The sequence below is a fragment of the Sphingomonas sp. FARSPH genome (genome assembly GCF_003355005.1).
In the GTDB taxonomy this organism is placed as follows: domain Bacteria; phylum Pseudomonadota; class Alphaproteobacteria; order Sphingomonadales; family Sphingomonadaceae; genus Sphingomonas.
Window position 1 is genome coordinate 3,074,764 of sequence record NZ_CP029985.1, and the last position, 112,977, is coordinate 3,187,740.

Sequence of the window (112,977 nt, forward strand, 5' to 3'; positions counted from 1 at the left end):
AGGCGGCCTTCCCCAGAAGCGGTCACTTTCCCCCTCTGCCCACGGTCAACGATGGGCTGCATGAACCCTCAGCGGCGCTTCGGGAGAAGCTGGTCGAGGAGGCTTGGATCGCGCCAGAGATACTCCTTGAGCGGGTGCATACGTGGCCTTCGCGCTCCCTTCCCCCTCAAGGCAGGCGTACCTCATCGGAGCGCCCGGTGCATGAGCCGGAGCGTAACCGCTAGCGTCACCGGAGCCGCGCCACCCAGTCGCTGACAGTTGGCAAGTCTGGCTGGAACGTCCGTATCGCCGCCCGTCCGAAGCGTCCTGACGGAACGCGCGGTCGGATCAGCTTCAGTCTCAAGCAACGGATCTGAAGTCGGAGGTGACTCGGAAGTACTGCAAGTGTTTGCAGGTCTAGACAGCGGTACATCTCATCAAAACGACGTCCGATCGGATAACAGGAAAAGGCGTCGAAGCTAGAAATGAGCTGCAAAGCTAATCCGTAAAATCCTGACACGCTCAGATTGGGTTAGGTTCGAGTCATAAACTACATCTCGCCTTCCAATGTCGGCTTCTATTCTGTGCGGAGAGCTTGACTAGCAAGGCTGGTAGCCTCTAGCAGTCACCTGACCGATGCAATCACTTGTAACGAGTGGCTCTCGGCGCGGACGAAGGGAGCAGGACCGGGCGTGGCTGGAGTCTCAAAATCTGGTGATCAACGATCGGCAGCATGCCCGCATCAAGAGCGCGTTGGCGCTGCGCGGCACGACACTGTCCAGCATTGCGCGTGATCTGGGCGTGGCGCCCGGAACGGTTTCGATCGTCAGTCGCGGATTTCGGCGCAGCAGGAGGATCGAACGCGCGATCGCCGACGCTCTGACGACCACTCCTGCTGCGCTCTGGCCTGATCGCTATCCGGATCAAATCGAGATGGGAGGCGCCATGCGGTGATGTGACCGGTCAGCCTCGCCTGGCGCTTAGGTAAAAGAAAAGGCCACACCCTGGCAGGTGCGGCCCTTTCGAAGCCTGGTGTAGTCCACGCACGCTTCTGCCTGATTCCGGGAAGTACGTCAAGCGACGAGCTTCGTCGCTCGCTTCCCCGCGCCTCCATTGCAGCCACTCTGGCAAGGAGCTGAGAAGTGGAAAGCGAAACGCATGCTCGTCATCGAAAGAGCGTGAGGAATGAAGATGTCGCCGTTCTTCGGCAGAACCCTATTCGCCAACTCATCAACGAAGGAAATGTAATACAAGGTCGGGTGCTGAGCGCTTCCATGCTGCGTCGGGTCGAAGCCTTCACGCTCGTAAACGCAGGCGTGTACTCGATCGAAGAGGCCATGGCCCTGCTGAGCCTGGCCCGGAGCACTGTTTACAGACTTCTCGACGAGTTCAGGCGCGGCGGTGCTGAAGCCGTGTCCACGGCTGCGATCAGAAACAGCAACGCTAGGGCCTATCCAGCGGACTTCCGAGCCGATGTCCTGAATATCATCCGAGAGGAATACGCCGACTACGGCCCACAGCTGATTAAGGAGAACCTTGAAGAGAATCATGACATCCGCCTTGCGCGCGAGACGATCCGCCGGTGGATGCTAGAAGCTGGCTTATGGGTAGCAGATCATGCGGCCAGACGTCTCCTGCACAAGCCAAGGAAGCGGATGCAGCGTCCTGGAGAGCTCGTTCAGATCGATGGGTCCAACCACGACTGGTTCGAAGGGATAGGCGAGAGGTGCACCGCCATGGTGTTCGTCGACGATGCGACCGGTCGTACTCAAGTGATGATGTTTCCGTCGGAGAGCGGCCATGCCTACTTCGCGTCGACCTACCAGTACATCGAGGCGAATGGTCGTCCGTTGCGCTTCTACACCGACAAGTACACCGCGGTGTACGTCAGGGATGGTAAGACGAGTTGGGGCAAGTCGATGAACCGGCTGAACATCCTCCACTCCGCCGCGAACTATGCGGAGGGCAAGGGTCGAGTCGAGAACAGGCATCGCACGCTTCAGGACCGGCTGGTGAAGGCGTTCCGAAAGGAGGGGATCTGCTCGATCGATCAGGCGAACGCCTTCCTGCCTTCATTCTTGGCGCGCTTCAACGAAAGGTTCTCGAAGGTGCCGGCGCTGTCCGAGGATGCGCACCGCCCGATCATTCCACCGATGGATCTCGATCGAGCCATGTCGATCGTCGAGGAACGGCGAGTGACGAGGCAGCTGGTGTTCACCTATGAGGGTGCTCGGTATGTGATCCAAGCGACTGCTCGTGAGGCACCATCGATCGGACCGCGCGTAACGGTTGAACGTCGCGTCAACGGCGAGCTCGCGGTCTACGGCACGGCCGGTTTACTCAACATTCGGCGGGTATAGGCAAAAGCCGTAAAAGGGGTGACCGGGCCCGCTGCTTGCGCAGCGGGTCCTCCGACACACAGAACGAAAGATGTGAGGAGAGGTCCCCTTCTCACCTCTGTCTCGCGAAGCAAAAAGGCTCCATGCCACCGCCGCCGCCAGCGCTTTGATCCGCGCGACGGCGGTGGCATGAAGCCTTCCTGCAACGCAAGGCGCGCACTCTCACGGCCCAAGGAGTCTCATTTCGAAATGGCGGAGAATGTCTCTTTTCGTATGGGTTTTAACATTGAATGCCGGCGGGGGACGTGATGCAGGATGTGAAGATCGACCGTCTCGTTGCAATTATGGCCCGCCTGCGCGATCCTTCGCACGGATGCGAATGGGACGTCGCGCAGACTTGGGCGACGATCGCGCCGTACACGATCGAGGAAGCCTATGAGGTTGCCGACGCTATCGCGCGCGACGACGTCGGCGATCTGAAGGACGAACTGGGTGATCTGCTGCTGCAGGTCGTCTTCCACAGCCGCATCGCCGAGGAACGCGGCGCGTTCGACCTTAATGATGTCATCGACGCGATCAGCGACAAGATGGAGCGCCGGCATCCACATATCTTCGGGGATGAGCCGACAGGCGGCCATCACCGCTGGGAAGAGGTCAAAGCGGCCGAGCGCGCGGCCAAGGGGGCGTCGAGCGCGTTGGACGGCGTCGCGACCGGCCTGCCCGCGCTGCTCCGCGCCGAGAAGCTGCAGAAGCGTGCCGCCCGCATCGGTTTCGATTGGCCGGATGCCGACGGACCGCGCGCCAAGGTGGTCGAGGAGATCGCAGAGGTTGCCAATGCAGCCGACGCCGACCATCGCGAGGAAGAGATCGGCGACCTGTTGTTCGCCGTCGTCAACTGGTCGCGGCACCTCGGCATCGACCCAGAAGCCGCGTTGCGCCGTGGCAACGCCAAGTTCGAACGGCGCTTCCGCGCGATTGAGCAGGCAGGCGGAGAGGGCTTCGCCTCGCTTAGCCTCGAGGAGAAAGAGGCGCTGTGGCAGCGCGTCAAGGGCGCGGGATCAGTGTCGCTGTAGGAAGCGTTCGTAATCCCGCTCGGCCAGGCGGACCTCATATTGCGTCTGCAGCCCCTCGCTGCTCTGCCCGAGCACCTCGCCATTCGCGTGGAGCCAGGCAGCACCGGCGCCGTCGGCCGCATCGAGCGTAATCCAGTACCGGCGATGCCCCGTGGTGAGCTTGGCGGCGACCTGCGTGGTCAGGGTATCGACGCCCTCCCCCGTCAGCGCCGACAGCGCGACGACATCGTCGCGACGCGCGATCTCGCCGAGCAGGTCGGCGCGCGCATCATTGTCGAGCAGGTCGAGCTTGTTCCACGCCTCGAATCGCGGCGTCGCCTCAGTCACGCCGATGTCGGACAGCACCGCCTCGACGTCGGCGCGCTGCGCCTCGGTATCGGGATGCGCGATGTCGCGGACGTGGATCAGCAGATCGGCCGATACCACCTCCTCCAGCGTCGCCTTGAAGGCCGCGACGAGCTGCGTCGGCAGATCGGAGACGAAACCGACCGTGTCCGACAAAATCGCCTTGTCGATTCCGGGCAGCGAAATCTGACGCAGCGTCGGGTCGAGCGTCGCGAACAGCAGGTTTTCGGCCATGACGTGCGCGCCTGTCAGCCGGTTGAACAACGTCGACTTGCCGGCATTGGTATAGCCGACGAGCGCGATCACGGGCCAGGGCGCGCGCTGGCGCCGCTCGCGATGCAGGCCGCGCGTGCGGCTGACCTGTTCGAGTTCACGGCGCAGGCGTGCCATGCGGTCGCGGATCATGCGCCGATCCGCCTCGATCTGCGTTTCGCCGGGACCGCCGAGGAAGCCGAAGCCGCCCCGCTGCCGCTCGAGGTGGGTCCAGCTGCGCACCAGCCGACCCGCCTGATAGTCGAGGTGCGCAAGTTCGACCTGCAGGCGTCCTTCCGCCGTCGCAGCGCGTTCGCCGAAGATTTCGAGGATCAGGCCGGTCCGGTCGATCACCTTCGCGCCGAGCCCGGTTTCCAGATTACGCTGCTGCACCGGCGTCAGGCTGGCATCGAACACGACGAGGTCGGCCTCGTCCTGCCGGACCTGGACCGCCAGCTGTTCGACCTGGCCGCTGCCGATCAGCGTGGCCGGCTTGGGCTGGCGGACGCGCACCGCGACGCGATCGGTGACGACGAGACCGATCGCCGCGGCGAGCCCCGCCGTCTCCTCAAGCCGCGCCTCGGCGTCGCGATGCGCATCGCCCTGATCCGGCAGAACGATGAGCGCGCGACCGCCACGGCTGAAGTCGTCACGGTCGCGATTAAAGCCCGTGCTCACTCGCCGTCTTCGTCCTCGTCGGCCAGGTTGAGCGGCCGCGACGGCTGGATCGTCGAGACGGCATGCTTGTAGACGAGCTGCGCCATGCCCTCGCGCTGAAGCAGCATGCAGAACAGGTCGAAGCCCGCGATCTGCCCCTGCAGCATCACGCCGTTGATCAGGAACATGGTGACGGGATCTTCCGCCTTGCGCACGGCGTTCAGGAAAATCTCCTGCAACAACGGTTGCTTACGCTGCGCTTCGCCCACCGATTCGACGATCGCGGCGATGTCCATCGTGCCCGACGGCATGATCGTCGAGATCGCATGCTTGTAGATCAGCTGCGACTGGCCGTCGCGGCGCAGCAGCACGGAGAAATTGTCGAACCAGGTAACGATACCCTGCAACTTGACGCCCTTGACCAGGAACATGGTCACCGGGGTCTTCGACCGGCGCAGCGCATTGAGGAACAGGTCCTGGAGAGACCCTTGCTTTTCGGCCATGGATCAGCCCTTCATCTTATTGGCGGGCCGTTCGCCCGCTGTCGCGCCGTTTCCCGGCGTCGGATGCCGCCCTTCGCGGGTGGCCCGTCCTATCTATGAACGCCGACGCCCCGCGTCCACCCGCGATCACTCCTCGCGCAGGTCGGTGATGCCGAGCAGCTTGAGCTTGCGGTGCAAGGCCGATCGTTCCATGCCGATGAAGCTTGCCGTCCGGCTGATGTTGCCCGAGAAGCGGCGGATCTGCACGCGCAGATATTCGCGTTCGAACGTCTCGCGCGCCTCGCGCAGGGGCGCTCCCATGATCGCGCCGCCTCCTCCCAGATCGCCCTGCTCGCCGAGCACTTCGGCGGGGAGCAGGTCGAGGTCGATCCGGCCGATCCGGTCGCCGGGGGCGAGGATGATCGTCCGCTCGACGACGTTGCGCAGCTGGCGGACGTTGCCCGGCCAGTCGTAGGACTGCAGCGCGACCATCGCGTCGGCGGCGATTTCGGGCGTCGGTACGCGGCGTTCGGCGGCATAATGCGCGATGAAGTGCTGGACGAGCGCTGGAATATCCTCACGCCGTTCCGACAAGGCGGGGATCGCGACGGGGACGACGTTGAGGCGGTAATAGAGGTCTTCACGGAACCGGCCCTCGGCAATTTCCAGCGTCAGGTCGCGCGAGGTCGCGGAGACGACGCGGACGTCGACCTTGACAATGCGCGTCCCGCCGATCCGGCTGAAGCTCTGGTCGGTCAGCACGCGCAGGATACGCGCCTGCGTCGCGACCGGCATGTCGGCGATCTCGTCAAGGAACAACGTTCCGCCATGCGCCTGTTCGAGCAGGCCGGGGCGGACGAGGTCGCCCCCCTCCTCCACGCCGAACAGCTCCTCCTCGACGCGCTCCGGCGTCATCCGCGCCGCGCTCACGATCGTGAAAGGCGCGTTGGCGCGATTGCTCCAGCCATGCAGCAGGCGCGCTGCGACCTCCTTGCCGACGCCCGCCGGTCCCATGATGAGCACGCGGCTGCCGGTGGCCGCGACACGCTTCAGCGTCGCGCGCACGGCGTTGATCGCGCCCGAACTGCCGGTCAGGTCGTTCTCGCGCCCCGCCACCGCACGCAGCGATGCGACCTCGCGGCGCAGACGCTCGGTTTCGGTCGCACGCGCAACGAGCAGCAGGAGACGTTCCGCTTCGAACGGCTTTTCGATGAAGTCGGAAGCGCCGCGGCGGATCGCGGCGACCGCGGTATCCAGATTGCCGTGGCCCGAGATGACCAGCACCGGGATCGATGGGTCGCGCCGCTTGATCTCGTCGAGCAGGTCGAGCCCGTCGAGCCGCGAGCCCTGCAGCCAGACGTCGAGCAGCACCAGAGACGGGCGCCGCGTCGCGATCGCCTCCAGCGCGGCGTCGCTGTTCGCCGCGACACGCGTCTCATAGCCTTCGTCCTCGAGGACGCCGGCGACCAGTTCGCGGATGTCGTGTTCGTCGTCGACGACGAGGATGTCGAGCGCCATGGGGTCAGGTCCGATCGGATGGGGTGAAAACGGGAAGCCGGCCCTCCCCCGCCGGCGCGGGCGCATCGGCGCCCTGGTCGAGGCGGCGCAGCGCCGCGGCGTCGAACGCCATGCGCACGACGGTGCCGCCACCGTCGCGGTCGGCGAAGGTCATCGTGCCGTGATGTTCCTCGACGATCTTCTTGACGATGGCGAGGCCGAGGCCGGTGCCGCGGGCGCGCGTCGTCACATACGGTTCGACGATCCGGTCGCGCTCGGGGGGCAGGCCGATGCCGGTATCCTCGACCTCGATCGACAGCAGATCGCCCTCCTCGCGCATCCGCATCGTCACGGCGCCGCCGCCATCGCCCTTGCTTTCGATTGCTTCGACCGCGTTCTTGACGATATTGAGCAGCGCCTGGCTCAACTGGCGCCGGTCACAAACGAGCGTCGGCATGCTCGCCGGATGATCGAAGGAAAAGCGGATTCCGGGATGCGCCACCTCGTGCAGGAACAAGGCCTGGCGACCGATGTCGACCGCGGATTCCTCGCGGAACACGGGTTTCGGCATGCGGGCGAAGGAGGAGAATTCGTCGACCATCCGCCGAAGGTCGCCGACCTGCCGGACGATCGTGTCGGTCAGCCGGGCGAAGGTCGTATCCTCCGCGTCGATCTTGCTGCCGTAACGGCGCTGCAAACGCTCGGCCGCAAGCTGGATCGGGGTGAGCGGGTTCTTGATCTCGTGCGCGATGCGACGCGCGACGTCGGACCAGGCGGCGCGGCGTTGGTCGAGCAATTGCTGCGTAATGTCGTCGAAGGTCAGGATCGGCCCCGCCCCCGTACGTGCGATACGCACGGCGAGTGTCAGCGGTTCGCCCGGCCGCGCGATCTGCACGATCGCCTCGCGATCCCCCGAAGCGACGAAGTCCGCCAGTTCCGGCGCGGCGTCGGCGAGCTTGCGACCGACCAGGCCATGCCCCTGCTCTTCGCCAAGCAATTCGGTGGCGGAGTGGTTGACGATGCGGATGACGCCATCCGGCGCGGTCGCGACGACGCCCGCCGACACCCCGGCCATCACCGCCTCGATCAGCGCGCGCCGCGTTTCCGCCGCGGCATTGGCCTCGACCAGCGCATTGGTCTGCTCGCCGAGCCTTTCCGTCATGCGGTTGAAGGCATTGGCGAGCACGCCGATCTCATCGGCGGTGCGTGGCTCGGCGACGCGCGAGGTCAGGTCGCCGCTCGCGACGCGGTCCGCCGCAGTGACGAGCTCGCCGACCGGTTTGGCCAGCCAGTCCGCGACACGCAGCGCGATCCACGTCGCCAGCCCGACGATCAGCAGCGCGACGCCGAACAACGCGAGGTTGAAGCGCAGCTGCAACGTACGCGCGCGTGCCTGGAGACTGTCGTACGCCGCCAGCTGCTGCGTCGCGGCCTGCGTCTGGTTGTTCAGGAATTCGACGTTGTTCGGCGTTGCGACGTACAGGAACGTGTTCTGCGCGCGATCGATCGGCGTCACCACCCACAGCATCTGGCTGTCGTAGTTGGTGAAGCTCTGCTGGCCGGTGAGCTGATTGAGGTCGCGGCCCGTGACGCGCTGGCCGAAGACGCGCGCAGACGGCACCGCATACCCATAAAGCGGCTCGACCGTGCTGCCGTTGACAACCTTGAAGATCAGCGCCTGGTACAGGTTGCGGTTGTAAGTCTGCTGAAGCAGCATCGCCTGTAGCGCGGCATTGTCCTTCGGCACGGTCGGAAAGTCCGTGTGCAGGTCCTGCGCCATCTTGCGCGCCTCGCCGGTCCAGCGTTGGATGACGAGATCCTGCCCCTGTTTCGCCAGCGCGATCGTCGCGTTGAAGGCGCCGCGCGCTCGCTCCGAGCCCCAGAACTGGATGCCCGACTGGAACATCACCGATGCGGCGACGACGGCGAGGATGATCGGCACGCTCGCCATCAGCGAGAAGATCGCGACCAGGCGGACATGGAGCCGTCCCCCGCCCGCAAATCCCGTCGCCGCGGTGCGCCGCAGCGCGATCCGCCGCCCGACCAGTGCGATGAGCAACACCGCCCACAGCAGGTTCGCCATGAGCAGCGTCGCGGCTACCGGTGGGCTGAGCAGCGTATCGGCCGATTTGGTGCCCGCGATCAACCGCCAGGTGACCAGGACGATGAGGAGTGCCGCGCCGCCAGCCGCCGCCTCGACCGCGGGCGTGATCCGAAGCCAACGATGCTCCGGCGGAGGAGCGTGGGAGGGCGTCGTGGACGCGGTCATTGCAACCTGTGTACAACACACATTGTTGCACGGAAACCACAATCTTCACTGACCCAAATCGGCAAACTGCGCCGGCCAGGTCAGGAAAATGCGAAAAAGCCAGTCATTCCTCCGCCTTGACCGGGATTTTCAACGTATCGAGACGCTTGCGTAATGTGTTGCGGTTGAGCCCCAGCGCCTTGGCAGCGCGCAACTGGTTGCCGCCGTGGCGGGCGAGCATCCCCTCGATCAGGGGACGTTCCACCTCGCCGATGACGCGGTCGTAGAGCGTGCCGTCGTCGAGCGCGCCGGGACGTTCACGCGCGATCCGTTCGATCAGATGCTGCACCGCCGCCGAGATCTCGGGCACGGCGCCATCGGCCGCCCCCGTCGGCGTGCCGAGCATCGTGCGGATCGCCTCGACGTGGATCAGCTCGTCGCGCGCCAGGGCCGCGAGGCGCCGCATCAGATTTTCGAGCTCGCGTACGTTGCCGGGCCAGTCGTGCGCGGCGAGCGCAGCCTGCGCCGCGTCGGTCAGGCGGCGGCGCGGCAGTCCCTGCGCCGCCGCAATCTCAAGGAAATGGCGCGCGAGCAGCGGCACGTCCTGGCGCCGTTCACGCAACGCGGGCAAGGCGATCGGCACCACGTTGAGCCGGTAGAACAGGTCTTCGCGGAACTGACCAGAGGCGACCTGCGCCGCCAGGTCGCGGTTGGTGGCGGCGACGACACGGACGTCGGCGCGCTGCGCCCGCGCACCGCCGACGGTGGTGAACTCCCCCGACTGGAGCACGCGCAGCAGCCGCGTTTGCGCCTCCATCGGCATGTCGCCGATCTCGTCGAGGAAAAGCGTGCCGCCCGCCGCCTGTTCGAAGCGGCCGGCGTTGCGTTGCCCGGCGCCGGTGAACGCTCCGCGTTCATGGCCGAACAGCTCCGCCTCGATCAGGTCGCGTGGGATCGCCGCCATGTTGATCGCGACGAACGGCGCGGCGCGCCGATGGCCCAGATCGTGGATCGCGCGCGCGACGAGTTCCTTGCCCGTTCCCGATTCGCCCGACACCAGCACGGTCAGGTCGTTCGACACGACGCGCGCGATGATGCGATAGACGTCCTGCATCGCCGGCGATCGCCCGATCAGCGGCAGCGCGGGGTCTTCCGCCTCGTCCGTCTGCGGCACGGCGGTGCTGCGCGCGAGTGCGCCGGCGACCGCGCCGGTCAGCGCGTCGAGGTCGAACGGCTTGGGCAGATATTCGTACGCGCCGACCTCGTTCGCACGTACCGCGGTGGTCAGCGTGTTTTGCGCCGAAAGGATGATGATCGGCAGCTGCGGCAGCCGCGCGCTGATTTCCCGCACCCGCTCGATCCCGTCGCCATCGGGCAGGACGACGTCGGTGACGAGCACGTCGGGCACGCGCGTCGCGAGGATGCGATCCAGCTGCGCCAGCGTCTCTGCGGTCTGCACGTCGTGGCCCGCGCGGCGCAGCGCCTGGCTGACGACGGTGCGGATCGCGGCGTCGTCGTCGACGACGAGGATGCGGTTGACCGCGCGGGTCACGAGGCCGCCCGCGGCAGCAGGAGGCGCAGGATCGTCATCTCGGGGGTTCCTTCGCGGGCATATTGGACGATGCCGCCCATGTCGCGCATCAGCTTGTCGACCAGCGCGAGGCCGAGCCCCTGCCCCTCCGGCCGGCCGGAGACGAACGGGTCGAACAGATGGTCGGCGATGTCCGCCGGCGCGCCGGGGCCGTTGTCGATCACGCAGATCTCGATCGGCAGCGGCACGCGCGGACGCCCGGCCGCGGCGCTGACCGACATGCCATGGCGATAGGCGGTGGTGAGGATCAGGCGCGGCTGGCGGACGATACGCGTCGCCTCCTGCGCGTTCTTGAGCAGGTTGATGAGAATCTGCAGCAGCGCGTCGCGATTGACGAGCGCGGGCGGCAGCGACGGGTCGAAGCGTTCCTCGATCGTCAGCCCACGCGCGAAACCGGCCAACGCGAGCGTGCGCGCGTGGCCGATCAGCGGATAAATGTTCTCCGCGGCGACCGGGCGGGGGCGCGTGTCACTGAAATCCTGCATCCGGTCGATCAGCGCGGCGATCCGGTCGACCTCCGTCACGATCAGCGTGGTCAGTTCGCCCGCGCCGATCAGCTGCGCCGCACCGCGGATACCCGACAGCGGGTTCTTGATCTCATGCGCCAGCATCGCCGCCGCGCCGCTCGCCGCGCGGGCACCCGCAACGCGATCGGCCGAATGGCCGAGGCCCCGCGTGCTCGCCGCGGCATGGAGCGAGATGACGCGCCAGCCAGGATAATCGCCCAGCGTCACGGCGGCATAATCGACGCGGATGCGCCCGCGCGGCGTCGCGATCTCCACGTCATAGACCGCCAGGCCATGCCCGTCGCGACTGCTCTTCTCCGGCGGCGGCAGGATCGCGGCGAGCGGCTGGCCGCGCATCACGCGTTCGGAGAGGTTGAGCAGTCCCTCCGCCAGCGCATTGGCATGGACGATGCGATCCTCCGGGTCGACGACCAGCGTCGCCACCGGCAGCGCGGCGAACAGTTCGGCGAAACCCGGACGCTCCGCCAACGGTTTTCAGGCCGCTTCGGGGAGTGCCGCGGGGCGCAGCGAGGGCTGGCCGCGAAACGGCGCATAGAAGTCGGCGAGCATGCGCTGCACGACCTTCGCATCGGGTTCCTGGTTCACCGTGTTGCGGAACTCGGCCGACCCCGTCAGCCCCTTGGTGTACCAGCCGATATGCTTGCGCGCCATGTTGACGCCGGTGTGCGTGCCGTAGTGGTCCAGCATTGCCTCGTAATGTTCGGCGATGGTGCGATATTGTTCGTCCATGTCCGGGTCGGCACGGCGCTCGCCGGTGGCGAACCAATGCATCACCTGCCCCAGCAGCCACGGCCTGCCATAGGCGCCGCGGCCGATCATGATGCCGTCTGCGCCCGATTGTTCGAGGGCAATTTCGGCATCCTCGATCGAGCAGATGTCGCCATTGGCGATGACGGGCAGGTCGACCGCCTCCTTCACCCGGCGGATGAAGCCCCAGTCGGCTTGTCCCTTGTACATCTGGTTGCGCGTGCGGCCATGGACGGTGATGAGCTTGACGCCCAGGTCCTGCGCGATGCGCGACAGCTCGGGGGCGTTGAGGCTGTCGTGGCACCAGCCTATGCGCATCTTGAGCGTCACCGGCGCCGACACCGCCTTGACGATCGCGTCGATCAGGCTGGCGGCGAGCTTCAGATCGCGCATCAGCGCGGAGCCCGCATCGCCGTTCGTCACCTTGCGCACCGGGCAGCCCATGTTGATGTCGATGATCGCCGCGCCGCGATCCTCCGCCAGCTTCGCCGCCTCACCCATCTCATAGGGCGTACAGCCGACCAGCTGCATCGACACCGGCTCTTCGGAGAGATGCCATGCCGCCTTTTGGATCGACTGGCGCGTCTCGCGGATCGCCGCCTGGCTGGCGATCATTTCGGTGACGTTGAGGCCGGAGCCGTAGCGGCGCACGAGCGTGCGGAACGGCATGTCGGTGACGCCGGTCATCGGGGCCAGCACGACGGGCTGCTCGATCCGTACCGGACCGATCTGAATGGGGGCGAGGGTTCGCATCGATCTGCCTGAAAATCGGGCACGCCTTACCCTCCCCGGCCGATGCTGGCAAGGCGCAGCGACGGGCGCTACGGCGAGCGGCATGAGCGAAGGACTTCGAACGGCGGCGGTTATCGTGGCGGCGGGCACGGGCACGCGCGCGGGCAGCGCACTGCCCAAGCAATATGTGCGTGTCGGCGGCAAGGCGTTGCTGGCGCATGCGTATGACGCCTTTTCGGGTCATCCGGCGATCGATGCCGTCGTGGTCGTCGTCGCGCCCGAGATGGCGGACACGGCGCGTGCGCTGCTCGGCGATGTCGCGCTGGTGGCGGGCGGCGCGAGTCGGCGCGAGTCGGTGGCGAACGGACTCGCCGCGATCGATGCCGAGCGTGTTCTCGTCCACGATGCCGCGCGCCCGTTCACACCCGCGGGCGTGATCGACCGCGTCGTCGCGGCGCTGGACGCGGCGGAGGGCGCCTATCCCGTACTCGCCGTCGCGGACACGCTGGTGCGCGACGGGGCGGTGGTGCCGCGCGATGGCCTGTCGCGCGTGCAGACGCCGCAGGGCTTTCGCACCGACGCGCTGCGCGCCGCCCACGCCGCCTGGCCTGCCGGTGAAGAGGCGACCGACGATGCGCAGATGGTCCGCCGACTTGGCGGACGCGTCGTTCTGGTGCAGGGCGATCCCATGCTCGACAAGGTCACGCACCCCGAAGATTTCGCCGCGGCGGAAAAGCGCCTGGCATGGGAGACGCGCAGCGCGTCCGGCTTCGACGTCCACCGGTTGGAAACGAGCGAGGAATTGTGGCTGGGAGGCGTACTGATCCCGCACGACAAGGGCCTGTCGGGGCATAGCGATGCGGATGTCGCGCTCCATGCGATCACCGACGCCCTGCTCGGCACGATCGCGGCAGGCGATATCGGCACGCATTTCCCACCGAGCGATCCGCAATGGAAGGGCGCCGAGTCGGGCCAGTTCCTGCAGCATGCAGCGAAGCTGGTCGGCGAGGCTGGCGGCCGCATCGACTTCATCGATCTTACCCTGATTTGCGAAGCGCCGAAGATCGGCCCGCACCGTGCCGCGATGCGTACGCGGATCGCAAGCCTGCTGGCGCTGCCCGAAGCGCGCATCAGCGTGAAGGCGACGACGACGGAAAAGCTGGGCTTCACCGGCCGCGGCGAAGGCATCGCCGCGCAGGCGATGGCGACGATCAGCCTGCCGGAGCAGCCGCGATGAAGCCCCCCCTTGCCCTTGCCGCATCGATGCTGCTGTTCGTGCAGCCGGTCGCCGCGCAGACCCGTTGCCTGACCGCGCTCGAGGCGGAGGCGGTGACCATGGTCGCGCTGCCCACGATCCTGGAGCAGACGGGCGTCGTCTGTGCCGCGCGCCTGCCCGCCGCCAGCCTTCTACGCCAGAGCGACGGACCGCTGTTGTCGCGTTACAAGGATGCCGCCGAGCGCGCTTGGCCCGCCGCGCGCGCCGCGATCGTCAAGCTCAGCGATCCGCTGATCGATGGCCTCCTGCAATCCGATTATGCGCGCCCGCTGTTGACGGCGGCGATCGCGCCGTTGCTGGTCGGGCGGATCAATCCGGCGGATTGCGGCACGATCGATCGGCTGGTGACACAGCTCGCACCGCTGCCGCCGCAGAATGCCGCGGGCGTCATCGTCACCACCCTGGGCTATCTCAAAGCGGAAAAGGCGAAGGGGAAGGACAGCGCCGTGCCCGACCTGCCGCTATGTGCAGGAAGCGCGCGATGATCGACAGCATCCTGCCCGCCGAACTGATCGCCGCCGCGACCCGGGTGATCGAGGCGAACCGCGCCGCCGGGCGCACGATCAGCATCGCCGAAAGCTGCACCGGCGGGCTCGTCGCCGCGGCGCTGACCGAAATTCCCGGATCGTCCGACGTTTTGGGCGCCGGCTTCGTCACCTATTCGAACGAGGCGAAGCGCGCGCTGCTGAAGGTCAACGCCGACGTGCTCGACACGTTCGGCGCGGTATCGATCGCCACCGCCTGGGCGATGGCGCAGGGCGCGCTGAACGCGAGCGGCGCGGATGTCGCCGTCGCGATCACCGGCGTCGCCGGGCCGGGCGGCGGATCGGCGAAGAAGCCGGTCGGCACGGTGATCTTCGCCCGGGCGGAAAAAGGCGCAGACCCCGCCGACGTCCATGCCGACATGAAGGCGTTCGGTGACCTTGGCCGCGGCGGCGTGCGGCTTCAGGCGGCGCTGGTCGCGCTGGAGCTGCTGCTGCCGTAGAGCGCGGCGGCGCGATCTTCGAACGCACCGATCATCTTGCGCAGCGCCATGCCGAATACCTGGCCGGCGAGCATCTCGAACACGCGGTTCTTGAACGCGAAGTCGACGGTGAAGTCGACTGCGCACCCCGCCCCGTCGGGACGGAAGCGCCAGTCGTTGTGGAGATACTTCAGCGGGCCGTCGATATATTCGACATGGATGTGATCGGGGCGCGTCTTTTCGACCTTCGACGTGAACGTCTCGCGCAGGCCCTTGAAGCCGACGATCATGTCGGCCAGCGTCGCGGTGTCGCTGTCCTGGCGGACGCGCATCGCGCTGACCCAGGGGAGGAACTCGGGGTAGCGCTTCACGTCGGCGACGAGGTCGAACATCTGTTCCGGCGTGTAAGGCAGCCGACGCGTCTCGCTATGCTTGGGCATGGGCCTTGCCCGTCAGCTTCGCCTCGCGCGCGGCCTTCATCTTCGCGAAATCGTCGCCCGCGTGGTAGCTCGATCGCGTCAGCGGCGAGGACGCGACGAGCAGGAAGCCCTTCGCGCGCGCGATCGAGGCATAAGCGGCAAACGCCTTCGGGTTGACGAATTCGGCGACCTTCGCGTGGCGCGGTGTCGGCTGCAGATACTGGCCCATCGTCAGGAAATCGATGTCGGCGGAACGCATGTCATCCATCACCTGATGGACCTCCAGCCGTTCCTCGCCGAGCCCGAGCATGATGCCCGACTTGGTGAAGATCGACGGGTCGAGCTTCTTGACGCTCTCCAGCAAACGCAGCGACGCGTAATAGCGCGCGCCGGGCCGGATCGTCGGATAGAGCCTGGGCACGGTTTCGAGATTGTGGTTGTAGACGTCCGGCCGCGCCGCGACGATCGCCTCAACCGCCGCTTCGTGCTTGTTGCGGAAATCAGGGGTGAGGATCTCGATCGTCGTCGTCGGGTTCGAGCGGCGGATCGCCTCGATCACCTTGACGAACTGCTTCGCGCCGCCATCGGGCAGGTCGTCGCGGTCGACCGAGGTGACGACGATATGTTCGAGGCCCATCTGCGCCGCGGCATCCGCGACGTTCTGTGGCTCCATCGGATCGACCGCGCGTGGCATGCCGGTCTTGACGTTGCAGAAAGCGCAGGCGCGCGTGCACGTGTCGCCAAGGATCATCACGGTCGCATGCTTCTTCGACCAGCATTCGCCGATGTTCGGGCACGCCGCCTCTTCGCACACCGTCGTCAGGCTCTTTGCGCGCATCAATTCGCGCGTCGCCGCGAAGCCGGCGCTGGTCGGTGCCTTGACGCGGATCCAGTCGGGCTTGCGCTGCCGCTCCGGGCGCGCCACCGGGGTCATCTCGTTCATGGGCGCGAGATAGCGCCTGTGCGCCCACGAAACAACGCGTGTGACACGAAGTGTTGCTATGGGACCGGAAAGGCCCTGACGTGCGTTAGCGCGCCGAACCACAAATGGAGGATTTCGTGACCGACTTCGCCGACATGATCGACGGGTACCGCCGCTTTCGCGCCACCGGATGGGCGCAGCAACGCGAGCGGTGGGACGAGCTGAAGGACGGGCAGAGCCCGAAGGTGATGGTCATCGCCTGCTCTGACAGCCGCGTCGACCCGTCGCAGATTTTCGATGTGTCGCCGGGCGAGATCTTTGTGGTGCGCAACGTCGCCAACCTGGTCCCGCCATATGAGACGGGCGGCGGCCGCCATGGCGTCAGCGCGGCGCTGGAGTTCGCGGTGACGCAGCTGCAGGTGCCCGAGGTGGTCGTGATGGGCCACGCCTCGTGCGGCGGCTGCGCGGCGGCGTTGTCGGGCGCGTTCGAGGGGCACCAGCCCGGCGAGGGCGGCTTCATCGCGCATTGGGTCGACCTGCTCGACGAGGCGCGCGACAAGGTTCGTGCCGAGCATGGCGATGGCCCCGAAGCCAAGCGTGAGCTGGAGCATGAGGCGGTGCGCGTCAGCCTCGCCAATCTGCGCACCTTCCCCTTCGTTACCGAGCGTGAGGCGGCGGGCACGCTCCGGCTGCGCGGCGCCTATTTCGCGATCGCGGACGGCGTGCTGCACGTGATGGACGACGACGGCGCCTTCGCCCCGGCGTGATCCCGGTCCGCCGGCCGCTTAGGTCGCGGCCGGCGGATACCGCTCAATCCAGGCGCAGCGCCGTTCGGGCGACACGTTCGAGTTCGGGATCGAGCGACGGCGGCGTCATGTCGACATGTGCCTCAAGCTGGTCGGCGATGGCGGTGAGCGCGGCGATGCGGCCGGACTTCTTGTCGTCGCCCGCGATAACCGTCCACGGCGCGCCGCCGGTATCGGTGCGGGCGAACATGTCGTGCATCGCCGCGAGATATTCGGTCCGGCGCGCGCGATTGCGATAATCGTCCGGCCCGGTCTTCCACCGTTTCCACGGATCGTCGAGCCGCGCCTTCAGCCTTTTGTCCTGCTGCTTCTGGCTGACGTGGACAAAAAGCTTGACCAATGTCGTGCCACCCTCGACCAGCGTCGCCTCGAAGGCGTTGATTTCGTCATAGGCGCGTCGCCATTCCACCTCGGTCGCATAGCCCTCGACCCGCTCGACGAGGACGCGGCCGTACCAGCTGCGATCGAACACGGCGATATTGCCCGGCTGGGGCAGGCGTGTGCGGAAGCGCCAGAGGAAATCGTGGCGCTTTTCCTCGTCATTCGGCGCCGCGATCGGGAATACCTCGTACCGGCGTTGGTCCCAGCGCTGGGTCAGCCGTTCGATGATCCCGCCCTTGCCCGCTGCGTCCCATCCTTCCAGCATGACGACGGCGGGACGATCGTGGACGATATGCGCGACGAGGATGTGCTCGAGGCGCTTCTGCAACGCCTTCAGATCGGCGGCATAGTCACCCTTGTAATGGTGCGCGTTCTCGTAATCGTTCAGGTCGATCATCCGTCACCTCCGGCACGTGAACGCGCCACGCGCCGCGACGACGCAGGACGAACCAGTAATAAGCCGCCGATCCGGCAATCTGCAGCCCGGTGACGATCAGCCCCGGCCGCCCCTCCTCAAGGTCGAGCCAGTTGGTCCAGGCGACATAGCCCAGCGCCAGCAGCGTCGCGACCGGTGCGAGCGGATAGAGCGGCATGCGATAGGCGGCGTGCGCGGTGGTGCCGCGCTGCCGCCCCGCGATCGCGGCGACCGCGATGCCGGCATAGATGGCGACCAGCCCAGTCCCGCTCAGCACCATCAGAAAGGTCAGCGGCAGGAAACAGCACGCCACCCCCACCCCGCCGACGATCAGCGTGCCGACCCAGGGCGACCCGAAGCGCGGATGGATCATCGCCATCCAGGTATCGAGCGGGCGCCCCCAGCTGCCGTCGCGCGCGGTACCGTAAAAGAAGCGGGCGCAGGCGAGGATGCAGGCTATGATCGCGTTGACGATCGCGATGACGACGCTGACCGCGATCGCATCCGCCATCCAGCCGCCGGCGCGCATCCGCGCCAGCAGGCCAAACGGATCGCCGGCGGTCAGCGTGGCGTGCAGGTCGGGTGTCCCCATCAGGAGGGCGATCGTCGGCGCGATCTCGAACACCAGGGTCAGCACCAGGCTGGCGAGGATCGCCTTGGCGATGAGGCGCGAGGGTTCGCGCATCTCCTCGCCGAAATAGACCGCGGCGCCGTAGCCGTTGAGCGCGAAGATCGCGATCGAGGTGGCGAGGCCGACCGACGCCGCGCCGGCGGGGACGAGCGCACCGGCCGACGGCATGACGGGATGGAGCAGCATCGCGCCGAGGGGATGCGTGACGTCCGCCAGCCCGAGCGCGGTGACCGCGATCAGCGCCAGCACCTCGCCGAGCAGGAAAAGCCCCGTCAGCCAGGCGTTGACCCGGATTTCCAGCAATGCGATCAGCGTCGATGCGGCGACCACCGCCACCGCAATCGGCACCGTCGGCAGGCCGGGATAGATCGTCGACAGCACCGCACTGATCCCCAGCGCCGCGACGGGCGGGAAGAACAGATTGTTGAAGACGTTGACGCCGAGCATGACGAACCCGGCAAGCGGCCCCAGGGTCTGCGCGACCGCGACATATTCGCCGCCGGCGACCGGCCAGGCGCTCGACAGTTCGGCATAGACGAAGGCGGTGGCGACGCAGACGATCCCCGCCAGCACCATCGCCCAAACCGCGCCGGTGCCCGCGACCTGCAGCATGCCGGGCACGATGACGAAGACGGACGAGGCAGGGGTGGCGACGGACAGCGTCAGGAACAGGACGCCCATCATGCCGAGGCTGCGGACGAGCGGCCGCTGCGCCCGGGGAAGCAATTGATCGTCCAGCATCGTCCCCCGCATCTACCCCGACAGGCGTAGTGGCATGGTTAACGCGTTGGGAAAAGCCCGCGCCGGCGCCCGGGGAGCATTACGCAGACTCGCGGCATCCCCCGTTTCCGTACCGTCCGCAGTGTGGCATAGGCGTAGGACACGTTCGGGAGACGACGATGGCCTACGAAAGCCCTTGGCAATCCACGCGCCGATCCGGCGGCGCGGACGACATCGACTTCGAGATCAAGGGTGAGGAACTGCAATTCCTCGAAATCGAGCTGGACCCAGGCGAGAGCGCGGTGGCGGAAGCGGGCGCGATGGTGTGGAAGGATGCCGACATCGCGATGGCGACGGTGTTCGGCGACGGCAGCGACGCGCAGGGCGGCGGGTTCATGGGCAAGCTGCTCGGCGCGGGCAAGCGACTGGTGACGGGCGAGAGCCTGTTCACCACGGTCTTCACGCATCAGGGCCATGGCAAGGCCCGCGTCGCCTTCGGCGCGCCGACGCCGGGATCGATCCTGCCGATCCGCCTGTCCGATGTCGGCGGGCAGCTCATTTGCCAGAAGGACGCGTTTCTCGCCGCGGCGAAGGGCGTGCAGCTGGGCATATACTTCCAGCGGCGCATACTGACCGGGCTGTTCGGCGGCGAGGGCTTCATCATGCAATCGCTGACCGGCGACGGATGGGTGTTCGTCCACATGGGCGGCACCGTCGTCGAGCGGACGCTGGCGCCGGGCGAGGAACTGCATGTCGATACCGGCTGCCTTGCCGCGATGACGGCGGATGTCGATTTCGACCTCGTTCCCGTGGGCGGGGTGCGCAGCGCGCTGTTCGGTGGCGAGGGGCTGTTCTTCGCGCGGCTGCGCGGGCCGGGGCGGGTATGGATCCAGTCGCTGCCCTTCGCGCGGCTCGCGGGACGGATGCTGGCGGCGGCGAATGGCCGGGGCGGCAATCGCGGCGAGGGGTCGGTGCTCGGCGGGCTGGGCGACTGGGTCGGCGGGAACGACTAGGCGTACGGTCGGGCGAGGACGCACGTCTCCCGGCCCGGTGAAAGGTCGCAAAAGTCGCGGTCTTTAACCCTCGGCGGTGGCCGTCCTCCGGGGCCGGCCGATCTGCGTACCATGCGAAAGAGCCGCGACGTGACGCTGTACCAGATGGGTTCATAGCATGGTTGCGACGTGTAGGAAAGGGCATGGCGTGCCTAAGATGCGGTGCACTTTTACCTTTTTTTACAAAGCTTTATGAACCAAATCTCGCAGTCACCGTCCAGTCGCCTGAAATTCCGTCATTGCGGGCGCAGCGAAGCAATCCAGGGCGTCCTGGTCCGGCTCTGGATTGCTTCGCTGCGCCCGCAATGACGAGAGTGTGATCGTTAGCCCGCGCTCGCAGCGACCGTTGCGGTGACGCCCGCGGTCGGCTCGACGGGCACGACGGGACGGATCGCGAGTTCACGCAGCTGCTTGGGTTCTGCCGGGCTCGGCGCGCCCATCAGCAGGTCCTCGGCGCGCTGGTTCATCGGGAAGAGCGTGATCTCGCGCAGGTTCTGCGCGCCGCAGATCAGCATGACGATGCGATCGACGCCCGCCGCCATGCCGCCGTGCGGCGGCGCGCCGTACTGGAAGGCGCGGTAGAGGCCGCCGAACCGCGCCTCGACATCCGCCTTCGACAGGCCGACGAGTTCGAACGCCTTGACCATCAGCTCGGGGCTCTGGTTGCGGATCGATCCCGAGGCGATCTCATAGCCGTTGCAGACGAGATCGTACTGGAACGCCTTGATGGTCAGCGGGTCCTGGTTCTCCAGCGCGTCCATACCGCCCTGCGGCATCGAGAAGGGGTTGTGCGCGAATTCGACCGTCTTCGAATCCTCGTCCCACTCGTAGAACGGGAAATCGACGATCCAGCACAGGCGAAACGCGCCCTGCTCGATCAGGCCGAGCTGGTCGGCGACGCGGGTGCGCGCCGCGCCGGCGAGCTTCGCTGCCGCCTCCGCCTTGCCGGCGGCGAAGAACAGGCCGTCGTCGGGCCCGAGGCCGAGGGCGGCGTAGAGCGCCTCCATCTTTTCCGGCCCGTGGTTCTTGGCGATCGGTCCGCCGAACTCGCCGCCCTTGCGCGTGACATAGCCGAGGCCGGCATGCCCCTCGCCGCGCGCCCATTCGTTCATGTCGTCGAAGAACTTGCGGCTCTTGTCCGCGGTACCCGGCGCCGGGATCGCGCGGACGACGCCGCCCGAACCGACGATCTTCTCGAACAGGCCGAACCCGCTTTGCGTGAAATGCGTCGACACGTCGGTGATGATGAGCGGGTTGCGCAGATCGGGCTTGTCGCTGCCGTATTTCAGCATCGCCTCGTCATAGGGGATGCGCGGGAACTGGCCCGATGGCGTGACCGTGCGGCCATCGGCGAATGTTTCGAATATTCCGCCGATCACCGGCTCCATCGTCTCCCACACCTCTTCCTGGGTGACGAAGCTCATTTCGAGGTCGAGCTGATAGAATTCGCCGGGCAGACGATCGGCGCGCGGGTCCTCGTCGCGGAAGCAGGGCGCGATCTGGAAATAGCGGTCGAAACCCGCGACCATCAGCAGCTGCTTATACTGCTGCGGCGCCTGCGGCAGCGCGTAGAACTTGCCGGGGTGGATGCGGCTGGGCACCAGGAAGTCGCGCGCGCCCTCCGGCGACGAGGCGGTCAGGATCGGCGTCGAATATTCGGTAAAGCCCGCATCCTCCATGCGGCGGCGCATGTCCGAAATCACCTTCGTCCGGCGGACGATATTGGCGTGCAGCGTCTCGCGGCGCAGGTCGAGGAAGCGATAGCGCAGGCGGATGTCCTCGGGATATTCCTGTTCGCCCGCGACCGGCATCGGCAGCTCGTCGGCGGCGGAGAGCACGGTCGCGGCGCGCGCGAACACCTCGATCGCGCCGGTCGGCAGATTGGGGTTCACCGTACCCGCAGAGCGCGCCTTGACGCTGCCATCGATCGTGACGACCGATTCGACGCGCACCTGCTCCAGCACCGCGAGCGCCGGCGAATCGCTGTCGGCGACGATCTGGGTGATGCCGTAATGGTCGCGCAGGTCGACGAACAACACGCCGCCATGGTCGCGCTTGCGATGAACCCAGCCCGACAGGCGAACGGTTTCGCTGACGGCAGAAGCGCCGAGCGCGGCGCAGGTGTGGGTACGATAGGCGTGCATGACGGCGATCTCTGAACGGTTATGTGTCGGAGCGCGGGCCCTCCCCCTTCCATCCCCTCTTTGTCAACCCGCACGCTCGGTCTATGGACGGTCGGATGCATATCCACCCGTTGATTACCGACAGCGCGACCCTCGCCAATCTCTGCACCCGCCTCGCCGATGCCGACTTCGTCACCGTCGACACCGAGTTCATGCGCGAGAGCACCTATTACCCCGAATTATGCCTGATCCAGATCGCCGACGTGAACGAGGCGGCGGCGATCGATCCGATGGCGCCGGGGCTGGATCTGACGCCGCTGCTCACCCTGCTCACCGACAATGACGACGTGCTCAAGGTCGTCCACGCGGGCGGGCAGGATATCGAGATCATCTACAACCTGACCGGCAAGACGCCGCACCCGCTGTTCGACACGCAGGTCGCGGCGATGGCGCTGGGGCAAGGCGAACAGATCGGCTATTCGAACCTCGTCGACAGCTGGCTGGGCATCAGCATCGACAAGGGCGCGCGCTTCACCGACTGGGCGCGCCGGCCGCTGGATGCGCGGCAGATCGAATATGCGATCGGCGACGTCACGCATCTGGCGAAGATATTCCCCAAGATGCTGGAGCGGCTGCGCAAGACGGGGCGCGGCGCGTGGCTGGACCAGGAGATGGAGCGGCTGGCCGATCCGGCGAATTACGCCAACGATCCCGACAGCGCGTGGAAGCGCGTGCGGATTTCGGGGCGCAAGCCCGACGTGCTCGGCCGACTGAAGGCGCTGGCGCGCTGGCGCGAGCTGGAGGCGCAGGCGAAGGACCTGCCCCGCGGCCGGATCGTCAAGGACGAGACCTTGGGCGATATCGCGGGCCATCCGCCCCGGCGGCAGGCGGACCTGGCCAAGGTGCGCGGTCTGTCGGCGACCTGGGCGTCGAACGATATCGGCGGGCGGCTGATGGCGGCGCTGGAGGCGGCGACGCCGCTGTCGGCGGACGAGCTGCCGCCGCGCGACGATCGCAAGCCGGGCCTGGGCAAGGACGGCGCGCTGGTCGCGGATCTGCTCAAGCTGTTGCTCAAGATACGCGCGCGCGACATCGACGTCGCCTCGCGCCTGCTCGCGCGGTCGGACGAGCTGGAGATGCTGGCGGCGGGGGTGCGCACCGGCCTGCCGATGCTGCAGGGCTGGCGTTACGACCAGTTCGGCCGCGATGCGCTCGACCTGGTCGAGGGGCGGATGGCGTTTGCGGTCAAGAACGGCAAGCTGACGATGACACGCGCGGATGAGGTGGCGGCATGACGCGGACCGGACTCTGCGCGGGGCTTGCGGTATCGTTGGTGCTCGGCGGCTGCGCGACGACGCGCGAGGCGCCGCTTACCGGCCCGTGCCGCGTCACCCAAGACATGCACGCGCGCTACGCGGGCATGAAGTTCCGCGCGCGGATGCGCGACCGCATCCAGCGCGACGCCAACGCGCCGGTCGCGCGCATCCTGCGCGATCGCGTGCCGGCGACGATGGACTTCCGCGTCGAACGGCTGAACATCCATCTGGACGATACCGGCCGGATCGAAGGTCTGCGCTGCGGCTGAGCGATCAGTCGGCGATCCGGCAGGTCGCCTTGCGCCGAAGCGCGGCGGCGAGCGCGCCGTGCCGCCGCTCGACCATTTCCGCATAGAGCGGCGCATCGGTGGCCTGTAGGGTCAGCGCGACGTCCTTGGCCGAAAGCGTCAGCGACGCGCGCTGCAGCGGGCCCGCCAGCCCCGCGCTGAACCGCTGGCCGAAGCGGATCGCGAGGCCCCAGCCGATCGCGGCGTCGAGCTGGGCGGGGCTTGCCAGCCCGGCGAGCATCGGGTGCGGCGTCGTGACGCCGCCCAGGCTGGAATGCAGCGCCTGCGCGAGCATCGCGCGCTCCGCCGCGTCGACGCCCACCCAATTGCCGTGCAGCGCGATCTCGAACCCGCGCTCGTCGCGGAATTCGGGATTGGCGTGCCAGCCCACATCGGCGAGCAGGCAGGCGGCATGGCGGATGCGGGCGTATGCGGCGGGTTCGTCGGCGAACAGCGGCGCGATCCACGCGTTGAGCAGGTCGCCGTGTTCCGGGAAGCGGCCGAGCAGCCGGCCTTCTTCGCGCGCGCCGACGATCAGCGGGTCGAGCGCGCGCGTCTTCGCATCGAGCGCCGCATAGAGCAGGCCTTCGCGCAACCCGAAGGTAGAGGCGATGCCGGCGGCGCTGCCGAGTTCGCGCATCACCACCGCCAGCAACGCGGTCGCATCGCCGAGCGCGGCGGCGCGGGCGGAAGACATGCCGGGCACCGCGCGCAGCCGCTGTTTCGACAGATGCGCGATGCTGCGGCCGAGCCGCCCGACCGTTTCGGGCGCGAGCGCATAGCCGTGGATGATCGGCAGCGGATAGTGCGTCAGGCTCATGTCAAGCCGCGCCAGCGCACGCCACGATCCGCCGACCATGTAGAGCGGCAGGCCCCTGCTCCGCCCCGTCCACCCCGCCGCCCGGATCATCTGTGTGACATGGCGGTCAAAGGCGTTGCCGCGATTGGCGCGCAACGCCGCGATGCGCAGCACACCGAGCGGGAAGGAGACGCGGTCGGTCACAGTCCCTGCGACGACGCGGACGAGTTCGAGGCTGCCGCCGCCGAGGTCGCCGACGATGCCGTCCGCCTCCGGAATGGCGGAAAGGACGCCCATGCCGGCCGCGGTCGCTTCCTGCTCGCCCGACAGCAGTTCGATCGTCAGGCCGAGCCGCGCCGCGGCGGCGATGAAGGCGGGCCCGTTCGACGCGTCGCGGACCGCGGCGGTGGCGACGGTGCGTACCTCCGCCTCCATCTCGCGCGCCACCGCGGCGAAGCGTGCGAGCGCGCCCATCGCGCTCGCCATCGCGTCTGCATCGATCGCGCCCGTCGCCGACAGGCTGCGGCCGAGGCCCGCCATCACCTTTTCGTTGAACAGCGCGGCGGGCACGCGCGGATGCCCCTGATAGACGACGAGCCGGACCGAGTTCGATCCGATGTCGATGATCGCGGTGCGGGGATAGGCGCGCGCCATCAGCGGGGATACGCCGTCCGGGTAAGAGAAAAGCGGGCGCGCGTCAGGACGGCAGCCTCCGCCGCAGCGACAGTGTCGGCACCGCATCGCTTTCCGCCAGCGCCTGGCCACGGCCGGACAGCGACGGATTGGTCATGAAATAACGGTGCAGGTTGAACGGCTTGTCCCCCGGCTCGTCACGGACGTAGCGGCCGTCGGGCATCAATTCCCAGCTTTGTTCGGTGTCGAGCAGGTTGGCGACCATCACCTGGTCGAGCACCTGGTCGTGCACCGTCGGATTCTCGATCGGCAGCATATATTCGACGCGGCGATCGAGGTTGCGCGGCATCCAGTCCGCCGACGAGATGAACACCCGCGCGTTGTCGTTGGGCAGCGCCGCACCGTTGCCGAAGCAGAAGATGCGGCTGTGTTCGAGGAAGCGCCCGATCACCGACTTGACGCGGATATTCTCCGACATGCCGGCAACGCCGGGGCGCAGGCAGCAGATGCCGCGGATGATCAGCTCGACCTCGACGCCGGCGTTGCTCGCTTCGTAGAGCTTGTCGATGATCGCAGGGTCGACGAGGCTGTTCATCTTTGCCCAGATCATGCCGCATCCGCCCGCGCGCGCGGTCGCGATCTCGGCATCGATCAGCTCGAGCAGCTTCACGCGCAGGTCGCGCGGGCTGAGGCTGAGCTTGGCGATGTCGGTCGGCTCGACGTAACCGGTGACGTAGTTGAACATCTGCGCCGCATCGCGGCCCAGCCGCGGATCGGCGGTGAAGAACGACAGATCGGTATAGATGCGCGCCGTGACGGGGTGATAATTGCCCGTGCCGAAATGGCAGTAAGTGCGGAACTGCCCGTTCTCGCGCCGGACGATCATCGACACCTTGGCGTGCGTCTTCCATTCGAGGAAGCCGTAGACGACCTGCACGCCGGCGCGTTCCAGCGCGCTCGCCCACAGGATGTTCTGTTCCTCGTCGAAGCGCGCGCGCAGTTCGACCACCGCCGTCACCGACTTGCCCGCTTCGGCGGCGGCGATCAGCGCGTTGATCACCGCGGACTGCTTGCCGGCGCGATACAGGGTCTGCTTGATCGCGATGACATCCGGGTCCTGCGCGGCCTGTTTGAGGAAGGCGAGCACGACGTCGAACGTCTCGTAGGGGTGGTGGACGACGATGTCCTTCGACCGGATCGCCGCGAAGCAATCGCCGCCGAATTCGCGGATCCGTTCCGGAAAGCGCGGCGCGAAGGGCAGGAATTTGAGGTCGGGGCGATCCTCGTCGATCACCGCGTCGAGATCGCCGATGCCGAGCAAATTGCCGCTTTCGGTGACGATCGCATCGCCGCCCAGTTCGGCGCGCAGCACCGAGGCAAGCGCGTCGGGCATGCCCGTTTCCAGCTCCAGCCGGATCACGCGCCCGCGCCGGCGGCGCTTCACCGCATTGGCGAAATAGCGGACGAGATCCTCCGCCTCTTCATCGATCTCGATGTCGCTGTCGCGCAGCACGCGAAAGGCCGCGGCGCCGTGGACGTCGTAGCCGGGGAAGAGCAACCCTGCGAACCGTTTCAGGATCGCCTCGATCGAGACATAGCGCGCCGGATCGCCGGGCAGCCGCACGAAGCGGCGCGCGCTAGCAGGGATCATCACCAGTTCGCGCACCGGCTCGCGATCCGAACGGCGGACGAGATCGAACATCACCGTCAGCCCCTTGTTGGGTATGAACGGGAACGGATGCGCAGGATCGAGCGCCTGCGGCGTCAGGATCGGGAAAATCTGTTCGCGGAAATGCTGTTCCAGCCATCGCGCCGCCTCCGCGTCCACTTCGTCGCGGCGCAGGACGTGGAGGTTCGCTTCGTCCAGCAGGGTGCGCAATTCGCCCCACACCGTCTGCTGGTCCGCCATTAGCGCGTCGGCCTCGGCATTGATTGCCGACAGTTGCTGTCCGGGCGTCAGGCCGTCCGACGAGCGCCGGTCGACGTCCTTCATCTGCTGCCCCTTCAGCCCCGCGACGCGGACCATGAAAAATTCGTCGAGGTTGGAGCCCGAGATCGACAGGAAACGCAGCCGTTCGAGCAAGGGATGCGCAGGGTTGCACGCTTCGTCCAGCACGCGGCGGTTGAACGCCAGCCACGACAGTTCGCGGTTGAAATAGCGGTCGTTCACCTCCGGCACGAAGGGATCGTCGTCGGCGTCCGACAGGTGGGAAAGATGCGCTGGCTTGCTCATTGGATGTCGATAGGAAGCAACGATTGCGGTTGCGTGACGATCCCCGCCTCGCCCAAAACCGCACGCGCGAGCGGGATCGACAGGCGGCGGCCCTTCGCCAGCGCGGCCTGGTCGAGCGCGTCGACGGTACGTTCGATCGCGACATGGCTGCGTTCGATCCGCGTCGCCAGCCAGTCGATCAGGTCGGGCCGCGCGTCGAGACCGCGGCGATGGAACAGGTGCGCGAGCAACGCGCGGACAAGCGCGTCGTCCGGCGCATCGATCGCGGCATGCGGGCTGGCGGCGAGGCGCGAGCGCAGGTCCGGAAGCCGCACCGCCCAGGCGGGCGGCAGCGCGTCGGCGACGATGACGAGCGGCCGGCGATCCTGCTGCGCGCGGTTCCAGGCGTGGAAGACCGCGGGTTCCGCGACGCTTTCGGCATCGTCGATGATCGTGCCGCCGCTCTTCGCCGCGAAGATGCGTGCGAGCAGGCTGCGCCCCGACTTGCGCGGGCCGGTCAGCACCGCGGCCATCACCGGCCAGGTCCCCCAATGTTCGAGCGTGTGCGCCGCGCGCGCATTGGACGGCGTGATGAGGAAGGCGTCGTCGCGGGGATCGGCCGGCCAGCCGAGCGGCAGCGCGAGTTGGCTCATCCGGCGGGCTGCGTGTCGGGGGGAAGATTGGGCAATTGCAGCTGCGGCGCGCGCCGGATGCGCAACGTCTGCCCGGTGCCGCTGACCTGATAGCCGCGCACCTCCAGTGCCGCGCGCAGCGTGGCGGGATCGCCATCGTAGGTGACGCGCAACAGAGAGACGCCGCCGAGCGCGAGGCTGGTCGTCGTCGCGGCGCGCACACCCGGGATGCCGCGCAGCAACCCTTCGATATTGGCGACCGAGCTGGCGCCCGGCGTATCCGCCTGGACGACGATCGGGATGCCGGCGGAGGCGGGTGCGGTGTCGCCGACGATCTCCGCCAGCGTCTCGCCGCTCGCCGAATCGTCCCCCGGCGCGACGACGGGTTCGGGCGCGGGCGGTGGCGACAGGCTGGAGTCGGGATGCAGCGCGCCGCTGCGCAGCGCCTGCTGGTACACACCGTCCATCCGGGCGACGCCGGTATCGAGCAGTTGCGGCAGGCCAGCCGCGCTGCCGACGCGCAAGGTAAAGCTGCCAATCAGGTCGTTGTCGGGGCCGTGACGTGCCTGAAAGACGCCGATGATCGGACCGCCGGGATAGGAGCGATACAGGCGCACGACGGGGATCAGCACATCCGACGCGCCATATTGGTCGAGGATGGTCCGCCACCAGCCGCGCCCCGGACGAGAAATCTGGCCTGCGTTGAGCAGCAGCGAATCGGCGCCGCTGCCCGATGGCCGCACGTAGTCGATCGCGCTGTTGCCGGTGCGGAAGCGCGCCCAGGCTGCCTGCCACGCGCTCGGCTGTTCGAACACCGTCTCGACACCGCCCGACACCATCAGCGGCACCACGAGCATCGGACGCGAGCGATCGGCATAGGCACTGACGCCGAGTAGCGAGGCCGCGCGCGCGCGATTGAACAGCACGCCGAGCTTCGCGATGTAGCGCGTCGGCCCGATCTGTTCGTTCTCGATGACGATCCCCGACACCAATTGATCGAGCGTACCGTCGGAGACGAGGCCGCCGCCCGCGCCCAGACGCTGCGACAATTGCACCCACGCCTTGCGCTGGGCGAGACGCCAGCCGCCCAGCCGCGCGGCGTCCGCGGTCTTGGCGGCGACGTCGACGCTGACGCCGGACACCTCGTAATTGCCGGCGCTGTCGATCGGCGCGACGCCGCGCCCGCCCTCGATCTGGGCGAACGCGCCGGCGCCGGCGAGCAGCGCGGCGGCAGCGAGGAGGGTGAACGGGGACTTCGGACGCATCGTGCCGAGCCTTTTGGCGAAGCAGACGTGGAAATCCAAGCGCGATATGGCTAGGTGCGCCGCCATGAGCCACGAACCCGAAACGAACGCGCCCGATACGCCGGAAGCGAACGCGCCCTATACCTATGCCGATGCCGGGGTCTCGATCGCCGCGGGCAACGCTTTGGTCCGCGCGATCGGCCCCCTCGCCCGCGCGACGCGGCGGCCCGGCGCGGATGCCGACCTGGGCGGGTTCGGCGGGTTCTTCGACCTCAAGGCGGCGGGGTTCACCGATCCCCTGCTCGTCGCGGCGAACGACGGCGTCGGCACCAAGCTGAAGCTCGCGATCGAATGGGATCGTCATGAGGGCGTCGGCATCGACCTGGTCGCGATGTGCGCCAACGACCTGATCGTGCAGGGTGCCGAGCCTTTGTTCTTCCTCGATTATTACGCGACCGGGAAGCTCGACAACGCCATCGCCGAACGCGTCGTCGCCTCGATCGCGGAAGGATGCCGCCAGGCGGGATGCGCGCTGATCGGTGGCGAGACCGCGGAAATGCCGGGCATGTATGCGGATGGCGATTACGACCTCGCCGGCTTCTGCGTCGGGGCGGTCGAGCGCGACCGGGTGCTGACCGGGCGCGACATCGCAGCGGGCGACGTCATCCTCGGCCTTGCCTCTACCGGCGTCCATTCCAACGGCTATTCGCTCGTCCGCCGCCTTGGCACGGACAAGGGCTGGCGGCTCGACCGGCCGGCGCTGTTCGATTCGGACCGGCTGCTTATTGACGCGCTGATGGCGCCGACGCGCATCTATGTCGCCAGTCTGTTGCCGCTGGTCAAGGCGGGGCGGATCAGGGGTCTGGCGCATATCACCGGCGGCGGCCTGCTGGAGAATATTCCGCGCGTCCTGCCCGACGGCGCGCATGCGGTCGTCGATGCCGATGCGTGGGAGCAGCCGCGGCTGATGGCGTTTCTGCAGGCGCAGGGCGGGATCGAGCCCGAGGAGATGGCGCGCACGTTCAACTGCGGGATCGGCATGGCGGTGATCGTCGCGGCCGATGCGGCGGACGCGGTCGCCGAGACGCTGTCGCAGGCGGGCGAGACGGTGCACCGGATCGGCCGGGTCGAGGCGGGCCCGCGCGGCTGTACCGTACGCGGATCGACGGAAACCTGGTCGGCGCGCGCGGACTGGACCGCGACGCATCACCACGGCTGAGCCGATGAAGCGCGTCGGCATCCTGATCTCCGGCCGGGGATCGAACATGATGGCGCTGGTCGAAGCGGGGATCGACGTCGCGCTCGTCGCGTCGGACAAGCCAGATGCCGCCGGCCTCGGCTGGGCGCGCGCGCGCGGCCTGGCGACCTTCGCGTTGTCGCCGAAGGGGATCGGCAAGCCCGCCTATGAAGCCGCGATAGACGCCGCGCTACGCGAGGCGGGGGTCGAGGTGATCGCGCTGGCGGGATACATGCGGCTGCTGTCCGACGATTTCGTCGCGCGCTGGCGCGGGCGGATCGTCAACATCCACCCGTCTTTATTGCCTAAATACAAGGGGTTGGACACGCATGCCCGCGCGATCGCCGCGGGCGATACGGTCGCGGGCTGTTCGGTCCACATCGTGACCGAGGAACTGGACGGCGGCGCATTGCTTGGACAGGCGGAGGTGCCGGTGCTGCCCGGCGACACGCCCGATGCGCTCGCCGCGCGGGTGCTGCTCGCCGAGCATCGCCTGTACCCGGACGTGCTGAAGGAGTTCGCCAGCCGATGACCGACCCGATCGACCGTATCCGCGCCATCGCCCTCGTCCTGCCCGAGAGCGAGGAGCGCGAAAGCCACGGCCAGCCGACGTTCTTCGTCGCGGGCAAGCAATTCGCGCAATTCCGCGACGACCATCACGGCGATGGCCGCACCGTGGTCTGCGTGCGGACGAGCGGCGCCGACGAGCAAGCGATGCTGATCGAGGCGGCGCCGGCGACCTATTCCAGCCCCGCCTATCTGGGCACGAAGGGGTGGGTCGCGATCGATCTGTCGGGCGAGGCGGACTGGACCCTGGTCGAAGACCGTATCGCGCGCAGCTGGGAATTGACCGCGCCTGCCGCGCTGCTCGAGGCGGGCGGCCGGTGAGCGAAACCGCGGATCAGGCGCGCACGCGGCGGCGCTGGATCACGCTCGCCGAAGTCGTGGCGGTGGCGGGCGTGCTGATCGCCGCGCTGACGCTGTACCTCAACTTTGCGGATCGCCGCGCGGACCAGGCGGACAAGGCCGCTGCCGCGGCGAAGGATGCGGTGGCGCAGGCGCGTGTCGAACTGGCCGGCACCGTCGACGGCGGCACGATCGCCCTGAAGGACCCGCGCCACGACATCACCGATACGACGATCCTGTTTCCCAAGGCGCTCGGCGTCGGCAAGCAGAGCCCGGTCGAGCCGCGGATCGACGACGCGGTATTCCGCCGGCCGCTGCTGAAACTGACCGACGGCGGGCCGGATGCGCAAACCGGCCGCCTGCCCGTGCTGATCACCACGCGGTTCTGGGATGGCGACAGGACGCGCAGCGCGCGGGGCATCTACGACATCGTCTGGCGGACGCACGGCCGCCGCTTCTTCGGCCGCGCGCTGACGCTGGAGGGGTTCCGCCTGCGTCAGACCGGCGGCGACGCCGCGGCGCTGGAGCGCGCCTGGGCCGCGGTGAAACCCGCGGCGCGCCAGTCCTGACCTTTACGGCGTCCTGATCGCTCAGGCCGGGCGACGCCGCAGCAGGGCGGTGCGCAGGCACTGACAGACCAGTTCGTCGCGCTGGTTGCGCATATCGTGGCGAAAGGTGACCAGCCCGGCGTCGGGCCGCGACTTGCTGTCGCGCAGTTCCATGACCTCCGTCTCGGCGCGCAGCGTGTCGCCGAGGAACACGGGCTTGGGCATCACCAGTTTGTCGTAGCCGAGATTGGCGACGAGCGTGCCGAGCGTCGTGTCGCCCACCGACAGGCCGACCATCAGCGCGAAGGTGAAGGTGCCGTTGACGAGGATCTGCCCGAACTCGCTGGCGCGCGCGGCCTCGGCATCGAGGTGCAGCGGCTGCGGATTGTGCGTCATCGTCGAGAAGAGCAGATTGTCCGTCTCCGTCACGGTGCGGCGGATGTCGTGCGCGATCCGGTCGCCGACCCGCCATTCGTCGTAGAAGCGCCCCGCCATCAGTCGTCCTTCTCGATCCGCACCAGCATCACGCCCTCCGTCACCTGGCCGCCGACCGCGGCGTCGAGCGCGGCGACCGTGCCCGCGAAGGGGGCGGTCAGGCTGTGCTCCATCTTCATCGCCTCGAGCGTGACGAGCTTCTGCCCCGCCACGACCGTGTCCCCCGCCGCGACGTCGACCGCGATGACGCGGCCCGGCATGGGGGCGAGGATGACGCCGTCGGCGCTGCCGCCCGCGCCCTTGGCCGCGGCGCGCCATGGCGTCACCTGCCACGTCTGGCCGCCTTCGGAGACAAGCAGGCGGGGGATCGCCGGCCCCGTAGCGGCGGGCGCGTCGGTGAAGTCGACCTCGACCCGCTCGCCGCCGACGTCGAGCCGCGCGATCCGGCGCGCGGGCGCGTTCAAGCGGAAGCCGCCGAGCGCGCCGGCGCCGGCGATCGCGGCGGCGGCATCGACCAACGCCTCCTCGCTCGGCAGCGCGGGCGGCATCAGCGCTTCGCCCTCGCGCGCGATCAGGCCGGTATCGACGGTCCCTGCGACGAAATCCGGGTGGTCGAGCGCCTCGACAAGGAAGCCGGCATTGGTGCGCAGCGGCCAGACGATCGCCTCGTCCAGCGTGTCGGCGAGCATTTCGCGCGCCTCCTCGCGGGTCTCGCCATGCGCGATCAGCTTGGCGATCATCGGGTCGTAGAAGGGCGTGATGCTCGCCCCCTGCTCCACCCCGGTATCGATCCGCACCCCGGTTTCGGCCGGATCGCCGAGGTCAAAGGCGTCGAGCCGGCCGATCGAGGGCAGGAAGCCCTTCGCCGGGTCCTCCGCATAGAGGCGCGCCTCGATCGCGTGGCCGTGGATCGCAAGCTCGCTCTGCGTGCAGGGCAAGGGTTCGCCGCTCGCGACGCGCAACTGCCATTCGACGAGGTCCTGCCCGGTGATCGCCTCGGTCACGGGATGCTCGACCTGCAACCGCGTGTTCATCTCCATGAACCAGATGCGGTCGGCGCGCAGCCCCTCGCTCGCGTCGGCGATGAATTCGATGGTGCCCGCGCCGACATAATCAACCGCCTGCGCGGCGCGCACCGCGGCGTCGCAGACCGAGGCGCGCGTCGCGGCATCCATGCCGGGCGCAGGCGCTTCCTCGATCACCTTCTGGTGACGGCGCTGCAGCGAGCAGTCGCGCTCGAACAGATGGACGACATGGCCGTGCGTATCGCCGAACACCTGCACCTCGATATGGCGGGGCGAGAGGATGTATTTCTCGATCAGGACACGGTCGTCGCCGAAGGAGGCGGCGGCCTCGCGGCGGCAGCTCGCCAGCGCGTCCGCGAAGTCGGCGGGATCGTCGACGCGGCGCATGCCCTTGCCGCCGCCGCCCGCGACCGCCTTGATGAGCACGGGATAGCCGATCGTATCGGCTTCGCGGGCAAGCCTTGCCGCATCCTGGTCCTCGCCGAGGTAGCCCGGCGTGACCGGCACGCCGGCGGCGATCATCCGCGCCTTGGCGGCGTCCTTCAGCCCCATCGCGCGGATGCTCGCGGGCGGCGCGCCGACCCAGACGAGGCCGGCGGCGATCACCGCTTCAGCGAAGTCGGCGTTCTCGCTGAGGAAGCCATAGCCGGGATGGATGGCCTGCGCGCCGCTGTCCTTCGCCGCCGCGACGATCCGGTCGCCGACGAGATAGCTTTCGCGCGCTGCGGCGGGGCCGATGTGAACCGCCTCGTCCGCCTCGCGCACGTGCAGCGCGCTCGCATCGGCGTCGGAATAGACCGCGACGGTGCGGATGCCGAGCCGGCGCGCGGTGCGGATGATGCGGCAGGCGATCTCGCCGCGATTGGCGATGAGGAGGGACTGGATCATGGACTATCTTTCACTCCTCCCTGAGCTATGCTCGGGGAGGGGGACCGCGACGCGAAGCGTCGTGGTGGAGGGGCTGAAGCGATGCTGGACAAGCCGGGCAAGACGGTTCAGGCGGCACGGGCGCTCCGACGCATGCTGACGCCGCCGGAAGCAGCTTTGTGGGCCATCCTGCGGACGCGGCCCGCAGGCCTCAAGTTTCGGCGGCAGCATCCGGCGGGACCCTATGTGCTGGATTTTTACTGCGCCGCGGCGCGACTCGCGGTCGAGGTCGATGGAAGCGCACATGATTTCGCAGATCGACCCGAGCGGGACGAGCGGCGCGATAGCGTGCTCGCGGCGCATGGCGTCGAGACGTTGCGGGTTCCGGCCGTGGAAGTCATGCGCGACCCGGATGCCGTGTTGCGACACATTCTGGCGGCTGCGGCGCGGCACATGCCCCTCCACCACCGGCCTTCGGCCGGCGGTCCCCCTCCCCAAGCGGAGCTTGGGGAGGATCGCGCGGAGTAAGCCGCAGCCCCGCATCACATCCGGAACACGCCGAAGCGCGGGGCTTCGGGGATGGGGGCGTTGAGGCAGGCGTCGAGTGCCAGGGCGAGGACGTCGCGGGTCTGCGCGGGGTCGATGATGCCGTCGTCCCACAGCCGTGCGGTGGCGTGCCAGGGATTGCCCTCGTCCTCGTATTTCGCGCGGATCGGGGCCTTGAACGCCTCCGCCTCGTCGGGCGACCAGCTCTCGGCGTCGCGGTGGACCGTTGCCAGCACGCTCGCCGCCTGTTCGCCGCCCATCACGCTGATCCGGCTGTTGGGCCAGGTGAACAGGAAGCGCGGCGAATAGGCGCGGCCGCACATGCCGTAACTGCCCGCGCCGAAGCTGCCGCCGATCAGGACCGTGATCTTCGGCACGCTGGCGGTCGCGACGGCGGTGACGAGCTTTGCGCCATGTTTCGCAATGCCTTCCGCCTCATACTTGCCACCGACCATGAAGCCGGAGATGTTCTGGAGGAACAGCAAAGGCACGCGGCGCTGGCAGGCGAGTTCGATGAAATGCGCGCCCTTTTGCGCGCTTTCGCTGAACAGCACGCCGTTGTTGGCGAGGATCGCGACCGGCAGTCCGTGGATATGCGCGAAGCCGCAGACCAGCGAGGCGCCGTACAGCGCCTTGAATTCGTGGAACTTCGACCCGTCGACCAGCCGCGCGATCACCTCGTGCACGTCGTATGGCGCGCGGACGTCCTGCGGGATCAGGCCGTAGAGCTCCTCGATCGGATAGAGCGGGTCGCGCGGATCGACACGGTTGACCGTCGCGGGCATCTGCGGCGGCAGCGTCGCGACGATATCGCGCACGATCGTCAGCGCATGGTCGTCATCCTCCGCGACATGGTCGACGACGCCCGAGCGGCGCCCGTGCGTGTCCGCGCCGCCGAGATCCTCGGCGCTGATCACCTCCCCCGTCGCCGCCTTCACCAGCGGAGGGCCGGCGAGGAAGATCGTCCCCTGCCCCGCCACGATCACCGTCTCGTCGGACATCGCCGGGACATAGGCCCCGCCCGCGGTGCAGCTGCCCATGACGCAGGCGATCTGCGGGATGCCCAGCGACGACATGGTCGCCTGGTTGAAGAAGATGCGGCCGAAGTGGTCGCGGTCCGGAAACACCTCCGCCTGGTGCGGCAGGTTGGCGCCACCCGAATCGACAAGGTAGATGCACGGCAGGCGGTTTTCCTGCGCGATCTCCTGCGCGCGCAGATGCTTCTTGACGGTCAGCGGGTAATAGGTGCCGCCCTTCACCGTCGCATCGTTGCAGACGATCATCACCTGCCGGCTCGACACGCGGCCGATGCCGACGATCAGCCCGGCGCCGGGCACTTCGCCGTCGTAGAGGTCGTTGGCGGCAAGCTGGCCGATCTCGAGGAACGCGCTGCCGGGATCGAGCAGGCGCTCAACGCGGTCGCGGGGCAGCAGTTTGCCGCGGCTGGTGTGGCGCTCGCGCGCCTTGTCGCTGCCGCCCAGCGCGGCACGCGCGACGTCAGCGCGCAGGCGGTCGGCGAGCGCGCGGTTGTGCGCGGCGAGCGCGGGGTCGACTGGGGCGGTGGTGGTGATGACGGGGGCGCTCAACGTCCCTCTCCCATCGGGAGAGGGAGGGAGGCGCGCAGCGCCGGAAGGGTGAGGGCGGGGCGCTGGCTGCCCTCACCCTTCCCACGCGCTGACGCGCGCGGGCCCCTTCCCTCTCCCGTTGGGAGAGGGACAGTCACTGCGCCACCTTCGGCGCGGCGCCGATCAGTTCGCGGCCGATCAGCATGCGGCGGATTTCGTTCGTACCCGCGCCGATGTCGAGCAATTTGGCGTCGCGCATGAAGCGTTCGACGGGCCAGTCCTTGGTATAGCCCGCGCCGCCGAGCGCCTGGATAGCTTCCAACGACACCTTCACCGCATTCTCGCTTGCGTAGAGGATCGCGCCCGCCGCGTCGAAGCGCGTCGTCTTGCCCGCGTCGCAGCTCTTCGCCACCGCATAGACATAGGCGCGCGCCGAATTGAGCGCGACGTACATGTCGGCGACTTTGGCCTGCATCAGCTGGAACTGGCCAATCGGCTGACCGAACTGCTTGCGCTCGCGGACATAGGGAATGACGACGTCGAGGCACGCCTGCATGATGCCGAGCTGGATCGCGGCGAGCACCGCGCGCTCGTAATCGAGCCCGCTCATCAGCACGCCGACGCCGCCATTGAGCGGCCCCATGACGTTCTCATGCGGCACTTCGCAGCCGTCGAAGACCAGCTCCGCGGTCGGCGAGCCGCGCATGCCCATCTTGTCGATCTTCTGCCCGATCGAGAAACCGGGCATGTCCTTTTCGATCAGGAAGGCGGTGATGCCGCGGCTCCCCTCGCCCGTCTTGGCGTAGACGATGAGCGTGTCGGCATAGGCCGCGTTGGTGATCCAGAATTTCGTGCCGTCGAGCACCCAGCCGCGATCGGTTTCGCGCGCGCGCAGCTTCATCGAGACGACGTCGGACCCGGCATTTGCTTCCGACATCGCGAGGCTGCCGACATGCTCGCCGGAGATCAGCTTGGGCAGATATTTCGCCTTCTGCTCCGGGTTCGCCCAGCGGCGGATCTGGTTGACGCACAGGTTCGAATGCGCGCCGTAACTGAGGCCGATCGAGCCGGACGCGCGCGACACCTCCTCGACTGCGATGACATGTTCGAGATAGCCGAGGCCGAGGCCGCCGTCCGCCTCCTCGACGGTGATGCCGTGCAGGCCGAGCTCGCCCATCGCGGGCCACAGCTCATCGCGGGGGAACCAGTCGTCGGCGTCGATCTTCGCCGCGAGCGGCGCGATCCGGTCGGTCGCGAAACGCCGCGTGCTTTCGCGGATCATGTCCGCGGCTTCGCCCAGCGCGAAATCGAAATCGGGTGTCAAAACGCCACCTCTCCAAAAATATCGTTTCAAATGCGACTAGCAGCGTCCGCGCCGCGATCAACCCTTTGCCGCGCAAGCGGCGGGTTGCGAGCGCGGCGGACGCGGCCTAACCGGGCGGCACAGTTCATGGACCGGAGCCCCAGGATGAAGACCCGTGCCGCCGTCGCGTTCGAGGCGAAACAGCCGCTGGAGATCGTCGAACTCGACCTCGAAGGCCCGAAGGCAGGCGAGGTGCTGGTCGAGATCAAGGCGACGGGCATCTGCCACACCGACGCCTACACGCTCGATGGCCTCGACAGCGAGGGGCTGTTCCCGAGCGTGCTCGGCCACGAGGGATGCGGCATCGTGCGCGAGGTCGGCGCGGGCGTGACCAGCGTCGCGATCGGCGACCACGTCATCCCGCTGTACACGCCCGAATGCCGCCAGTGTAAGTCGTGCCTCAGCCAGAAGACCAACCTGTGCACCGCGATCCGCGCGACGCAGGGCAAGGGGCTGATGCCCGACGGCACGACGCGCTTCAGCTACAAGGGGCAGCCGATCTTCCATTACATGGGCTGTTCGACCTTCTCGAACTTCACCGTGCTGCCCGAGATCGCGGTCGCGAAGATCCGCGAGGACGCGCCGTTCGACACCACCTGCTACGTCGGGTGCGGCGTCACCACCGGCGTCGGCGCGGTGGTCAACACCGCCAAGGTCCAGCCGGGAGAGAATATCGTCGTCTTCGGCCTCGGCGGCATCGGGCTCAACGTTATCCAGGGTGCCAAGCTCGCGGGCGCATCGCGGATCATCGGCGTCGACATCAATCCCGACCGTGAGGAATGGGGCCGCCGTTTCGGCATGACGCACTTCCTGAATTCCAGTGGCTTGTCGCGCGAGGAGACGATCGCGGCGCTGCTCGCGCTGACCGACGGCGGCGCGGACTATACCTTCGACGCGACCGGCAACACGGAGGTGATGCGCACCGCGCTCGAGGCGTGCCACCGCGGCTGGGGTACGTCGATCATCATCGGCGTCGCCGAAGCGGGCAAGGAGATCGCGACGCGCCCCTTCCAGCTGGTCACCGGGCGCAACTGGCGCGGCACCGCGTTTGGCGGGGCGCGCGGGCGGACCGATACGCCCAAGATCGTCGACTGGTATATGAACGGTCTGATCGAGATCGATCCGATGATCACGCATCGCCTGTCGCTCGATGAAATCAACACGGGCTTCGACCTGATGCATGCGGGCGAATCGATCCGCAGCGTCGTAATCTACTAAACGGGGAGGACATAGATGTTCAGTCATGTGATGCTTGGCGCGAACGATCTGGATGCGTCGAAGGCGTTCTACGATGCCGCGCTCGGCGCGCTTGGAACGGCGCCCGGCCGCGGCGACGACAAGGGGCGCGTGCTGTACGCCAGTGGCGGTGCGCTGTTCATGCTGACGCGGCCGATCGACGGCAATCCCGCGTGCCATGCCAACGGCGGCACGATCGGCTTCCGCGCGAAGGACACCGCCGCGATCGACGCGTGGCATGCCGCGGGGCTCGCCCATGGGGGCACCGCCTGCGAGGACCCGCCCGGCTGGCGCGAGACGCCCTTCGGCGGCCTGTATCTCGCCTATCTGCGCGATCCCGCAGGCAACAAGGTGTGCGCGGCATTCCGCGAACCGCGCTGATGGACACGGTTTCGACCGCCCGCTCGCATGGCGGGACGCAGGGCGTCTATCGCCACGCGAGTGCGGCGACGGGCACGGACATGACGTTTTCGGTGTTCGTGCCCGACCATGCGCCGGGCGCGACGATGCCCGTCGTCTGGTATCTGTCGGGCCTGACCTGCACGCACGCCAACGTCACCGACAAGGGCGAGTATCGGCGCGCCTGCGCCGAGCACGGCCTGATCTTCGTCGCGCCGGATACCAGCCCGCGCGGGGACGGCGTCGCCGACGATCCCGCCGGCGCTTATGACTTCGGGCTGGGCGCCGGCTTCTACGTCGATGCGACCGAGGCGCCCTATGCGGCGCATTATCGCATGTGGTCGTATGTCACCGGGGAACTGCCCGCGCTGATCGGCGGTGCCTTTCCGGCGGATATGGCGCGCCAGTCGATCATGGGCCATTCGATGGGCGGCCACGGCGCGCTGACGATCGGGCTGACCCATCCCGACCGGTACAAGGCGGTGTCCGCCTTCGCGCCGATCGTCGCGCCCGGACAGGTGCCGTGGGGGGAAAAGGCGCTGGGCGGTTATCTGGGGCCGGACCGTGCGGCGTGGCGGCGGCACGATGCGGTCGCGCTGATCGAGGATGGCGCGCGTGTGCCGGCGCTGCTGGTCGATCAGGGCGATGCGGACCAGTTTCTCACCGAGCAGTTGAAACCGCATCTGCTCGCGGCGGCGTGCGAACAGGCGGGGATCGACCTGACGCTGCGGATGCAGCCGAGGTATGACCACAGCTATCTGTTCGTCTCGACCTTCATGGCGGACCAGCTAGCCTGGCACGCAGCGCGGCTTGATTGACGAGCGGCCGAGCTGAGTATCAGAGGTCGCGTGCGTAGACGCGGTCGCCGCACCAGGTATCGCCGACCTTGAAGCGGCGTTCCGCGACGACTGCGAACCCCTGCCGTTCGTAGAAGGCGCGCGCCCGCGCGTTGCCCGCGAAGACGCCGAGCAGCATGCGCGTCGCGCCCAGCGCCCGCGCATCGTCGATCGCGCGCGCCATCAGCGCGTTGCCGAGGCCGGTGCCGCGGGTGGTCGACAAGGTGTAGATGCGGCGCAGCTCGATGTCCCCGGGGCGCGTTTCGCCTACCTCTTCGGGCGGGGTCAGCAAGCTATAGCCGACCGGCGCGTGGCCGATGGCGTGTTCCGCGATCGTCAGGACGCTTGCCGGATCCGCGCTCCACGCGGCGAAGCGCGCGATACTGCTCTTGGCGGAGAGATGCGCAAGGATGTCCGGTCCGGCCAGCACGCCCGCGAAAGTTTCGAGGAAGCTGGCCTGCGCGACGAGCGCGACCGCGGGCGCATCCTCCGGGGACGCACGCCGCAGCCGCCATTCGGCCATCAGCCCCGGATCAGCCAACGATCTCTTCAGGCTTGAAGAAATAGGCGATCTCGATCTCGGCATTCTCGTCCGAATCCGAACCGTGGACGGTGTTCGCCTCGATCGATTCGGCCAGTTCCTTACGGATCGTGCCCGGCTCGGCGTTGGCGGGGTTGGTCGCGCCCATGATGTCGCGGTTGCGTTGCATCGCGTTTTCGCCCTCGAGCACCTGCACGACGACGGGGCCGGAGATCATGAATTCGACGAGGTCGTTGAAGAACGGACGCTCCTTGTGCACCGCGTAGAAGCCCTCGGCCTGCTCGCGGGTCATGTGGATGCGCTTCGACGCGACGACGCGCAGGCCGGCATCCTCCAGCATCTTGGTGACCGCGCCGGTCAGGTTGCGGCGGGTGGCGTCGGGCTTGATGATCGAGAAGGTACGGTTCGCGGCCATGATGGTCACGGAGCTCCTGTGGTTGGGCGGTCGTTGGGAAGTGGCGCCGCCCTAGTGGCCGTCGCGGGACTTGGCAACAATCGCGATCAGGCGGCGCGTTCCCAGCGCCCCGCGTCGCTCTGCTTCCAGTAGCGGCGCTCGACCCCGTCCGTCTCGGCAAGGCCGCGCCAGGCGCCGCGCGCGGCCTCGATATGGTCATCCGCGAAGAAATGGAACGCGCGCTCGAACCCCAGCGCCTCCATGCGCCAGCGGCCGTCGACCAGTGCGATGTGGCGGGCGCCGTTCGCGGCATCGGGCGTCGCCGCGATCAGAACCGGCTGGCGGGCATCGTCGCCGGTGCCCGCCAGCGCGTGCGGCAGGAAGCTGTCCAGCGTGTAGCTCCACAGCAATCGGTCGAGGTGCGCGCGCTGCTCCGCATCGTCGGCGACGATGAGCAACCGCGCGCCGCTCGCGACCACCTTTTCGGCGATCTGCGGCAGCGCGCGGTCGAGCGGCGTCGTGGTCAAATGGTAGAAATCGACCTGCATCAACGCTCGAAGTTCGCCGCGACGAACCGGTCGAGCAGCCGCACGCCGTACCCGGTCGCGCCCTTGTCGTGGTGGCTGCCCGGCTTGTCCGCCCAGACGGTGCCGGCGATGTCGAGGTGCGCCCACTTCACGCCGTCGTCGATGAAGCGCTTGATGAACTGCGCCGCGGTGATCGATCCCGCGCCGCGCGGCCCCACGTTCTTCATGTCCGCGATCGGGCTGTCGATCAGCTTGTCATAGGCGTCCGACATCGGCAGGCGCCACAGTTTGTCGCCGCTGTCGCGACCCGCCGCCAGCAACTGCTCGCCCAGCGTATCGTCGTTGGTGAACAGGCCGGCATGTTCGTGACCCAGGCTGATGATCATCGCGCCCGTCAGCGTGGCGAGATCGATCAGCGTCGTCGGCTTGAACGTCGCCTGCGTCCAGGTGATCGCGTCCGCAAGCACCAGCCGCCCTTCCGCGTCGGTGTTGATGACCTCGATCGTCTGGCCGGACATCGACGTCACGACGTCGCCGGGCCGCTGCGCATTGCCGTCGGGCATGTTCTCGACGAGGCCGCAGACGCCGACGACATTGACCTTCGCCTTGCGCAGCGCCAGCGCCTTCATGACGCCGGCGACCGCGCCCGCGCCGCCCATGTCCCACTTCATGTCTTCCATACCGGCGGCGGGCTTGATCGAGATGCCGCCGGTGTCGAAGGTGACGCCCTTGCCGACGAAGGCGATCGTCGGCGCGCCCTCGCCGCCGCCGTTCCACTTCATCGCGAGGATGCGGCCGTCGCGCACCGAACCCTGGCTGACGCCGAGCAGCGAGCCCATGCCGAGTTCGCGCATCGCCGCCTCGTCCAGCACGGTGATGTCGAGACCGAGGCCGTCGGTTTCCTTGCGGACGTGGTCGACGAAGCTTTCCGGGTAGAGGATGTTGGGCGGCAGCGTGACGAGCGTGCGGGTCAGCGCCATGCCCGCGGTCACCGCTGCGGCATCCCCCCAGGCGGCATCGACGCCCTGCAGTGCGCCGGCGATGGTGACGACGGCCAGCGTCGGCTTCTGCTTTTCGGGCAGTTTGGTGCGATAAATGTCGTATCGCCACGCACGCTGCGCCGCGGTCGCGGCCAGCGCGGAGACCGCCGCCGCCGACGCGCCGGTGCCGGTCACGTCGATCGTCAGGTCGGTGACGCCGGAGGTCAGCAGCTTCGCGACGAGCGCGCCGCCCGCCTTTTGCCAGTCCGCCTCGCCGCCTTCCCCGGTGCCGACGAGCAGCAGGCGGCGCGCGCCGCCGGCCGACGGCACGAACAGGTCGACCAATGCGCCCGATTCGCCTTCGAACCGCGCCGCCTTCGCGGCGGCGGCGATCAGCGCGCCGGCGCCGTCACGGTCGGGCAGTCCGCCACCCTTGGCAACGGGGACCGCGACGACGGCGGCGTCGGGCGCGACGGCGGGGGCAAAACGAACGTCCATGCGAACCAATCCTGTCTCTTATCGTTGAGCGCGTGATCTAGGACCGGCTGGCCGCGAGCACAACGATTGCAGGGTCGCGCGGGTGATGCGATAGGCGGGCGTTGCGACACCGATCAGGGCGGTGCGCATCCGCGCTGGTAAAAGGGTGAGTTCACATCGTCGTGTCGCGTCTGCACCTTCTCGCCGGCTGTGCGCTGCCGCTCGTCCTCGTTGCCGCGCCCGCCGCCGCGCAGTCGCTGGGCGACCGGCCCGTCGCCCCCGCACCGCTGTCGGACCCGGCGCTGGCCCAGCCCGTGCCGCCGCCGGCGGAGGGCGAGGACCAGATCCGCTTCAGCGCCGACGCGCTGGAATATGACACCAACACCGACATCGTCACCGCGACGGGTGCGGTGCGCATGTACCGCGAGACGGAGCGGCTGCGCGCCGATCGCGTCGTCTGGAACCGCAAGACAGGCCGCGTCACCGCGACCGGCAACATCGCGGTCACCAACCCGCAGGGAGACACTGCGTACGGCGATTCGATCGAACTGACCGATTCGCTGAAGGACGGCGTCGTCGACAACATGCTGATCGTGCTCAACCGTGGCGGCCGGCTCGCCGCGCAAAAGGGCACGCGCGACGCGAACGGCGTCGTCGAACTGCAGACCGCAGCCTATACGCCGTGCGCCGTCGAAACCGCGGCGGGATGCCCGAAAGAGCCGTCGTGGAAGATCACGGCGGTGCGCATCACCTATCGCCCCGATCGCCAGCGGCTGTATTACGGCGGCGGTTCGTTCCACCTGTTCGGCCTGCCCGCGCTGCCGCTGCCCGCCTTTTCGACGCCCGTCGGCGGCGGGTCGGAAAGCGGGCTGCTGATGCCCGATTTCCAGGTCAGCCAGTCGAACGGACTGGAACTGATCGCGCCCTATTACGTCAAGCTCGCCCCCAACAAGGGGCTGACGCTGACGCCGCACATCTTCTCCAGCGAAGTGCCGATGATGCAGGCACAATATGAGGCGCTGGGTCAGACGGGCGCGTTCCGCATCACCGGCTATGCCACCGAGAGCCGGCGCAGCGACGATCTCATCACCAATAACCCGACCCAGACCGAGCGCGCGTTCCGCGGCTATCTGGACGGTGTTGCCCGGTATCAGCTGTCGCCCGACTGGACGGCGAGCGGCTCGCTGCGGCTGACGACCGACCCGACGTTCCTGCGTCGCTACGACATCTCGCGCGACGACCGGCTGCGCACGACAGCGTCGCTCGAGCATATCGACGCGAACAGCTATTTCGCGATCACCGGCTGGTACGTGCAGACGCTGCGCGTCGGCGACATCCAGGGGCGCCAGGCGATCGCGTTGCCCGCGATCGATTACCGTCAGCGGCTCGACGTGCTGGGCGGCAAGCTGCAGCTGCAGGGCAACACGCTCGCGATCTCGCGGCCGGAGGGCCAGGATACGCAGCGCGCGTTCGTGTCGGGTCAATGGGACCTGCGGCGCCTGACCAACTGGGGTCAGGAAGTGACGCTGACCGGCTATGCCCGCGCCGACGTGTACAACACCAGCAACATCGATAGCACGACGGTCGCCAGCTATCGCGGGCTCGACGGATTTCACGGTCGCGCGATCGCGGCGGTCGCCGCCGACGTCAAATGGCCGTTCGTCGGCAGTTTTCTGGGCGGGACGCAGGTGCTGACGCCGCGGGTGCAGATCGTCGCTTCGCCCAAGGTCGCGAACCTGGAGGTTCCCAACGAGGACGCGCGCGCGATCGACCTGGAGGATTCGAACCTGTTCGCGCTCAATCGCTTCGCGGGCTACGACCGGTTCGAGGATACCAGCCGCGTGACCTATGGCGCGCAGTGGATGGTCAACGTGCCGGGCGTGTCGTTCGACGCGGTGATCGGCCAGAGCTATCGCCTGTCGGAACGGCCGACCATCCTGCCGCAGGGCACCGGCCTGTCCGATCGCTTTTCGGACATCGTCGGACGGACCGTGCTGCGTATCCACGATTTCGTGTCGATCACCCATCGCTACCGCCTCGACAAGGACAGTTTCGCGGTGCGCCGCAACGAGCTGGACGCGACGGTCGGCTCGCGCAGCACGTACGTGCTCGTCGGCTATCTCCGGCTCAATCGCAATATCACCCCCAGCATCGAGGATCTGCAGGATCGCGAGGAACTTCGCCTGGGCGGGCGGGTGCAGTTCACGCGCTTCTGGTCCGCGTTCGGGTCGACCGTCATCGACCTGACCGATAAAGCGGAAGACCCGCTGTCGCTGGCGGACGGATTCTCGCCCGTGCGGCACCGGCTGGGCGTGCAATATGAGGACGAATGCCTTCGCCTCGGCCTGACGTGGCGGCGGACGTACCAGGACACCGGCGATGCGCGCGGCGGCAACGCCTTCCTGTTGACGCTGGCGTTGAAGAACATCGGCCGCTAAGCCCGCATTCAGCCGGCCATGGGCATGGGGCGGATCACGGCGCGCGAACGGGCGCGCCCAGCTGTAGGATAACGGGAACACGTGACGCATCGAATTCGACCGGCGGCCCGGCTGGGCCGGATCATGGGCTGGGTGGCGCTGACGGCGATGACCGGCAGTGCGGTGGCGCAGACCGTGCAGGACCAGAGAACGCCCGACACCGCGCTCGACATCCCGGCCAACCTGCAGATTTTCGGCAAGCTCGACCCCAACGTCCGTAAGCCGACCGCGATCGTCAACGATTACGTCATCACGGGGACGGACGTCGACCAGCGTCTGGCACTGACGCTGCTGACCAACGGCGCGGCCAAGCCGCCGCCCGAACAGCTCGACCAGATCAAATTGCAGATCCTGCGCCAGCTGATCGACGAGACGCTGGAAATCCAGGAAGCCAAGTCCGCCGACATCACTGTGACGGCGGCAGAGATCGATCAGAGCATCGCCGGCGTCGCCAAGCGCGCGGGCAAGACGCCGGAGCAGTTCCGCGTCGAACTGCGCAAGGCGGGATCGTCCGAACGCTCGCTGCGCCGCGCGATCGAGGGCGAGCTGGCCTGGAGCCGCTACCTGCGCCGCAAGGTCGAACCGTTCGTCAACGTCGGTGACGAAGAGGTGAAGGCGATCATCGACCGGCTTCAAGCCGCCAAGGGCGCGGAGGAATATCACCTCCAGGAAATCTATCTGAGCGCCAACGACGCCAATCGCGAACAGATTGCGGCGAACGCGCGCCAGATCATCGGCGAATTGCAGAAGGGGCAGCAGCCCTTCGAATTCTACGCGAAAAGCTATTCCGAAGCCTCGACCAAGGCGGTCGGCGGCGATCTCGGCTGGCTGCGTCTCGCGACGCTGCCGCAGCCGCTGGCCGAGGCCGCGCAACAGATGCAGGTCGGGCAGGTCGCGGGCCCGATCGCGACGCCCGGCGGCTTCTCGATCCTCTACCTGATCGACAAGCGCACCGTCGGCGCGGCCGACCCGCGCGATGCGCGGCTCAGCCTGAAGCAGCTGACGATCCACTTCCCCGCCAACACGACGATGGCGCAGGCGCAGGCGCGCGCCGGTACATTCGCAGAGGCGCTGAAGAAAATCCAGGGCTGCGGCAGCGTCGAGAAGATCGCCGCGAGCGTCGGCGCCGAAGTCGTCGACAATGATTCGGTGCCGGTGCGCAGCGTCCCCGATCCGCGGCTCCAGCAGATCCTGCTCGGGCTTCAGGTCGGCCAGGCGACACCGCCGTTCGGATCGCCGCAGGACGGCGTGCGCTCGCTGGTGCTGTGCGGCCGCGACGATCCGCAGCAGAACAACCTGCCGAGCGCGAACCAGATCCAGGGCCAGTTGGAGCAGCAACGCGTCAACCTGCGCGCGCAGAGCAAGTTGCGCGACCTGCGCCGCGACGCGGTCATCGAGTATCGCTGACATGGACGCCCGGTCGACGACGGGAGGGGGCACCGGAGTGGACAGAGCGCAGGCCCCGCTCGCGGTGTCGCTGGGCGATCCCGCCGGTGTCGGGCCGGAGATCATCGGCAAGAGCTGGGCGGTGCGCGGCGTGCGTCGCCTGCCCTCGTTCATGGCGGTGGGCGATCGTCGCGCGATCGCGCAGGTGTGGGACGGGCCGATCGCGACCGTCGCCGACGCCGACGAGGCGATGGCGGTGTTCGACCGCGCGCTGCCGGTCCTCCCCGCGCGGGACGCCGGCGACATCGTACCCGGCGCGCCCGACATCGATGGCGCGCACGCGGCGTTCGATGCGCTGGAGCTGGCGACGCGGTTGGTGCGCGAGGGCGCGGCGCGTGCGCTCGTCACGGGTCCGGTGTCCAAGGCGCAATTGTACGGCATCGGCTTCAACCATCCCGGCCAGACCGAATTCGTCGCCGATCGCTGCGGCGTGGCGGAGGAGGATGCGGTGATGATGCTGGCTGGGCCGTCGCTGCGCGTCGTTCCGGTCACCACGCACGTGCCGATCGCCGAGGTCGCGCGGCTGCTCACGATCGACCTGATCGTGTCGCGCGCACGTGTCACCGCACACGACCTGCGCGACGGTTTCGGGGTGAAGGGGCCCCGCCTCGCCTTTGCGGGGCTCAACCCGCACGCCGGCGAAAGCGGCGCGATCGGCCGCGAGGAGATCGAGGTGATCGCCCCCGCCATCGCGCAATTACGCAGCGAGGGCATCGACGCGACCGGGCCGTTCGCGGCTGACACCCTGTTTCACGCCCGCGCGCGCGCTGCCTATGACGTGGTGATCTGCGCCTATCACGACCAGGCTTTGGTGCCGATCAAGACGCTGCATTTCGACGAGGGCGTCAACGTCACGCTCGGCCTGCCGATCGTGCGGACATCGCCCGACCACGGCACGGCGTTCGGTCTTGCGGGGCGCGACACCGCACATCCCGGCGCGATGATCGCGGCCATCGCGATGGCCGGGCAGATCGCCGAGCGCCGCTTCCCGGCAGTCGCGTGAGCCTCGACCCCGTCGGAGGTCCCCTCCCCCCCTTGCGCGAGGTCATCGCCAGATACGGATTGTCGGCGAGCAAGGCGCTGGGCCAGAATTTCCTGTTCGACGGCCAGCTGCTCGCGCGCATCGCGGCGGTGCCCGGCAATCTCGACGGCGCGGAGGTGCTGGAGGTCGGGCCGGGTCCGGGCGGCCTGACGCGTGCGCTGCTGCTCTCGGGCGCGCACGTCACCGCGATCGAGCGCGACCGGCGCTGCATTCCGGCGCTGGAGGAACTCGGCGCGGCATTTCCGGGGCGGTTGCGCCTGATCGAGGGCGATGCACTGGCGATCGATGCGCCCGCACTGTTCACCGGTCGGCCGCATATCGTGTCGAACCTGCCCTATAATGTCGGGACCGCGCTGCTCGTCGGCTGGCTGACCGGCGCATGGCAGCCGTGGTGGCAGTCGCTGACGCTGATGTTCCAGAAGGAAGTGGCGGAGCGGATCGTCGCGGCGCCGGGCAGCGACGCCTACGGCCGGCTCGCCGTGCTCGCGCAATGGCGCAGCGCCGCGCGGATCGCGATGCCGGTCCACCGGTCCGCCTTCACGCCGCCGCCCAAGGTGATGTCGGCGGTCGTCCACATCACCCCTGCGGAGCCGCCGGTGGGCGTCGATGTCGCGGTGCTGGAAAAGGTGACGGGCGCGGCGTTCGGCCAGCGTCGCAAGATGCTGCGGCAGAGCCTGAAGGGCGTACCGGGCGCGCTGGCGGCGGCAGAGGCGGTCGACATCGACGTGTCGCGCCGTGCCGAGACGCTGACCGTGGCCGAATTCGTCGCCATCGGGCGCGCGATCGACGCGCGGGGCGCAGCGTAACCGCGGCTTCCGCCCGGCGCGGTCAGTCCTTCGCGGCGACCGGCTTCGCGTCGGTCTGCGCGGTGGTGACCGGCGGACCCTTGGCGATCGCGGAAGCAAGCTGTGTCGCCTCCGGGCAGGCGCCCTTGCACAGCGTGCGGATCTTGGCGAGATTCGCTTTCGCGAGCGACACCGCGCCCTTTGCCACCAGCGCCTGCCCCTCGCCCTGCAGGGCGGCGACATCGTTGGGTTCGAGCGACAGCGCCTCGCGGTACAGGCGGATCGCCTTGCCGGGCAGCCCGCGCGCATCGGACGTCTCCGCGAGCACGACATAGGCCTGCCGGTTCCGCGGATCGACCGCGAGCGCGGTTTCGAGCAGGTCGGTGGCGGCGTCGAGGTTGCCCGCGGCCTTTGCCGCCTTGCCCTCGCTGAGCAATTGCAGCGAGCGGGCGTCGATCTGGTCGTCGGGGCGCTGGCCGTGCAGCGAGGTCGACACGCACACCAGGGTCAGCGTGGCGGCGATGGCGACGGAGGTCACGCGCATGAAGGTCTCCACAGGGGGCACGCCCCCGAAGCTAGCAAAGCCGGATCAGCCGCGCGACAAAAAAGCCGTCGGTGCCGTCGTGCGCGGGATCGAGCCGCAGCCCCTGCCCCCGCGGTTGCCCAGCGGGCAGCGAAAGCGGCTCGGCGCGCCAATCGGGGAAATGCTGAAGGAACGCCTCGACCTGCGCCGCGCCCTCCGCGTCGAGCAGTGAGCAGACGATATAGACGAGCGCGCCGCCGGGCCTGACCAGCGGCGCGGCAAGGCCCATGACGTGGCGCTGCTGCTGCACGAAGCGGTCGAGCCGCTGCGGTGTCAGCCGCCAGCGCGCCTCCGGGTTGCGCCGCCACGTGCCCGTGCCGGAACAGGGCGCATCGACCAGCACCGTGTCCGCGCTGCCTTCCCACGCCGACAGCACCGCCGCCTCGCGGCCGGCATCGAGCAGGACGGGCTGTGCGATCGTCACGCCGGCCTTTTCCGCGCGCGGCGCGAGCCGCGACAGGCGCGCGCGGTCGACGTCGGTCGCGATCAGTTCGCCGCGATTGTCCATCGCCGCCGCGAGCGCCAGCGTCTTGCCGCCGCCGCCTGCGCACAGGTCGACGATCCGCTGGCCAGGCATCGCCCGTGCGGCGAGGCTGACTATCTGGCTGCCCGCATCCTGCACCTCGACGGCGCCGGCGAGCGGTTCGACGTTGGTCCCCGCGGACAGGCGCAAGGCGTCGGGAAGGCCCGGAATCGCCTCGCCCCCCGTCTGCGCGGCAATCTCCGCGACATCCGCCTTCAGACGATTGACGCGCACGTCGAGCGGCGCGCGCCCGACCAGCGCCGCCTGATCGGACGCTGTCACGCCGGACACCGCCAGCGCCGCGCCTAGCCACGCGGGCATCGCACCCGCCGCCGCGACGGGCTCGCCCGGATCGATCACCGCGGGCCCACGATCGGAGCCGTCGAAGGTCGCGGCGATCGCATCGTCGTCCGCGGCAAGCCCGATCAGCGCGGCGCGGCCGCTGGCGGGAATTTCGCCCGCGCGGCGGATCGCGGCATAGACGAGCTCGCGCACCGCACGCCGATCCTTCGATCCGGCATAGCGCCGCGTCGCGAAATAGCGCGCGACGATCGTATCGGCCGCCGCGCCGCCACCCCGCGCGGCATCGATCACGGCATCGAGGATGTCGATCGCCGCCTGGCTGCGGGCCGCCGGTGTCATCGTGAGCCCGTCATCGCGTCGGGTAGTTCGGCGCCTCGCGCGTGATCGTCACATCGTGGACATGGCTTTCCTTCAGCCCCGCGCCGGTGATCTGCACGAATTGCGCGCGATCCTTGAGATCGGCGATCGTCGCGGAGCCGGTATAGCCCATCGCCGCCTTGATGCCGCCGACCAGCTGGTGGATGACGTCGCGCGCCGGGCCCTTGTAGGCGACCTGGCCCTCGATGCCTTCGGGCACCAGCTTCATCTGATCCTTGATGTCGCCCTGGAAATACCGATCCGCCGACCCGCGGCCCATCGCCCCGACCGATCCCATGCCGCGATAGGATTTGTACGCGCGGCCCTGGTACAGGAACGTCTCGCCCGGCGCTTCCTCGGTGCCGGCGAGCAGTGAGCCGACCATGCAGGTCGATGCGCCTGCCGCCAGCGCCTTGGCGAGGTCGCCCGACGTGCGCAGGCCGCCGTCCGCGATCACCGGGACGCCCGACTTCGCCGCCTCTTCCGCGCAATCCATCACCGCGGTCAGCTGCGGCACGCCGACGCCCGCGACGACGCGCGTCGTACAGATAGAGCCCGGACCGATGCCGACCTTGATTCCGTCCGCGCCCGCATCGACCAGCGCACGCGTCGCGGCGGCGGTGGCGACGTTGCCGGCGACGACCTGCACCGAATTGCTCAGCTTCTTCACGCGCTCCACCGCGCGCGCGACGTCGCGATTGTGACCATGCGCGGTGTCGATGACGATCAGGTCGCATTCGGCGTCGACCAAAGCCTCGGTCCGCTCGAACCCCTTGTCGCCGACCGTCGTCGCCGCGGCGACGCGCAGGCGACCGGCGGCATCTTTGGTCGCGTCGGGATAGGTGACCGCCTTCTCGATGTCCTTGACGGTGATGAGGCCGACGCAACGATACGCCGCATCGACGACCAGCAGCTTCTCGATGCGCCGCTGGTGCAGCAGGCGGCGCGCCTCTTCCTGCCCGACGTCGGTCGATACGGTGGCAAGATTGTCGTGGGTCATCAGTTCGGCGACGGGCTGCTTCGGGTTGCCGGCGAAGCGGACGTCGCGATTGGTGAGGATGCCGACGAGCTTGCCGTCCGCCTCGACCACGGGAATGCCGCTGATCCGGTGGTTGGCCATCAGCGCCTGCGCCTCGGCGAGCGTCGCGGTCGGCGCGATCGTGATCGGGTTGACGACCATGCCCGATTCGAAGCGCTTGACCTGGCGTACGGCGGCGACCTGTTCCTCGATCGTCAGATTGCGGTGGAGCACGCCGATCCCGCCGAGCTGCGCCATGACGATCGCCATGTCGGCCTCCGTCACGGTATCCATCGCAGACGAGATGACGGGAATGTTGAGCGCGATGCCGCGCGTCACCTGGGTCCGCGTGTCCGCGCTGCTCGGCAGGATGTCGGACTCCTGCGGCACGAGCAGGACGTCGTCGAAGGTGAGGCCGAGCCGGATATCCAAGGTGCCGTTCCTCGCAGGGCAATGGGGAAGTGGCGGGCCATGTAACCGCGGATCGCGCGTTTAGCTAGTGGGGGACGCTGCGCTGCGACATGGCGCGTCGGACGCGGATGCGACGGGCCCTTACGGGGCGCGGCCAAGCGATGCTATAGCGGGATCGGGCAACGACACGGGATCGTCGGCGTGCCCGGGAGGGCCGACATGGGGATTACCATCGCAGCATTCGCTCTGGTGTTGGTGCTGTTCTACCTGATGACCAGCGTCAAGATCGTGCGGCAGGGGTATCAATATACGATCGAGCATTTCGGGCGTTACACGACGACCGCGGCGCCGGGCTTCAATTTCTACCCCGCCTTCTTCTATCGCGTCGGCCGCAAGGTGAACATGATGGAACAGGTGATCGACATTCCGGGGCAGGAGATCATCACCAAGGACAATGCGATCATATCGACCGACGGCGTCGTCTTCTTTCAGGTGCTCGACGCGGCGAAGGCGGCGTACGAAGTGTCGGACCTCTACGTCGCGCTGCTCCAGCTGACGACGACCAACCTGCGCACCGTCATGGGATCGATGGACCTCGACGAGACGCTGTCGAAGCGCGACGAGATCAACGCGCGACTGTTGTCGGTGGTCGATCATGCGACGGTGCCGTGGGGCGTCAAGATCACGCGCGTCGAGATCAAGGACATCCGTCCGCCCGCCGACATCGTGTCCGCGATGGGCCGCCAGATGAAGGCGGAACGCGAGAAGCGCGCCAACATCCTGGAGGCGGAGGGTACGCGCGCCAGCGAGATCCTGCGCGCCGAGGGGCAGAAGCAGGCGCGCATCCTGGAAGCCGAAGGCCGCCGCGAATCGGCCTATCGCGATGCGGAGGCGCGCGAGCGGGCGGCGGAAGCCGAAGCCAAGGCGACACAGGTCGTCTCCGACGCGATCGCGACCGGCGGCACGCAGGCGATCAACTATTTCGTCGCGCAGAAATACGTCGAGGCGGTGGGCAAGTTCGCGACCAGCCCCAATGCCAAGACGATCCTGTTCCCGGTCGAGGCGACCAACCTGATCGGCACGCTGGGCGGCATCGGCGAGCTCGCCAAGGAGGCGCTTGGCAAGAGCGCGCCCTCGCCCGCCGAACCGAAGCGCGGGCCGTTCGAGCTGCCCAAGCCGTGAGTCTCGACGAGGTCGGCGGCGCGGCGGGCGCGTGGCTGATCGCGGCGCTGGCGCTGGGGATCGCCGAACTGATGATCCCCGGCATCTTCGCGGTCTTTCTCGCGGTGGCGGCGGGCATCGTCGGATTGACGCTGCTGGCGCTGCCCGGCCTGCCGGTCGAGGCGCAGGTCGGCGCATTCGCGGCGTGGAGCATCGTGTCGGTGCTGATCGGCCGGCGCTGGTATCGCGATTATCCAGTCGAGACGAGTGACCCGCAGCTCAATGACCGCAGCGCGCGGATGATCGGGCAGGTGGTCGTCGTGGAAACGGCGATCCGCGCGGATGGCGGCCGGATCAAGGTCGGCGATGGCAGCTGGCCCGCGCGGGGCACCCCTGCCGAGCCGGGTGCACGCGTGCGTATCGCGGCGATCCGCGACGGCATCGCGATCGTCGAGCCAGCGGACGACTGACGCGCGCCTCGGTCCGGCGCATTCCGTCGGATTGTCGCTGTAATGCCATCGTTGCGATGCTATATTCACGGCGTGAGCGACAGCATCCCCTTCGACGTGCCGATCGGCGTAGACCCCGCGGACATCGACTTCATGGGTCACGTCAACAACGCCAGCTACCTGAAATGGGTGCAAGAGGCGGTGGTCAGCCACTGGCAGAAGCTTGCGCCCGCGGATGCGGTGGCGTCACACCTGTGGGTCGCGCTGAAGCACGAGATCACCTATCGCAAGCCGACCTTCCTCGGCGACGACGTCATCGCGACGGTGCTGCTGGAAAAGGTGCAGGGCGCGCGCGCCTTCTACGACACGGTGATCCGCCGCGGCGAGGAGGTGCTGGCGGAAGTCAAGTCGAGCTGGTGCTGCCTCGACGCGGAAACGCTGCGCCCCGCGCGGCTGGCGCGCGAGGTGATCGACCAGTTCTTCCAGCGGCCCGACGCGGCGAAGGCCTGATCGCTTGGGGAGCAAAATCAGCTGGGACTGTCGCTAGCTGCGAGCCGGATGGGTCGCCGTCATTGCGAGCGTAGCGAAGCAATGACGGGCTGGTATTTCGCGAGGCGTCACCCTGACCTCATGGCCCGGGTGACGCCCCGCGCGATTCACGCAGCCTCCGTGCTCCGCGGTGCGGCCTGGCGGACGCCGTCGTCGACGTGGTCGGCGAATTGCGCGAAATTCTCCACGAACAGGTCGACCAGCTTCGCCGCTGCGGCGTCATAGGCTGCCTTGTCCGCCCAGGTCGCGCGCGGATCGAGGATCGCAGGATCGACGCCCGGCACCGCCACCGGCACCTTGAAGCCGAAATTGGGATCGGTGCGGAATTCGGCATCTTTCAGCGATCCGTCGAGCGCCGCATTGAGCAGCGCGCGCGTCGCCTTGATCGGCATGCGATGGCCGACGCCGTACTTGCCGCCGGTCCAGCCGGTGTTGACCAGCCAGCAGTCTACGCCGCCCTTGGCGATCCGCTCCTTGAGGAGGTTGCCGTAGACCGACGGGTGCCGCGGCATGAACGGCGCGCCGAAGCAGGTGGAGAAGGTTGCATCCGGTTCGGTCACGCCGATCTCGGTGCCCGCGACGCGCGCGGTATATCCCGACAGGAAATGGTACATCGCCTGGTCGGGGGTCAGCTTCGCGATCGGGGGCAGGATGCCATAGGCGTCCGCGGTCAGCATCACGATATTGCGCGGCACGCCGCCCATATTCTCATCCGACGCATTCGGGATGAAATCGATCGGATAGGCGCCGCGGCTGTTCTCCGCGAGGCTGTTGTCGTCGAGGTCGAGCTGGCGCGTGACGGGGTCCATCACGACGTTCTCAAGCACGGTGCCGAACCGCTTCGTCGTCGCGAAAATCTCCGGCTCCGCTTCCGGCGACAGGCGGATCATCTTGGCGTAGCAGCCGCCCTCGAAATTGAAGACCGCGGTGTCGGACCAGCCGTGTTCGTCGTCGCCGATCAGCGTGCGCTGCGGGTCCGCCGACAGCGTCGTCTTGCCGGTTCCCGACAGGCCGAAGAACACCGCGGTCGACCCGTCCGCGCCCATGTTCGCGGAGCAATGCATCGGCATCACCCCCGTCGTCGGCAGCAGATAGTTGAGGATGCCGAACACCGACTTCTTCATCTCGCCGGCATAACGCGTGCCGCCGATCAGGATCAGCTTCTCGGTGAAATTGACGGCGATCACCGTCTCGCTGCGGCAGCCGTGACGCGCAGGATCGGCGCGGAAGCTGGGCAGGTCGATGATCGTATATTCGGGGTCGAAACCCTTGAGCTCATGCTCCTCCGGCCGGACGAGCATCGTGCGGATGAACAGATTGTGCCAGGCTAGCTCGTTGATGACGCGCACGCGGACGCGATGCTCGGGCTGCGATCCGCCGTACAGGTCCTGCACGAACAGGTCTTCCTTGTCGCGCAGCGCGGCCAGGAAATCGGCCTTGAGCGTAGCGAACGATTCGGGCGTCATCGCGCGGTTGGTCTTGCCCCACCATACGGTCGCGTCGGTCTCGGCGTCGCGGACGATGAACTTGTCCTGCGCGCTGCGACCGGTGTGTGCGCCGGTCTCGACCACCAGCGGGCCGTCGGCGCTGAGCTTGCCTTCATTGCGGGCGACGGCGGCTTCGACCAGTCGCGCGGTCACCATGTTCCAATGGAGATCGGCGCGCGTCTCGATATCCTGACGGTCGAGACCCGCGTGCGGAATACGCTCGTTCACGGACACAATCCTCCCACTTCGAAATCGCCTGCGCGCGCGTCCTGGGGAGGGAAAGTACGCGTGCCGGCCTGTGCATCCCGCTTAAGCGGCAAAAGCGACAGCGTCAAACCCACGCATTCCGTAACGTCGCGTGCGAACCGGTTGAGCCGGTCCCCGCTTTGCCCTACCGCCAGCGGATGCTCAGGAGGCCCCTTCCCGCATGACCGCGACGATCGCGCTGGTCGACGACGACCGCAACATCCTGACCTCCGTCTCGATCGCGCTGCAGGCCGAGGGGTTCCTGACGCGCGTCTACAGCGACGGCGAGACCGCGCTGAAGGCGCTGAGCGACAATCCGCCCGACCTTGCGATCTTCGACATCAAGATGCCGCGGATGGACGGGCTGGAGCTGCTGCGCCGGCTCCGCGAGAAGAGCCGCATTCCCGTCATCTTCCTGACCAGCAAGGACGACGAGCTGGACGAGGCGCTGGGCCTGGCGATGGGGGCGGACGATTATATCGCCAAGCCGTTCAGCCAGCGCCTGCTGATCGCGCGCATCCGCGCAATCCTGCGCCGGACCGATGCCACCGTGCCGCAGGGCCATGCGGAGGACGCCGGCGAGCCCGTCGTGCCGATCGAGCGCGGCCGGCTGAGCATGGACCCGGCGCGCCACCGCACGACCTGGGCCGGCGAGGTGGTGACACTGACCGTCACCGAATTCCTGATCCTGGAGACGCTGGCGCAGCGACCCGGCATCGTGAAGACGCGCAACCAGTTGATGGACGCCGCCTATCACGACGACATCTACGTCGACGATCGCACGATCGACAGCCACATCAAGCGCCTGCGCCGCAAGTTCCGCCAGGTCGACCCCGACTTCGACGCGATCGAGACGCTCTATGGCGCCGGATACCGATTCTCCGAGGAGTGACGGCAGCGAGGGGCGCGACCTCGCGCTCCGCTGGTCCGGCCACATCTCGCTCACGCGGCGTATCCTCGCCGTCAACATCCTTGCGCTGCTGCTACTCGCCGGCGGCTTCTTCTATCTCGATTCCTATCGCAGCCGGATCGTCGATGGCCGCATCGCGCAGGCGAGCCGCGAATCGGAGCTGATCGCCGAATCGCTGGCGATGGTCGAACCCGCGCAGCGCGACGCGCTGATCGAACGGCTCGCCCGCGACACCGGCGCGCGCGTGCGCGTGTTCGACCCGGACGGGGCGACGATCGCGGACAGCCGCGACCTCGGCGTCCGCAACTTCCAGCTGCGCGATCCCGACAAACAGGCATGGAACCAGACGGTGGCGCGCTTCCTCGACGCCGTCATTGACACGGTCGTCGGCGCCGCGCGCGCGCCGCTGTACCGGGAACGGACCGACGGGCGGCAATGGCCCGACGTCGCGGCGACCGCACGCAACGTCGTGTCGACCAGCGTCTGGCGCGCCCCCGATCGCACGCCCGTCATCACATCCGCCGCGCCGTTGCCGAAGGGCCGCGCGGTGATGACCACGGTCAACGCCCGCGACATCACGCAGACGGTGCGGATCGAGCGGTTTCGCCTGAGCCTGGTGCTCGCCGGGGTGACGCTGATCTCGATCCTCTTGTCGCTGTTCCTCGCCCGCACGATCGTACGCCCGCTGCGCCGGCTGGCGCGCGCGGCGGTGCGCGTCCGGCTGGGCCGCGCGCGCGAGGTCGTGGTGCCCCGCCTGCCCTCGCGCCGCGACGAGATCGGCAGCCTGGCGCGCGCGCTGTCGGATATGAGCCTGGCGCTGCGCGATCGGATCGATGCGACCGAGGCGTTCGCCGCCGACGTGACGCACGAACTCAAGAATCCGCTCGCCTCGCTCCGCTCCGCGGTCGAGGGGCTGGGGCATGTCAAGGACCCCGCCCTGCAGGAGCGGCTGCTCGATATCGTGCGGGACGACGTCCATCGCCTCGACCGCCTGATCACCGATATCTCGGAAGCCTCGCGCCTCGACGCGCAGCTCAGCCGCGCGAAGTTCGAGCCGGTCGATATCGCAGCGATGATCGCCGGCCTCGTCGGACAGCGCCAGACGCGCGGCGTCGAGCGCGGCATCCGCCTGGTCTTCGATCGCGGCGACGGACCGCTGGTCGCGATCGGCGAAGGCGCGCGGCTGGAGCGCGTGTTCGACAACCTCATCGAAAACGCCTTGTCCTTTTCCCCCGACGGCGGCCTCGTCGCGATCTGGGCGGGGCGGCAGGAGGATATGCTGGTCGTGCGGGTCGAGGACGAAGGCCCGGGCGTGCCCGAGGAGGCGCGTGAGGCGATCTTCCGCCGGTTCCAGTCGATCCGCCCGTCGAGCGAGGCGTTCGGCCAGCATTCGGGGCTGGGCCTTGCCATTGCGCGCACCATCGTCGAGGCGCATCAGGGTGCGATCACCGTCGAATCGCGCGAGGATCGGCTAACGGGCGCGCGCTTCGTCGTTCGCTTGCCCGGCGGCGACGGTCAGGGAAGAGCGGACATATCGTGAGCCCGAGCGAAAGACCATGACCATCCTGTCGTCGGAAACCCTGCACGCGACCGCGATCGCCATCGACGGGCAGGCCGTGCTGCTGGAAGGCGCGTCGGGCGTCGGCAAGTCCGACCTCGCGCTGCGCCTGATCGACCGGGGGGCGACGCTGATCAGCGACGATTATACGTTGCTGGTCCGCAGCGCGGGCAGCCTCGTCGCACGCGCGCCCGACACGATCCGCGGGCGGATCGAGGTACGCGGGCTGGGTATCCTCACCCTGCCGGTCGTGCAGGATGTACCCGTGCACCTGATCGTGCGGCTGGGCGAGGCGCCCGTGCGCCTGCCCGACCGGCGGATCCGGCGCATCTGCGGCATCGCGGTGCGGGAGGTGGTGTTGGATGCGATGCACATATCCGCGCCGCTCAAGGTCGAATGGGCCCTCCGCCAGCCGGAGGCGACGCCCGCATGAGCCGGCGCAAGGACATATTGCTCGTCACCGGCATGTCGGGCGCGGGCAAGTCGACCGTGCTCAAGACGCTCGAGGACATCGGCTGGGAAGTCGTCGACAATCTGCCGCTCGTGCTGCTCGACCGGCTGCTCGATGCGCCGCTGACCGAGGGGATCGGCGATGCGCACGGGCCGCTGGCGATCGGCATCGGTACGCGGACGCGCGATTTCGATCCGGCGCGGATCGTCGAGCGTATCCGGCGGCTGCGCGACGAACACGGTCTCGACATCGGCATGCTGTTCCTCGACTGCGCCGGCGCGGAGCTGGAGCGACGCTATTCCGAGACGCGGCGGCGCCATCCGCTCGCGCCGGACCGCCCGGCGAGCGACGGCATCGGGCGCGAGCGCGAATTGCTCGCCCCCTTGCGCGACTGGGCGAACCGACTGATCGACACGACCCGCCTGTCCGCGCATGCGCTCGCGCAGCAGATCCGCGAAACCTTCTCGCGCGCCGGTGCGGACGAGCCGGTGCTGTCGATCGTCTCGTTCGGGTTCGCGCGCGGCCTGCCGCGCAATGCGGACCTGGTGTTCGACATGCGCTTCCTGCGCAATCCGCACTGGGTGCCCGCGCTGCGGCCCGGAACTGGGCTCGATGCGGATGTCGCCGCTTATGTCGCGGACGATCCCGCCTATCCGGAGGCGATCGACCGGATCGAGGGGCTGCTCGCGCTGCTGCTGCCGCGATACCGCGCCGAGGGCAAAGCCTATGTCACGGTCGCGATCGGGTGCACCGGCGGGCGCCACCGATCCGTCCATGTCGCCGAGACGCTCGGCAGCCGGTTGCGCGCGGATGGTTTTTCGCCCACCATCACGCATCGCGACCTGCAGGCCGCGCCGCAGGACTCGCTCGAAGGGCCACCGGCCAAAGCATGAGTAACACGTCTGAGATGATTGGCCTTGTACTGGTGACGCACGGGCGGCTCGCCGAGGAGTTTGTCGTCGCGATGGTCCATGTCGTCGGCCCGCAGGAGCGGATCGCGACGATCTCCATCGGTCCCGACGACGATATGGAAACGCGCCGCGCCGACATCGCCGCCGCGATCGCCCAGGTGGATGCGGGCCGCGGCGTCATCGTGCTGACCGATCTGTTCGGCGGGACGCCGTCCAACCTCGCCATCTCGCTGATGGAGCGCGGGCGGGTTGAGGTGATTGCGGGCATGAACCTGCCGATGCTCATCCGGCTGGGGTCGGCGCGCAAGGCGATGAAGGTCGTCGATGCGGTCGCCGCCGCGCGCGAGGCCGGCCGCAAGTATATCTCGGTCGCCTCCGAGGTGCTGGGCGAGGCCGCGGCATGAGCGGGATCGAGCGCACCGTCCTCATCACCAACAAGCGCGGGTTGCACGCGCGTGCCAGCGCCAAGTTCGTGACGCTTGCCTCGTCCCAGCCGTGCGAGGTGCAGGTGCGCAAGGACGAGGGCGCGGTGACGGGCACGTCGATCATGGGCCTGATGATGCTCGGCGCGGCCAAGGGCGATTCGATCACGATCAGCGCGTCGGGCGACGGCGCCGACGCGGCGGTCGCGGCGCTGTGCGACCTCGTCGAGGCGAAGTTCGGCGAAGATTGAGCTTGCGGACCTGCCCGCCGATGCGGGAGGGACGTCGTCATGCCGCGAGAGATCACCGCCTTTTCCAATCCGCTCGTCAAGCGTGTCCGCGACCTGCGCGACAAACGTCATCGCCGTGCGGCACGCCAGTTCCTCGCCGAGGGCCTGCGCATCCTGACCGAGGCGCGCGAGGCGGGGCGCCTACCGCGGCTGCTGTTCTACGCGGGGCAGAGCGCAGGGCATCCGCTCGTCCACGACCTGTCGATCGAGGTCGAGGCCGCGGGCGGCGAATCGATCCAGACGACGCCCGACATCCTGTCGAAACTGTCGGGCAAGGATAACCCGCAGGCCGTCGTCGGGGTGTTCGACGAATTCGACGTCGGCCTCGCCGACCTGGACCGTACCGCCTCGGGAATCTGGCTGGTCGCCGAGCGGCTGCGCGATCCGGGCAATCTGGGCACGATCCTGCGCACCGGCGACGCCGTCGGTGCGGGCGGGCTGATCCTGATCGGCGAGTGCGTCGATCCCTTCTCGGTCGAGGCCGTCCGCGCCAGCATGGGCGCACTGTTCACCATGCCCGTGGTGCGCAGCGACTGGGCGCCGTTCCTCGCCTGGCTGCGAGAGGGGCCGGGCCAGCTCGTCGGGCTCAGCCTGGATACGGAGCACGACTATCGCGCCGCGCGCTACGACGCGCCGACGTTCCTGCTGACCGGCAACGAGGCGCAGGGTATGCCCGCCGATTATGCCGCGGCGTGCGACCTGCTCGTCAAGATACCGATGCTGGGCAAAGCAGACAGTCTGAATGCCGCGGTGGCGACCGCGGTGATGGCCTATGAGGTGCTGGCGCAGCAGCGGGGCTGATCGCGGATCAGGCGGGTCCCGCTACCAATACGCGCCCGCCATCCTGCCATATGCGCCCGGCGATCAGGCCCGACACCTCCGCCTCCGCGCCCTGTTCGACGCGCAGGTCGCCGGCGACCATGGCCGAAATCCTGACGCGACAGCCGCGGCGGACGACGACATCGCCCATCACGCGACCCCCCAGTTCGCCATCGTGGTCCATGACCAGCGTCGCTCGATACTGCTCGCTCACGCCCATCTCCCAACCCGTCAGCATGACTGACAGGTTTCTCGAAACGCGGTGCCGGCCGCCGATATCCCACCGTGTTGGAGTCTTTCGCGCTGAGCGAAATCAGGGCGCGCTAGGCGGCCTCCTCCGGTGCGGTGGTGAGCTTGGTCAACGGTCGTGCGGTCTGTTCGCCGACGGGCAATGCGTCGATCGCCTTGCCGCCGGTATCGATATTGAGCGATTCGAACCGCTTCGCACTGGTCAAAACCTGGCTTTCGAGGCTGCCGACGAAGGCGTTGTAGGCGCCCATCGCCGTATCGAGATTCTTGCCGAGCCGCGCGACATGGCCGCCCATGACCGCGAGCCGCTGATAGAGTTCCTTGCCCAGCGTGCCGATCTCGCGTGCCTCGCGCGCCAGCTTCTCCTGCCGCCAGACCGCGGAAACCGTGCGCGCGATGGCGACGAGGTTGGTCGGCGTCGCGAGCAGCACGCGCTTGTCGAAGGCGAACTGCCACAGATCATGATCGTGTTCGAGCGCCGCGGACAGGAAGTGTTCGCCGGGGATGAACATGATGACGTAATCGGGCGTATCGTCGAACTGCGCCCAATAGGCCTTGCCCGCCAACCCGACGATATGCGCGCGGATCGACGCGGCGTGCGCGGTGAGGGCCGTGAGCCGCTCCGTATCGTCCACCGCCCCGAACGCATCCTGATAGGCATTGAGCGAGACCTTGGCGTCGATGATCAACGACTTGCCGCCGGGAATGTGCACGATCGCATCCGGCCGTAGACGTCCACCCTCGCCATCCGCGACGCTGACCTCCATGCGAAAGTCGGTGTGTTCGGAAAGGCCGCAGCTTTCCAGAACGTTGCGCAATTGCTGCTCGCCCCACCGCCCCCGCGCCTTGGGCGCATTGCGCAGCGCATTGACCAGTTTCGCGGCTTCGCCGGACACACGCTCCTGCCCCAAGCGCATCTGCTCGATCTGCCCCTTGAGATCGCCGAACGCGTCGCGCCGCTCCGCCTCGACCTTGGCGACGCCTTCCTCATAGCGTTGCAGGCGCTCGTTGACCGGTTGCAGTAGCGCCTTGAGATTCTGCCCAGCGGATTCCTCCGACTGGCGGAACCGCGCCTCGGCGCGTTCGAGGAAGGCCTTCTGCGCATCAGACAGCAGGCGGTTGGCGACCTCGCCGAACTGAGCGGAGAGGACGTCCTTCGCCTCGCGCAGTTCGACCAGCCGCGCCTCGAACGCCTCGCCCTGCGCGCGCAGCGTCGCAATCTCGGCGCGCGCGGCATCGCGATCGGCGCGCACGGTCGAAAGCTCGCCATGCAATCGTTCCGCGAGCCCCGCCCGCTCCTCGTTCTGCGCACGCAGCGACGCCGCCTCGCGCATCGCCTCGTTCCGCTCCCGCTCGACCGCGTCGCGCGCCTGGCGGACGAGATCGGCATCCGCGGCGCGCGCCTGCGCCACCGCCAGATCGGCCGCCAGCCCGCCCGCGCGCCGGCTGGCCAGCAGCCAGCCGATCAACACGCCCGCAGCCAGCGCAAGCACCGCAACGATCATTATTTGCTCCACGCACCGCTCCCGAAGTTCGCAAAAGTCGCACAGATCGCATGCCTCGCCCCCATCGAAGCGGGCTGCGGCGGATCAGCAATATCGGAACATAGAACGAACATTAGGCGCAGGCCAACCAAATTCGGTCGGTCAGCCCGCCTTGCGCGTCTTGTTGAGCTTCTTGATCAGCATGTCGCGCTTCAGGCGGCTGATGTGGTCGATGAACAGCACGCCGTTCAGATGGTCGATCTCATGCTGCATGCACGTCGCGAGCAGGCCGTCGAGTTCCTCGTCGTGCGCAGCGCCGGTTTCGTCCTGCCACGTCACGCGGCAGCGCGCGGGGCGCTTCACCTCGGCATATTGCTCCGGGATCGACAGGCAGCCCTCGTTGTAGGACGACAGTTCGTCCGAGACGGAGACGATCTCGGGGTTGATATAGGCGTGGGGCTTGCGGATCGGCTTGCCCTCCTCGTCCTCTTCGTCCTGAAGATCGATGACGAGGATGCGGCTGTCGACACCGACCTGGATCGCGGCGAGCCCGATGCCGTGCGCATCGTACATCGTGTCGAGCATGTCCGCGACGAGCGCGCGCGTTTCGTCTGTGATCGCCGCAACGGGCTTGGAGACAAGGCGAAGACGCGGGTCGGGGATTTCGACGATGGGAAGTACGGCCATGCCTGGTCAGCTATGGCGCGGGTGGCGGGGCGTCAAGCCGCCGCCCTCCTCGGGCGGCCATCAGGCGACGGGACGACGCGCGCGAAGCGCCTGCGCCAGCGTGCCTTCGTCGAGATAATCGAGCTCGCCGCCGACGGGCAGGCCATGGGCGAGCTGCGTCACGCGGACCGGGAAGCGCTCGATCCGGTCGGCGAGGTAATGCGCGGTCGTCTGCCCCTCCAGCGTCGCGTTCATCGCCAGCACGACCTCGTCGATCCCGCCCGCCTCGATCCGGCGGACGAGCGCGTCGATCGCCAGATCCTCGGGCCGCACCCCCTCCAGCGCCGACAGGCGGCCGCCGAGCACGTGGAAGCGACCGGGGAAGAGACGCGAGCGTTCCAGCGCCCACAGGTCCGCCACCTCTTCTACCACGCACAGCGCCCGCGCGTCGCGGCGCGGGTCGGTGCAGATCGCGCAAGGGTTGGCGGTGTCGACATTGCCGCACACGCCGCACGTCTCCAGCCGTTCGTCGACCGCCTCCAGCGCGGCACGCAGCGGCCCGAGCGCGGCCTCGCGCTTCTTCAGCAGGTGCAGGACGGCGCGCCGGGCCGACCGGGGGCCAAGGCCGGGCAGACGCGCCAGCGCCTGGGTGAGCGCTTCGATTTCGGGGGACGCCATAGCATCCGACAGATAGGGGGTTGCGCCGCCCGCCGCCAGCGCGTTGAAGGCCGGGCATGCGGATCATCTTCATGGGAACCCCGGACTTCGCGGTGCCGACGCTGGACGCGTTGGTGGCGGCGGGGCATGACGTCGTCGCGGCGTACAGCCAGCCGCCGCGGCCGGGCGGGCGGCGCGGGCGCGAGCTGGTGCCCTCCCCCGTGCAGCGGCGCGCGGAGGCGCTGGGCATCCCCGTGCGCACGCCCGTATCGCTCAAAGGCGCCGACGAACACGCCGCCTTTGCCGCGCTGTCGCCCGACGTCGCGGTCGTCGCCGCCTACGGTTTGATCCTGCCGAAGCCGGTGCTGGCCGCGCCGCTTCACGGCTGCCTCAACGTCCACGGATCGCTGTTGCCGCGCTGGCGCGGCGCGGCGCCGGTGCAGCGCGCGATCCTGGCGGGGGATGCGGAGACGGGGGTCGGCATCATGCAGATGGAGGCCGGGCTCGATACCGGGCCGGTGCGGCTGGAAGGGCGTGTGCCGATCGCCCGCAAGACGACGGGCGAATTGACCGCGGAACTCGCCGCGCTCGGCGCGCGCCTGATGATCGATGTGCTCGCCGATCTCGAGGGTCATCCGCCCGTGCCGCAGCCGGAGGACGGCATCACCTACGCCGCCAAGATCGACAAGGCCGAGGCGCGGATCGATTTCACGCAGAGCGCGATCGCGGTCGAGCGGCTGGTCCGCGCGATGAACCCGGCGCCGGGCGCGTGGTTCGACCTGAAGGGCGAGCGCGTCAAGCTGCTCGCCTGCGACGCGCTGCCCTTCACCTTTCCCGGCGGGGCGGGCGAAACGGTGGACGACCGGCTGACGATCGCGTGCGGCGACGGCGCGATCCGCCCGACGTTGGTGCAGCGCGCCGGGCGCAGCGTGACGAGCGCGGTAGAGCTTCTGCGGGGCTTTCCCGTCCCCTCGGGCACCGCGCTTTGACGCGGTTCGCGCTGAGCGTGGAGTTCGACGGCCGCCCCTTCATGGGGTGGCAGCGCCAGCCGCACGGACCGAGCGTGCAGGGCGCGATCGAGGCGGCAGTGCTGGCGGTGACGGGCGAGGCGGCGACGCTGCACTGCGCGGGGCGCACCGATGCCGGAGTCCACGGCCTCGCGATGCGCGCGCACCTGGACATCCGCAAGGCGATGACGCCGTTCCGCCTGATAGAGGCGCTCAACGCGCGGCTGCGGCCCGCGCCCGTCGCGATCCTGGGCTGTGAGATAGTGCCGGACGACTGGCATGCGCGCTTTTCCTGTATCGGGCGCGCGTATGAATATCGCATCCACAACCGCCGCGCGCCGCTGACGTTCGAAAAAGGGCTGGCGTGGCAGGTGCCGCAACCGCTCGACGCGGCGGCGATGCACGACGGGGCGCAGCGCCTGGTCGGGCGGCATGACTTCACGACATTCCGCTCTGCGCAGTGCCAGGCGGACAATCCGGTTCGGACGCTCGACCGGCTGGACGTTGTGCGCAACGGCGAGCGGATCACGGTGTTCGCCGAGGCGCGCGCGTTTCTCCATCATCAGGTCCGCTCGATGGTCGGCTGCCTGGCGATGGTGGGGATGGGACGATGGAGCGCGGACGATCTCGCCGACGCGCTGGCGGCACGGGACCGGGCGCGGCTCGGCCTCAACGCACCGCCCGACGGGCTGTTCTTCGTGCGCGCCGTCTATCCCTGAGGTACGAAGCGGGCGGCAAGCTCGACATGGGTCGACCAGCGGAACTGGCCGACGGGTTGCACCCAATCCAGCCGCCAGCCGGCTTCGCACAAGATCTTCGCATCACGCGCGAAGCTGCTGGGATTGCAAGAAACGTAGCCGATAACCTTGGTCTGGCATGCGGCGAGCGCGTCAACCTGTTCGCGCGCGCCGCTGCGGGGCGGATCGAGGATGACGGCATCGAACCGGTCGAGCTCGGCGACGGTCAGCGGGCGCCGGTACAGATCGCGATGTTCGGCGAATACGGGTTTCTGCGCCAGCGCCGCACCCGCCTTCAACGCCATGATCGCGTCGCGCGCGCCCTCGGCGGCATAGACCCGGCCCGGCATCGCCAGCGCGAAGGTGCCAAGGCCGCTGAACAGGTCGGCGATCGTGCCCGCGCCCGCCACCGCCTCGCGCATCGCCGCGACCAACGCCGCCTCGCCCTCCCGCGTCGCCTGCAGAAAGGAAGCGGGCGGCAACGGCACGGGGACGCCGCCCAGCGTGATCGTAACGCCCTGCGGCTCCCAGCGCGTTTCCGGACCAAGGCCATCGTTCAGCGCGAAGCGGGCGACGCCATGCCCCTCGCAGAATTGCGTGATCGCCTCCGCCGCCGCCAGCCCTTCGGCCTTGATGCCGGAGACGAGGATGTCGGGACCCTGATCGGCGAGCGTCAGATGAATATCCGCGCGCCGGCGCAGCCCGAGCCGCTGGAGCAGGCGACGCAGCGGCGCGACCAGCGCGAACAGCTCCGGCACCAGCACGTGGCATTCGGCAAGATCGACGATCGCATGGCTCTTTTCGCCGGTGAAGCCGATCGTCACGCGTCCGCCCTTGCCCTCCGCGTGAAGGTTCGCGCGACGCCGGGTCCGTGGTGGCGATACGAGTGGCGGCCGCAGCGGCGCGGACAGCCCCTGGGCATCGAGCGCCGACGCGACGCGATCGGTGCAGAAGGCGGCGTAGCTGTCGTCGTCGAGATGCTGCAGCTGGCACCCGCCGCACGCCGGGAAATGGCGGCATGGCGGGGCCTGATGGTGCGGGCCGGGGATGACCCGCCCATCGTCGGCCAGCAGGTCGCCCGGCGCGGCGAAGGCGGCGTGGCGTCCGTCGGCGGTCATGCCGTCGCCGCGCGCCGCGACGCGCAGGATGGTGGAGGGGTCGTTGGTCTGGTCGGTCACGCACCCGCTCTGGCGCGCGTGAGCGCTCTTGCCAAGTCGTCCGCGATGAAGCTTCGGCCCGCGATGCGCGCCGCACGGCCATGCAGCCAAACGCCGGCGGTCGCCGCGGCGAACGCGTCGGCATCGGGATGGGCGAGTTGCGCGGCGATGGCACCCGCCAGCAAGTCACCGGTCCCCGCCGTCGACAACCACGGATTGCCCGGCGGCGTAACGACCGCTCCTGCCGCATCGGCGACGACGGTCGTCGGGCCCTTGAGCACGACGATGCAGCCCGATCGGACGGCGGCCGCGCGTGCTCGCGCGATCGTGGTCCCCGCGTCTTCGCCGAACAGCGCGCGGAACTCGCCGGCATGCGGGGTCAGGATCGTCGGCGCCGCACGCGCGCGCAACGCGTCGACGGTGACGAGGTGGAGCGCATCGCCATCGACGAGCAGCGGCCTGGGCTTCTCCAGCACAGCCGCAACCTTCGCTCGCGCACGGTCGTCGCGGCCGAGGCCGGGGCCGACGACGATCGCGCCGATCCGAGGATCGTCGAGCCGCGCGGGGTCATAGTCCCGGTGGACGATTGCGGCGGGGCCCCCCTGCCCCGTATCGCCATAATGGGCGACATAGCCCGCCCCGCTCCGCAGCGCCGCTTCGCCGGCGAGACGTGCCGCGCCGGCCATGCCGCCGGTGACGATCGCGACCATCCCGCGCGAATATTTGTGCGATTGCGGCCCCGGTTCGGGAAGCGTCGGTCGGCCGGCGACCCGGACGTCGACGCTCTGGGGTACCAGGCCAAGGTCGACCAGCCGCACAACACCGCAGCGTGCCGCCGAGGGTTGCAGCAGATGCGCGGGCTTGACCGCCCCCAGCGCCAGCGTCAGGTCGACCGATGCGTTGCACAGCCATGGCGGCACGGTGCCGACGTCGCTGTCGACCCCGGTCGGCACATCGACCGCGATCATGAAACGCGCGGCGTTGCGCATCCGCGCGAGGGCGTCGTTCCATGTCGCGGCGAGCGGACGCTCCATGCCGATCCCCAGGATCGCATCGATCACCACCCCAGCCGGCGCCGCATCCTCGATCCCCTCGACGGGGCCGCCCCAGCCGGCGCGCGCGCGCATGGCAACCTCCGTTCTCGGCTCGCCGATGGCGGCCACGCGGACGGGATGCCCCATGCGCCCAAGGATGCCGGCGGCGACATAGCCGTCGCCGCCGTTGTTGCCCGGTCCGCACAGCACCAGGATCGGGTCGCTGCCGGCAAAGCGCCGCGCCGCGATCGCCACGGCCTCGCCCGCCTGCGCCATCAGCGCATCGGCGCCGCGACCGGCGGCGAACGCGCGTGCCTCTGCCTCGCGCATCTGTGTTGCCGTGCGGACGGGTTGCCCGGCGATATCGATCATCGCGCGGCGCGGATCGTCGCGGGCAGGCGGTAACGATCGCCGCCGATCGCCACTTCGATGCCCCCGTCGACGATGCGAACCGTGGCGGGTTCGGCGCCATCCGCCGCGACGACGCCGCGACCGTCGCGCGTCACGAGCAGGCGGTGGAAACCGCCGTCGTCGTCGTGGCGAACCGTCAGCGTCAATCCGCCCCGCGTTTGGGTCCGTTCGATCGTGCAGCCGCGCGCCATGGGCGCATCGCGCCGGGCGCACAGGATACGTCCCTCATCGTCAGCCGCCTTGCGCTGCTCCGTCTCGACCTTGCCGAGCGCCTGCGCATTCGCGGTTCGGTCCGACGGGCCGGAACAGGCGGCGACCAGCAGCAGGGCGCCGCCTGCGATCGCGTCAGATATCCGCGTAGACATGCGTTTCGGCGCGCGCTCCCGGGTGGGTAACGGCGCCCTGGTAGGCAGGGCCGACGTTCTGGGCATAGCGCCACAATGCGCCCGCGCCGTAATCGTTCACCCACGCCGTCCACGCCGCACGCCGCGCATCGAGCACGGCGGCGTCGACGAGCAGGTCGATCGTTCCTGTCTCCGCATCGATGCGGATCGTATCGCCGTTCTCGACCAGCGCGATCGGGCCGCCCTCCGCGGCTTCCGGCCCGACATGGCCGATGCAGAAGCCGCGCGTGCCGCCCGAAAAGCGCCCGTCGGTGATCAGCGCCACCTTCTCGCCCATGCCAAGGCCATAAAGCGCAGCGGTGGTCGACAGCATCTCGCGCATACCGGGACCACCCTTTGGCCCTTCGTAGCGGATAACGATGACTTCGCCCTCCCGGATCGCACGCGCTTCGACGGCGGCGAACGCATCCTCCTCGCGGTCGAAGCACCGCGCGGGCCCTTCGAACTGAAGGCGATGCATACCCGCGACCTTCACGATCGCGCCGTTGGGCGCCAGACTGCCGCGCAAGCCCACGACGCCTCCCGTTGGCGTGATCGGCGTCTTGACGTCGTAAATCACCTTCTGGTCGGGATTCCACGTCACCTGGTCGATGTTCTCGCCCAACGTCCGGCCCGTCACGGTCATGCAATTGCCGTCGAGCAAGCCGCCGGCCAGCATCGTCTTCATCAACATGTAGACGCCGCCCGCCTCGTACATATCCTTTGCGACGTACCTGCCACCGGGTTTGAGATCGGCGATATACGGCGTTGATTTGAAAGCGTCCGCGACGTCGAACAGGTCGAAGTCGATGCCCGCCTCGTTCGCCATGGCGGGCAGGTGCAGCGCCGCGTTGGTCGACCCGCCCGTCGCCGCAACGACGCGCGCCGCGTTGACGAACGCCGCGCGCGTGCAGATGTCGCGCGGGCGCAACTGGCGCTCGACGAGTTCCATCACCTGTGCGCCTGCCGCGATCGCGATCTGCTCCCGGCTGGTGTAGGGCGCGGGCACCATGTTGCTGTTGGGGAGGCTGAGGCCGATCGCCTCGCCGACGCAGGCCATCGTATTGGCGGTGAACTGACCGCCGCACGCGCCGTGGCCAGGGCATGCGACCTTCTCCAGCTCGTGCACCTCAGACAGCGGGCACGCGCCGGCGGCATGTTTGCCGACCACCTCGAACACGTCGACGACGGTGACGTCGCGGTCGTGGAAACGGCCGGGCAGGATCGATCCGCCATAGACGAAGATCGACGGGATATTGAGCCGCAGCATCGCCATCATCATGCCGGGCAGCGACTTGTCGCATCCCGCAAAGCCGACGAGCGCGTCGTAGCAATGGCCGCGCACCGACAATTCCACCGAATCGGCGATCACCTCGCGGCTGACCAGTGAGGCCTTCATGCCCTGATGCCCCATCGCGATCCCGTCGGTGACGGTGATCGTGTTGAAGCGGCGCGGCATGCCGCCGCCCTGCACCACGCCCTGCTGCGCGGCATCCGCCTGCGCGTCGAGCGTGGTGTTGCAGGGCGCCGAATTGTTGCCGGCGCTCGCCAGCGCGACGAAGGGCTTGGCGATGTCCTCTTCGGCGATGCCCATGGCGTAATAGTAGGAGCGGTGCGGCGCGCGTTCCGGACCGACGGAGACATGGCGGCTGGGCAGGCGGGATTTGTCGAACGTGGTCATGGCGCAGCCCTATGTCGCGGAAGACACCCTGAACGCAAGCTTGTTACGCGTAGTAGCGAAGTCGCGCGCGCCGCAGCGTCCGATCTTCCAGCGAATAATAGAGCGAGATCATCCCGTTCTCGACGACGGTCGATGCCGCGAAGGCGATATCGGTCTTGCTCCGCTCGACGGGTGGGGGCGGCAGGATGACGGGTTCGAGCCCGCGTCCGGTGACCGCCGAGAAATCGGGCGAGAAGCTGATCCAGCCGATCCGCCAGCGCGCATCCAGCGTCGCACCATTGTAGAACATCACGGAGTCGGCGCCCGGCAGCTGACAGATCGGCCCCGTCGACAGGTGCCAATTATCCCATGAGTCGGCGCGGATCGGAAAGGGATCGGCCTGCGCCTCCCACCGGTCGTGAAGCTTCGAGGCGGCAGCGACGCCGACGCGCGAGGCGCCGACGCCATCCTCTTCAGCGGCGGCATATTCGTAGAACAGCCGCCAGTCTCCCGCCGGCGTCTGGACGACGGTCGCTTCCTTGATATTGCCCTCGCCCGGCGGCGCGGCGAGGACGATGCGCTGTTTCGTGAGCGCATCGAGCGACGGACCGGTGGCGACGATCATCACGCCCTGCGACCGAGTGGCATCGACGCCGGTGTAATATACGACATAGGCGCCGTCCGCATCGACGATCACGGTCGGGTCCTCGCACCCGCCGGCATCCGGGTCGGACGCGTTCTTGCCGGGCGCTATCGCGATGCGATCGTCGATCGTGAAATGGAGGCCGTCGTCGCTCCAGCCGCTCGCGATGAGGCCGGTCGGATCGTGCGGCCCCAGAGGGTCGGGCACCGCCCGCACCAGCATGCGATAGCGGCCGTGCTCTTGCCAGACATAGGGGCTCATCAGGTCCATGCCGTCGACCGGCGATCCCGGCGCGATCGTGACGGTGTCGAGCTGCTCCACGGCGTAGGTCGGCATCGTTCGTCCTCAAGCACCCTGCGCGATGACGAGCGACAGCGCGCCGTCAATCGTCACGGTCGTGCCGGTGATATAATCCGCCGCTGGCGACAGCAGGAAGGCGACGAGGGTCGCGACCTCGTCCGCCCGGCCCGCGCGGCCCCAGGGAATGTTCGCCTCCAATTTCCGGCGATAATCGGCATCGTCCATAGCGTGCGCATTCATCGGCGTCAGGATCATGCCCGGCGCGACGCCGTTCACCGCGATCCCCTGCGGCGCCAGTTCCAGCGCGAGCGTCGCGGTCAGCTGCGCGAGGCCACCCTTTGCCGCATCATAGTCGACGCCGCCGGGCCGCGGCGCGTGTTCGTGGATCGACGAGATGTTGACCACCCGTCCCTTCGTGCCCCTCTTGACCAGCGCGCGGGTGAATCGACGGCAGGTCAGGAACGGCCCGACGAGGTCGGCATGCAGCACGCGGTCGAACTGCGCCAGTTCCATATCGACGAGCTTGACGCCGCTCATGTTGAGGCCCGCGGAATTGACGAGCCAGGTGACCGTGCCGAACGCGTGTTCCGCAGCCGCAAACAGCGCCTCGACCTGCGCCTCGTCGCCGACGTCGCATTGCACCGCGTGCGCCTTGTCCGCGCCGCCGGATGCCGCGACGACCCGGGCCGCGGCATCCGCATCCTTGAAATAGGTGAAGGCGACGCGCGCGCCGGCCAAGGCCAGCGCCTGGACACAGGCGGCGCCGATGCCGGATTCGCCACCGGTGACGATGGCGACGGGAGTTTGAGGTTGCTCGGTCATGGCGCCCGAGCGCGCGAGGGCACGGACAGGTTCCGTGACACATGCGTCACGGTCTGCTCGTACATCGCTCAGAGCGCTTCGAGCGCCTTGGCCACGCCATCCATCGTGAACGGCTTTTGCAGAACGGGCCGGTCGCGGAAGTGCGGATCGACGCTGTCGTCGCCGCCGCCGGTCGCGAAGACGAAGGGAATATTGCGGGCGGCCAGCGCCTCGGCGACCGGCGTGCTCTTCTCGCCGCCGCGCAGGTTGACGTCGAGGATCGCGGCGTCAAGGCCACCGGCCTCGATCCGCTCTAGCGCCCCCGCGACGGTATCGACCGTCCCGACATGCTGCTTGTCGAGCACTTCGAGAAAATCCTCGAGCATCATGGCGATCAGCGGTTCGTCCTCGACGATGAGGACCTGGGTCGGCGAAGACATGATCCGCCCTTACCGTCGCTCGTTGCGCTTTGCCAACATCTTGTTTGCGGGGCGGTTCAGCGCACCGCCAGCACGTCGCGCGCGGCCTCCGCCAGCTGCTGGACGGAAAAGGGCTTGGGCAGGAAGGCAACGTTGTCGAGGTCGATCGATCGGCGCAGCTGCTCCTCGGCATAGCCCGACATGAAGATGATCGGCAGGTCGGGGTACCGGTCGCGCGCGTGGCGGACCATTGTGGGACCATCCATCGTCGGCATGACGACGTCGCTGATGAGAAGATCGGGCCGCCCGTTACGATCGAGCAGATCGAGCGCAGCCTCGCCGTTCTCCGCGGTCATGACGGTATAGCCTTGCCGCGTCAGCGCGCGCTCGGCGACGGCACGGACCATGTCTTCGTCCTCGACGAGCAGGATCGTGCCCGTTCCCCACATCTCCACCGGCTTGGCCGCGGGACGCTGCGGCTGCGGGCGCGGCGCGGTGCCCGCGGCATGGACCGGCAGGTAGATGGAGAAAGTCGCCCCCTGCCCCGGCTTCGAATCCGCGAAAATCCAGCCGCCGGACTGTTTGACGATGCCATAGACCGTGGACAGGCCAAGGCCCGTCCCCTTTCCCACTTCCTTGGTGGTGAAGAAGGGTTCGAAAATCTTGGGCAGCACGTCGGGCGGGATGCCCGTACCCGTGTCGCTGACGATGAGCGCGGTATAATCGGCGACGGGCAGGATGTCCGACGCCATCGCGCGAACCTCCGCGGCGCTGACCGCCTTGGTCTGGATCGTCAGCGTGCCGCCTCCGCGCGGATTGGCGGCCAGCATCGCGTCGCGCGCATTGACCGCGAGGTTGACGACGACCTGCTCCAGCTGGCCGGGATCCGCACGCACCGCGCCGAGGCCGCGGCCGTGGCTGACGTCCAGCCGAATCTGTTCGCCCATCAGCCGCTTGAGCAGATTCGATACCTCCGCGACGACATCGGGCAGCTGCAACACCTGCGGGCGCAGCGTCTGCTGGCGGCTGAACGCGAGCAGCTGGCGCGTCAGGCTGGCGGCGCGGTTGGAGTTGGTGCGGATCTGCTGGATGTCGTCGTAGTCGCTGTCGCCGGGCGAATGGCGCATCATCATCAGGTCGCAATGGCCGATGATCGCGGTCAGGATGTTGTTGAAATCGTGCGCGACGCCGCCGGCGAGCTGGCCCACCGCCTGCATCTTCGTTGCCTGCGCCACCTCGCGCTTCAGCCGGCTCTCCTCGCTATTGTCCTTGAGGCTGAGCAGCACCGCGGCATCGCCCAGGCCACGCGCACCCGCGATCGTCAGCGCGACGGGCTCGTCGGGATGGTTCTTCAGCCGTACCGCCATGTCCGACGAATGCGTCGCGCCGCCCGCGAAACGGCGGATCGCATCCGCGACCGCGGCCTTGTCCTCGCGCACGACCAGGTCGCCGGGATAGAGCGGCGGCGCTTTGGCATCGACCTGCGCCGCGCGCAAGAACGCGTCGTTCATCTGCAGGAAGCGACCTTCGCGATCGACCAGCGCCATGCCGAACGGCATCAGGCTGACGAGGCTGCGCACGTGCGCCGATGCGCTCGCGCCGATCGCGGGCGCGGTATCCTCGTCGTCCAGCATCGCGACCAGAACGGGCGCCTCCAGTCCGTCGAGGAAGGGTATCTGCAACACGCGCAGCGGCGTGCCGTCGAGCCCCTCGCGTTCGAACCGGACCAGGCCGCGGCTGTCCGTGATCAGCAGCCGGCCGAAATCGCGCCCCTCCAGCCGGCCGGATTCGCCGAGCGCGCGGACCGCCAGCACGCGGTTGGCGGCACGGATACGACCGTCGGGGCCTAGCAGCGCTGCCATCACCCCCGCCGCGCCCAGCCGGTCTCCGGTCGCACCGGCGAGCAATTGTTCGGCGGAGGCGGCGAGGTCGCGCTGCGCGACGATGGCGAACCGCCAGACGAGCATGTCGCCATCCTCGCCCGCGCGCGCGATCTCCGCGTCGAGGCAGCGCCCCTCGCCCCGAAGGCCGGATGCGACGCCGCGTCCTTCACGCCACGCGGTGCGCCCCGCATCGCCCAGACGCGCGATGCCGTCGTCGTCCAGCGGCAGGCCAGGCGGCGTGGGGAAACCCGCGAACAGCCGGTCATAGGCGTCGTTGGCGCACACCAGCCGCCCGGCGCGGTCGGTGATCGCGACCGCATCACCGCTCGCCTGAGCGACCGCGCGTGTGAAATCCCAGTCGATGCTGCGCGGCTGGCTTTCCGGCACGGGCATGAGCAGGCGAACCGCGATGGCGACGCCGCCGACGACCAGCGCCGCTGCGAGGAAACCCGCGGCCAGGATCGCGTTGCCGACCAGAAGAAAGACGATCGCCGCCGCCGACGCCGACGCGCCGACGCCGATGGCCAGCGCGAGACGGGTCGGCGACATGTCGGCGGGAAACGGAAGCGAGGCCATCGACGCGTTCTTCGGGTGGAGGACGCCGATCCGTCAAGCGGTTGCGGCGAGGTGACGCGCGAGAAGGATGGATGCCGCCCCCTCCCGAGCACGGAAGGGGGCGGCGATCGGCGTCACCAGATGCGGACGCGCTTTTCGGGCGGAAGGACGAGCTTGCCCGTCGGCGCCGGATTGTACGCGCCGTACCAGGGGTCGAGATTGCGCACGACCCAGGTGCGCTGCTGCGAGGGCGAGTGCGGATCGGTCATCAACCGCTGCTTCAGGTTCGCCTCGCGGTAGTTGCGCCGCCACACCTGCGCCCAGCCGAGGTAGAAGCGCTGGTCGCCCGTGAAACCGTCGATCGTCGGCGCCGCCTTGCCGCCGAGCGACGCCTTGTAGGCGTCATAGGCGACGGACAGGCCGGCAAGGTCGGCGGTGTTCTCGCCCAGCGTCAGCGCACCCTTAACGTGCATGCCCGGCAGCGGCTCGTACGCGTCATACTGGTCGACGAGCTGCTGCGTCAGCGCCTTGAAGCGGGTGACGTCCTCCGGCATCCACCAATCGGTCAGCTGGCCGTGCGCATCGTATTTCGAGCCCTGATCGTCGAAATGATGGCTGAGCTCGTGGCCGATGACCGCGCCGATGCCGCCATAGTTGATCGCCGGATCCGCCTTCGGATCGAAGAAGGGCGGTTGCAGGATGGCTGCGGGGAAGACGATCTCCACCATCCCGAAATTGGCATAGGCGTTGACCGTCATCGGGGTCATGCCCCATTCCCAGCGCTGCAGCGGCTTGCCGAGGTGCTGGACGTTATAGTCGTGGCCCCATTGCCGCGCGCGCAGGGCGTTGCCGAACGCGTCGCCCGGAACGATCTTCAGCGCGCGGTAATCGCGCCAGCGATCGGGATAGCCGATCTTGGGCGTGAAGGCAGCGAGCTTGGCGTGCGCCTTGACCTTGGTTTCAGGCGCCATCCACTGGAGCGCGTCGATACGCTTGCCCATCGCGGCGATGACGTTGCGGACGAGCTGGTCCGCCGCCGCCTTCGTCTCCGGCGGGAAATATTGCGCGACGTAGAGCCTGCTGACGTCATCCGACAGCGCGCTGCTGGTGAAGCCGACGGCGCGCTTCCAACGGTCCTCCTGCTGCGGCGTGCCCGACAGCGTGGTGCCGTAGAAGGCGAACTGTTCCTGGTCGAACGCGCGCGGCAGCACGCCGGCATAGCCGTCGAGCGTGCGGAGCAGCAACTGGTCCTGCAGCACCGACATCGGCGCCGCGCCGACGAGCCGGGCGATGCCCTGAATCGCGCTGGGCTGAGACACGATGAGCGTGTCGACCGGCGTGCCGATACCCTTCAGATAGGTGACGAAGTCGAAGCCCAGTGCGCTCTGCGTCAGTTGCGCGACCGTCATCTTGTTGTACGTCTTGTTGGCGTCGCGGCTGTCGATCCGCGTCCAGCTGACCTGCGCGATCTGCGTCTCGAAATCGACCAGCGCCTTCGCGCGTGCGGCGGCGTTGGCCTCGCCCGCCAGCGTGAACATCTTGGCGATATGCGCTTCGTACGCCGCCTTTTCCTTGGCGTTCTTGGCGTCGAGATAATAATCGCGATCGGGCAGGCCGAGGCCCGACTGGCGCATCTCGACGACATAGGTTTCGGGCGCCTTGTCGTCCTGGCCGACGCCGGCGCCGAACGGCACGCCGACGCCGTTTCGATCGGCTTCTGCGATCAGCGACGCATAATTGGCCTTGGTCGCGGCCTTAATCTTGGTAAGCCACGGCTGGACGGGCGCCAGCCCCTTCTTGTCGATCGTCGCCGTGTCGAGATAGGTCGCGTAGGCGGTGCCGATCTTCGACCCCTTCTGCTTCGCCGCGGCTTCCAGGATCGTGCGGGTACGGTCGCGCGACAGGTCGGCGAGCGTATCGAACGCGCCGAAGCTTGCCTTATCGGCGGGAATTGCCGTCGTCTTGGCCCAATTGCCGTTCGCAAAAGCATAGAAATCGTCGCCCGGCGCGACCGACTTGTCCATGCCCTGTTCGTCGAAGCCGAACCGGCCGATCTGCGGCGCGGCGTTGCTGGTCGTGGCGGTCTGTTGCGCATGGACGACGCCCGCGATGGCGGTAGCGCCCAGCAGGCCTGCTAGGATGATCGTCTTCATTCGTTCCCCTCGGTCTTTTTCTGTTCTGACGGTTGTTCCGACAGGGGCGGGCCGGCGATCACCGGTCCCGCCCGGATCGTGTTTACCAGATGTGGATGCGATCGTTCGGTGCGAGGTAATAGGTCTGGCCCGGCTTGACGTCGAACGCAGGATACCAGGCGTCGAGGTTGCGCACGACATAGGCGCGATACTGGCCGGGCGTGTGCGGATCGGTCGTCAGCTGGTTCTTGATCGCCGCCTCGCGCATCTTGGTCTGCCACACCTGCCCGAAGCCCATGAAGAAGCGCTGATTGCCGGTATAGCCGCCGATTACCGGCGCCGGCTTGCCCTTCAGCGAGATCATATAGGCGTCGTGCGCGACGTTGATGCCGGCGAGGTCGGCCATGTTCTCGCCCAGCGTCAACTCGCCCTTGACGTGCGTACCGGGGATCGGTTCGTAGGCGCTATATTGCGCCACCACCTTGTCGGTCATCGCGTTGAAGCGCTTGACGTCCTCGTCCGTCCACCAGTCGGCGAAATTGCCCTTGGCGTCGAACTTGCGCCCCTGGTCATCGAAATGGTGGCTGATCTCGTGGCCGATGACGGCGCCGATGCCGCCATAATTCACCGCGGGATCGGCGTTGGGATCGAAGAACGGCGGCTGCAGGATCGCGGCCGGGAACACCACTTCGTTCATCAGCGGATTGGCATAGGCGTTGACCGTCTGCGGGGTCATGAACCATTCGCTGCGGTCGACCGGCTTGCCGATCTTGTTGCGCTGGCGGTTGTATTCGAACTCTGCGACGCGATCCGCATTGCCCAGCACGTCACCCTTCACCACCGTCAGCGACGAATAGTCGCGCCACTTGTCGGGATAGCCGATCTTGGGCGTGAAGGCGGCGAGCTTGGCGCGCGCCTTCGCCTTCGTCTCGGGCGCCATCCAGGTCAGGTTCTGGAGGCGGATGTCCATCGCCGCGATCAGGTTGCGGACGAGCTCGTCCATCTTCGCCTTCGATTCGGGCGGGAAATAGCGCTGGACATAGACCTGCCCGACGGCCTCGCCGAGGCTGCCGTTGACGAGGCCGACGCCGCGCTTCCACCGTTCCTTGAGCTGCGGCGTGCCGTTCAGCGCAGTGCCGTAAAAGGCGAACTGCGTGTTGACGAACGGCGTCGACAGCAACGGCGCGGCGTTCGAGATCGTGTGGAACGCCAGATATTCTTTCCACACCGGAAGCGGCGTCGCGGCGATGATCTTCGCGGTGCCGGTCAGCGCGGAAGGCTGGCCGACGATGACGCGCGTCTGGTTGCCCAGCCCCTGCGCGGCGAGCATGCCCTGCCAGTCGAAACCGGGCATCGCGGTCGCGAGTTGCGCGACGGGCATCGGGTTGTACCCCTTCTCGACCTGACGCAGCTCGGTGCGATCCCAGTGGACCTCAGCGATCTGCTTTTCGAGATCGTAGATGCGCTGCGCCGCACCCTGGGGGTCGGGCTGCCCGGCAAGACGCATCATGTCGCCGATGTAGGTGACGTACTTGGTCCGCGCCTCGGCGAACTTGGGATCGTCCTTGAGGTAATAATCCTTGTCCGGCAGGCCGAGGCCGCCCTGGCCGAGATAGACGGCGTAGACGGTATTGTCCTTCAGATCCTGCTGGATGCCCGCGCCCACCGGCACGTCGAGGCCGTGGATCGTCGCGTCGGCAAATGCCTTGGCGAGGTCGCCCTGCGTGCGGATCGCGGCGATCTTTGCAAGGTACGGCTTGAGCGGTGCGGCGCCCGCCTTCTCGATCGCCGCCTGATCCATGAACGAGGCGTAAGTGACGCCGATCTTGTCGTTGACGCTCATCGCGCCGGCATGCGCGGGCGCCGCCGCCGCATCCTCGATCACCTGGCGCGTGCGCTTTTCCGACAGGTCGGCGAGGATCGCGAACCCGCCCCAGCTCGCCCGGTCGGCCGGGATTTCGGTGCGCTTCATCCACGCGCCGTTGACGTAATTGTAGAAGTCGTTGCCCGGCAGGACGCTCTTGTCCATCGCGGAAAGGTCGACGCCGAAATCACCGAGCTTGGGCTTGCCCGGCGCAGGCGCGGCCGTGTCGGCGGGGGCAGTGGCCGTCTGGGCGTAGACCGCACCGGTCGCGACAGAGGCGAGCATCAGGGCGGCGAGAACCGTTTTGCGCATCATAGGTCCTTGGAAAGAAACATTCGATGGCGCGTGTTGTAACTGGTTAAGACGCCTCGTCAATCGGCCGATTGGCGTGGCGATGCCGCCATTTCCGCGCGATCCACACCCGCCATCCAAGCGCCGACCCGGCATAGCCAAGCGCGGCGCAGGCGGCGGTCAGCACGACGAGACCGAGCGCGAACGCCGGACCCTGCGCCCACAGCCAGTGCGCCGCGCTGGTCAACCGGTGCAGCCAGCCCGTCGCCACCTCCGCCGCGGGCTGGACGATCGTCGTCGCCTCGCTGCGCAACAGCCACGCGCCGATCTTGTACGCGACGAACCACAGAAAGGGCGTCGTGAACGGGTTGGTGATGAACGTGGTGAGCGCCGCGACCGGCACGTTGGCGCGAAAGGGCAGCGCGAACACCGCGGCGATCGCGATCTGCGCGACGGGGAACAGGAAGCCCGCGACCACCCCCAATGCGACGCCGCGCGGCACCGAACGGCGCGTGAAGCGCCACAGGCCCGGCTCCATCACGCGATGTGCGACGGGGCGTAGCAGCCGGTTCGATTCCATCGATTCGCGCGTCGGCAGATTGCGCCGCCCCCAAGCGACGAGCCGCTGCCAAGACGACGGCACGCCCCGCGCCGTCAGCCGCGGTCGCGCAGGATACGCGCGGCATCGCGCTTCCAGTCGCGCTCCTTGATCGCTTCGCGCTTGTCGTGCGTCTTGCGCCCCTTGGCGAGCGCCAGTTCCACCTTCGCCCGCCCACGGCTGTTGAAATAGACGGACAGCGGCACCAGCGTCATGCCCTCGCGCGCCACCGCACCGTGCAGCTTGTTGATCTCGCGCTCGTGCAGCAACAGCTTGCGCGGCCGCTTCGCCTCATGGTTGAAGCGGTTGCCGTGGCTGAATTCCGGCACGTTGGCGTTGACTAGCCACACCTGCCCGTCGCGCACCTCCGCATAGCTTTCCGCGATCGAACCCTCGCCGAAGCGCAGCGACTTCACCTCGGTCCCGGTCAGCGCGATCCCCGCCTCGTAGACGGTGTCGATGCTATACTCGAAACGCGCCTTGCGGTTCTCGGCGACGATCTTCTTCTTGTCGAAGGTGGCGGGTTTGGGACGCGGCATGGATCGCGCGATGTAGGCATGGTCGGCGCAAAGGGGAAGCGGGCGTCTGCACTCCGATCAATCATTCCCAACGGCCGAGGCACGGGCCGAAGAGCAGCGACGTGCCCCGTTGACCGGTAACCTTAGTGTGATAGTATTACATCATGATCGACCTTCGGGCCGCGATGGGTTCTCTTGGCATTCACGGCTTCGGCGCCATCGCGCTTGCGAGCGTTTTCGCGCCCTTCTACTTGACGATGATCGATCCCTATTTTTCGGTGCCGATGATCGATCCCGTCCAACCCACGGCGCCCGTCCTTCAGCTTTTCGACGTCGAAAATCCCCGGTACGTAGCCGTAAGCGATATCGCGCTCGTCCTGCCACCATCCTCGCGGTGTCCCCCGACTGAAAGCCTGGATGTCCGGGCACGCCTCATCGGCCGGCCGGTGATGCCGATCGCTCGGGAGGTCCACGTGCGCGCCTGCGTGCTGATCGATGAAGTCGGCCGGATTGTGGAAGTACGACGGGCTGCAGACACCGATCCGGCGTTACCATCAGCGTTTGTCGCGGGCTTGCGACGAACACATTTGTCACCCGCACGCCGCAACGGTTTGCCGGTCGCCTCCTGGGCCTTAGCTGTCGCTTCCTAAATCAGCCCCGCATGCGCCAGTGCGGCGTCGACCGCGGCGCGCGACGCTTCCGACGGCCAGGTCATCGGCAGGCGCAGGCCCGCCGGGAAGCCGGGCCGCACGCGCGTCATCGCGTATTTGACGGGACCGGGCGAGGCGTCGGTGAACAACGCATCGTGGAGCGGGTACAGGCGATCCTGATACGCCAGCGCCTTGACATAATCGCCCGCCTGGCACGCCGCCTGGAATTCGGCGCACACGCGCGGGGCGACGTTGGCGGAGACGCTGATACAACCCCTGCCCCCCATCGCGTTGAACGCGAGCGCCATGTCGTCGTTGCCCGACAGCTGGACGAAGTCCGCGCCGCAGCCGGCCCGGTGCGCCGAGACGCGTGCAATGGCGCCGCTCGCATCCTTCACCGCGACGAACACCTTGGGAAACGCGGTGACGATGCGCGCCATCGTCGCCGGCTGGATGTCGGTGACGGTGCGGCCGGGGACGTTGTAAAGGACGATCGGCAATTCCGCCGTCTCTGCCAGCTTTGCGAAATGCTGGTAGATGCCCTCCTGGCTCGGCCGATTGTAATAGGGCGGGACCATCAGCGCGGCATCCGCCCCCGCCCGTTTGGCGCGGGCGATGTTGGCCGCGGCGACGACGGTGTCGTTCGACCCCGCACCCGCGATCACCGGCACGCGGCCCGCCGCCTGCGCGACGCAGACGCCGACGATGTGGAAATGTTCGTCCGCGGTCAGCGTCGCGGCCTCGCCCGTCGTGCCGCAGGGGACGAGCGCCGACGAGCCTTCCGCGATCTGCCAGTCGATCAGCGCGCGATAGGCGGCCTCGTCGAAATGGCCATCATCGGTGAGGGGCGTGACGAGCGCGGGAATGGAGCCGGAAAACATGGCGGCTGCCGTGCGACGCGGTCCGGCGCGAGTCAAGCGGCGCGCCCGGGCCCGCGATGGCCGCGACGAAGCGTTGGAACGGGCGACGAAAGGTGACGCGCGCTGTCATTTGTTCAGGACAGGTTCCGCAGGATTCTCTATCCTTGCGACCATGCATCCGACCAGCGCGCCGATCGGCCTTCTCCTCGCCACTTTCGCCGGTGTCGTCGCCATCCCGCAACAGGACGGGACCGACCAGCTCGATCGGTATCGCACGCAGATGGCGAACATGTCGCCGCTGGCGCCGCAGACGCCCAGCGACGGCGCGATGGCGGCGACGATCGCGCAGTGGCGCGCGCTGCGCCAGACGGATGCGCTGCCGTTCGACAGCTATGCCGGCTTCCTGATGGCGCATCCGGGCTGGCCGGGCGAAAGCGCCAGCCGCCGCGCCGCCGAGCGGCAGGCGGCGAACGCCGCGCCGGCTAACGTGATCGCCTTCTTCAACCGTTTCCCGCCGCAGACCGCGACGGGCTTCGTCGCGCAGGCGCGCGCGTTGCAGGCGGTCGGCCGGATGACGGAGGCGCAGGCCGCGGCGCGCGCGGCATGGCGGCGGGGTATCCTGCCGCCGACCGACGAAAGCTATGTCCAGACGAGCTTTGCCGGCGCGCTGTCGCCCGACGACCACGACGCCCGGATGGACGCCCTGCTGTGGCAGAATGCGACCGCCCTCGCGCAGCGCCAGCTTGCCTGGACCAGTGCGGCGCGGCGGCCGGTCTTCGCCGCGCGCCTGTCGTTCCGCACCAACGCACCCGACGCCACCAGCCTCGCCACCGCCGGCGATGCCACCTACGCCGCCGATCCCGGCTACATCGCCGACCGCACGGCTTGGATGCGCGCCGCGGGTGCGGGGGCGAGCGTGCGAAGCGGTCTTGCGAACCGTCGCCCGCTCGCCGCGCTGCCGGGGAACGTCGAGAAATGGTATGAGACGCTGCTGACCGTCGCGCGCGAGGCGGAACATGACGGCCAGTATCAGGTCGCCTACGACATCGCGCGGCAGGTCGACGACGCCTATCCCGCCGGCACCGACGTGTCGAAAAAGCCCTATGGCGAGCGGGACGACTATACGAGTCTCGTCTGGCTGGCCGGGCAGACCGCGCTGCGCAGGCTCGGCCGGCCGGCAGACGCGATGGTCATGTTCGACCGCTATGGCCGCGGCAGCATGTCGCCGCAGACGCGGGCAAAGGGCTTTTATTGGGCGGGGCGCGCCGCGGAGACGGCCGGACGCAGCGCCGACGCGGCGGGCTATTACGCGCAGGCCGCCGGATATCGCGACCAGTTCTACGGCCAACTCGCGCTCGAACGGATCGGTCGCCCCCTCGTCGCGCCGCCGGTGATCGGCACGCCGCTGATCGCCGCCGCGACGCGCCAGGCCTTCGCCAACCGCGAGACCGTGCGCGCGGCGCGCTTCCTCGGCCAGATCGGCGACTGGCAGGATCAGACCGCCTTCATCCGCCAGATCGCGGCGGATGCGGACAGCGAGACGGATCACCTGCTCGCCGCCGAACTGTCGCGTCAGATCAATCGGCCCGACCTCGGCGTACTGGTCGGGCGCAGCGCGATGCAGAACGGGCTGAGCGATTATTCGGCGGCGGGCTTTCCGACCGTGTCCGTACCGGCGGGTTATGAGGACAGCTGGACGCTGATCCACGCGATCGCGCGGCAGGAAAGCCAGTTCGATCGCACCGCGGTCAGCCACGCCGGTGCCCGCGGGCTGATGCAGCTGATGCCGGCGACGGCGCGCGAACAATCGGGCAAGATGGGCCTCACCTATGCGGCCTCCGCGCTGACCGAGGATCCGGCTTTGTCGATCAAGCTGGGATCGAGCTATTTCCAGCGTATCTACACCAATTACGGTAGCTATCCGCTCGCCATTGCCGCCTACAATGCGGGCGGGGGCAATGTGAACAAGTGGCTGCGCGCGAACGGCGATCCGCGCACCGGCGCCGTCGACATGGTCGACTGGATCGAGGCTATCCCCTTTTCCGAAACGCGCAACTATGTACAGCGCGTGCTCGAGAATGCGGTCGTCTACGATCTCATCAATCCGGCGCGGGCGAAGAGCCATGGCCCTGCGAACCTCAGCTGGTATCTCGGCAAGAACCGGCCGGGCTGAGCCGATCATGGACCGTCCCAATTACATGACGCCCGCAGGCTTCGCCGCGCTGCGCCGCGAATATGAGGCGCTGTTCACGACGGAGCGACCGCAGCTGGTCGAGACGATATCCTGGGCCGCCGGCAACGGCGACCGGTCGGAGAACGGCGACTATATCTACGGCCGCAAGCGGCTGCGCGAGATCGACCGGCGGCTCGGCTGGCTGTCGAAGCGGATGAAGGCTGCGAAGGTGGTCGATCCGGCACAGCAACAGGATCGCAGCCGCGTCTGGTTCGGCGCGACGGTGACGATCGTCGACGAGGACGATCAGGTGCGCGTTCTGACCCTGGTCGGCGACGACGAGGCGGATGCGGGTGCGGGTCGCATCGGCTGGAACGCCCCGATCGCCCGCGCGCTGCGCGGCGCCGCAACGGGGGACCTGCGCCGCGTCATGCTGCCCGCCGGGGAGCGCGAATATGAGGTGACGACGATCAGCTATCCACAAGCCTGATGAACAGCGACCGGCTGAGGCCGCGTCTTTTTCGTTGACCGGCGCGCGCGGTGCCGCGACCACCGCGGCCATGGCCGACGCTACCACCCGCAACATCGCCCTGCTGATCGACGCCGACAATGCCAGCTGGCATGCGATCGACCCCGTGCTGACCGTCCTTGCCGAACTGGGCACGGTCAACGTCCGGCGCGTCTACGGCAACTGGACGAAACCCGGCCTCAAGGGCTGGCGCGACATGACGGTGCGCCATGGCATCGAACCGCAGCAGCAGTTCGACCTGACCAAGGGCAAGAACGCCACCGACATGAAGATGACGATCGACGCGATGGACCTGCTGTTCCGCGGCCGGATCGAGGGGTTCGGCATCATGTCGTCGGACAGCGACTTCATGCCGCTCGCGATGCGCATCCGCCAGGACGGCATTCCCGTCTACGGCTTCGGCAGCGCCAAGACTCCCGAGGCGTTCAAGCAGGCGTGCACGCGCTTCATCGACGTCGATGCGCTGATGACCCCGGTCCAGCCTGCCAAGCCCGCCAATGTCGAGGTGCCGATCGGCGAATCGCTGCCCGCTGCGATCGGCAACGGCAACGGCGGGGCGCCCGCGAAAGCGAAGCCGATCGACCCTGACCTGGTGGCACTGCTGATCGACGCCTACGGCTCGGTGAAGCGCGACGAGAAGGGCTATGTCAGCGTGTCCGCGATGGGGCAGCTGGCGGGGAACCGGTCGAGCTTCGACGTGCGCAATTACGGCTATCGGCGTCTGTCCGATCTGATCCAAGCGGTGCCGAACTTCCAGACCGAGCGGCGCGAGGACGGGCGGATGTTCGTGAAACGGGTGCGGTGACGGCTTGCCCGCAAATCCTCCGTTCGTCCTGAGCTTGTCGAAGGACGTGTCGAGGGCAGTATCCATGGGGCACGTGCTTCGACAAGCTCAGCACGAACGGATATGGGACGTTGCTGTCGCTGGCGGTCTACTACCCCGCCAATATCGGAACACCGCCCGCTGCCGTTCCGCGATATGCGCTGCCGCCTCCGGCCCCTCCCACGGTCCCGTGTAGCCACGCTCGGCCGAGCCGACCCACCAGCCCTGCCCCGGCAGGCCGTCGCTTTCCCGCACCACCAGCACCGCCAGTCCCGGCTCACCATCCGCCGCACCGGCAGTATCGATCGCGTCGAGCGTCTTGCACAGCGCACGCATCTTCGGTCGGGTGAAGCGGTGGCCGAGCGCCCGCAATATCTCGCTATAGCTCAGCGCCCGCTCGTCGCGCGCGGCGGCGATCAACAGCGACCGGACCAAGGCGACATCGGCGATCGTCCCCGGCCCGTCCGCCGGCTCGAACCCGTTCGCGGCGAGCCAACCGCCGAGGTCGTCCCCCCGCGGCCGGCTCGCGGTCATCAGCGTGTCAGCTTCTTGTAGGCGAGGCGCGTCGGACGGTCGGCGGCATCGCCCATCCGCCGGCGCTTGTCCTCCTCATATGCCTCGTAATTGCCCTCGAACCATTCGACATGGCTGTCGCCCTCGAACGCGAGGATGTGCGTGCACAGGCGGTCGAGGAAGAAGCGATCGTGGCTGATGACCACGGCGCAGCCCGCAAACGTCTCCAGTGCCTCCTCGAGCGCGCGCAGCGTCTCGACGTCTAGGTCGTTGGTCGGCTCGTCGAGCAGCAGGACGTTGCCGCCCTCCTTCAGCATCTTGGCCATGTGGACGCGGTTGCGTTCACCGCCCGACAGCTGGCCGACCTTCTTCTGCTGGTCCTGCCCCTTGAAGTTGAACGCGCCGACATAGGCGCGCGTGCCCAGTTCCTGCTTGCCGAAGCGGAAGACGTCGAGCCCGTCGGAAATCTCTTCCCAGACGTTCTTGTTGGGGTCTAGATCGTCGCGGCTCTGGTCGACATAGCCGAGGCGCACGGTCGAGCCGACCTCGATCGTCCCCGTATCGGGCTGGTCCTGGCCGGTGATGAGGCGGAACAGCGTCGACTTGCCGGCGCCGTTGGGGCCGATGACGCCGACGATGCCGCCCGGCGGCAGGTTGAAGTCGAGGTTTTCGAACAATAGTTTGTCGCCATAGGCCTTGGTCAGGCCCTTCGCCTCGATCACCTTGCCGCCGAGCCGCTCGGGGATCTGGATCAGGATCTGCGCCTTGCCGACCGCGCGATTCTCCTGCGCCGCCATCAGTTCGTCGAACGCGCGGATACGCGCCTTGGACTTGGTCTGGCGCGCCTTGGGGGTCTGGCGCATCCAGGCGAGTTCGTCGGCGATCGCCTTCTGGCGGCCCTGCTCCTCGCGCTCCTCCTGCTCGAGGCGTTTCGCCTTCTTTTCCAGGTAGCCCGAATAGTTCGACTCGTACGTGTAATAACGGCCGCGATCGAGCTCGAGCACCCAGTTGACGACATTGTCGAGGAAGTAGCGGTCGTGGGTGACGAGGATGACGTTGCCGGTATATTCCTTGAGGAAATTCTCCAGCCACGCGACGCTTTCGGCGTCGAGGTGGTTGGTCGGCTCGTCGAGCAGCAGGATATCGGGCTTTTCCAGCAGCAGGCGGCACAAAGCGACGCGGCGCTTCTCACCGCCCGACAGGTTGGTGACCGGCGAATCGGACGGCGGACAGCGCAGCGCCTCCATCGCCTGTTCCAGCTGCGAATCGAGGCTCCAACCGTCGGCGGCGTCGATCTCCGCCTGAAGATCGCCCATCTCCGTCATCAGCGCGTCGAAATCGGTATCGTCCTGGGGATCGCCCATCTCGGCGGAAATGGCGTTGAAGCGGTTGATCTTGTCGACGATCGGGCCCGCGCCCAGGCGGACGTTCTCGATCACCGTCTTGGTCGGGTCGAGCTGCGGCTCCTGCGGCAGGTAGCCGACGCGCACACCCTCTGCGGCCCAGGCCTCGCCCTGATAATCCTGGTCGATGCCGCCCATGATCTTCATCAGCGTCGACTTGCCCGAGCCGTTGGGGCCGATGATCGCGATCTTCGCGGACGGCAGGAACTGCAGGTGGATGTTGTTGAGCACGGGCTTGTTGGCGCCCGGGAAGGTCTTGGTCAGACCCTTCATGACGTAGGTATACTGGACGGCCATGTGCCGACGGCTCCTGATCGAAAGACGGGGAAAGGCTGGGATTTGCCGCAGCATGTAGCGACGCCGTGCCCCGTGCGCAAATGCCCGGCTTGTGCTGCGCGGCCTGGGCCGTCAAACCGCAGCAACGCTCTGGAACGCAAAGGGGAAACCATGAACCGTACCGCTATCGCCCTGCTCGCGCTCGCCGCTTCAGCGACCCTGCCGACCGGGCTCGCCGCGCAGCGCACCGCGCCGCCGCTGCCCGCGAAGGTCGATCCCAAGGTCGCGGCGTTGCGCGATGCCGCGCTGAAGGACGACGTGGCGTGGGACATCGTCGAGGGGCTGACGACCGAAGTCGGCCAGCGGCTCGCCGCTACCGACGCCGAGGCGCGCGCTCGGACGTGGGCGGTCGCGAAGCTGAAGGCGCTCGGCTTCCGCAACGTGCACATCGAAGAGTATCAGATGCCTGTGTGGCTGCGCGGCGAGGAACGTGCGGAGGTCGTCGCACCCTTCCCGCAGTCGCTGAAGCTGGTCGCACTCGGCAATTCGGGCGCGACGCCCGCGGGCGGCATCACCGCGCCCGTCGTCGTGTTCAAGACCTACGGCGATCTCGCCAATGCGCCCGACGGCAGCCTTGCCGGCAAGATCGCCTATATCGGCAATGCGATGCAGCCGGCACAGGACGGGTCGAGCTACGGCACCTATGGCGTCGCACGTTTCATCGGGCCGGCGCTGGCGGCGCGCAAGGGGGCGGTCGCGACGGTGATCCGCTCGATCGGCACCGATCACCACCGCAATCCCCACACCGGCGGCACCAACTGGCCGCAGGGTGTGACGCCGATTCCCGCCGCCGCGCTGTCCGTCCCCGACGCAGAATTGCTCGAGCGGATGGCCGAACGCGGCAAACCGATCACGATGAAACTGGTGCTGACGCCGCGCTTCGCGGGCACGGGTACGTCGGGCAACGTCATCGCCGAGGTGCCGGGCACCGACACGAAGGCGGGCGTGGTGCTGGTCGGCGGGCATCTCGACAGCTGGGACCTCGGCACGGGCGCGATCGACGACGCGAGCGGCGTCGCGATCACCACAGCGGCGGCGAAACGCCTGCTCGACGGGCCGCGCCCGCGCCGGACGATCCGCGTCGTCTGGTTCGGTGCGGAGGAACCCGGCGGCTTCGGCGGCAAGGAATACGCCCGTGTTCATGGTGGCGAACGTCACGCGACCGCAGGCGAGAGCGATTTCGGCGCGGACCGGGTGTGGCGGTTCGAGGTCAATCTGCCCGATGGCGCGAAACCGATCGCCGACCGGCTGCAGTCCGCGCTGGCGCCGCTCGGCATCGGGCGCGGCGCGGGAGTCGGCGGCGACGGCACCGACGTCGGCCCGACGCTGGCGCTGGGCGTCGCAGCGATCGACCTCAACCAGGATGGCACGCGCTATTTCGATACGCACCATACGCCGGATGACGTGCTCGACCGAATCGACCCGGAGCAATTGCGCCAGAACGTCGCCGCTTGGACGACGATGCTGGCCATCGTCGCCAACGCGCCGGAGGATATCGGCCCCGTGACGCCCCGGCGATAACGGCCCTGAAAGCGCACGATTTGACGATGCATTGGCGTAACGATTTGCCTCAAATCGGCCGCATTGCTTGCTGCCGAATGAATTTCGGCATTGACCGGGGGGAGTCGTGCGGTATTTGGGCTGTCTCGCGTCGGCAATCGGGCCGGCCGCGAACCTTTGCTTTGCTTGGGAGCAATCGAATGAAGAAGATCGCTTTCGTTCTCGCTGCCGCCGGCCTGATGTCCGTCGCTGCGTGCTCGAAGTCGCCTGAAGCTGCCGCCGTTGAGAACAACGCGGACGCGCTGGCCGACAACATGGAACTGCAGGCGGACAACATGGACGCCCTGGCTGACAACACCTCAAACACCGCGGCTGCCGCGACGCTCGAGAATGCGGCTGACAACATGAACGCCGCTGCCGACAACGTCCGCGACGCCGCCGACGCCAAGGCCGACAACATGTAATCGCGCTGCGTCGGGTTCGCCCGGCGCGCCGGTGCATCATGTTGCACGTTCAAAAAGGGCGTTTCCTGTCGCAGGAAGCGCCCTTTTTCTTTACCCCGCGCTGCGCTAGGCGGGACAGACGGTGGGGCCTGTAGCTCAATGGTTAGAGCTGGCCGCTCATAACGGCTAGGTTGCGGGTTCGAGTCCTGCCGGGCCCACCAAATGCTTGCGTTACCGGGCCAGTCGCCCTAGGCGCAACGCTTCGTCGGGGAGTGGCGCAGTCCGGTAGCGCGCCTGCTTTGGGAGCAGGATGTCGCAGGTTCGAATCCTGTCTCCCCGACCATCCGCTTGCAAGTCTTTGATTTCGCGTCTTAACGACGGCGATCAGGGACGGTTGTACCTCCGACTGCACCCCTCGCTGTACCCTTGGGATAGCGGAATGGGCTTTTCGAACGTGGTTTGCGCGGCAGTCGCATTGGTGGCGGAAGAAAATGACGGTGGCCCTTCGCGCGCGACTGGTGGCAGAGCCGCGGCTCCTCTAATACTTGACGCAGTCAACCAATACGATCCAACATGGCGGATATGGAAGATGCAGACGTCGCCGCCATCCGCCGATTCAACCGCTTCTACACCCGGACGATCGGTGCGCTCGACGCACGGTTCCTCGGCACCGAGGCGACCCTGCCCGAAGCGCGCCTGCTGTTCGAGATCGCCACGCGCGAGCCGGTGACGGCGAGCGTGTTGCAGGACACGCTCGGCATGGACGCGGGGTATCTCAGCCGCCTTGTCGCGCGGTTCGAGAAACGCGGCTGGATCGTGCGTGCGCGGCGCGAGGACGACGCCCGCGCGCGCGACCTGCGGCTGACTGCGGCGGGGCGCGAGGCCTTTGCGGTCGTCGACAAGCGGCAGAGCCGCGCGGTCGGCGACTTGCTTGGCACCGTGGAAGGTCAGGCGCGGCGCGATCTGATCGAGGCGTTGACGCGCGCGCGGCTGCTGCTCGAGCCATCATCGGGCGGGCCGTTCGTCATCCGGCCGTTCCGCACCGGCGAACCCGCACTGATCGCCGCACGCCAATCGATGCTCTATGCCGACAGCCATGGCTGGGGCCGCGAACTGGAGGTCATCGAAAGCGAGGTGACGGCGGCCTTTCTGCGGGACTTCGCCCCGGAGCGCGAGCAATGCTGGGTCGCCGAGATCGACGGGGTGATGGCGGGCGCGGTGCTGGTGACCGACGAGGGTGGCGGCCTTGCCCGACTGCGCCTGCTCCATGTCGAACCCTTCGCGCGCCGCCGCGGCATTGGCGATGCACTGGTCGCGCGCTGCGTCAGCTTCGCGCGGGAAACCGGCTATCGCACGCTAACGCTGTGGACGCACACGGTGCTGGAGTCGGCGCGCCGCATCTACGCGGCGCACGGTTTCGTTTGCGTCGAGACGGCGGTGCATGACCGCTTCGGCGTTCCGCTTCAGGGCGAGACGTGGCGGCTGGAGCTGGCGGCATGAGCGACGGCCTGACCATCCGCATCGCTGCGGAAGCCGACCTCGGGGCGCTCCGCGATCTGATGACGCTGTCGATCGACCGCGGCCAGGCGGCGGTGCTGACCCCGGCGCAGATCATCGCCAGCCGCACAGTGATGGGGCTCGACACGCAACTGGTGCGCGACGGCACCTATTTCGTCGTCGAGGACCAGGGCGTGCCGGTCGGGTGCGGCGGATGGAGCCGGCGAGCGACGCTCTATGGCGGCGACCATAGCACCGCCTTGCGCGACCCGGCGCTGCTCGATCCGGCAACGGACGCCGCGCGCATCCGCGCCATGTACACGCACCCGGATCACGTCCGGCGCGGGATCGGCCGCATGATCCTCGACGCTTGCGAACAGGCCGCGCAGGGCGAAGGCTTCGCCGCCGTCGAACTGATGGGCACGGCCGGCGGCGTGCCGCTCTATGCCGCCTGCGGCTACGAGCCGATCGAACGCGCCGATACGCACGTCGGTGGCGTCGTCGTGCCGTTGACCCGGATGCGGAAGCGGCTGCGTGCCATGGCATAGCGGGTCGGCGGCGAAGATTCTTGATCGGCATGTCACACCTGCCATCGCTGTCTCGTCATCGTGTCGGACCCCAAGGAGACCGACCATGACACCCCGTATCCCGAACCCGCACGCTCTGGCCCCGGAAGCGATCAGGGCCATGATGGCGCTGGAGCAGAGCTTCGCGACGAGCGGCCTCGACCACAATCTGCTCGAACTGGTGAAATTCCGCGTGTCTCAGATCATCGGCTGCGCGTTCTGCCTGCATATGCATGCGACCGATCTGCGCCGTCATGGCGAAAGCGAGATGCGGCTGTACATGCTGGGCGCATGGCGGGAATCGACGCTCTATTCGGATCGCGAGCGGGCTGCGCTCGGCTGGGCGGAGGCCCTGACGCTGCTGCCCGGGACGGGGGCGCCTGACGTGGACTATGATGCGCTGAAGACGGCGTTTTCCGATACGGAGCAGGTCTGGCTGACCATGGCGATCGGCGCGATCAACACCTGGAACCGCCTTCAGGTGGGGTTCCGCGTCGCGCATCCGGTCGACGATGCCTGAGCCTGCGCTGTTCGAGGCGGAGCGGCCGCGGCTCGTCCGGCTGGCCTATCGCATGACCGGCTCGCTCGCCGAGGCGGAGGATCTGGTCCAGGACGCCTGGCTGCGCTGGTCGCGGGCAGAGGGCGTCGACGCGCCCGCCGCCTGGCTGACCCGGGTGGTCACGCGGCTGTGCCTCGATCATCTGAAGTCGGCGCGGGTGCGGCGCGAGACCTATGTCGGCGCGTGGCTGCCCGAGCCATTGCTCGGCACGACCGAGCCGGACGACCTCGCCGACGACCTGACCGTTACGCTGATGTTGGCGATGGAGCGGCTGTCGCCACTGGAGCGGGCGGCGTTCCTGCTCCATGACGTGTTCGACGTCGACCTGACCGAAGTCGCGAAGACGTTCCACCGCGCGCCCGCGACCGTGCGGCAACTCGCCTCCCGCGCCCGGCGGCATGTCGCCGAGGCACGGCCGCGCTACCCGGTCGACGCGCAGGAGGCGGCGCGGATCACCAGAGCCTTCTTCGCGGCCGCGCGGGATGGCGATGCCCGCGCGCTGTCGGATCTGCTGGCGGAGGATGTCGCGATCCATTCCGACGGCGGCGGGCGCGTCCTCGCATTCCACAACATCATCCGGGGTCTGGCGAAGGCGCAGCGGCTGTTCGCCGGGTTGCGGCGCAAATATCCCGAAGAGCCTGCCGAACTGATCCGCTTCGCTACGATCGACGGGCTGCCCGGCTATGTCAGCCGTGCGGCCGGCGGCGTGCTCCAGACCACCGCGCTCGACATTCGAGACGGCCGGATCGCGGCGATCTACATCGTCCGCAATCCGGACAAGCTGACGGGAGTCGTGACCGCTCTTCAGGCCGGGCAGGCCGCAGCGCCGGGCTGACGCCGGAAAACCACCAGCATCCCCAGCGCTGCCAGAGCCATCGCTCCACCGGCCAGCGATACGGCAGGCAGCCCCAGTCCGGCCCCGATCACGCCGCCGCCCAGTGCCGCGCCGATCGCATTGCCGAGGTTGAACGCGCCGATGTTCATCGCGGAGGCGAGGTTCGGCGCGTCGGAGGCCGCATCCATCACCCGCATCTGCAAGGGCGGCACGATCGCGAAGCTGGCGATGCCCCAGATCAGGATCGCGACGGCAGCGGTCACCGGCCATTGCATCAGCACGGTGAAGGCGAGCAGCGTCAGCGCCATGATCACCAGCATGGTTTTCAGCGCCCGATCGACCGAGCGGTCGGCGAGCTTGCCGCCAAGCGCGTTGCCGATCGTCGCGCCGACGCCGAACAGCATCAGCATCGCCGTGACATAGCCGGTCGAGCCATGCGTCACGTCGCGCAGGATCGGGACGATATAGGTGAAGACGATGAAGACGCCGCCGAACCCGATCGTGGTCAGGGCAAGCGCCATCACCACCGGCCCGCGCGTCAGCACCTGCAGTTCGGCGCGCATGTCGCCGCCCTCCGCAGCCGGCAGCGGCGGGAGCGCGAAGAGGAGCGACAGCATCGCGATCGCGCCGACGCCCGCGATCCCGGCGAAGGCGGTGCGCCAGCCGATCGCCTCGCTGACCCAGGTCGCCGCCGGCACGCCGCCGATCGTGGCGACCGTCAGGCCGGTGAACATCGCCGCCACCGCGCCCGCGCGCTTGTCCGGCGGCACGAGGCTCGCGGCGACCACCGATCCGACGCCGAAGAAGGCGCCATGGTTGAACGCGGTGACGACCCGCGCCGCCATCAGCAACCAATAGCCGCCCGCCACGGCCGACAGCACATTGCCGAGCGTGAAGATGCCCATCAACGCGATCAACAACGTCCGCCGGTCGATCCGCCCGGTGGTGAGCGTCATCAACGGTGCGCCGATCAGCACGCCCATCGCATAGGCGCTGACCAGCAGCCCGGCGGCGGGAATCGACACGTGCAGGTCGGCGGCGATCACCGGCAGCATGCCCATCGGCGCGAACTCGGTCACGCCGATGCCGAAGGCGCCGACCGCCAGCGCGATCAGCCCGGGATTGAACTTCATGATCGTGGCTCCTCAGACCAGCGGCGGCGCGAGGCGGGCGAAGCCCTCCTGCTGCCGATAGGGAGTGTGCGGATAGGGTGGCAGAACGTCGCTCGCCGCGTCGAGCAACGCCACCTGTTCGGGCGTCAGCGTCCAGCCGACCGCGCCGAGATTGTCGCGCAGCTGCGCTTCGTCGCGCGCGCCGATGATGGCCGACGAGACGGTCGGGCGCCGCAGCAGCCAGTTGATCGCGACCTGCGGCACGGTCCTGCCCGTCTCGGCCGCCACCGCCTCCAGCGCGTCGACGACGCGGTAGAGATGCTCGTCCGCGACCGGTGGCGCGAACTGCGCGGTCTCGTGCAGGCGACTGCCTGCCGGGATCGGCCGTCCGCGTCCGATCTTGCCCGTCAAGCGGCCCCAGCCGAGCGGACTCCACACGAGCGCGCCGACGCCCTGATCCGCCGCCAGTGGCATCAGGTCCCATTCGTAGGCGCGCCCGATCAGCGAATAATAGACCTGATGCGCGACGAGGCGCGGCCAGCCATGGCGATCGGCCAGGGCTTGCGCCTTCATGATCTGCCAGCCCGGATAATTGGAGACGCCCGCGTAGCGAATCTTGCCGTCCGCGATCAACCGATCGAGCGTGCCCATCACCTCCTCGGTCGGGGTGGAGGCATCGAAGGCGTGGAGCTGGAGCAGGTCGATCCGGTCGGTGCCGAGCCGCCGCAGCGCCGCCTCGACCGCGCCGATCAGCCGCGCGCGCGACGCGCCCCAGTCCTGCGGCCCCTCGCCCATCGGCAGGCCGGCCTTGGTCGAGATCAGGACGGCATCGCGCCGCCCCTTGATCGCCTCGCCCAGCACCTGTTCCGACGCGCCATCCGAATAGACGTCGGCGGTGTCGAATAGCGTGACGCCTGCGTCGAGGCAGATGTCGACCAGCCGCCGTGCCTCGGCGGCGTCGCTTGTGCCCCAGGCGCTGAATAGCGGGCCCTTGCCGCCGAACGTCCCTGCGCCGAACGAGAGGGCCGGGGTGCGCAGGCCTGACGATCCCAATTGCCGGTATTCCATGACATGTCCTTTGCGAATGTCATTGTCGGGCGCATAAATGGACAGCGAAGGAGCACGGCGGAACCGCCGGCCGGTGCAAAGGATCTATGCCTTGGATGCAAAGGTAATCGGCAGCGACGATCGCGCCCGGTCGCTCACCCTGTTCACGAGCGTCGTGGAGGAAGGCAGTTTTTCCGCCGCCGGTCGCACGCTCGGGCTGACGCCCTCGGCGGTGGCGCGGGCGATCGACCGGATCGAGGCGCGGCTCGGCGTCCGCCTATTGCTGCGCTCCACCCGCGCGCTGACGCTGACCGCCGAGGGACAGGCCTATCTGCTCGCCGCCCGCCGCATCCTCGCCGATCTCGACGATGCCGAACAGCAGATCGCCGATCAGGGCGCGCCGCGCGGACGGTTACGGATCAGTGCGGCGCTGGCGCATGGACGGTTGTGCGTCGTGCCGCTGCTCGGCGACTTCACGCGCGCCTATCCGCACATCCTGATCGATGTGGCGCTGACCGACACGCTGGTCGACATCGCCGGCGGGCAGGCCGATGTCGCGATCCGCTTCGGCCCGCTTGCCGACAGCGGACTCACCGCCCGCAAATTGTCCGAAGCGCGGCGGGTGATCGTGGCGTCGCCCGCCTATCTGGCGCGGGCGGGCACGCCCAAGTTCCCGGAGGATCTGCACGCTCATAACTGCCTGAACTTCAATTTCCGCCGCGCCGAGCCGATCTGGCCGTTCCGCCGCGACGGCCGGGATTTCGCGTTGTCTGTGGACGGCGGCATCGTCGCCAACAATGGCGAGACGCTGGGCCAGCTCGCCGCTGCCGGGGTTGGCATCACCCGCGTCGGCCGCTTCAGCGTCGCGGCCGAGATCGCGGACGGGCGGCTCGTCCCACTGCTGGAAGACTATAATCCAGGCGATGTCGAGCTGATCCACGCGGTCTTCGTCGGCGGCGCCACCACGCCGGCGCGGGTGCGGGTGTTCGTCGACTTCCTCGTCGAGCGGCTCGCCCGCCAGACGGGTTAGCTGGGTCAACCAGCCTGTCCCTCGCCCAGAACGAGAGCCGAGGGGCGTCGTTGCTGGACGGCCCCTCGGCCTCGCCGTCGTCATGTGACGGATAGCGGGCTGACGATGAGGTTCAGCAGGACCTGTTGGATTTGAACGCGATCGACCATCACATATTCGACGTCGGAGGCGATCTCGATGGAGAGAGTCGCGCCAGCGTAACGTATCGGCAATTGCACCAGGTGCGCGGCTTCGGAAATCACTTGGCGCATATCGATCCATTGCGCCTCGTACTCGGCGGAGCCAACGAACTATCGAAGAGATTTAAGGATGGAGCTGGCGCGAAAAATCTGTCCGATCGATTCGGGGACGAGCGCATCGACCTTGCCGGCAGGCTGTCCGCTTCCCTGATGAACGACCGGCGGATGTTCGAAAAGAGGTCGGCAGCCCCGAATGGCCGGTTATGCGTCGTCCGCACCGCCTCAAGCTACCCGATGCGTGGCGTTCGAGCACTTGTCTACCTGTACCCCCCCATTCACCCCTTGCTTATAGAGGGGTTGTACAACGACGTAAAATCAACGGCTTGGTACGCGACAAAAAGTGGTCAGGAATCCTGACTCCTCGACCATCGCTCAAGTCAATTCGCTGGTCATCGTCCACCAGCCGCGCGCCTGAGCGCGGGCGGCCGCTGCGTCGCGCGTCGAGGCATCGGCGAATAGCGCAAAGCAGGTCGCACCCGAGCCGGACATGCGCGACAGCGTCACGCCTTCCGCCGCATCGAGAAACGCACGTACCTCGGCGATGACGGGCGCGAGCGCCATCGCAGGCGCCTCCAGATCGTTATGGCCCGCCAGTGCGGTTTTCAGCAGGTCGTCGTCCAGCGTCAGCGCGCCACGGTCGATGCCATCCCATTGGCGAAAGACCGCCGCGGTCGATACGGCGACGCGCGGATTGACGAGCAGAAGCGGCGTACCCGCGAGCCCCGCGACGGCGGTCAACGCCTCTCCCTTCCCTGTGCCCAGCGTCGTCCGTCCGTCCAGGCAGGCGGGCACGTCAGCGCCGAGCGCGGTCGCAATCACAAAGAGGCGGGGATCATCCGGCGTCACGTCCGTGAGCCGCGCGAGCGCGCGCAGCGTCGCCGCCGCATCCGCCGAGCCACCACCGATACCCGACGCGATCGGCAGATGCTTGTCGAGCGTGATCGCGACGGGTGTCCCGCCGAACGTCGCGCGAAACGCATCGCGGGCACGCGTCACGAGATTGTCGGTGGACGGCGAAAGCTTTTCGGCGAAAGGCCCGGTGATCGCAAAGCTGTCCATGGCTGCGGGGACGACGGTCACCGTGTCGCCATCGCGGGCAAAGGCGAACAGCGTTTCGAGCGCGTGATAGCCGTCCGGCCGACGCGCGCGCACGTGCAGCGCGAGGTTGATCTTCGCAGGCGCAGGTTCGACGATCATCCGTTGGGCAGGCCGTTTACGAGTTTTTCCGCGAGGCGGGCCCCGTCCCTACCATCCGCGACGACAGCCGCGGCGCGCCAGGCGTAGCGCGCCTCGTAACGACGGCCCATCGCCCAATACAGGTCGCCGAGATGCTCGCCGATCTCCGCATTGTCGGGCTGCGCCTGTGCGGCGCGGGCGATCAGCGGCAACGCGCGCGCGTTCTGCCCGGCGAGATGGTAGGCCCAGCCGAGCGAGTCGGCGATCGAACTATCATCGGGCTTCAGTGCCTGCGCGCGTTCGAGCAGGCGGATCGCGCCCGGTCGATCCTCGCCATGGTCGGCGAGCGAATAGCCGAGGTAGTTGAGCGCGAGCGGCTCGGACGGTGCGAGCGCCACCGCCTTCTGCAGCGCGGCGCGCGCTCCGGGCCAGTCGCCGGCCTGTTCCAGCGCCCCGCCATATTGCATCCAACTCGCCCATTCGCCGGCCGCGCCGCCATCGTCGATCACGCGGCGATACCAGCGCGCGGCCTCCGCATAACGTCCGGCGGCGAGCAGGCGGTCGGCATAGCGCTGCCAGTCGCCGGCGGTCGCGTCCCGCGCCTTCGCGCGCATGGCGGCGAGCGCCAGCGCCTCGTCATCGCGGTCCGCCGCGGTCAGTACGTCGATCCGTGCCGCCGCCGCCGAGGGCGCGAACGGGCTCTTCGGCGTGACGGCCGCCAGCTGCCGCAGCGCGCCGTCCGTCATGCCCTCCGCCGCGAGCGCGCTGGCAAGAAGCAGCCGCGCACGATCGTCGGCAGGATCGGCGATGAGGGCGTTGCGGGCGAGCGCGACGGCCAGCACCGATGGCCCCTGCCCCGCCAGGTCCCCCGCGACGCGTGCGAGCAGGCGCGAGACACCGAAGGCGAGCGTCGGCTCGGCCGCGACGCCCCTGCGAAAGGCCGCGAGGACGGGATCGTCGCCGGCAAGCAGCGCCCGCGCCGGCTCGCGCTGGCCGCGCGCGAAAAGCAGTTGTGCCGCGGCCAGCCGCAGGTCGATCGGCGCGCCCGTCTGCTGCATCGCCCTGATCGTCGCCAGGCCGGCGTCGGTGTCGCCGCGCGCGATCTGAAGCAGCGCGCCCGTTTCCACCGCAAGCCGCTGCGCGATCGGGTCTTTCAGCGTGGCAGCGGCGGCGAGTGCCGGACGGGGATCGGCGCCGCGCGCAAAGGCGCTCCAGCCACGCAAAGCGGGGACGAGCACGCCGAGCGGCGTGTCGACCAGCCCGGCGATCGCCCGGTCGGCCGCGGTTGCATCGCCTTGCGCCGCGGCCTGTGCCAGCGGGAACAGCGCAAGGTCGCCTGGCGCCTGTGGCGATCCCTGCAACGCCTGAGCCGCCCGTGCCGCCAGGGCCAGATCGCCCGATTCCATCGCCTCGCGATAGGAGCGTGCTGCAACCGTCGTATCGCCAGGCGTCGCGGCAAGCGCGCGGGCATAAGCCGGCGTCGCGATGTCGGTGCGGCCCGCCGCGTCGGCGGCGCGTGCCGTCATATAATCGGCGATGCCGCGCGGCGTCTGGCCGGTATCGGCGAGCGCCGGCGCGGCGATCATCATCGCTGCCGGCGCCAGAAACGAAAGCTTACATGTTGGGATAATTCGGGCCTCCGCCACCTTCAGGCACGACCCAGTTGATGTTCTGGGTCGGGTCCTTGATGTCGCATGTCTTGCAGTGGACGCAATTCTGGGCGTTGATCACGAACTTCGGATCGCCCTCCTCGACACCCACCACCTCGTAAACGCCGGCCGGGCAGTAGCGTTGCGCAGGCTCGTCGTACAGCGGCAGGTCGTAGTCGATCGGGACGTTCGGATCCTTCAGCGTCAGGTGGACGGGCTGGTCCTCCTCGTGATTGGTGTTCGACAGGAACACCGAGGACAGGCGATCAAAGGTCAGCACGCCATCAGGCTTGGGATAGATGGGCGGCTTGACCAGGTCCTTGCGCCACAGCGTCTCGTGGTCGGGATGATGCTTCAGCGTGAAGGGCATGCGGATGCCGAAATGCTCGAGCCACATCGTCAGGCCGGCAAGGCCCGATCCCAGAAGATCGCCGAACTTCTTGACCAGGGGCACGACGTTGCGGACGACCGACAGCTCCTTCTTGACCCAGGAGCGCTCGAATGCCTCCGGATAGGCGGCAAGTTCGTCATGCGCGCGCTGCGACAGGATGGCATCGACCGCGGCCTCTGCGGCCATCATTCCGCTCTTCATCGCGGTGTGCGTGCCCTTGATGCGCGGTACGTTGAGGAAGCCGGCGCTGTCGCCGATCAGCGCACCGCCCGGGAAGACGAGCTTGGGGATCGACTGCAACCCGCCGTCGCTGATCGCGCGCGCGCCATAGGACACGCGCTTGCCCCCCTTCAATATCGCGGCGATCTCCGGATGCGTCTTCCACTTCTGCATCTCCTGGAAGGGGGAGATGTAGGGGTTGGTGTAGTTGAGCCAGGTGACGAACCCCAGACTGACCTGGCCGTTCGCCTGGTGATAAAGCCAGCCGCCACCATTGGCGTCGTCGCCGAGCGGCCAGCCTTGCGTATGGATGACGCGGCCGGGCTTGTGGAGCGCGGGGTCGATGTCCCACAATTCCTTGACGCCAAGGCCATAGACCTGGGGATCGCTGTCCTTCGCGAGGTCGAAGGTGCGGATGATCTCCTTGCTCAGGTGACCGCGGCAGCCCTCGCCGAAGAAGGTGTATTTGGCGTGGAGTTCGAGGCCAGGCTGGTAATCTGGCTTGTGCGTGCCGTCGCGCGCGACGCCCATGTCGCCCGTGGCGACGCCCTTCACGCGGCCCTGCTCGTCAAACAGGATTTCCGCCGCGGCGAAGCCGGGAAATATCTCGACGCCCAGTTCCTCCGCCTTGCCGGCGAGCCAGCGGCACAGGTTGCCCAGGCTGCCCGTATAGGTGCCTTTGTTGTGCAGGAACGGCGGGGTCAGGATGTGCGGCAGCGACGACTTGCCCCTGGCGCTCAGCACCCAGTGCAGGTTCTCGGTCACCGGCACCTCGGCGAGCGGGCAACCGTCCTCGCGCCAGTCGGGCAGCAGTTCGTCGAGCGTGCGCGGGTCGATCACCGCGCCGGACAGAATATGCGCGCCGACCTCCGATCCCTTTTCAAGGACGCAGACGGACAGGTCCGCGCCCTTCTCGGCGGCGACCTGCTTGAAGCGGATCGCGGCGGTGAGGCCGGCAGGCCCGGCCCCGACGATCACCACGTCATAAGGCATCGATTCGCGGTTCGACATCATCTCACTCCCGGACGCCGGTTTTCCGTAGCGGAACGATCGCAGCGGGCGATCGGGCGCGGGCCGGCAACGTCTTGTCTCCCGGACGCGATCGGACAAGTTGACGAAAACGTCAACCACGTCGACAAGGCGCGCCGTGGGGGCGGATCAGCATCTCGACTGGATGGGCGCGGCCGCGAGCGCGCTGACATGGTGGCAGGACGCCGGCGTCGACGTGCTTGTTGAGGATGCGCCGCGCGACTGGCTCGCCCCGCTGCCCCTCGATCCGATGCCCGCCGCGGCGCCGGCGCAGGTCGTGCCTGCGTCCCTCGTCATTCAGCCGACCGCGGCGATGCCCGATACGCTGGACGCCTTCGTCGCCTGGCGGCTGGGGCGGGACGCGCCGGAAGCGGCGTGGCGCGGCATTTCCGTAGCGGCGAGCGGCCCGCCGGATGCGGCGATCATGGTGCTGGCGGATTGCCCCGACAAGGACGATGGCGATGCGGGCACACTGCTGAGCGGGGCCGCCGGGCGATTGTTCGACCGGATGCTCGCCGCGATCGGCCTGTCGCGCGATGTGGTCCACATTGCCGCGGTCTGCGCCCGCCGGCCGGTCGCCGGGCGTATGCCGCGCGAGGTCGAAGCGCGGCTGACGGACATCGCACGCCATCACGTCGGACTGATCGCGCCCAAGCGGCTGCTATTGCTGGGCAATGCGGCGAGCCGTGCAATACTGTCGGCGGAAATGCCCGGCACGCGCGGGTCTTTACACCCGTTTAACCATAGACGCGGCACCACCGACGTGGTCGCGACCTTTCACCCGCGTTTCCTGATCGAGAAGCCGGCAGCGAAGGCCGAGGCCTGGAAGGACCTGCAATTGCTGATGGGGGATTGGCCCGCGTGACCCGAAAGCTGGCACTCGTTCTGGCGACGATAATGGTTCCGGTGGCCGCGCAGGCCGCGCCCGATCCGACGAATACCGCCGGCCCCGCAACGACCGCCGCCGCCCGGATCGCCGAGCACATTCCCGACCAGCTCGATGCGGCGCAGCGCGACGGCTATCGCGCCGTCTTTCAGGCGATCCGCGACGGACGCTGGCAGGATGCGCAGATCGGGCTCGACACGATGAAGCCCGGCCCGCTGCACGCGATCGCACGCGCCGAGCTCTACACCGCCAAGGGATCGCCCCGCGTCGAGATGGAACCGCTCGTCGCGCTGCTCAACGAGGCGCCCGAACTGCCCGAGGCGGCGGATATCGCCCGGCTGGCGAAGGCGCGCGGGGCTACCGATCTTTCGCCCCTGCCGACGGCGCAGCGGCTGATCTGGCAGGACGGCGCGCCGCGCCGGGTCCGCGCCAAGGCCGTGCGATCCGACGAGATCGCCGCGGCGCTGGCGACGCAGATGCAGCCGTTCGTCAAGGCGGACATGGCGCGTGAGGCGCAGGCGCTGCTCGAGACGACGAGTGGCCTGACGCCCGAGGCGCAGACCGAATGGCAGGCGAAGGTCGCCTGGATGTATTTCCTGACCGGCGACGACACCGACACGCGCGCGATGGCGGCGAAGGCCGCGGACGGTGCGGGCGACTGGGCCGTGCAGGGGCGCTGGATGGGCGCGCTGGCGGCGTGGCGGCAGAATGATTGCGCCGCCGCGAGCGCGGGGTTCGAAGGCGTCGCCGCTCGCGCGACCGACGTCGACCTGCGCGCCGCTGCGCTCTACTGGGCATCGCGCGCCGACATCGTCTGCGGCCGGCCCGACCGGGTGCAGGCACGGCTGCAATCCGCGGCACAATTCTCCGAAAGTTTCTACGGCCAGTTGTCGCGCCAGGCGCTGATGATCCGCGACAAGGGCAGGCCCGTCGGCGGCGTCGTCGCAGGCGATTGGGCGCGGCTGGAAAAGCGGCCGAACCTGCGCGTCGCCGCGGCGCTGGTCGAAATCGGCGAAACCGATCTTGCCGACGATGTCATTCGCCAGCAGGCGCGGATCGGCGCGCCGGGCGAGTTCGGCAGCCTGGTCCGCGTCGCCGAGGCGCTGAGCCTGCCGGCGACCACGGTCTGGCTTGCGCACAATTGCCCGCAGGGCGTCACCGCGACCGCGGAGGCACGCTACCCGACGCCCAACTGGACGCCGGCGAGCGGCTGGCGCGTCGACAAGGCGCTGGTCTACGCGCACACGCTCGAGGAAAGCGGCTTTCGCAACAAGGTGACGAGCCCGGCGGGCGCGTTCGGGCTGATGCAGATCATGCCCGCGGCGGCGACCGATTACATGCGCGAGCGGGGGCTGACGGTCGACAAGGCGGCGCTCGCCAGGCCCGCGACCAACATGGACATCGGCCAGCGGCATCTGGAACGGCTGCGCGACATGGCGGGCGTGACGGGCGGCCTGCTGCCCAAGGTGATCGCCGCCTATAATGCCGGGCCGAAGCCCGTCGGCGAATGGAATGCCATCGTCCACGACGGCGGCGATCCTTTGCTCTACATCGAGAGCATCCCCTATTGGGAAACGCGCGGCTATGTGACGACGGTGCTGCGCAATTACTGGATGTACGAGGCGCAGGCCGGCCGTAAGGCATCGTCGAGCCGCGCCGCGCTGGCGCAGGGCATGTGGCCGCGCTTCCCCGGCCTGCCCGGCGCATCGTCGGTCCGGCTCGACACCCGCGCGCCGGCGACCGCGATCGCGGTGAATGGCAGCGTCTCGCCGCGATCGACGACCGCGGTCGCGCACGACTGAACGCAACCTTTCGTCACGCGGACCGCGCTTGTCGCGGTTCCGGGATCGGGTATGCTGGACCGGCCCAAGCGAATGATCGCCGGGCATACGGGAGAGGCGTGACGATGCTGGGCGGCATGCAGGATTTTGAACTCAGGGTTCCCTCGATCCTCGACCATGCCGCGCGCGAGCATCCGCACCGCGCGATCGTCTCGCGCTGGGCCGACGGCCGCGAGACGCGCACGAACTGGGCCGGCATCGCGCAGGACGCGCGGCGGCTGGCGCAGGCGTTCGAGCGGCTGGGGCTGAAGCCCGGCGACCGGATTGCGACGCTGGCGATGAACCATGCGCATCACCTCATCGCCTGGTACGGCGCGATCGGGATGGGCGGCGTCATCCACACGATCAACCCGCGGCTGTTCGACGATCAGCTCGTCTACATCGCCAACCATGCCGAAGACCGCGTGCTGCTCTACGATCGCGCGTTCCAGCCGATCGTCGACCGGCTGCGCGATCGATGGACGACGATCGATCATTATGTCGTGATGGACAGCGACGGCCCCGACGGCTTTGCGGCGCTGATCGAAGCGGAGGACGGCGATTACAACTGGGTCACGGGTGGCGAGCGGGAGCCGTGCATGCTGTGCTACACCAGCGGCACCACGGGCAATCCGAAGGGTGTGCTGTTCACGCATCGCTCCAGCGTGCTGCATGCATTGCTCGTCGCCTCGCCCGCGGTGCTGACGCTTACCTCGTCCGCGATCCTGCTGCCGGTGGTGCCCTTGTTCCATGCCGCCGCCTGGGGGACGTCGTTCGCCGCGCCGCTGGCGGGCGCGAGCTTGGTCTATTCCGCGGTCAACGACCCGGCGGTGCTGTGCGATCTGATGAACCGCGAGCGGGTGACGATCTCCGCAGGCGTGCCCACCGTCTGGCTGGCGATGTTCGCGCATATCGACGCGACGGGCGACCGGCCCGAGCATCTGAAGCTCGCGACGATCGGCGGGTCGGCGGCGCCGCGGGCGATGATCGCGCGGCTGATGGACATGGGGATCGAGGTCAAGCACCTGTGGGGCATGACCGAAACGTCGCCGGTCGCGACCGCGGCAGCGCCCCCGCCCGACTGGGACCAATGGTCGCGCGACGAACAGTTGGACCTGCTGATGCGGCAGGGCAACATCCCCTATGGCGTCGAACTGGCGGTGATCGACGAAGACGGCGGGCACCTGCCTCGCGACGGCAAGAGCGCGGGCCGCCTGCACATCCGCGGCCCCTGGGTTATCCAACGCTATTTCGGCGCGGAGGCGGATGCGGTCGATACGGACGGCTGGTTCGATACCGGCGACGTCGCGGTGATCCATCCCGACGGATCGATGCAGATCACCGACCGGTCGAAGGACGTGATCAAGTCGGGCGGCGAATGGATCAGTTCGGTCGAGCTGGAAAACGCCGCGATTGGCTGCTCCGGGGTCGCCGAGGCCGCCGCGATCGGCGTGCCGCATCCGAAATGGGACGAGCGCCCGTTGCTCGTCGTCGTGCGCAAGCCCGGCGCCGGCGTGACCGAGGCTGAAATGCTCGCCTATCTGAAACCGCTGGTCGCCAAATGGTGGCTGCCCGACGCGGTCGTATTCGTCGACAGTCTGCCGCACACGGCGACGGGCAAGCTGCTCAAGACGGCGTTGCGCGAGACGTTTCGGGACTATCGCTTCGCCGCCTGAGCCGCAGCCTTACGCCTCCGGATCGTCGTCTTCGGGCGCGTGATTGCCGTAGCCGGCACCCGATTCGGCATCGGGGGTCTCGGTTTCCGGTGCATCCACGTCGGCGGGCTGCGGGTCGTTGGGGTCGGTCATACGCGTCTCCTCCGCACCGGAAACGGCCGGCGTGGCAGAGCGATCCGGGAACCGACGACCTTTATCGCGGCAGGGCGTAGATGTCGTAGCCGAGCGCCCGGCCGACACGGCGATAATGTGTGGCCAGCGCATGGCCGACGAGCGCGAAGGTGGCGCGGTTGACGTCGCCATGCGGCGTGGTGGTGACGATGACGGGCGGCCGCCCGCGCAGGATGCGCGCCACCTCTGTGGTGGGATCGACGCCGATCGCGCCGCGCTCCCCCGCGAACGTCAGGTGCGAGGCGAAAGGGTAGCGGGTCGGCAGGCAGGCGCCGCTGGCGGTGTAGAAGACGGGCGGCGCCTGGAATATGAACGGGCATCCGCGGCCACGGGCATAGTGCCGGATCAGCGCCGCACCGTGCGCGACCGCGCGCCGGGCCGCGGCGGTTTCGCCCACATGCGGATAGCCCGACAGATACAGCAGCCCCGCTGCCGCCGCGGCGAGCAGGATGGCGAGCGGCCCGCGACCGTCGGCGCCAATACCCGCCGCGACCATCAGCGGCACGAGCAACGGTAGCGCGTAATGGTTGTAATAGGGCGCGATGGCGGCCAGCGCGACGACCGCCGCCACGAGCCAGGCGGCAAGGAACATACGCGCCGCCCCCTGCAACCGCCGCAGGCCGAAAAGCGCAACGATCGCGGGCACGACGAGCACGAGCGCAAGCCCCTCGACACGCGTGGCCACCGGCTCGTTGGCGGTGACGTGACGCAGGAAGATCGAGCGGACGTTGGCGAACCACCAGTCCGCGCCATGCCCCATTCCCGCATAGACGGCGAAGGCGAGCAAGCTCGGCAGGCCGGCGAGCGCGCCGAGGATCGCCGCCTCCTTCACCAGCCGGCCCGAGGCGCGTTTGCCGCGCCACATCGCGTACAGGGCGACGCCGGCGAGCGCGAACCCTTCGACGATCACGGTTGGCTTGATCTGGATCGCAAGACCGATCAGCAGCATCGCCAGGCGCACGCGCCAGACGCGTCCGTCGTACGCGGACCGCAAGACCAGCCACCCCGCGATCGCGACGAAAAGGTCATAGAAGACCGGAGACTGACCACCCCGACCGCCCAGCAAGGCGAGCCAGACGAGATAGCCGCATCCCCCGATCAGCCCGGCGCGCCGCGAGGCGAGGCGCGCGGCGAGCATCGCGATAACCCCTGCGGTCAGTAGCGCCGCAAGGAGTGCCGCCGCCTGATAGGCTACGACGCCGTCTCCCCCGAACCCCTGCGTCGCCGCGTAGAGCAGGAACAACCCGATCGGCTTGCGATCCCAGACGTCGACATAGGGCACCGCCCCCTGCCAAATCCGCAGCCCGACGAGCTGATACATCTGCTCGTCCAGATCGATGATCGGATTGCCCAGGTCGGGCACGCGCAGCAGCAGCGCTGCGGCCGTCAACACCAGCGCGACCAGCGACCATGACGGCTGGCGATGCAGGGGGGATGGACGCGCGGCCGGCATGCTTCGCCTCGTGTCACATCACGGTAAAGGCCGCGATAACGATCAGAACAATTCGCCCTGCGGCCCGGCCGGCGGGCGGAACAGGTCGCAACGCAGCGGGACACCGCGGTTGGCGAGGCCATGACGCCGGCATGCGATGGCGAAACGCGTCCGCATCAGTTCCGCCCACGGGCCGCTGCCGCGCATCCGCGTAAAGAAGTCCGGATCGTTGTCGCGTCCACCGCGCAGTGAGCGGATCGTCGCCATCACCTTGTCGGCACGATCGGGATAATAGGTATCGAGCCAGGCGCGAAACAGCGGCGCGACCTCGTGCGGCAGGCGGACGGGAATGAAGAAACACGCCCGAGCGCCCGCCTCCGCCGCGCGCGCGACGAGATGTTCCAGTTCATGATCGGTCACCGCCGGGATGACGGGGGCGATGGAGACATAGGTCGACACCCCCGCATCGCTCAGCGTGCGTACCGCGGCAAGGCGGCGGCCGGGATGCGGCGCTCGCGGCTCGATCGTCCGCGCCGTCTGCGGATCGAGCGAGGTGACCGAGATCGCCACCGCCGCAAGACCCTCCGCCGCCATCGGCGCGAGTATGTCGATGTCGCGCGTCACGCGGTCGGATTTGGTGGTGATGGTGAGCGGGTGATGCGCCTCGCGCAGCACCTCCAGGATGCCGCGCGTGATCCGCCAGTCGCGCTCGATCGGCTGATACGGATCGGTGTTGGTGCCGAGCGCCATCGGCCGGACTTCATAGCCGCGTCTGCCGAGCTCGGCGGTGAGCAAAGCGGGCGCATCGGGCTTGGCGAACAGGCGGCTTTCGAAATCGAGCCCGGGCGACAGGTCGTGAAAGGCGTGCGTGGGTCGCGCGAAACAATAGATGCAGCCGTGTTCGCAGCCGCGATAGGGGTTGATCGACCGGTCGAAGCCGATGTCGGGCGATGCGTTGCGGCTGATGATAGTGCGCGGATGTTCGACGGTTACCGTCGTTGCGAGCGGCGGCGGCGCGCCGTCGATCGCGTCGCGCGCATCGAGCCAGTCGCCATCCACCACCGTCTGCGGCAGATTGAAGCGAAGGCTTTCGCGGTTCTGCGTCGCGCCGCGGACGGCTCTGGATTTGCGCTCGGCCATTGCGGAACGATAGCGATTGACGTAGAACATAGCAAGAACATGGAGGCGATGATGGCGAGGCTGAACTATCTGGAACTGCCGGTCACCGATCCGGCGCGGGCAAAGGCATTCTACAGTAGCGCGTTCGGCTGGAATTTCATGGATTACGGCCCGACCTATGCGGCAACCACCTACGGCAGCGCGGACGTGGGATTGCAGGCCGACCCCGCCGAGCGGACGCCGGCGCTGCTGCCCGTGATCAAGGTCGACGACCTGGACGCGGCGCTCGCGGCGGTCGAACAGGCGGGTGGTCGCGTCACCAAGCCGATCTTCGCCTTTCCGGGTGGTCGACGGTTCCAGTTCGCCGATCCCGACGGGCATGAACTGGGCGTCGTCCAGTCGGGCTGAACACCAGCGCGCTTACCGCTCCTTCAACCGCGGCATCAGCTCGACGAAATTGCAGGGGCGGTGGCGGCTGTCGAGCTGATCCTTGAGGATGCCGTCCCAGCCATCCTTTACCGCGCCGGTCGATCCGGGCAGCGCGAAGACGTACGTGCCGCGCGCGACGCAGGCACAGGCGCGTGACTGGATCGTGGACGTGCCGATCTTGGCATAGCTCAGCCAGCGGAACAGTTCGCCAAAGCCGGGGATCATCTTGTCCGCGACGCGCTCGACCGCTTCGGGCGTGACGTCGCGGCCGGTGACGCCCGTGCCGCCGGTGGTTACGACGCAATCGATCGACGGATCGTCAATCCAGCGATCGAGCTGCGCGACGATCGCATCGGCATCGTCGCGCAGGATCGCGCGATCGGCGAGGACATGCCCCGCCGCCGCGATGCGCGCGACCAACGTGTCGCCCGACCGATCCTCGGCGAGGCCGCGCGTGTCCGACACGGTGAGCACCGCGATGCGCACGGGCGTGAACGGCAGGTCGGTATCGATCGGCATCGCTCAGCCGACCAGTTGCAGTTGCGAGGAAGCAGCGCGATCGAGCGCAACTTCGGTAATGCCGGGTATTGCCTCGATCGCGGCGACGAGCTCGAGGTCGAGCAGGAAATCGCGGCCCAGCAGCAGCTTCGCCTCGCCGCCGTCGATCGGCATGCGCACGCGCACCTCCCCCCGTGCGCCCCGCGCCGCGCCGAGCAGGTCGGCGAGTGCGGCCAGTGCGGCGCGATCGGCGACCTTCGCCTCGATCGTGAACCGCGCGTGCGTCGCGAGGCTCTCGAACGGCTGGATCCGCTTGACCGAGACGCGCGGCGTCTCCTCGCCGGGACGACGGTCGAGCTCCACGGTGATGAGGCCGCAGCCGCCCTCGCGCGCCGCCTCTTCCAGGTCGGCGGCGACGGCATCGTCGAAACAGGTCGCGATGAACTGGCCGCTCGCGTCGGACAGCGTCGCCATCATATAGCGCTTGCCCCGCGCCGAGGTGCGCCAGCGCGCCTCCTCGACCAGCACCGCCATCGTCGCGCCGGCGCGCGTGCCATCCTCTGGAATGCGCAATTCGGTGAGCGAGACATATTGCCGCGCACCGTGCATGCGCGCGAGATGCGCGTGGCGATCGACGGGGTGGGCGGAAAAATAGAAGCCGAACGCCTCTTTCTCCTGCTCCATCGTCTCCGCCATGTTCCAGCGTAGCGAGCGGTTGAGCTTTATCGTGTCGCCGGCGGCGTCGTCGGTCCCGAACAGGCCACCCTGCCCGCTCGTCCGCCCGGCATGCGTGTGCGCGGCAAGGCCGAGGATCGTTTCCGCCACCGCATGAACCGCGGCGCGGTTCGGCTCGATGGCGTCGAAGGCGCCCGCGGCAGCGAGCGTTTCGAGCTGGCGCTTGTTGATCAGCCGCGGGTCGACGCGATTGGCGAGATCGTCGAGGCTCTTGAACGGCCCCGCCGCTTGGCGCTCCATGACGAGCTTTTCCATCGCCCCCTCGCCCACCGACTTGAGCGCCCCGAGCGCGTAGCGGACGACGAGGCCGTCCGGCGTCTCCTGCACGTCGAACTCCGCCTCGCTGGCGTTGATGTCGGGCCCGGCGATGCCGACGCCCAACCGCCGCATGTCATCGACGAAGATGCTGAGCTTGTCCGTCAGGGCCATGTCGTAACACATGGACGCAGCAAAGAATTCGTGCGGATGGTGCGCCTTCAGCCACGCCGTTTGATAGGCCAGCAGCGCGTAGGCGGCGGCGTGGCTCTTGTTGAAGCCGTAGCCGGCGAACTTGTCGATCAAGTCGAACAGCTGGTTCGCATAATCCTTGCCGATGCCGTTGTGCGTGGCGCAGCCCTCGACGAAGGTCGCGCGCTGCGCGTCCATTTCCGCCTTGATCTTCTTGCCCATCGCGCGACGCAGCAGGTCGGCGCCGCCGAGCGAATAGCCGGCAAGCACCTGCGCCGCCTGCATCACCTGTTCCTGATAGACGAAAATCCCGTAGGTCTCCTTCAGGATCGGCTCGAGCAACGGGTGGGGATAGGTCAGCGCCTCCGTCCCCTGCTTGCGGCGGCCGAAGCTCGGGATATTGTCCATCGGACCGGGACGGTAGAGCGAGACGAGCGCGACGATGTCGCCGAAATTGGTCGGGCGGACGGCGCTGAGCGTACGTCGCATCCCCTCCGATTCGAGCTGGAAGACGCCGACCGTGTCGCCTTTCTGCAGCAGCTTGTAGACGCCCTCGTCATCCCATTGCAGCGCGTCGAGGTCGACTGAAATGCCCCGCTTCGCAAGCAGTTGGACGGCCTTCTTCAGAACCGATAGCGTCTTGAGGCCAAGGAAGTCGAATTTCACCAGCCCGGCGCCTTCGACATATTTCATGTCGAACTGCGTCACCGGCATGTCGGAACGCGGGTCGCGATAGAGCGGGACGAGCTGCGCGAGCGGGCGGTCGCCGATTACCACACCCGCGGCGTGCGTCGAGGAGTGACGCGGCAGGCCTTCCAGCTTGGTGGCGAGGTCGAGCAGGCGGCGGACCTGATTGTCGTTGGCATATTCCTTCGCCAATTCGGGCACGCCGTTCAGCGCGCGCTTCAGGTCCCATGGGTCGGTAGGATGATTGGGGACAAGCTTGGCGAGGCGGTCGACCTGGCCATAGCTCATCTGGAGGACGCGGCCAGTGTCCTTGAGCACGGCGCGCGCCTTCAGCTTACCGAAGGTGATGATCTGCGCGACCTGATCGCGTCCGTATTTCTCCTGTACGTAGCGGATCACCTCGCCGCGCCGCGTTTCGCAGAAATCGATGTCGAAGTCGGGCATCGACACGCGTTCCGGATTGAGAAAGCGTTCGAACAGCAGGCCGAGCTTGATCGGATCGAGATCAGTGATGGTCAGCGCCCACGCGACCGCGCTGCCCGCGCCTGAACCACGGCCAGGCCCCACGGGGATGTCGTGATCCTTCGCCCATTTGATGAAGTCCGCGACGATCAGGAAATATCCGGGGAAACCCATCTGGACGATGACGTCGATCTCGAAGTCGAGGCGTTCGAAATAGTCCGGGAAACGGGCGCGGAGGTATTCGGGCGTGACGTCGTCCAGCCTCTGCGTCGGTGCATCGGCGGGCGCTTCCGCCACCGCGATGCCGCGCTCCACCTCGACGATGCGCCGCAGCCGCGCCTCCAGCCCCGCGTGCGCGTCGCGGCGCAGCATCATCGCCTCGCCCGCGCGGTCGCCCGCGAGACTGGGCAGGATCGGCTTGCGCTTGGGCGCCATTACCGCGCAGCGCTGTGCGACGACGAGCGTGTTGTCGATCGCCTCGGGCAGATCGGCGAACAGCGCCTTCATCGCATCGGCAGGCTTCAGCCACGCGTCCGGCGAGGATTTGGGCCGATCGTCGCTTTCGACATACGTCGAATGGGCGATGCACAGCATCGCGTCATGCGCATCGCGAAACGCGCTTTCGGCGAAACAGCACGGATTGGTCGCCACCAGCGGCAGGTCGCGCGCATAGGCAAGATCGATCAGCGCCTGTTCCGACGCTTCCTCCACCGGATCGCCGCGCCGTGCGACCTCGATGAACAGACGGTCGCCGAACAAGGCCTGAAGCCGGTCGCAATAGGCCTGTGCGCGTGCCGGTTGATCTTCCGCGAACAGACGCGCGAGCGTCCCCTCGCCGCCCGCGGTCAGCGCGATGAGCCCATCGGTACGCCCCTCCAGCATCGCGAAGTCGATGTGTGCGGCAAGTTCGAGCGGGCGTTCGAGATGCGCGAGGCTGACGAGCGCGCACAGATTGTCGTACCCCGTCATATCCTGCGCATACAGCGCCAGCCAGTCGAGCGGCGCGGCGACGCCGTCCGGCATGTCGGGTCGCGCGACGCACAACATCGTGCCGATCAGCGGCTGCACGCCATCCTTCTTCGCGGCGTCGGAAAAGGCCATCGCCGCGTAGAGGCCATTGCGGTCGGTGAGGCCAGCGGCAGGAAATTGGAGCGCTTTCGCCTGCTTCGCGATCGCCTTGGGTTCGATCGCGCCATCCAGCATCGT

Annotated in this window: 107 protein-coding genes and 2 tRNA genes (1 of these 109 only partly in view); 52 read left to right on the plus strand and 57 right to left on the minus strand. The window is 68.1% G+C overall.

Annotated features, from left to right (window positions below; translation table 11 throughout):
• Positions 1-693 precede the first annotated feature (693 nt).
• The 3 genes from DM480_RS14545 (at position 694) to mazG (ending at position 3,391) form a co-directional block, all read left to right on the plus strand.
• The gene (locus DM480_RS14545) at positions 694-933 is read left to right on the plus strand and encodes a helix-turn-helix domain-containing protein (RefSeq protein WP_198665853.1); all 240 of its coding nucleotides are present in this window, start codon (positions 694-696) and stop codon (positions 931-933) included.
• A gap of 188 nt (positions 934-1,121) precedes the next feature.
• Positions 1,122-2,339, plus strand: a complete 1,218-nt coding sequence (locus tag DM480_RS14550; protein ID WP_125471563.1) for an ISNCY family transposase — start codon at positions 1,122-1,124, stop codon at positions 2,337-2,339.
• Positions 2,340-2,626: 287 nt separating this feature from the next.
• Positions 2,627-3,391, plus strand: coding sequence for a nucleoside triphosphate pyrophosphohydrolase (mazG, locus tag DM480_RS14555; protein ID WP_115381401.1), 765 nt, complete (start codon positions 2,627-2,629; stop codon positions 3,389-3,391).
• Here the strand turns inward: mazG and hflX are convergent.
• The 7 genes from hflX to dusB all read right to left on the minus strand — a co-directional run bounded on the left by hflX (position 3,377) and on the right by dusB (position 12,490).
• The gene (gene hflX / locus DM480_RS14560) at positions 3,377-4,666 is read right to left on the minus strand and encodes a GTPase HflX (RefSeq protein ID WP_115380157.1); all 1,290 of its coding nucleotides are present in this window, start codon (positions 4,664-4,666) and stop codon (positions 3,377-3,379) included. The two genes, mazG and hflX, sit on opposite strands and share 15 nt — an antisense overlap.
• The gene (gene hfq, locus DM480_RS14565) at positions 4,663-5,148 is read right to left on the minus strand and encodes an RNA chaperone Hfq (RefSeq protein ID WP_115380159.1); all 486 of its coding nucleotides are present in this window, start codon (positions 5,146-5,148) and stop codon (positions 4,663-4,665) included. The genes hflX and hfq overlap by 4 nt, the downstream gene beginning before the upstream one ends.
• Positions 5,149-5,274: 126 nt before the next feature.
• The gene (ntrX, locus tag DM480_RS14570; RefSeq protein ID WP_115380161.1) at positions 5,275-6,645 is read right to left on the minus strand and encodes a nitrogen assimilation response regulator NtrX; all 1,371 of its coding nucleotides are present in this window, start codon (positions 6,643-6,645) and stop codon (positions 5,275-5,277) included.
• 4 nt (positions 6,646-6,649) lie between these two features.
• Positions 6,650-8,893 carry a sensor histidine kinase NtrY-like gene (locus DM480_RS14575; RefSeq protein ID WP_115380163.1) on the minus strand — a complete coding sequence of 748 codons (2,244 nt, stop codon included), beginning with the start codon at positions 8,891-8,893 and terminating at the stop codon, positions 6,650-6,652.
• A gap of 103 nt (positions 8,894-8,996) precedes the next feature.
• The gene (gene ntrC, locus DM480_RS14580) at positions 8,997-10,424 is read right to left on the minus strand and encodes a nitrogen regulation protein NR(I) (protein ID WP_115380165.1); all 1,428 of its coding nucleotides are present in this window, start codon (positions 10,422-10,424) and stop codon (positions 8,997-8,999) included.
• On the minus strand, positions 10,421-11,458 hold the full coding sequence (locus tag DM480_RS14585) for a two-component system sensor histidine kinase NtrB (protein WP_115380167.1): 1,038 nt from the start codon (positions 11,456-11,458) through the stop codon (positions 10,421-10,423). Before DM480_RS14585 ends, ntrC begins: the two co-directional genes overlap by 4 nt.
• A 6-nt stretch (positions 11,459-11,464) precedes the next feature.
• Positions 11,465-12,490 (minus strand): tRNA dihydrouridine synthase DusB, encoded by a 1,026-nt coding sequence (gene dusB / locus DM480_RS14590; protein ID WP_115380169.1) that lies wholly within the window; start codon positions 12,488-12,490, stop codon positions 11,465-11,467.
• 82 nt (positions 12,491-12,572) lie between these two features.
• On the opposite strand from dusB, the gene DM480_RS14595 reads away from it, so the two are divergent.
• From DM480_RS14595 to DM480_RS14605, 3 genes are read left to right on the plus strand one after another with little or no spacing between them, the layout of a single operon-like run.
• Complete coding sequence (locus tag DM480_RS14595) at positions 12,573-13,706, plus strand: bifunctional 2-C-methyl-D-erythritol 4-phosphate cytidylyltransferase/2-C-methyl-D-erythritol 2,4-cyclodiphosphate synthase (RefSeq protein ID WP_115380171.1); 1,134 nt, start codon at positions 12,573-12,575, stop codon at positions 13,704-13,706.
• Complete coding sequence (locus DM480_RS14600; protein WP_115380173.1) at positions 13,703-14,230, plus strand: hypothetical protein; 528 nt, start codon at positions 13,703-13,705, stop codon at positions 14,228-14,230. Before DM480_RS14595 ends, DM480_RS14600 begins: the two co-directional genes overlap by 4 nt.
• On the plus strand, positions 14,227-14,730 hold the full coding sequence (locus DM480_RS14605; RefSeq protein WP_115380175.1) for a CinA family protein: 504 nt from the start codon (positions 14,227-14,229) through the stop codon (positions 14,728-14,730). Before DM480_RS14600 ends, DM480_RS14605 begins: the two co-directional genes overlap by 4 nt.
• On the opposite strand, the gene DM480_RS14610 is transcribed toward DM480_RS14605, so the two are convergent.
• Positions 14,691-15,149, minus strand: coding sequence for a type II toxin-antitoxin system RatA family toxin (locus DM480_RS14610; RefSeq protein ID WP_115380177.1), 459 nt, complete (start codon positions 15,147-15,149; stop codon positions 14,691-14,693). The genes DM480_RS14605 and DM480_RS14610 overlap by 40 nt on opposite strands.
• A complete protein-coding gene (lipA, locus tag DM480_RS14615; protein ID WP_115380179.1) occupies positions 15,136-16,071 on the minus strand; it encodes a lipoyl synthase in 936 nt (311 codons plus the stop codon). The genes DM480_RS14610 and lipA overlap by 14 nt, the downstream gene beginning before the upstream one ends.
• A gap of 116 nt (positions 16,072-16,187) precedes the next feature.
• Here lipA and DM480_RS14620 point away from each other — a divergent pair, with 116 nt between their 5' ends.
• Entirely contained in the window at positions 16,188-16,817 is a 630-nt protein-coding gene (locus tag DM480_RS14620) for a carbonic anhydrase (protein ID WP_115381404.1), read from the plus strand.
• A gap of 43 nt (positions 16,818-16,860) precedes the next feature.
• Here the strand turns inward: DM480_RS14620 and DM480_RS14625 are convergent, their stop codons facing one another.
• Together DM480_RS14625 and DM480_RS14630 are read right to left on the minus strand one after the other, a co-directional pair.
• Positions 16,861-17,634 (minus strand): polyphosphate kinase 2 family protein, encoded by a 774-nt coding sequence (locus DM480_RS14625; protein WP_115380181.1) that lies wholly within the window; start codon positions 17,632-17,634, stop codon positions 16,861-16,863.
• Complete coding sequence (locus tag DM480_RS14630; protein ID WP_232834030.1) at positions 17,588-19,024, minus strand: APC family permease; 1,437 nt, start codon at positions 19,022-19,024, stop codon at positions 17,588-17,590. Before DM480_RS14630 ends, DM480_RS14625 begins: the two co-directional genes overlap by 47 nt.
• A 158-nt stretch (positions 19,025-19,182) precedes the next feature.
• Here DM480_RS14630 and DM480_RS14635 point away from each other — a divergent pair, with 158 nt between their 5' ends.
• Positions 19,183-20,016, plus strand: coding sequence for an AIM24 family protein (locus DM480_RS14635; protein WP_115380183.1), 834 nt, complete (start codon positions 19,183-19,185; stop codon positions 20,014-20,016).
• A gap of 362 nt (positions 20,017-20,378) precedes the next feature.
• Here the strand turns inward: DM480_RS14635 and aspS are convergent, their stop codons facing one another.
• Positions 20,379-22,199: an aspartate--tRNA ligase gene (gene aspS / locus DM480_RS14640; RefSeq protein WP_115380185.1), complete on the minus strand. Its 1,821-nt coding sequence runs from the start codon at positions 22,197-22,199 to the stop codon at positions 20,379-20,381.
• A 95-nt stretch (positions 22,200-22,294) separates the two neighbouring features.
• On the opposite strand from aspS, the gene rnd reads away from it, so the two are divergent.
• Both rnd and DM480_RS14650 read left to right on the plus strand, forming a co-directional pair.
• Positions 22,295-23,473, plus strand: coding sequence for a ribonuclease D (gene rnd, locus DM480_RS14645; RefSeq protein ID WP_115380187.1), 1,179 nt, complete (start codon positions 22,295-22,297; stop codon positions 23,471-23,473).
• Positions 23,470-23,763, plus strand: a complete 294-nt coding sequence (locus DM480_RS14650) for an I78 family peptidase inhibitor (RefSeq protein ID WP_115380189.1) — start codon at positions 23,470-23,472, stop codon at positions 23,761-23,763. Before rnd ends, DM480_RS14650 begins: the two co-directional genes overlap by 4 nt.
• A 4-nt stretch (positions 23,764-23,767) precedes the next feature.
• Here DM480_RS14650 and DM480_RS14655 read toward each other — a convergent pair whose 3' ends face one another.
• Genes DM480_RS14655 through DM480_RS14670 form a run of 4 tightly spaced genes read right to left on the minus strand, consistent with a single transcriptional unit; the run spans position 23,768 to position 29,322 of the window.
• Positions 23,768-25,234, minus strand: a complete 1,467-nt coding sequence (locus DM480_RS14655; RefSeq protein WP_115380191.1) for a Ppx/GppA family phosphatase — start codon at positions 25,232-25,234, stop codon at positions 23,768-23,770.
• Positions 25,235-25,277: 43 nt separating this feature from the next.
• A complete protein-coding gene (locus tag DM480_RS14660) occupies positions 25,278-27,446 on the minus strand; it encodes an RNA degradosome polyphosphate kinase (protein WP_115380193.1) in 2,169 nt (722 codons plus the stop codon).
• Positions 27,443-28,078 carry an HdaA/DnaA family protein gene (locus DM480_RS14665; RefSeq protein ID WP_115380195.1) on the minus strand — a complete coding sequence of 212 codons (636 nt, stop codon included), beginning with the start codon at positions 28,076-28,078 and terminating at the stop codon, positions 27,443-27,445. Before DM480_RS14665 ends, DM480_RS14660 begins: the two co-directional genes overlap by 4 nt.
• On the minus strand, positions 28,075-29,322 hold the full coding sequence (locus DM480_RS14670; protein WP_115381408.1) for a heavy-metal-associated domain-containing protein: 1,248 nt from the start codon (positions 29,320-29,322) through the stop codon (positions 28,075-28,077). Before DM480_RS14670 ends, DM480_RS14665 begins: the two co-directional genes overlap by 4 nt.
• Before the next feature lie 64 nt (positions 29,323-29,386).
• On the opposite strand from DM480_RS14670, the gene purM reads away from it, so the two are divergent.
• The 4 genes from purM to DM480_RS14690 are packed head-to-tail and all read left to right on the plus strand — an operon-like array spanning position 29,387 to position 32,013.
• On the plus strand, positions 29,387-30,520 hold the full coding sequence (purM, locus tag DM480_RS14675; RefSeq protein WP_115380197.1) for a phosphoribosylformylglycinamidine cyclo-ligase: 1,134 nt from the start codon (positions 29,387-29,389) through the stop codon (positions 30,518-30,520).
• A 4-nt stretch (positions 30,521-30,524) separates the two neighbouring features.
• The gene (purN, locus tag DM480_RS14680) at positions 30,525-31,070 is read left to right on the plus strand and encodes a phosphoribosylglycinamide formyltransferase (protein ID WP_115380199.1); all 546 of its coding nucleotides are present in this window, start codon (positions 30,525-30,527) and stop codon (positions 31,068-31,070) included.
• Complete coding sequence (locus tag DM480_RS14685; RefSeq protein ID WP_115380201.1) at positions 31,067-31,426, plus strand: MmcQ/YjbR family DNA-binding protein; 360 nt, start codon at positions 31,067-31,069, stop codon at positions 31,424-31,426. Before purN ends, DM480_RS14685 begins: the two co-directional genes overlap by 4 nt.
• Entirely contained in the window at positions 31,423-32,013 is a 591-nt protein-coding gene (locus tag DM480_RS14690) for a hypothetical protein (RefSeq protein ID WP_115380203.1), read from the plus strand. Before DM480_RS14685 ends, DM480_RS14690 begins: the two co-directional genes overlap by 4 nt.
• 21 nt (positions 32,014-32,034) lie before the next feature.
• Here DM480_RS14690 and DM480_RS14695 read toward each other — a convergent pair whose 3' ends face one another.
• Together DM480_RS14695 and DM480_RS14700 are read right to left on the minus strand one after the other, a co-directional pair.
• Positions 32,035-32,487 (minus strand): MaoC family dehydratase, encoded by a 453-nt coding sequence (locus DM480_RS14695; RefSeq protein ID WP_115380205.1) that lies wholly within the window; start codon positions 32,485-32,487, stop codon positions 32,035-32,037.
• A complete protein-coding gene (locus tag DM480_RS14700; protein WP_115380207.1) occupies positions 32,487-34,340 on the minus strand; it encodes an acetyl/propionyl/methylcrotonyl-CoA carboxylase subunit alpha in 1,854 nt (617 codons plus the stop codon). The genes DM480_RS14695 and DM480_RS14700 overlap by 1 nt, the downstream gene beginning before the upstream one ends.
• Before the next feature lie 81 nt (positions 34,341-34,421).
• Between DM480_RS14700 and DM480_RS14705 the strand changes: the two genes are divergently transcribed.
• The gene (locus DM480_RS14705; protein WP_115381410.1) at positions 34,422-34,847 is read left to right on the plus strand and encodes an endonuclease domain-containing protein; all 426 of its coding nucleotides are present in this window, start codon (positions 34,422-34,424) and stop codon (positions 34,845-34,847) included.
• A 14-nt stretch (positions 34,848-34,861) separates the two neighbouring features.
• Here DM480_RS14705 and DM480_RS14710 read toward each other — a convergent pair whose 3' ends face one another.
• Entirely contained in the window at positions 34,862-36,451 is a 1,590-nt protein-coding gene (locus DM480_RS14710) for a carboxyl transferase domain-containing protein (RefSeq protein WP_115380209.1), read from the minus strand.
• Between the two features lie 133 nt (positions 36,452-36,584).
• Complete coding sequence (locus tag DM480_RS14715; RefSeq protein WP_198665966.1) at positions 36,585-37,712, minus strand: isovaleryl-CoA dehydrogenase; 1,128 nt, start codon at positions 37,710-37,712, stop codon at positions 36,585-36,587.
• Between the two features lie 186 nt (positions 37,713-37,898).
• Here DM480_RS14715 and DM480_RS14720 point away from each other — a divergent pair, with 186 nt between their 5' ends.
• Genes DM480_RS14720 through fghA form a run of 3 tightly spaced genes read left to right on the plus strand, consistent with a single transcriptional unit; the run spans position 37,899 to position 40,246 of the window.
• Positions 37,899-39,011 (plus strand): S-(hydroxymethyl)glutathione dehydrogenase/class III alcohol dehydrogenase, encoded by a 1,113-nt coding sequence (locus DM480_RS14720; protein WP_115380213.1) that lies wholly within the window; start codon positions 37,899-37,901, stop codon positions 39,009-39,011.
• Between the two features lie 15 nt (positions 39,012-39,026).
• Positions 39,027-39,410, plus strand: a complete 384-nt coding sequence (locus DM480_RS14725) for a VOC family protein (RefSeq protein WP_115380215.1) — start codon at positions 39,027-39,029, stop codon at positions 39,408-39,410.
• On the plus strand, positions 39,410-40,246 hold the full coding sequence (fghA, locus tag DM480_RS14730) for an S-formylglutathione hydrolase (RefSeq protein WP_115381412.1): 837 nt from the start codon (positions 39,410-39,412) through the stop codon (positions 40,244-40,246). The genes DM480_RS14725 and fghA overlap by 1 nt, the downstream gene beginning before the upstream one ends.
• Positions 40,247-40,265: 19 nt before the next feature.
• Here fghA and DM480_RS14735 read toward each other — a convergent pair whose 3' ends face one another.
• The 4 genes from DM480_RS14735 to DM480_RS14750 form a co-directional block, all read right to left on the minus strand.
• Positions 40,266-40,805 (minus strand): GNAT family N-acetyltransferase, encoded by a 540-nt coding sequence (locus DM480_RS14735; protein ID WP_232834031.1) that lies wholly within the window; start codon positions 40,803-40,805, stop codon positions 40,266-40,268.
• Positions 40,798-41,220, minus strand: coding sequence for a nucleoside-diphosphate kinase (gene ndk, locus DM480_RS14740; RefSeq protein WP_115381414.1), 423 nt, complete (start codon positions 41,218-41,220; stop codon positions 40,798-40,800). The genes DM480_RS14735 and ndk overlap by 8 nt, the downstream gene beginning before the upstream one ends.
• Positions 41,221-41,306: 86 nt before the next feature.
• A complete protein-coding gene (locus DM480_RS14745) occupies positions 41,307-41,747 on the minus strand; it encodes a DNA polymerase III subunit chi (RefSeq protein WP_115380219.1) in 441 nt (146 codons plus the stop codon).
• Complete coding sequence (locus DM480_RS14750) at positions 41,747-43,204, minus strand: leucyl aminopeptidase (protein ID WP_115380221.1); 1,458 nt, start codon at positions 43,202-43,204, stop codon at positions 41,747-41,749. Before DM480_RS14750 ends, DM480_RS14745 begins: the two co-directional genes overlap by 1 nt.
• A 161-nt stretch (positions 43,205-43,365) precedes the next feature.
• Between DM480_RS14750 and DM480_RS14755 the strand changes: the two genes are divergently transcribed.
• From DM480_RS14755 to rsmA, 4 genes are all read left to right on the plus strand, one after another.
• Entirely contained in the window at positions 43,366-45,621 is a 2,256-nt protein-coding gene (locus tag DM480_RS14755; protein ID WP_115380223.1) for an LPS-assembly protein LptD, read from the plus strand.
• Positions 45,622-45,702: 81 nt separating this feature from the next.
• Complete coding sequence (locus tag DM480_RS14760) at positions 45,703-47,067, plus strand: peptidylprolyl isomerase (RefSeq protein ID WP_232834032.1); 1,365 nt, start codon at positions 45,703-45,705, stop codon at positions 47,065-47,067.
• 37 nt (positions 47,068-47,104) lie between these two features.
• The gene (gene pdxA / locus DM480_RS14765) at positions 47,105-48,109 is read left to right on the plus strand and encodes a 4-hydroxythreonine-4-phosphate dehydrogenase PdxA (protein ID WP_232834033.1); all 1,005 of its coding nucleotides are present in this window, start codon (positions 47,105-47,107) and stop codon (positions 48,107-48,109) included.
• Between the two features lie 32 nt (positions 48,110-48,141).
• Positions 48,142-48,954 (plus strand): 16S rRNA (adenine(1518)-N(6)/adenine(1519)-N(6))-dimethyltransferase RsmA, encoded by an 813-nt coding sequence (gene rsmA, locus DM480_RS14770; protein ID WP_232834034.1) that lies wholly within the window; start codon positions 48,142-48,144, stop codon positions 48,952-48,954.
• A 22-nt stretch (positions 48,955-48,976) separates the two neighbouring features.
• Here the strand turns inward: rsmA and DM480_RS14775 are convergent, their stop codons facing one another.
• The 3 genes from DM480_RS14775 to guaB are packed head-to-tail and all read right to left on the minus strand — an operon-like array spanning position 48,977 to position 52,149.
• The gene (locus tag DM480_RS14775; protein WP_115381416.1) at positions 48,977-49,477 is read right to left on the minus strand and encodes a tetratricopeptide repeat protein; all 501 of its coding nucleotides are present in this window, start codon (positions 49,475-49,477) and stop codon (positions 48,977-48,979) included.
• 31 nt (positions 49,478-49,508) lie between these two features.
• Complete coding sequence (locus DM480_RS14780; protein WP_115380232.1) at positions 49,509-50,681, minus strand: RsmB/NOP family class I SAM-dependent RNA methyltransferase; 1,173 nt, start codon at positions 50,679-50,681, stop codon at positions 49,509-49,511.
• Positions 50,682-50,691: 10 nt separating this feature from the next.
• Positions 50,692-52,149: an IMP dehydrogenase gene (guaB, locus tag DM480_RS14785; RefSeq protein WP_115380234.1), complete on the minus strand. Its 1,458-nt coding sequence runs from the start codon at positions 52,147-52,149 to the stop codon at positions 50,692-50,694.
• Between the two features lie 198 nt (positions 52,150-52,347).
• On the opposite strand from guaB, the gene DM480_RS14790 reads away from it, so the two are divergent.
• The 3 genes from DM480_RS14790 to DM480_RS14800 are packed head-to-tail and all read left to right on the plus strand — an operon-like array spanning position 52,348 to position 54,248.
• Complete coding sequence (locus DM480_RS14790; protein ID WP_115380236.1) at positions 52,348-53,310, plus strand: SPFH domain-containing protein; 963 nt, start codon at positions 52,348-52,350, stop codon at positions 53,308-53,310.
• Positions 53,307-53,759, plus strand: coding sequence for an NfeD family protein (locus DM480_RS14795; RefSeq protein ID WP_115380238.1), 453 nt, complete (start codon positions 53,307-53,309; stop codon positions 53,757-53,759). The genes DM480_RS14790 and DM480_RS14795 overlap by 4 nt, the downstream gene beginning before the upstream one ends.
• 42 nt (positions 53,760-53,801) lie before the next feature.
• Entirely contained in the window at positions 53,802-54,248 is a 447-nt protein-coding gene (locus DM480_RS14800; protein WP_443026398.1) for an acyl-CoA thioesterase, read from the plus strand.
• 146 nt (positions 54,249-54,394) lie between these two features.
• Here DM480_RS14800 and DM480_RS14805 read toward each other — a convergent pair whose 3' ends face one another.
• On the minus strand, positions 54,395-56,002 hold the full coding sequence (locus DM480_RS14805) for a phosphoenolpyruvate carboxykinase (protein WP_115380242.1): 1,608 nt from the start codon (positions 56,000-56,002) through the stop codon (positions 54,395-54,397).
• Between the two features lie 199 nt (positions 56,003-56,201).
• Between DM480_RS14805 and DM480_RS14810 the strand changes: the two genes are divergently transcribed.
• Genes DM480_RS14810 through DM480_RS14840 form a run of 7 tightly spaced genes read left to right on the plus strand, consistent with a single transcriptional unit; the run spans position 56,202 to position 61,363 of the window.
• Positions 56,202-56,912, plus strand: coding sequence for a response regulator transcription factor (locus DM480_RS14810; protein WP_115380244.1), 711 nt, complete (start codon positions 56,202-56,204; stop codon positions 56,910-56,912).
• Positions 56,881-58,470 carry a sensor histidine kinase gene (locus DM480_RS14815; RefSeq protein WP_115380246.1) on the plus strand — a complete coding sequence of 530 codons (1,590 nt, stop codon included), beginning with the start codon at positions 56,881-56,883 and terminating at the stop codon, positions 58,468-58,470. Before DM480_RS14810 ends, DM480_RS14815 begins: the two co-directional genes overlap by 32 nt.
• Positions 58,471-58,486: 16 nt before the next feature.
• A complete protein-coding gene (locus DM480_RS14820) occupies positions 58,487-58,921 on the plus strand; it encodes an HPr kinase/phosphorylase (RefSeq protein WP_115380248.1) in 435 nt (144 codons plus the stop codon).
• Positions 58,918-59,832, plus strand: a complete 915-nt coding sequence (rapZ, locus tag DM480_RS14825) for an RNase adapter RapZ (RefSeq protein WP_115380250.1) — start codon at positions 58,918-58,920, stop codon at positions 59,830-59,832. Before DM480_RS14820 ends, rapZ begins: the two co-directional genes overlap by 4 nt.
• A 14-nt stretch (positions 59,833-59,846) precedes the next feature.
• A complete protein-coding gene (locus tag DM480_RS14830) occupies positions 59,847-60,254 on the plus strand; it encodes a PTS sugar transporter subunit IIA (RefSeq protein ID WP_115380252.1) in 408 nt (135 codons plus the stop codon).
• Positions 60,251-60,523 carry an HPr family phosphocarrier protein gene (locus DM480_RS14835; RefSeq protein ID WP_115380254.1) on the plus strand — a complete coding sequence of 91 codons (273 nt, stop codon included), beginning with the start codon at positions 60,251-60,253 and terminating at the stop codon, positions 60,521-60,523. Before DM480_RS14830 ends, DM480_RS14835 begins: the two co-directional genes overlap by 4 nt.
• A gap of 39 nt (positions 60,524-60,562) precedes the next feature.
• A complete protein-coding gene (locus DM480_RS14840) occupies positions 60,563-61,363 on the plus strand; it encodes a TrmH family RNA methyltransferase (protein WP_115380256.1) in 801 nt (266 codons plus the stop codon).
• Positions 61,364-61,370: 7 nt separating this feature from the next.
• On the opposite strand, the gene DM480_RS14845 is transcribed toward DM480_RS14840, so the two are convergent.
• The 4 genes from DM480_RS14845 to recR all read right to left on the minus strand — a co-directional run bounded on the left by DM480_RS14845 (position 61,371) and on the right by recR (position 64,458).
• Positions 61,371-61,595: a hypothetical protein gene (locus DM480_RS14845; protein ID WP_232834035.1), complete on the minus strand. Its 225-nt coding sequence runs from the start codon at positions 61,593-61,595 to the stop codon at positions 61,371-61,373.
• A 109-nt stretch (positions 61,596-61,704) separates the two neighbouring features.
• The gene (gene rmuC / locus DM480_RS14850) at positions 61,705-63,135 is read right to left on the minus strand and encodes a DNA recombination protein RmuC (RefSeq protein ID WP_198665854.1); all 1,431 of its coding nucleotides are present in this window, start codon (positions 63,133-63,135) and stop codon (positions 61,705-61,707) included.
• Between the two features lie 141 nt (positions 63,136-63,276).
• Positions 63,277-63,801 (minus strand): peptide deformylase, encoded by a 525-nt coding sequence (gene def, locus DM480_RS14855; protein WP_115380260.1) that lies wholly within the window; start codon positions 63,799-63,801, stop codon positions 63,277-63,279.
• 60 nt (positions 63,802-63,861) lie between these two features.
• Positions 63,862-64,458 (minus strand): recombination mediator RecR, encoded by a 597-nt coding sequence (gene recR, locus DM480_RS14860; RefSeq protein WP_115380262.1) that lies wholly within the window; start codon positions 64,456-64,458, stop codon positions 63,862-63,864.
• Positions 64,459-64,514: 56 nt separating this feature from the next.
• Between recR and fmt the strand changes: the two genes are divergently transcribed.
• Together fmt and truA are read left to right on the plus strand one after the other, a co-directional pair.
• Positions 64,515-65,426, plus strand: a complete 912-nt coding sequence (gene fmt, locus DM480_RS14865; RefSeq protein ID WP_115380264.1) for a methionyl-tRNA formyltransferase — start codon at positions 64,515-64,517, stop codon at positions 65,424-65,426.
• Entirely contained in the window at positions 65,423-66,163 is a 741-nt protein-coding gene (truA, locus tag DM480_RS14870; protein ID WP_115380266.1) for a tRNA pseudouridine(38-40) synthase TruA, read from the plus strand. The genes fmt and truA overlap by 4 nt, the downstream gene beginning before the upstream one ends.
• Here the strand turns inward: truA and DM480_RS14875 are convergent.
• The 12 genes from DM480_RS14875 to smpB form a co-directional block, all read right to left on the minus strand.
• Positions 66,154-67,299: a class I SAM-dependent RNA methyltransferase gene (locus DM480_RS14875; protein ID WP_115381420.1), complete on the minus strand. Its 1,146-nt coding sequence runs from the start codon at positions 67,297-67,299 to the stop codon at positions 66,154-66,156. The two genes, truA and DM480_RS14875, sit on opposite strands and share 10 nt — an antisense overlap.
• A 56-nt stretch (positions 67,300-67,355) precedes the next feature.
• The gene (locus DM480_RS14880) at positions 67,356-68,744 is read right to left on the minus strand and encodes an NAD(P)H-hydrate dehydratase (RefSeq protein ID WP_115380268.1); all 1,389 of its coding nucleotides are present in this window, start codon (positions 68,742-68,744) and stop codon (positions 67,356-67,358) included.
• Entirely contained in the window at positions 68,741-69,148 is a 408-nt protein-coding gene (locus DM480_RS14885; RefSeq protein WP_232834036.1) for a hypothetical protein, read from the minus strand. The genes DM480_RS14880 and DM480_RS14885 overlap by 4 nt, the downstream gene beginning before the upstream one ends.
• The gene (gene ilvD / locus DM480_RS14890) at positions 69,129-70,847 is read right to left on the minus strand and encodes a dihydroxy-acid dehydratase (protein ID WP_115380270.1); all 1,719 of its coding nucleotides are present in this window, start codon (positions 70,845-70,847) and stop codon (positions 69,129-69,131) included. The genes DM480_RS14885 and ilvD overlap by 20 nt, the downstream gene beginning before the upstream one ends.
• Before the next feature lie 43 nt (positions 70,848-70,890).
• Positions 70,891-71,805 carry a glycosidase gene (locus tag DM480_RS14895; RefSeq protein ID WP_115380272.1) on the minus strand — a complete coding sequence of 305 codons (915 nt, stop codon included), beginning with the start codon at positions 71,803-71,805 and terminating at the stop codon, positions 70,891-70,893.
• A gap of 9 nt (positions 71,806-71,814) precedes the next feature.
• The gene (locus tag DM480_RS14900; protein ID WP_115380274.1) at positions 71,815-72,591 is read right to left on the minus strand and encodes an SDR family NAD(P)-dependent oxidoreductase; all 777 of its coding nucleotides are present in this window, start codon (positions 72,589-72,591) and stop codon (positions 71,815-71,817) included.
• 68 nt (positions 72,592-72,659) lie between these two features.
• Positions 72,660-73,010: a response regulator gene (locus DM480_RS14905; RefSeq protein ID WP_115380276.1), complete on the minus strand. Its 351-nt coding sequence runs from the start codon at positions 73,008-73,010 to the stop codon at positions 72,660-72,662.
• A gap of 56 nt (positions 73,011-73,066) precedes the next feature.
• Positions 73,067-75,448: a hybrid sensor histidine kinase/response regulator gene (locus DM480_RS14910; RefSeq protein WP_115380278.1), complete on the minus strand. Its 2,382-nt coding sequence runs from the start codon at positions 75,446-75,448 to the stop codon at positions 73,067-73,069.
• A gap of 113 nt (positions 75,449-75,561) precedes the next feature.
• Entirely contained in the window at positions 75,562-77,580 is a 2,019-nt protein-coding gene (locus DM480_RS14915; RefSeq protein ID WP_115380280.1) for a M13 family metallopeptidase, read from the minus strand.
• Positions 77,581-77,662: 82 nt separating this feature from the next.
• On the minus strand, positions 77,663-79,735 hold the full coding sequence (locus DM480_RS14920) for a M13 family metallopeptidase (protein WP_115381425.1): 2,073 nt from the start codon (positions 79,733-79,735) through the stop codon (positions 77,663-77,665).
• A gap of 46 nt (positions 79,736-79,781) precedes the next feature.
• The gene (locus DM480_RS14925) at positions 79,782-80,294 is read right to left on the minus strand and encodes a DUF2062 domain-containing protein (RefSeq protein WP_115381427.1); all 513 of its coding nucleotides are present in this window, start codon (positions 80,292-80,294) and stop codon (positions 79,782-79,784) included.
• Positions 80,295-80,368: 74 nt separating this feature from the next.
• Entirely contained in the window at positions 80,369-80,851 is a 483-nt protein-coding gene (gene smpB, locus DM480_RS14930) for an SsrA-binding protein SmpB (RefSeq protein ID WP_115380282.1), read from the minus strand.
• A gap of 143 nt (positions 80,852-80,994) precedes the next feature.
• Between smpB and DM480_RS14935 the strand changes: the two genes are divergently transcribed.
• Positions 80,995-81,480 (plus strand): hypothetical protein, encoded by a 486-nt coding sequence (locus DM480_RS14935; RefSeq protein ID WP_115380284.1) that lies wholly within the window; start codon positions 80,995-80,997, stop codon positions 81,478-81,480.
• Here DM480_RS14935 and dapA read toward each other — a convergent pair.
• Positions 81,477-82,361, minus strand: a complete 885-nt coding sequence (gene dapA / locus DM480_RS14940; protein ID WP_115380286.1) for a 4-hydroxy-tetrahydrodipicolinate synthase — start codon at positions 82,359-82,361, stop codon at positions 81,477-81,479. The two genes, DM480_RS14935 and dapA, sit on opposite strands and share 4 nt — an antisense overlap.
• Positions 82,362-82,512: 151 nt before the next feature.
• Between dapA and DM480_RS14945 the strand changes: the two genes are divergently transcribed.
• The 3 genes from DM480_RS14945 (at position 82,513) to DM480_RS14955 (ending at position 85,847) form a co-directional block, all read left to right on the plus strand.
• Positions 82,513-84,513, plus strand: a complete 2,001-nt coding sequence (locus tag DM480_RS14945) for a lytic transglycosylase domain-containing protein (protein WP_115380288.1) — start codon at positions 82,513-82,515, stop codon at positions 84,511-84,513.
• A 7-nt stretch (positions 84,514-84,520) separates the two neighbouring features.
• A complete protein-coding gene (greB, locus tag DM480_RS14950) occupies positions 84,521-85,003 on the plus strand; it encodes a transcription elongation factor GreB (protein WP_115380290.1) in 483 nt (160 codons plus the stop codon).
• Between the two features lie 70 nt (positions 85,004-85,073).
• Positions 85,074-85,847 (plus strand): NYN domain-containing protein, encoded by a 774-nt coding sequence (locus DM480_RS14955; RefSeq protein WP_115381429.1) that lies wholly within the window; start codon positions 85,074-85,076, stop codon positions 85,845-85,847.
• A gap of 87 nt (positions 85,848-85,934) precedes the next feature.
• On the opposite strand, the gene DM480_RS14960 is transcribed toward DM480_RS14955, so the two are convergent.
• On the minus strand, positions 85,935-86,399 hold the full coding sequence (locus tag DM480_RS14960; RefSeq protein ID WP_115380293.1) for a ribose-phosphate pyrophosphokinase: 465 nt from the start codon (positions 86,397-86,399) through the stop codon (positions 85,935-85,937).
• Positions 86,399-88,078 (minus strand): energy-dependent translational throttle protein EttA, encoded by a 1,680-nt coding sequence (gene ettA / locus DM480_RS14965; RefSeq protein WP_115380295.1) that lies wholly within the window; start codon positions 88,076-88,078, stop codon positions 86,399-86,401. Before ettA ends, DM480_RS14960 begins: the two co-directional genes overlap by 1 nt.
• A 150-nt stretch (positions 88,079-88,228) precedes the next feature.
• Here ettA and DM480_RS14970 point away from each other — a divergent pair, with 150 nt between their 5' ends.
• The 8 genes from DM480_RS14970 to DM480_RS15005 all read left to right on the plus strand — a co-directional run bounded on the left by DM480_RS14970 (position 88,229) and on the right by DM480_RS15005 (position 93,517).
• Positions 88,229-89,638, plus strand: coding sequence for a M28 family peptidase (locus tag DM480_RS14970; protein WP_115380297.1), 1,410 nt, complete (start codon positions 88,229-88,231; stop codon positions 89,636-89,638).
• Between the two features lie 179 nt (positions 89,639-89,817).
• Complete coding sequence (locus DM480_RS14975; RefSeq protein WP_115380299.1) at positions 89,818-90,081, plus strand: hypothetical protein; 264 nt, start codon at positions 89,818-89,820, stop codon at positions 90,079-90,081.
• Positions 90,082-90,205: 124 nt separating this feature from the next.
• A tRNA-Ile gene (locus DM480_RS14980) sits at positions 90,206-90,281 on the plus strand.
• Positions 90,282-90,326: 45 nt separating this feature from the next.
• A tRNA-Pro gene (locus tag DM480_RS14985) sits at positions 90,327-90,403 on the plus strand.
• A gap of 239 nt (positions 90,404-90,642) precedes the next feature.
• Positions 90,643-91,560: a bifunctional helix-turn-helix transcriptional regulator/GNAT family N-acetyltransferase gene (locus DM480_RS14990; protein ID WP_198665968.1), complete on the plus strand. Its 918-nt coding sequence runs from the start codon at positions 90,643-90,645 to the stop codon at positions 91,558-91,560.
• Positions 91,557-92,105, plus strand: coding sequence for a GNAT family N-acetyltransferase (locus tag DM480_RS14995; RefSeq protein ID WP_115380303.1), 549 nt, complete (start codon positions 91,557-91,559; stop codon positions 92,103-92,105). Before DM480_RS14990 ends, DM480_RS14995 begins: the two co-directional genes overlap by 4 nt.
• Before the next feature lie 85 nt (positions 92,106-92,190).
• Positions 92,191-92,643 (plus strand): carboxymuconolactone decarboxylase family protein, encoded by a 453-nt coding sequence (locus DM480_RS15000; protein WP_115380305.1) that lies wholly within the window; start codon positions 92,191-92,193, stop codon positions 92,641-92,643.
• Positions 92,636-93,517 carry a sigma-70 family RNA polymerase sigma factor gene (locus DM480_RS15005; protein ID WP_115380307.1) on the plus strand — a complete coding sequence of 294 codons (882 nt, stop codon included), beginning with the start codon at positions 92,636-92,638 and terminating at the stop codon, positions 93,515-93,517. The genes DM480_RS15000 and DM480_RS15005 overlap by 8 nt, the downstream gene beginning before the upstream one ends.
• Here the strand turns inward: DM480_RS15005 and DM480_RS15010 are convergent.
• Together DM480_RS15010 and DM480_RS15015 are read right to left on the minus strand one after the other, a co-directional pair.
• Positions 93,487-94,650: an MFS transporter gene (locus tag DM480_RS15010; RefSeq protein ID WP_115380309.1), complete on the minus strand. Its 1,164-nt coding sequence runs from the start codon at positions 94,648-94,650 to the stop codon at positions 93,487-93,489. The genes DM480_RS15005 and DM480_RS15010 overlap by 31 nt on opposite strands.
• Positions 94,651-94,662: 12 nt before the next feature.
• Complete coding sequence (locus DM480_RS15015) at positions 94,663-95,697, minus strand: aldo/keto reductase (protein WP_115380311.1); 1,035 nt, start codon at positions 95,695-95,697, stop codon at positions 94,663-94,665.
• Between the two features lie 91 nt (positions 95,698-95,788).
• Between DM480_RS15015 and DM480_RS15020 the strand changes: the two genes are divergently transcribed.
• Complete coding sequence (locus DM480_RS15020; RefSeq protein WP_115381431.1) at positions 95,789-96,706, plus strand: LysR family transcriptional regulator; 918 nt, start codon at positions 95,789-95,791, stop codon at positions 96,704-96,706.
• Positions 96,707-96,837: 131 nt separating this feature from the next.
• Complete coding sequence (locus DM480_RS18330) at positions 96,838-97,302, plus strand: hypothetical protein (protein ID WP_198665855.1); 465 nt, start codon at positions 96,838-96,840, stop codon at positions 97,300-97,302.
• A 15-nt stretch (positions 97,303-97,317) separates the two neighbouring features.
• On the opposite strand, the gene DM480_RS15025 is transcribed toward DM480_RS18330, so the two are convergent.
• From DM480_RS15025 to DM480_RS15035, 3 genes are read right to left on the minus strand one after another with little or no spacing between them, the layout of a single operon-like run.
• A complete protein-coding gene (locus DM480_RS15025) occupies positions 97,318-98,142 on the minus strand; it encodes a 4-(cytidine 5'-diphospho)-2-C-methyl-D-erythritol kinase (RefSeq protein ID WP_115380313.1) in 825 nt (274 codons plus the stop codon).
• Positions 98,139-99,710 carry a tetratricopeptide repeat protein gene (locus DM480_RS15030; protein WP_232834037.1) on the minus strand — a complete coding sequence of 524 codons (1,572 nt, stop codon included), beginning with the start codon at positions 99,708-99,710 and terminating at the stop codon, positions 98,139-98,141. Before DM480_RS15030 ends, DM480_RS15025 begins: the two co-directional genes overlap by 4 nt.
• A 25-nt stretch (positions 99,711-99,735) precedes the next feature.
• Positions 99,736-101,391, minus strand: a complete 1,656-nt coding sequence (locus DM480_RS15035; protein ID WP_115381435.1) for an electron transfer flavoprotein-ubiquinone oxidoreductase — start codon at positions 101,389-101,391, stop codon at positions 99,736-99,738.
• A gap of 136 nt (positions 101,392-101,527) precedes the next feature.
• Here DM480_RS15035 and DM480_RS15040 point away from each other — a divergent pair, with 136 nt between their 5' ends.
• From DM480_RS15040 to DM480_RS15050, 3 genes are all read left to right on the plus strand, one after another.
• On the plus strand, positions 101,528-102,274 hold the full coding sequence (locus DM480_RS15040; protein WP_115380315.1) for a uracil-DNA glycosylase: 747 nt from the start codon (positions 101,528-101,530) through the stop codon (positions 102,272-102,274).
• A gap of 32 nt (positions 102,275-102,306) precedes the next feature.
• The gene (locus DM480_RS15045) at positions 102,307-104,097 is read left to right on the plus strand and encodes a lytic transglycosylase domain-containing protein (protein ID WP_198665969.1); all 1,791 of its coding nucleotides are present in this window, start codon (positions 102,307-102,309) and stop codon (positions 104,095-104,097) included.
• A gap of 104 nt (positions 104,098-104,201) precedes the next feature.
• Positions 104,202-105,791, plus strand: a complete 1,590-nt coding sequence (locus DM480_RS15050) for a long-chain fatty acid--CoA ligase (protein ID WP_115381439.1) — start codon at positions 104,202-104,204, stop codon at positions 105,789-105,791.
• Between the two features lie 9 nt (positions 105,792-105,800).
• Here DM480_RS15050 and DM480_RS18765 read toward each other — a convergent pair whose 3' ends face one another.
• The 3 genes from DM480_RS18765 to DM480_RS15060 form a co-directional block, all read right to left on the minus strand.
• Complete coding sequence (locus DM480_RS18765) at positions 105,801-105,923, minus strand: hypothetical protein (RefSeq protein WP_269801929.1); 123 nt, start codon at positions 105,921-105,923, stop codon at positions 105,801-105,803.
• Between the two features lie 61 nt (positions 105,924-105,984).
• Positions 105,985-107,415, minus strand: coding sequence for a glycosyltransferase family 39 protein (locus tag DM480_RS15055; protein WP_115380317.1), 1,431 nt, complete (start codon positions 107,413-107,415; stop codon positions 105,985-105,987).
• A 42-nt stretch (positions 107,416-107,457) separates the two neighbouring features.
• Positions 107,458-108,534, minus strand: coding sequence for a PA0069 family radical SAM protein (locus DM480_RS15060; RefSeq protein ID WP_115381441.1), 1,077 nt, complete (start codon positions 108,532-108,534; stop codon positions 107,458-107,460).
• 51 nt (positions 108,535-108,585) lie between these two features.
• Between DM480_RS15060 and DM480_RS15065 the strand changes: the two genes are divergently transcribed.
• Positions 108,586-108,921, plus strand: coding sequence for a VOC family protein (locus DM480_RS15065; RefSeq protein ID WP_115381443.1), 336 nt, complete (start codon positions 108,586-108,588; stop codon positions 108,919-108,921).
• A gap of 12 nt (positions 108,922-108,933) precedes the next feature.
• Here DM480_RS15065 and moaB read toward each other — a convergent pair whose 3' ends face one another.
• Positions 108,934-109,461, minus strand: coding sequence for a molybdenum cofactor biosynthesis protein B (gene moaB, locus DM480_RS15070; protein WP_115380319.1), 528 nt, complete (start codon positions 109,459-109,461; stop codon positions 108,934-108,936).
• Positions 109,462-109,464: 3 nt separating this feature from the next.
• A protein-coding gene (dnaE, locus tag DM480_RS15075; RefSeq protein WP_115381445.1) for a DNA polymerase III subunit alpha crosses the window boundary here: on the minus strand, positions 109,465-112,977 show its 3' portion. Its footprint extends 42 nt past the window's final position; only the last 3,513 of its 3,555 coding nucleotides appear in the window; its start codon lies beyond the right edge, outside the window; it ends in the stop codon at positions 109,465-109,467.

Coding starts and splice junctions, on each gene's coding strand:
- DM480_RS14925 (WP_115381427.1), bottom strand. CDS start 80,294: ATGGAATCGAACCGGCTGCTACGCCCCGTCGCACATCGCGTGATGGAG.
- fghA (WP_115381412.1), top strand. CDS start 39,410: ATGGACACGGTTTCGACCGCCCGCTCGCATGGCGGGACGCAGGGCGTC.
- DM480_RS14705 (WP_115381410.1), top strand. CDS start 34,422: ATGCTGGACAAGCCGGGCAAGACGGTTCAGGCGGCACGGGCGCTCCGA.
- DM480_RS14900 (WP_115380274.1), bottom strand. CDS start 72,591: ATGACCGAGCAACCTCAAACTCCCGTCGCCATCGTCACCGGTGGCGAA.
- DM480_RS15030 (WP_232834037.1), bottom strand. CDS start 99,710: ATGATGATCGCCGCGCCGGCGCTCGCCGATACCGGCCAGACGCCGCGC.
- DM480_RS14625 (WP_115380181.1), bottom strand. CDS start 17,634: ATGATCGACCTGAACGATTACGAGAACGCGCACCATTACAAGGGTGAC.
- moaB (WP_115380319.1), bottom strand. CDS start 109,461: ATGCCGATCGATACCGACCTGCCGTTCACGCCCGTGCGCATCGCGGTG.
- purN (WP_115380199.1), top strand. CDS start 30,525: ATGAAGCGCGTCGGCATCCTGATCTCCGGCCGGGGATCGAACATGATG.
- DM480_RS14875 (WP_115381420.1), bottom strand. CDS start 67,299: ATGACCGCCGACGGACGCCACGCCGCCTTCGCCGCGCCGGGCGACCTG.
- DM480_RS14800 (WP_443026398.1), top strand. CDS start 53,802: ATGCCATCGTTGCGATGCTATATTCACGGCGTGAGCGACAGCATCCCC.
- DM480_RS15015 (WP_115380311.1), bottom strand. CDS start 95,697: ATGGAATACCGGCAATTGGGATCGTCAGGCCTGCGCACCCCGGCCCTC.
- DM480_RS14695 (WP_115380205.1), bottom strand. CDS start 32,487: ATGGCGGGGCGCTTCTACGACGAATGGCGGGTCGGCGACCGGATCGCG.
- DM480_RS15005 (WP_115380307.1), top strand. CDS start 92,636: ATGCCTGAGCCTGCGCTGTTCGAGGCGGAGCGGCCGCGGCTCGTCCGG.
- DM480_RS14990 (WP_198665968.1), top strand. CDS start 90,643: ATGGAAGATGCAGACGTCGCCGCCATCCGCCGATTCAACCGCTTCTAC.
- DM480_RS14820 (WP_115380248.1), top strand. CDS start 58,487: ATGACCATCCTGTCGTCGGAAACCCTGCACGCGACCGCGATCGCCATC.
- DM480_RS15000 (WP_115380305.1), top strand. CDS start 92,191: ATGACACCCCGTATCCCGAACCCGCACGCTCTGGCCCCGGAAGCGATC.
- DM480_RS14915 (WP_115380280.1), bottom strand. CDS start 77,580: ATGAAGACGATCATCCTAGCAGGCCTGCTGGGCGCTACCGCCATCGCG.
- DM480_RS14885 (WP_232834036.1), bottom strand. CDS start 69,148: ATGTCTACGCGGATATCTGACGCGATCGCAGGCGGCGCCCTGCTGCTG.
- DM480_RS14840 (WP_115380256.1), top strand. CDS start 60,563: ATGCCGCGAGAGATCACCGCCTTTTCCAATCCGCTCGTCAAGCGTGTC.
- DM480_RS14955 (WP_115381429.1), top strand. CDS start 85,074: ATGGCCGACGCTACCACCCGCAACATCGCCCTGCTGATCGACGCCGAC.
- DM480_RS14880 (WP_115380268.1), bottom strand. CDS start 68,744: ATGATCGATATCGCCGGGCAACCCGTCCGCACGGCAACACAGATGCGC.
- DM480_RS14935 (WP_115380284.1), top strand. CDS start 80,995: ATGATCGACCTTCGGGCCGCGATGGGTTCTCTTGGCATTCACGGCTTC.
- DM480_RS14750 (WP_115380221.1), bottom strand. CDS start 43,204: ATGGACGTTCGTTTTGCCCCCGCCGTCGCGCCCGACGCCGCCGTCGTC.
- DM480_RS14920 (WP_115381425.1), bottom strand. CDS start 79,735: ATGCGCAAAACGGTTCTCGCCGCCCTGATGCTCGCCTCTGTCGCGACC.
- DM480_RS14630 (WP_232834030.1), bottom strand. CDS start 19,024: ATGCTGGACGATCAATTGCTTCCCCGGGCGCAGCGGCCGCTCGTCCGC.
- DM480_RS14655 (WP_115380191.1), bottom strand. CDS start 25,234: ATGGCGCGCGCCTATCCCCGCACCGCGATCATCGACATCGGATCGAAC.
- DM480_RS15035 (WP_115381435.1), bottom strand. CDS start 101,391: ATGTCGAACCGCGAATCGATGCCTTATGACGTGGTGATCGTCGGGGCC.
- DM480_RS15025 (WP_115380313.1), bottom strand. CDS start 98,142: ATGATCGTCGAACCTGCGCCTGCGAAGATCAACCTCGCGCTGCACGTG.
- DM480_RS14910 (WP_115380278.1), bottom strand. CDS start 75,448: ATGGCCTCGCTTCCGTTTCCCGCCGACATGTCGCCGACCCGTCTCGCG.
- rmuC (WP_198665854.1), bottom strand. CDS start 63,135: ATGATCGTTGCGGTGCTTGCGCTGGCTGCGGGCGTGTTGATCGGCTGG.
- DM480_RS14960 (WP_115380293.1), bottom strand. CDS start 86,399: ATGACCGCGAGCCGGCCGCGGGGGGACGACCTCGGCGGTTGGCTCGCC.
- DM480_RS14745 (WP_115380219.1), bottom strand. CDS start 41,747: ATGCAGGTCGATTTCTACCATTTGACCACGACGCCGCTCGACCGCGCG.
- DM480_RS15065 (WP_115381443.1), top strand. CDS start 108,586: ATGGCGAGGCTGAACTATCTGGAACTGCCGGTCACCGATCCGGCGCGG.
- lipA (WP_115380179.1), bottom strand. CDS start 16,071: ATGAACGAGATGACCCCGGTGGCGCGCCCGGAGCGGCAGCGCAAGCCC.
- DM480_RS14905 (WP_115380276.1), bottom strand. CDS start 73,010: ATGTCTTCGCCGACCCAGGTCCTCATCGTCGAGGACGAACCGCTGATC.
- purM (WP_115380197.1), top strand. CDS start 29,387: ATGAGCCACGAACCCGAAACGAACGCGCCCGATACGCCGGAAGCGAAC.
- DM480_RS14665 (WP_115380195.1), bottom strand. CDS start 28,078: ATGAGCCAACTCGCGCTGCCGCTCGGCTGGCCGGCCGATCCCCGCGAC.
- DM480_RS15060 (WP_115381441.1), bottom strand. CDS start 108,534: ATGGCCGAGCGCAAATCCAGAGCCGTCCGCGGCGCGACGCAGAACCGC.
- DM480_RS14595 (WP_115380171.1), top strand. CDS start 12,573: ATGAGCGAAGGACTTCGAACGGCGGCGGTTATCGTGGCGGCGGGCACG.
- DM480_RS14720 (WP_115380213.1), top strand. CDS start 37,899: ATGAAGACCCGTGCCGCCGTCGCGTTCGAGGCGAAACAGCCGCTGGAG.
- DM480_RS14725 (WP_115380215.1), top strand. CDS start 39,027: ATGTTCAGTCATGTGATGCTTGGCGCGAACGATCTGGATGCGTCGAAG.
- DM480_RS14650 (WP_115380189.1), top strand. CDS start 23,470: ATGACGCGGACCGGACTCTGCGCGGGGCTTGCGGTATCGTTGGTGCTC.
- ndk (WP_115381414.1), bottom strand. CDS start 41,220: ATGGCCGCGAACCGTACCTTCTCGATCATCAAGCCCGACGCCACCCGC.
- DM480_RS14685 (WP_115380201.1), top strand. CDS start 31,067: ATGACCGACCCGATCGACCGTATCCGCGCCATCGCCCTCGTCCTGCCC.
- DM480_RS14835 (WP_115380254.1), top strand. CDS start 60,251: ATGAGCGGGATCGAGCGCACCGTCCTCATCACCAACAAGCGCGGGTTG.
- DM480_RS14610 (WP_115380177.1), bottom strand. CDS start 15,149: ATGCCCAAGCATAGCGAGACGCGTCGGCTGCCTTACACGCCGGAACAG.
- DM480_RS14830 (WP_115380252.1), top strand. CDS start 59,847: ATGATTGGCCTTGTACTGGTGACGCACGGGCGGCTCGCCGAGGAGTTT.
- ettA (WP_115380295.1), bottom strand. CDS start 88,078: ATGGCCGTCCAGTATACCTACGTCATGAAGGGTCTGACCAAGACCTTC.
- ilvD (WP_115380270.1), bottom strand. CDS start 70,847: ATGACCACGTTCGACAAATCCCGCCTGCCCAGCCGCCATGTCTCCGTC.
- DM480_RS14660 (WP_115380193.1), bottom strand. CDS start 27,446: ATGAGCAAGCCAGCGCATCTTTCCCACCTGTCGGACGCCGACGACGAT.
- DM480_RS14945 (WP_115380288.1), top strand. CDS start 82,513: ATGCATCCGACCAGCGCGCCGATCGGCCTTCTCCTCGCCACTTTCGCC.
- DM480_RS14895 (WP_115380272.1), bottom strand. CDS start 71,805: ATGCCGACCTACGCCGTGGAGCAGCTCGACACCGTCACGATCGCGCCG.
- DM480_RS14810 (WP_115380244.1), top strand. CDS start 56,202: ATGACCGCGACGATCGCGCTGGTCGACGACGACCGCAACATCCTGACC.
- DM480_RS14600 (WP_115380173.1), top strand. CDS start 13,703: ATGAAGCCCCCCCTTGCCCTTGCCGCATCGATGCTGCTGTTCGTGCAG.
- dapA (WP_115380286.1), bottom strand. CDS start 82,361: ATGTTTTCCGGCTCCATTCCCGCGCTCGTCACGCCCCTCACCGATGAT.
- DM480_RS14575 (WP_115380163.1), bottom strand. CDS start 8,893: ATGACCGCGTCCACGACGCCCTCCCACGCTCCTCCGCCGGAGCATCGT.
- DM480_RS14605 (WP_115380175.1), top strand. CDS start 14,227: ATGATCGACAGCATCCTGCCCGCCGAACTGATCGCCGCCGCGACCCGG.
- DM480_RS14995 (WP_115380303.1), top strand. CDS start 91,557: ATGAGCGACGGCCTGACCATCCGCATCGCTGCGGAAGCCGACCTCGGG.
- hfq (WP_115380159.1), bottom strand. CDS start 5,148: ATGGCCGAAAAGCAAGGGTCTCTCCAGGACCTGTTCCTCAATGCGCTG.
- DM480_RS14670 (WP_115381408.1), bottom strand. CDS start 29,322: ATGCGTCCGAAGTCCCCGTTCACCCTCCTCGCTGCCGCCGCGCTGCTC.
- greB (WP_115380290.1), top strand. CDS start 84,521: ATGGACCGTCCCAATTACATGACGCCCGCAGGCTTCGCCGCGCTGCGC.
- DM480_RS15045 (WP_198665969.1), top strand. CDS start 102,307: ATGGTTCCGGTGGCCGCGCAGGCCGCGCCCGATCCGACGAATACCGCC.
- mazG (WP_115381401.1), top strand. CDS start 2,627: ATGCAGGATGTGAAGATCGACCGTCTCGTTGCAATTATGGCCCGCCTG.
- DM480_RS14975 (WP_115380299.1), top strand. CDS start 89,818: ATGAAGAAGATCGCTTTCGTTCTCGCTGCCGCCGGCCTGATGTCCGTC.
- rapZ (WP_115380250.1), top strand. CDS start 58,918: ATGAGCCGGCGCAAGGACATATTGCTCGTCACCGGCATGTCGGGCGCG.
- DM480_RS14775 (WP_115381416.1), bottom strand. CDS start 49,477: ATGCGCGTGACCTCCGTCGCCATCGCCGCCACGCTGACCCTGGTGTGC.
- dusB (WP_115380169.1), bottom strand. CDS start 12,490: ATGCGAACCCTCGCCCCCATTCAGATCGGTCCGGTACGGATCGAGCAG.
- recR (WP_115380262.1), bottom strand. CDS start 64,458: ATGGCGTCCCCCGAAATCGAAGCGCTCACCCAGGCGCTGGCGCGTCTG.
- fmt (WP_115380264.1), top strand. CDS start 64,515: ATGCGGATCATCTTCATGGGAACCCCGGACTTCGCGGTGCCGACGCTG.
- rnd (WP_115380187.1), top strand. CDS start 22,295: ATGCATATCCACCCGTTGATTACCGACAGCGCGACCCTCGCCAATCTC.
- def (WP_115380260.1), bottom strand. CDS start 63,801: ATGGCCGTACTTCCCATCGTCGAAATCCCCGACCCGCGTCTTCGCCTT.
- DM480_RS18765 (WP_269801929.1), bottom strand. CDS start 105,923: ATGACCGACCCCAACGACCCGCAGCCCGCCGACGTGGATGCACCGGAA.
- DM480_RS15055 (WP_115380317.1), bottom strand. CDS start 107,415: ATGCCGGCCGCGCGTCCATCCCCCCTGCATCGCCAGCCGTCATGGTCG.
- DM480_RS14780 (WP_115380232.1), bottom strand. CDS start 50,681: ATGACACCGGCGGCCCGCAGCCAGGCGGCGATCGACATCCTCGATGCC.
- DM480_RS14790 (WP_115380236.1), top strand. CDS start 52,348: ATGGGGATTACCATCGCAGCATTCGCTCTGGTGTTGGTGCTGTTCTAC.
- ntrX (WP_115380161.1), bottom strand. CDS start 6,645: ATGGCGCTCGACATCCTCGTCGTCGACGACGAACACGACATCCGCGAA.
- DM480_RS15050 (WP_115381439.1), top strand. CDS start 104,202: ATGCTGGGCGGCATGCAGGATTTTGAACTCAGGGTTCCCTCGATCCTC.
- DM480_RS14970 (WP_115380297.1), top strand. CDS start 88,229: ATGAACCGTACCGCTATCGCCCTGCTCGCGCTCGCCGCTTCAGCGACC.
- DM480_RS15010 (WP_115380309.1), bottom strand. CDS start 94,650: ATGAAGTTCAATCCCGGGCTGATCGCGCTGGCGGTCGGCGCCTTCGGC.
- DM480_RS14700 (WP_115380207.1), bottom strand. CDS start 34,340: ATGATCCAGTCCCTCCTCATCGCCAATCGCGGCGAGATCGCCTGCCGC.
- aspS (WP_115380185.1), bottom strand. CDS start 22,199: ATGCACGCCTATCGTACCCACACCTGCGCCGCGCTCGGCGCTTCTGCC.
- DM480_RS14635 (WP_115380183.1), top strand. CDS start 19,183: ATGGCCTACGAAAGCCCTTGGCAATCCACGCGCCGATCCGGCGGCGCG.
- DM480_RS14815 (WP_115380246.1), top strand. CDS start 56,881: ATGGCGCCGGATACCGATTCTCCGAGGAGTGACGGCAGCGAGGGGCGC.
- smpB (WP_115380282.1), bottom strand. CDS start 80,851: ATGCCGCGTCCCAAACCCGCCACCTTCGACAAGAAGAAGATCGTCGCC.
- DM480_RS14715 (WP_198665966.1), bottom strand. CDS start 37,712: ATGATCCGCGAAAGCACGCGGCGTTTCGCGACCGACCGGATCGCGCCG.